This window comes from Paenibacillus mobilis (assembly GCF_058267595.1).
Genome location: NZ_JBZCMS010000003.1, coordinates 230687 through 346029, shown reverse-complemented (window position 1 = coordinate 346029; position 115343 = coordinate 230687). Strand labels below are relative to the sequence as shown.

General features: G+C 54.3%; 90 protein-coding genes (2 of these 90 running past the window's edge). 31 read left to right on the top strand and 59 right to left on the bottom strand.

What is annotated here, in order from left to right; all coding sequences use genetic code 11:
• The 4 genes in view from AC3ZPD_RS07830 to AC3ZPD_RS07815 are tightly spaced (each overlapping or abutting the next) and all read right to left on the bottom strand, a layout consistent with a single transcriptional unit that may run on beyond the window.
• Positions 1-212 carry the 5' end (the start) of an ABC transporter substrate-binding protein gene (locus tag AC3ZPD_RS07830; RefSeq protein WP_490983720.1) on the bottom strand. The gene continues 862 nt to the left of window position 1, outside the view, so the window shows 212 of its 1074 coding nt (coding positions 1-212); the start codon lies at positions 210-212; its stop codon lies off the left edge, out of view.
• Positions 209-1030: an ABC transporter permease gene (locus tag AC3ZPD_RS07825; RefSeq protein ID WP_490983719.1), complete on the bottom strand. Its 822-nt coding sequence runs from the start codon at positions 1028-1030 to the stop codon at positions 209-211. Before AC3ZPD_RS07825 ends, AC3ZPD_RS07830 begins: the two co-directional genes overlap by 4 nt.
• A complete protein-coding gene (locus AC3ZPD_RS07820) occupies positions 1027-1830 on the bottom strand; it encodes an ABC transporter permease (protein WP_490983718.1) in 804 nt (267 codons plus the stop codon). The genes AC3ZPD_RS07825 and AC3ZPD_RS07820 overlap by 4 nt, the downstream gene beginning before the upstream one ends.
• Positions 1820-2926: an ABC transporter ATP-binding protein gene (locus AC3ZPD_RS07815; protein WP_490983717.1), complete on the bottom strand. Its 1107-nt coding sequence runs from the start codon at positions 2924-2926 to the stop codon at positions 1820-1822. Before AC3ZPD_RS07815 ends, AC3ZPD_RS07820 begins: the two co-directional genes overlap by 11 nt.
• 213 nt (positions 2927-3139) lie before the next feature.
• Between AC3ZPD_RS07815 and pepT the strand changes: the two genes are divergently transcribed.
• Together pepT and AC3ZPD_RS07805 are read left to right on the top strand one after the other, a co-directional pair.
• On the top strand, positions 3140-4378 hold the full coding sequence (gene pepT / locus AC3ZPD_RS07810; RefSeq protein ID WP_490983716.1) for a peptidase T: 1239 nt from the start codon (positions 3140-3142) through the stop codon (positions 4376-4378).
• Between the two features lie 78 nt (positions 4379-4456).
• On the top strand, positions 4457-5122 hold the full coding sequence (locus AC3ZPD_RS07805) for an LbetaH domain-containing protein (protein ID WP_490983715.1): 666 nt from the start codon (positions 4457-4459) through the stop codon (positions 5120-5122).
• Between the two features lie 127 nt (positions 5123-5249).
• Here AC3ZPD_RS07805 and AC3ZPD_RS07800 read toward each other — a convergent pair whose 3' ends face one another.
• On the bottom strand, positions 5250-9239 hold the full coding sequence (locus AC3ZPD_RS07800; RefSeq protein WP_490983714.1) for a carbohydrate-binding protein: 3990 nt from the start codon (positions 9237-9239) through the stop codon (positions 5250-5252).
• 322 nt (positions 9240-9561) lie between these two features.
• On the opposite strand from AC3ZPD_RS07800, the gene AC3ZPD_RS07795 reads away from it, so the two are divergent.
• The 6 genes from AC3ZPD_RS07795 (at position 9562) to AC3ZPD_RS07770 (ending at position 16929) form a co-directional block, all read left to right on the top strand.
• Positions 9562-11244 carry a helix-turn-helix domain-containing protein gene (locus AC3ZPD_RS07795; protein WP_490983713.1) on the top strand — a complete coding sequence of 561 codons (1683 nt, stop codon included), beginning with the start codon at positions 9562-9564 and terminating at the stop codon, positions 11242-11244.
• A gap of 166 nt (positions 11245-11410) precedes the next feature.
• Positions 11411-12430 (top strand): FecCD family ABC transporter permease, encoded by a 1020-nt coding sequence (locus tag AC3ZPD_RS07790; protein WP_490983712.1) that lies wholly within the window; start codon positions 11411-11413, stop codon positions 12428-12430.
• 2 nt (positions 12431-12432) lie between these two features.
• On the top strand, positions 12433-13452 hold the full coding sequence (locus AC3ZPD_RS07785) for a FecCD family ABC transporter permease (protein WP_490983711.1): 1020 nt from the start codon (positions 12433-12435) through the stop codon (positions 13450-13452).
• Positions 13453-13506: 54 nt separating this feature from the next.
• Entirely contained in the window at positions 13507-14544 is a 1038-nt protein-coding gene (locus tag AC3ZPD_RS07780; protein WP_490983710.1) for an ABC transporter substrate-binding protein, read from the top strand.
• A gap of 412 nt (positions 14545-14956) precedes the next feature.
• Positions 14957-16312 (top strand): MATE family efflux transporter, encoded by a 1356-nt coding sequence (locus AC3ZPD_RS07775; protein WP_490983885.1) that lies wholly within the window; start codon positions 14957-14959, stop codon positions 16310-16312.
• 164 nt (positions 16313-16476) lie between these two features.
• The gene (locus AC3ZPD_RS07770) at positions 16477-16929 is read left to right on the top strand and encodes a CBO0543 family protein (RefSeq protein ID WP_490983709.1); all 453 of its coding nucleotides are present in this window, start codon (positions 16477-16479) and stop codon (positions 16927-16929) included.
• 161 nt (positions 16930-17090) lie between these two features.
• Here AC3ZPD_RS07770 and AC3ZPD_RS07765 read toward each other — a convergent pair whose 3' ends face one another.
• The gene (locus AC3ZPD_RS07765) at positions 17091-18281 is read right to left on the bottom strand and encodes a GGDEF domain-containing protein (protein ID WP_490983708.1); all 1191 of its coding nucleotides are present in this window, start codon (positions 18279-18281) and stop codon (positions 17091-17093) included.
• 292 nt (positions 18282-18573) lie between these two features.
• Between AC3ZPD_RS07765 and AC3ZPD_RS07760 the strand changes: the two genes are divergently transcribed.
• Positions 18574-20358, top strand: coding sequence for an ABC transporter ATP-binding protein (locus AC3ZPD_RS07760; RefSeq protein WP_490983707.1), 1785 nt, complete (start codon positions 18574-18576; stop codon positions 20356-20358).
• Positions 20355-22373 carry an ABC transporter transmembrane domain-containing protein gene (locus AC3ZPD_RS07755; RefSeq protein WP_490983706.1) on the top strand — a complete coding sequence of 673 codons (2019 nt, stop codon included), beginning with the start codon at positions 20355-20357 and terminating at the stop codon, positions 22371-22373. The genes AC3ZPD_RS07760 and AC3ZPD_RS07755 overlap by 4 nt, the downstream gene beginning before the upstream one ends.
• A 127-nt stretch (positions 22374-22500) precedes the next feature.
• Here AC3ZPD_RS07755 and AC3ZPD_RS07750 read toward each other — a convergent pair whose 3' ends face one another.
• Positions 22501-22905, bottom strand: coding sequence for a winged helix-turn-helix transcriptional regulator (locus AC3ZPD_RS07750; protein ID WP_490983705.1), 405 nt, complete (start codon positions 22903-22905; stop codon positions 22501-22503).
• Positions 22906-23198: 293 nt separating this feature from the next.
• On the opposite strand from AC3ZPD_RS07750, the gene hxlA reads away from it, so the two are divergent.
• The 3 genes from hxlA (at position 23199) to AC3ZPD_RS07735 (ending at position 25348) form a co-directional block, all read left to right on the top strand.
• A complete protein-coding gene (hxlA, locus tag AC3ZPD_RS07745) occupies positions 23199-23831 on the top strand; it encodes a 3-hexulose-6-phosphate synthase (RefSeq protein ID WP_490983704.1) in 633 nt (210 codons plus the stop codon).
• Between the two features lie 3 nt (positions 23832-23834).
• A complete protein-coding gene (hxlB, locus tag AC3ZPD_RS07740; protein WP_490983703.1) occupies positions 23835-24419 on the top strand; it encodes a 6-phospho-3-hexuloisomerase in 585 nt (194 codons plus the stop codon).
• Between the two features lie 293 nt (positions 24420-24712).
• Positions 24713-25348 carry a LuxR C-terminal-related transcriptional regulator gene (locus tag AC3ZPD_RS07735; RefSeq protein WP_490983702.1) on the top strand — a complete coding sequence of 212 codons (636 nt, stop codon included), beginning with the start codon at positions 24713-24715 and terminating at the stop codon, positions 25346-25348.
• 99 nt (positions 25349-25447) lie between these two features.
• On the opposite strand, the gene lepB is transcribed toward AC3ZPD_RS07735, so the two are convergent.
• The 10 genes from lepB to AC3ZPD_RS07685 all read right to left on the bottom strand — a co-directional run bounded on the left by lepB (position 25448) and on the right by AC3ZPD_RS07685 (position 37464).
• On the bottom strand, positions 25448-26023 hold the full coding sequence (gene lepB / locus AC3ZPD_RS07730) for a signal peptidase I (RefSeq protein WP_490983701.1): 576 nt from the start codon (positions 26021-26023) through the stop codon (positions 25448-25450).
• A 5-nt stretch (positions 26024-26028) separates the two neighbouring features.
• On the bottom strand, positions 26029-26970 hold the full coding sequence (locus AC3ZPD_RS07725; RefSeq protein ID WP_490983700.1) for a hypothetical protein: 942 nt from the start codon (positions 26968-26970) through the stop codon (positions 26029-26031).
• Positions 26971-27075: 105 nt separating this feature from the next.
• On the bottom strand, positions 27076-27843 hold the full coding sequence (locus tag AC3ZPD_RS07720) for a hypothetical protein (protein ID WP_490983699.1): 768 nt from the start codon (positions 27841-27843) through the stop codon (positions 27076-27078).
• A 36-nt stretch (positions 27844-27879) separates the two neighbouring features.
• Positions 27880-28368, bottom strand: coding sequence for a hypothetical protein (locus AC3ZPD_RS07715; RefSeq protein WP_490983698.1), 489 nt, complete (start codon positions 28366-28368; stop codon positions 27880-27882).
• A gap of 395 nt (positions 28369-28763) precedes the next feature.
• On the bottom strand, positions 28764-29621 hold the full coding sequence (locus AC3ZPD_RS07710) for a diguanylate cyclase domain-containing protein (RefSeq protein WP_490983697.1): 858 nt from the start codon (positions 29619-29621) through the stop codon (positions 28764-28766).
• Positions 29621-31744 carry a cellulose biosynthesis cyclic di-GMP-binding regulatory protein BcsB gene (locus AC3ZPD_RS07705; protein ID WP_490983696.1) on the bottom strand — a complete coding sequence of 708 codons (2124 nt, stop codon included), beginning with the start codon at positions 31742-31744 and terminating at the stop codon, positions 29621-29623. The genes AC3ZPD_RS07710 and AC3ZPD_RS07705 overlap by 1 nt, the downstream gene beginning before the upstream one ends.
• Before the next feature lie 65 nt (positions 31745-31809).
• Positions 31810-33060, bottom strand: a complete 1251-nt coding sequence (locus tag AC3ZPD_RS07700; protein WP_490983695.1) for a glycosyltransferase family 2 protein — start codon at positions 33058-33060, stop codon at positions 31810-31812.
• Positions 33061-33091: 31 nt separating this feature from the next.
• Entirely contained in the window at positions 33092-34747 is a 1656-nt protein-coding gene (locus tag AC3ZPD_RS07695) for a hypothetical protein (RefSeq protein WP_490983694.1), read from the bottom strand.
• Positions 34744-36291: a glycan biosynthesis hexose transferase WsfD gene (wsfD, locus tag AC3ZPD_RS07690; RefSeq protein ID WP_490983693.1), complete on the bottom strand. Its 1548-nt coding sequence runs from the start codon at positions 36289-36291 to the stop codon at positions 34744-34746. The genes AC3ZPD_RS07695 and wsfD overlap by 4 nt, the downstream gene beginning before the upstream one ends.
• Before the next feature lie 33 nt (positions 36292-36324).
• Entirely contained in the window at positions 36325-37464 is a 1140-nt protein-coding gene (locus AC3ZPD_RS07685; protein ID WP_490983692.1) for a hypothetical protein, read from the bottom strand.
• Between the two features lie 258 nt (positions 37465-37722).
• Between AC3ZPD_RS07685 and AC3ZPD_RS07680 the strand changes: the two genes are divergently transcribed.
• The 3 genes from AC3ZPD_RS07680 to AC3ZPD_RS07670 all read left to right on the top strand — a co-directional run bounded on the left by AC3ZPD_RS07680 (position 37723) and on the right by AC3ZPD_RS07670 (position 42068).
• A complete protein-coding gene (locus AC3ZPD_RS07680) occupies positions 37723-39438 on the top strand; it encodes a glycosyltransferase 87 family protein (protein WP_490983691.1) in 1716 nt (571 codons plus the stop codon).
• Between the two features lie 243 nt (positions 39439-39681).
• Positions 39682-40911, top strand: coding sequence for a hypothetical protein (locus AC3ZPD_RS07675; RefSeq protein ID WP_490983690.1), 1230 nt, complete (start codon positions 39682-39684; stop codon positions 40909-40911).
• A 146-nt stretch (positions 40912-41057) separates the two neighbouring features.
• On the top strand, positions 41058-42068 hold the full coding sequence (locus tag AC3ZPD_RS07670) for an asparaginase (protein ID WP_490983689.1): 1011 nt from the start codon (positions 41058-41060) through the stop codon (positions 42066-42068).
• An 86-nt stretch (positions 42069-42154) separates the two neighbouring features.
• Here AC3ZPD_RS07670 and AC3ZPD_RS07665 read toward each other — a convergent pair whose 3' ends face one another.
• Both AC3ZPD_RS07665 and greA read right to left on the bottom strand, forming a co-directional pair.
• Positions 42155-42313 carry a hypothetical protein gene (locus AC3ZPD_RS07665; protein WP_490983688.1) on the bottom strand — a complete coding sequence of 53 codons (159 nt, stop codon included), beginning with the start codon at positions 42311-42313 and terminating at the stop codon, positions 42155-42157.
• Positions 42314-42455: 142 nt separating this feature from the next.
• Positions 42456-42935, bottom strand: coding sequence for a transcription elongation factor GreA (greA, locus tag AC3ZPD_RS07660; RefSeq protein ID WP_490983687.1), 480 nt, complete (start codon positions 42933-42935; stop codon positions 42456-42458).
• 205 nt (positions 42936-43140) lie between these two features.
• On the opposite strand from greA, the gene AC3ZPD_RS07655 reads away from it, so the two are divergent.
• On the top strand, positions 43141-43509 hold the full coding sequence (locus AC3ZPD_RS07655; RefSeq protein WP_490983686.1) for a DUF423 domain-containing protein: 369 nt from the start codon (positions 43141-43143) through the stop codon (positions 43507-43509).
• Between the two features lie 56 nt (positions 43510-43565).
• Here the strand turns inward: AC3ZPD_RS07655 and AC3ZPD_RS07650 are convergent, their stop codons facing one another.
• Positions 43566-43871, bottom strand: coding sequence for a DUF6509 family protein (locus AC3ZPD_RS07650; RefSeq protein ID WP_490983685.1), 306 nt, complete (start codon positions 43869-43871; stop codon positions 43566-43568).
• Positions 43872-44016: 145 nt separating this feature from the next.
• On the opposite strand from AC3ZPD_RS07650, the gene AC3ZPD_RS07645 reads away from it, so the two are divergent.
• The 4 genes from AC3ZPD_RS07645 to AC3ZPD_RS07630 all read left to right on the top strand — a co-directional run bounded on the left by AC3ZPD_RS07645 (position 44017) and on the right by AC3ZPD_RS07630 (position 48605).
• A complete protein-coding gene (locus tag AC3ZPD_RS07645; RefSeq protein WP_490983684.1) occupies positions 44017-44529 on the top strand; it encodes a hypothetical protein in 513 nt (170 codons plus the stop codon).
• A 447-nt stretch (positions 44530-44976) separates the two neighbouring features.
• Positions 44977-45900 (top strand): ABC transporter permease, encoded by a 924-nt coding sequence (locus AC3ZPD_RS07640; RefSeq protein ID WP_490983683.1) that lies wholly within the window; start codon positions 44977-44979, stop codon positions 45898-45900.
• Between the two features lie 24 nt (positions 45901-45924).
• Positions 45925-46824 (top strand): carbohydrate ABC transporter permease, encoded by a 900-nt coding sequence (locus tag AC3ZPD_RS07635; RefSeq protein ID WP_490983682.1) that lies wholly within the window; start codon positions 45925-45927, stop codon positions 46822-46824.
• A gap of 56 nt (positions 46825-46880) precedes the next feature.
• A complete protein-coding gene (locus AC3ZPD_RS07630) occupies positions 46881-48605 on the top strand; it encodes an extracellular solute-binding protein (protein ID WP_490983681.1) in 1725 nt (574 codons plus the stop codon).
• Positions 48606-48772: 167 nt separating this feature from the next.
• On the opposite strand, the gene AC3ZPD_RS07625 is transcribed toward AC3ZPD_RS07630, so the two are convergent.
• Positions 48773-49885: a GntR family transcriptional regulator gene (locus tag AC3ZPD_RS07625; protein ID WP_490983680.1), complete on the bottom strand. Its 1113-nt coding sequence runs from the start codon at positions 49883-49885 to the stop codon at positions 48773-48775.
• Between the two features lie 278 nt (positions 49886-50163).
• On the opposite strand from AC3ZPD_RS07625, the gene AC3ZPD_RS07620 reads away from it, so the two are divergent.
• Complete coding sequence (locus tag AC3ZPD_RS07620) at positions 50164-53274, top strand: alpha-mannosidase (protein WP_490983679.1); 3111 nt, start codon at positions 50164-50166, stop codon at positions 53272-53274.
• A gap of 113 nt (positions 53275-53387) precedes the next feature.
• Positions 53388-56042: a glycoside hydrolase family 3 C-terminal domain-containing protein gene (locus AC3ZPD_RS07615; protein ID WP_490983678.1), complete on the top strand. Its 2655-nt coding sequence runs from the start codon at positions 53388-53390 to the stop codon at positions 56040-56042.
• A 221-nt stretch (positions 56043-56263) separates the two neighbouring features.
• Here the strand turns inward: AC3ZPD_RS07615 and rlmN are convergent, their stop codons facing one another.
• Positions 56264-57322, bottom strand: a complete 1059-nt coding sequence (gene rlmN / locus AC3ZPD_RS07610) for a dual-specificity RNA methyltransferase RlmN (protein ID WP_490983677.1) — start codon at positions 57320-57322, stop codon at positions 56264-56266.
• Between the two features lie 330 nt (positions 57323-57652).
• Here rlmN and AC3ZPD_RS07605 point away from each other — a divergent pair, with 330 nt between their 5' ends.
• From AC3ZPD_RS07605 to AC3ZPD_RS07595, 3 genes are all read left to right on the top strand, one after another.
• Positions 57653-58798: an extracellular solute-binding protein gene (locus AC3ZPD_RS07605; protein ID WP_490983676.1), complete on the top strand. Its 1146-nt coding sequence runs from the start codon at positions 57653-57655 to the stop codon at positions 58796-58798.
• 147 nt (positions 58799-58945) lie between these two features.
• On the top strand, positions 58946-59962 hold the full coding sequence (locus AC3ZPD_RS07600; protein ID WP_490983675.1) for an ABC transporter ATP-binding protein: 1017 nt from the start codon (positions 58946-58948) through the stop codon (positions 59960-59962).
• 54 nt (positions 59963-60016) lie between these two features.
• Positions 60017-61684: an ABC transporter permease gene (locus tag AC3ZPD_RS07595; protein WP_490983884.1), complete on the top strand. Its 1668-nt coding sequence runs from the start codon at positions 60017-60019 to the stop codon at positions 61682-61684.
• 124 nt (positions 61685-61808) lie between these two features.
• On the opposite strand, the gene AC3ZPD_RS07590 is transcribed toward AC3ZPD_RS07595, so the two are convergent.
• Positions 61809-62669 carry a glycerophosphodiester phosphodiesterase family protein gene (locus tag AC3ZPD_RS07590; protein WP_490983674.1) on the bottom strand — a complete coding sequence of 287 codons (861 nt, stop codon included), beginning with the start codon at positions 62667-62669 and terminating at the stop codon, positions 61809-61811.
• A gap of 217 nt (positions 62670-62886) precedes the next feature.
• Here AC3ZPD_RS07590 and AC3ZPD_RS07585 point away from each other — a divergent pair, with 217 nt between their 5' ends.
• Positions 62887-65112 (top strand): extracellular solute-binding protein, encoded by a 2226-nt coding sequence (locus AC3ZPD_RS07585; protein WP_490983673.1) that lies wholly within the window; start codon positions 62887-62889, stop codon positions 65110-65112.
• 94 nt (positions 65113-65206) lie between these two features.
• Positions 65207-65935: a hypothetical protein gene (locus AC3ZPD_RS07580; RefSeq protein ID WP_490983672.1), complete on the top strand. Its 729-nt coding sequence runs from the start codon at positions 65207-65209 to the stop codon at positions 65933-65935.
• 176 nt (positions 65936-66111) lie between these two features.
• Here AC3ZPD_RS07580 and AC3ZPD_RS07575 read toward each other — a convergent pair whose 3' ends face one another.
• The 18 genes from AC3ZPD_RS07575 to AC3ZPD_RS07490 all read right to left on the bottom strand — a co-directional run bounded on the left by AC3ZPD_RS07575 (position 66112) and on the right by AC3ZPD_RS07490 (position 88511).
• Complete coding sequence (locus AC3ZPD_RS07575) at positions 66112-66609, bottom strand: glutathione peroxidase (RefSeq protein WP_490983671.1); 498 nt, start codon at positions 66607-66609, stop codon at positions 66112-66114.
• A gap of 304 nt (positions 66610-66913) precedes the next feature.
• The gene (locus AC3ZPD_RS07570; RefSeq protein ID WP_490983670.1) at positions 66914-68329 is read right to left on the bottom strand and encodes a hypothetical protein; all 1416 of its coding nucleotides are present in this window, start codon (positions 68327-68329) and stop codon (positions 66914-66916) included.
• 272 nt (positions 68330-68601) lie between these two features.
• Positions 68602-69543 carry an NAD-dependent epimerase/dehydratase family protein gene (locus AC3ZPD_RS07565; RefSeq protein ID WP_490983669.1) on the bottom strand — a complete coding sequence of 314 codons (942 nt, stop codon included), beginning with the start codon at positions 69541-69543 and terminating at the stop codon, positions 68602-68604.
• 70 nt (positions 69544-69613) lie between these two features.
• Positions 69614-70846 (bottom strand): LCP family protein, encoded by a 1233-nt coding sequence (locus tag AC3ZPD_RS07560; RefSeq protein ID WP_490983668.1) that lies wholly within the window; start codon positions 70844-70846, stop codon positions 69614-69616.
• Between the two features lie 42 nt (positions 70847-70888).
• On the bottom strand, positions 70889-72370 hold the full coding sequence (locus AC3ZPD_RS07555) for a sugar transferase (protein WP_490983667.1): 1482 nt from the start codon (positions 72368-72370) through the stop codon (positions 70889-70891).
• On the bottom strand, positions 72367-73776 hold the full coding sequence (locus AC3ZPD_RS07550; protein ID WP_490983666.1) for a glycosyltransferase family 4 protein: 1410 nt from the start codon (positions 73774-73776) through the stop codon (positions 72367-72369). Before AC3ZPD_RS07550 ends, AC3ZPD_RS07555 begins: the two co-directional genes overlap by 4 nt.
• On the bottom strand, positions 73679-74863 hold the full coding sequence (locus AC3ZPD_RS07545; RefSeq protein ID WP_490983665.1) for a glycosyltransferase: 1185 nt from the start codon (positions 74861-74863) through the stop codon (positions 73679-73681). The genes AC3ZPD_RS07550 and AC3ZPD_RS07545 overlap by 98 nt, the downstream gene beginning before the upstream one ends.
• Positions 74829-76112: an O-antigen ligase family protein gene (locus tag AC3ZPD_RS07540; RefSeq protein WP_490983664.1), complete on the bottom strand. Its 1284-nt coding sequence runs from the start codon at positions 76110-76112 to the stop codon at positions 74829-74831. Before AC3ZPD_RS07540 ends, AC3ZPD_RS07545 begins: the two co-directional genes overlap by 35 nt.
• On the bottom strand, positions 76109-77533 hold the full coding sequence (locus tag AC3ZPD_RS07535; RefSeq protein WP_490983663.1) for a glycosyltransferase family protein: 1425 nt from the start codon (positions 77531-77533) through the stop codon (positions 76109-76111). Before AC3ZPD_RS07535 ends, AC3ZPD_RS07540 begins: the two co-directional genes overlap by 4 nt.
• A 5-nt stretch (positions 77534-77538) precedes the next feature.
• Entirely contained in the window at positions 77539-79371 is a 1833-nt protein-coding gene (locus AC3ZPD_RS07530; protein ID WP_490983662.1) for a polysaccharide deacetylase family protein, read from the bottom strand.
• Between the two features lie 92 nt (positions 79372-79463).
• Complete coding sequence (locus AC3ZPD_RS07525) at positions 79464-80933, bottom strand: lipopolysaccharide biosynthesis protein (protein ID WP_490983661.1); 1470 nt, start codon at positions 80931-80933, stop codon at positions 79464-79466.
• Between the two features lie 8 nt (positions 80934-80941).
• Positions 80942-82072 carry a DegT/DnrJ/EryC1/StrS family aminotransferase gene (locus tag AC3ZPD_RS07520; protein ID WP_490983660.1) on the bottom strand — a complete coding sequence of 377 codons (1131 nt, stop codon included), beginning with the start codon at positions 82070-82072 and terminating at the stop codon, positions 80942-80944.
• A gap of 2 nt (positions 82073-82074) precedes the next feature.
• Positions 82075-82656, bottom strand: a complete 582-nt coding sequence (locus AC3ZPD_RS07515; protein WP_490983659.1) for an acyltransferase — start codon at positions 82654-82656, stop codon at positions 82075-82077.
• Positions 82657-82682: 26 nt separating this feature from the next.
• Positions 82683-84026 (bottom strand): nucleotide sugar dehydrogenase, encoded by a 1344-nt coding sequence (locus tag AC3ZPD_RS07510; RefSeq protein ID WP_490983658.1) that lies wholly within the window; start codon positions 84024-84026, stop codon positions 82683-82685.
• Positions 84027-84075: 49 nt separating this feature from the next.
• On the bottom strand, positions 84076-85104 hold the full coding sequence (locus AC3ZPD_RS07505) for a Gfo/Idh/MocA family protein (RefSeq protein ID WP_490983657.1): 1029 nt from the start codon (positions 85102-85104) through the stop codon (positions 84076-84078).
• Between the two features lie 57 nt (positions 85105-85161).
• Positions 85162-85803 (bottom strand): YveK family protein, encoded by a 642-nt coding sequence (locus AC3ZPD_RS07500; protein WP_490983656.1) that lies wholly within the window; start codon positions 85801-85803, stop codon positions 85162-85164.
• On the bottom strand, positions 85800-86849 hold the full coding sequence (locus AC3ZPD_RS07495) for a polysaccharide deacetylase family protein (RefSeq protein ID WP_490983655.1): 1050 nt from the start codon (positions 86847-86849) through the stop codon (positions 85800-85802). Before AC3ZPD_RS07495 ends, AC3ZPD_RS07500 begins: the two co-directional genes overlap by 4 nt.
• Positions 86850-87116: 267 nt before the next feature.
• Complete coding sequence (locus tag AC3ZPD_RS07490) at positions 87117-88511, bottom strand: glycosyl hydrolase family 28-related protein (protein ID WP_490983654.1); 1395 nt, start codon at positions 88509-88511, stop codon at positions 87117-87119.
• A gap of 341 nt (positions 88512-88852) precedes the next feature.
• On the opposite strand from AC3ZPD_RS07490, the gene AC3ZPD_RS07485 reads away from it, so the two are divergent.
• Positions 88853-89869 (top strand): GNAT family N-acetyltransferase, encoded by a 1017-nt coding sequence (locus tag AC3ZPD_RS07485; RefSeq protein ID WP_490983653.1) that lies wholly within the window; start codon positions 88853-88855, stop codon positions 89867-89869.
• Positions 89870-90156: 287 nt separating this feature from the next.
• On the opposite strand, the gene AC3ZPD_RS07480 is transcribed toward AC3ZPD_RS07485, so the two are convergent.
• From AC3ZPD_RS07480 to AC3ZPD_RS07440, 9 genes are all read right to left on the bottom strand, one after another.
• Positions 90157-92088 (bottom strand): fructose-1,6-bisphosphatase, encoded by a 1932-nt coding sequence (locus AC3ZPD_RS07480; protein WP_490983652.1) that lies wholly within the window; start codon positions 92086-92088, stop codon positions 90157-90159.
• Between the two features lie 410 nt (positions 92089-92498).
• Positions 92499-94073, bottom strand: coding sequence for an MFS transporter (locus AC3ZPD_RS07475; protein ID WP_490983651.1), 1575 nt, complete (start codon positions 94071-94073; stop codon positions 92499-92501).
• Positions 94037-94669, bottom strand: coding sequence for a cysteine hydrolase family protein (locus AC3ZPD_RS07470; protein ID WP_490983650.1), 633 nt, complete (start codon positions 94667-94669; stop codon positions 94037-94039). Before AC3ZPD_RS07470 ends, AC3ZPD_RS07475 begins: the two co-directional genes overlap by 37 nt.
• Positions 94670-94767: 98 nt before the next feature.
• On the bottom strand, positions 94768-95808 hold the full coding sequence (locus AC3ZPD_RS07465) for an ABC transporter substrate-binding protein (protein WP_490983649.1): 1041 nt from the start codon (positions 95806-95808) through the stop codon (positions 94768-94770).
• A 71-nt stretch (positions 95809-95879) separates the two neighbouring features.
• A complete protein-coding gene (locus tag AC3ZPD_RS07460) occupies positions 95880-96764 on the bottom strand; it encodes an ABC transporter permease (RefSeq protein ID WP_490983648.1) in 885 nt (294 codons plus the stop codon).
• A gap of 57 nt (positions 96765-96821) precedes the next feature.
• A complete protein-coding gene (locus tag AC3ZPD_RS07455; RefSeq protein ID WP_490983647.1) occupies positions 96822-97604 on the bottom strand; it encodes an ABC transporter ATP-binding protein in 783 nt (260 codons plus the stop codon).
• Positions 97605-97787: 183 nt separating this feature from the next.
• Entirely contained in the window at positions 97788-98165 is a 378-nt protein-coding gene (locus AC3ZPD_RS07450) for a Na-translocating system protein MpsC family protein (RefSeq protein WP_490983646.1), read from the bottom strand.
• A gap of 402 nt (positions 98166-98567) precedes the next feature.
• Positions 98568-100217 (bottom strand): thiamine pyrophosphate-binding protein, encoded by a 1650-nt coding sequence (locus tag AC3ZPD_RS07445; RefSeq protein WP_490983645.1) that lies wholly within the window; start codon positions 100215-100217, stop codon positions 98568-98570.
• Positions 100218-100250: 33 nt separating this feature from the next.
• The gene (locus AC3ZPD_RS07440) at positions 100251-103055 is read right to left on the bottom strand and encodes a bifunctional diguanylate cyclase/phosphodiesterase (RefSeq protein WP_490983883.1); all 2805 of its coding nucleotides are present in this window, start codon (positions 103053-103055) and stop codon (positions 100251-100253) included.
• A gap of 263 nt (positions 103056-103318) precedes the next feature.
• Between AC3ZPD_RS07440 and AC3ZPD_RS07435 the strand changes: the two genes are divergently transcribed.
• Positions 103319-103585, top strand: a complete 267-nt coding sequence (locus AC3ZPD_RS07435; protein WP_490983644.1) for a hypothetical protein — start codon at positions 103319-103321, stop codon at positions 103583-103585.
• 113 nt (positions 103586-103698) lie between these two features.
• On the opposite strand, the gene AC3ZPD_RS07430 is transcribed toward AC3ZPD_RS07435, so the two are convergent.
• Entirely contained in the window at positions 103699-105057 is a 1359-nt protein-coding gene (locus AC3ZPD_RS07430) for a PFL family protein (RefSeq protein ID WP_490983643.1), read from the bottom strand.
• A gap of 63 nt (positions 105058-105120) precedes the next feature.
• The gene (locus AC3ZPD_RS07425) at positions 105121-105390 is read right to left on the bottom strand and encodes an ACT domain-containing protein (RefSeq protein WP_490983642.1); all 270 of its coding nucleotides are present in this window, start codon (positions 105388-105390) and stop codon (positions 105121-105123) included.
• Between the two features lie 196 nt (positions 105391-105586).
• Between AC3ZPD_RS07425 and AC3ZPD_RS07420 the strand changes: the two genes are divergently transcribed.
• Positions 105587-105877 (top strand): small, acid-soluble spore protein, alpha/beta type, encoded by a 291-nt coding sequence (locus AC3ZPD_RS07420; protein WP_490983641.1) that lies wholly within the window; start codon positions 105587-105589, stop codon positions 105875-105877.
• A gap of 90 nt (positions 105878-105967) precedes the next feature.
• Here AC3ZPD_RS07420 and AC3ZPD_RS07415 read toward each other — a convergent pair whose 3' ends face one another.
• The 7 genes from AC3ZPD_RS07415 to AC3ZPD_RS07385 all read right to left on the bottom strand — a co-directional run.
• A complete protein-coding gene (locus tag AC3ZPD_RS07415) occupies positions 105968-106855 on the bottom strand; it encodes a carbohydrate ABC transporter permease (protein ID WP_490983640.1) in 888 nt (295 codons plus the stop codon).
• Positions 106852-107727 carry a carbohydrate ABC transporter permease gene (locus tag AC3ZPD_RS07410; RefSeq protein WP_490983639.1) on the bottom strand — a complete coding sequence of 292 codons (876 nt, stop codon included), beginning with the start codon at positions 107725-107727 and terminating at the stop codon, positions 106852-106854. Before AC3ZPD_RS07410 ends, AC3ZPD_RS07415 begins: the two co-directional genes overlap by 4 nt.
• 103 nt (positions 107728-107830) lie before the next feature.
• Positions 107831-109177: an extracellular solute-binding protein gene (locus AC3ZPD_RS07405; protein ID WP_490983638.1), complete on the bottom strand. Its 1347-nt coding sequence runs from the start codon at positions 109175-109177 to the stop codon at positions 107831-107833.
• A gap of 258 nt (positions 109178-109435) precedes the next feature.
• Positions 109436-111022, bottom strand: coding sequence for a response regulator (locus AC3ZPD_RS07400; protein ID WP_490983637.1), 1587 nt, complete (start codon positions 111020-111022; stop codon positions 109436-109438).
• The gene (locus AC3ZPD_RS07395) at positions 111019-112821 is read right to left on the bottom strand and encodes a cache domain-containing sensor histidine kinase (protein ID WP_490983636.1); all 1803 of its coding nucleotides are present in this window, start codon (positions 112819-112821) and stop codon (positions 111019-111021) included. The genes AC3ZPD_RS07400 and AC3ZPD_RS07395 overlap by 4 nt, the downstream gene beginning before the upstream one ends.
• 310 nt (positions 112822-113131) lie before the next feature.
• A complete protein-coding gene (locus AC3ZPD_RS07390) occupies positions 113132-115090 on the bottom strand; it encodes a beta-N-acetylhexosaminidase (protein WP_490983635.1) in 1959 nt (652 codons plus the stop codon).
• A 209-nt stretch (positions 115091-115299) separates the two neighbouring features.
• Positions 115300-115343: the 3' end of a winged helix-turn-helix transcriptional regulator gene (locus tag AC3ZPD_RS07385; protein ID WP_490983634.1), read on the bottom strand. Its footprint extends 340 nt past the window's final position; only the last 44 of its 384 coding nucleotides appear in the window; its start codon lies off the right edge, out of view; the stop codon is at positions 115300-115302.

Sequence of the window (115343 nt, the reverse complement as noted above, 5' to 3'; positions counted from 1 at the left end):
TCGTTGGAGTCGAACGTTTGATAGATAACGGTGATTCCGGTTTCTTGTTCAAACCTCGTAATCAGGTCAGGGTCGATGTAATCGCCCCAGTTATAGATCGTAAGCGTGTTGGAGCCGGAATAACCCTGGCTGGAATTTAGCTTGGCCGCAAGCGCCATCAGTCCGAAAGCCACGATTAACACGACTGCAAAAATACGGGTCAGCTGTTTCATTCAGGCACCCCCAATTCCGCCGCAGGTTCTTTGCTGCGTTTGCGCGTGCTGCTCCGGGACACCAAATAGTAGCCGACTACAAGGACTACGGTCAGCAGGAAAATCAGCGTGGAGAGCGCGTTGATCGACAAGGACACGCCCGCCCGGGCCCGCGAATAAATTTCGACGGATAACGTCGAGTACCCGCTGCCGGTCACGAAGAAAGTCACCGCAAAATCGTCCAGGGAATACGTAAGCGCCATAAAAAATCCGGACAAAATCGCCGGGCTGATAAACGGCAAAATGACCTTCATCAGCACGTCCCGGCTGCTTGCGCCTAGGTCGCGCGCAGCATCCACCAGCGTCGGGCTCATCTCCTGCAGACGCGGCAGAATCATCAGCACGGCAATCGGCACGCTGAACGCGATATGCGACAGCAGCACCGAGGTAAAGCCCAGCTTGATCCCGGCAATCGTAAACAGAATGAGGAACGAGGCGCCGATGATGACGTCAGGACTGACGATCAGCACGTTGTTGAGCGACAGGATCGTATTTTTCACCCGTTTCCGGCGAATCCGGTCAATAGCCAAAGCGCCCACAATCCCGATGATCGTAGCGATCGCAGAGGACAGCAGCGCAATGACCAGCGTATTGATCACGATGATGATCAGGCGGGTGTCATGAAAGACCTCGCTGTACCATTCGAGCGTAAACCCTTCAAAGCCGTGCATATTGCCGCCGCTGTTGAAGGAGTAATACATCAGATAGAAGATCGGCGCATACAGCACCACAAACACGATAAACAGATAAACCTTGCCGAGCTTGTTTTTCTCAGTCATTTCCGCACCTCTCTTCCGCCGCCGAGCACCGGCATCAGCACCGCCATGATCAGAATCAGGAAGACGGCTACCGTCGAGCCCATGCCCCAATCCTGCGTGACCAGAAAGTGCTGCTCAATCGCCGTGCCCAGCGTGATCACCTTGTTGCCTGCAATAAGCCGGGTCAGCATAAAGAGGGACAAAGCCGGAATAAAGACGGCCATACAGCCGGAACGGACGCCGGACAACGTCAGCGGAAAAATCACCCGCCGCAGCGTGACAAAACTCGACGCTCCCAGGTCGCGGGAAGCCGCAATCAGCGTTGGATTAATGTCCTCCAGGGCGTTAAAGATCGGCATGATCATAAACGGGATAAAAATATAAACGGACACAAACACAAAACTAAAATCATTAAACAAAATCTGATGTTCGCCAAGACCGATCGCTTTAAAAAGCGAATTGACCGGCCCGTAAGTGCCAAAGATGCCAATAAATGCATAAGCCTTCAGCAGCAGGTTGATCCAGGTCGGCAAAATGATCAGCAGCAGCCACAGCTGCTTATGTTTGGTCCGCGTCAGCGCATAAGCCGCCGGGTAAGCGACCAGCAGCGAGAATAACGTAATGAGCAGCGCATACCAGAACGAGCTCAGCGTCATCCGCAAATAAACGGGCGTAAAAAAATTCGCGTAATTGGAGAAGGTGAAATGCCCTTCAATATCAAACAACGAATAATACGCGACCAGAACCACGGGCAGGGCGACAAACAGCACCATCCACAAATAATAAGGGATGAGGTACAATCCGCGGGAATTACGTGACATGGCCGGATACCTCATAGGATTCCAGGCGTTTATCAAACTCTTCTTCGGTTTCTCCGAATCTCATGACATGGATCGCTTCCGGTTCGAACTGGAGGCCGATCATGCTGCCCGGCTCCGCCCGTTTGGTGGAATGCACCAGCCATTCCTGGCCGGACTCGTCATAACAGCTGATCTCATAGTGCACGCCGCGGAACAGCTGGGTGTCCACCTTGACGCGCAGCTTGCCCTGTTCCAGCGACGTAATTTCAAGGTCCTCCGGACGGATCACGATCTCTACGTTTTCGTTCGGACGGAGACCCTGGTCCACGCATTCGAAACGGCGTCCGTTGAATTCCACCAGGTTATCTTCGATCATCACCGCAGGCACGATATTGGACTCGCCCACGAAATCCGCCACAAACCGGTTGATCGGCTCATCGTAAATGTCGTTTGGCGTCCCGCTCTGCTGGATCACACCCTGGTTCATGACAAAAATTTCGTCCGACATCGCCAGTGCTTCCTCCTGGTCGTGCGTAACGAAAATAAACGTAATGCCCAGCCGCTGCTGCAGCTCGCGCAGCACGTACTGCATCTCGGTTCTGAGCTTCAAATCCAGCGCGGACAACGGCTCGTCCAGCAGAAGAACCTCAGGTTCGTTTACGATGGCCCGGGCAATGGCGACGCGCTGCCGCTGGCCGCCTGACATTTCCGTGATCTGGCGTTTCTCGTAGCCCTCCAGGTTCACCAGGCGCAGCGCTTCGCTGACCTTCTCTGAAATGACGTCGTTTTTCATCTTTTTGATGCGCAGCCCGAAAGCCACGTTCTCATATACATTCAAATGGGGAAACAAAGCATAGTCCTGAAAAACCGTGTTGACCTGCCGCTCGTTCGGCGGGACTTGGTTGATAACGGCTCCGTTCAAATAAATCGAGCCTTGCGAAGGTTCAATGAATCCGGCGATCAGACGCAGAATCGTTGTTTTTCCGCAGCCTGACGGACCGAGCAGCGTATAAAATTTGCCGCGTTCTATTTCAAAGCTGACTTCCTTCAGCACGGGCTCGTCCTGATCGTACTGCTTGGTCACCTGATCGAAGCGGATGATGGCGTTCTCTCCCATAACAGCCTCCCTTGTCTCTTTAATCATTTCTATATTTTACCCAACATTCGTCAGGAATGATACTGGATTATACATAATTCGACGCGTGGTTTCCGCACGGTCCGGCTCTTGTTCACCGCTCTTTCGTTCAGCTTCACCGGTTTGCTTTTGCCAATTGTTTCAATAAGCGCAATAATAAGAGATATTCGAAGTTTCGAAGGGAGCTGTCTGATTTTGAGAGAAGAAATGGTGAAACGTTTTATATCCTACGTTAAAGTGGATACGCAATCCAACGATGAAAGCGAAACCTGCCCCTCCACGCCCGGGCAGCTGACGCTGGCCCGCCAGCTGGCGGACGAGCTGAAAGCGATCGGCATGGCCGAAGTGACGATGGACGACAACGGCTACGTCATGGCCACCCTGCCGGCCAACACGGACAAGGAAGTCCCGGTCATCGGTTTCCTCGCGCATGTGGATACGGCAACTGATTTTACGGGAGCAGGCGTTAATCCGCAAATGATTGAAAACTTCGACGGCAGCGACATTGTCCTGAACCAGGAGCTGAACGTTGTTTTGTCCGCCAAGGATTTTCCGGAGCTGCCAAGCTATAAAGGCCACACGCTGATTACCACGGACGGCACTACGCTGCTCGGCGCGGACAATAAAGCCGGCGTAGCCGAAATCATGACGGCGATGGATTACCTGATTCAGCATCCGGAGATCAAACACGGAAAAATCCGCGTAGCCTTTACGCCGGACGAGGAAATCGGCCGAGGGCCGCACAAATTCGACGTAGCCGCTTTTGGCGCGAAATACGCCTATACGATGGATGGCGGGCCGCTCGGCGAGCTGGAATATGAAAGCTTTAATGCGGCCGGCGCCAAAATTACGATTAAAGGCACCAATGTGCACCCGGGTACGGCAAAAAATAAAATGGTCAACTCCATCAAAATCGCCATGGAGCTCCAGCAGAAGCTTCCGGCCGAGCAGACTCCTGAATTGACCGAAGGCTACGAGGGATTCTATCACCTGCTGGGCATCACGGGCGATACGGAGCAGACGAAGGTCCAATACATCATCCGCGATTTTGACCGCCAGGAATTCGAGAACAAAAAAGCTTATTTGACCAAGGTCGTGGACGAGCTTAAAGCCAAATACGGCTCCGAGCGCATCATGCTTGACCTGCATGACCAGTATTACAACATGAAAGATAAAATCGAGCCTGTAAAAGGCATCGTCGACATCGCTTACCAGGCGATGGAGTCGCTCGGCATCAAGCCGATCGTTAAACCGATCCGCGGCGGCACGGACGGTTCCCAGCTGTCCTATATGGGACTGCCTACCCCAAATGTGTTCACCGGCGGCGAAAACTATCACGGCAAATTCGAATACATCTCGGTAGACAATATGGAAAAAGCCGTTCAGGTCATGCTGGAAATCATTCGGCGTTTTGAACAAAATCCGGGGGTATAGGCTATAGGCAGTCGCCTTCCTTTTGCCAATTACATACATTGAATTAAATGTAAAGTTGCATAAGGAGGAGTAAATCGTTTGCCTACTTACCCGGAAGGGCCCTTTAACCACTGGGTCATGTTTATCAGTCCGAATCCGGCCACGAGCTTCAACCCGAAAATATCGGAGCCGCAGATCGAAGAGGGGGTATTTGTGGGCCCCTTCTCAAGCGTCATCGGGGATGTAACCGTCAAAACCGATACGTTTATCGCACCCAATGTCAGCATACGCGCCGACGAGGGCACACCCTTTTATATCGGGGAAGGCAGCAACCTGCAGGACGGCGTCATTCTTCATGGCTTGAAAGAAGGGCGAGTACAGGTTAACGGGCAGCCTTATTCGATCTATATGGATCGTTCCGTCACTGTTGCGCACGGGGCAATCATCCATGGGCCTGCCTTCCTAGGGGAAGGGGCGTTTGTTGGCTTTCATTCGCTTGTGTTTCAGGCCATCGTCGGAAAAGGCACCTATATCTCCAATAACGCAATCGTTTCGAGTAAGGTAGTTATCGGAGACAACCGGTTTGTTCCGCCTGGCGCGGTGATCGACAAGCAGCAAAAGGCGGATGAGTTGTGTCTCATCCCCTCGGATGCGGAAGAGTTCGCCAAGGAAGTTCAACGGGTCAACCGTGAATTTGCGGCAAGCTATCCGCTCCTGTTCGGCAAGCATCGCTGCACGTGCGGGCTGGCCTGCGGCGCCCTTTAACCGGCCCTTTTGAAGCTTCATAAGAACGACAAAGGACACCCTCGCGGGTGTCCTTTGTTTCGCTTCGAGCAGTTTTTCCCACACCTTCAGTAAACGGAGGCTGAACTCCGCCAAGCAGATGATTAAATCACCAGTTATTACCCGATACCCGGTTGACGGTGAAGTTCGGGGATTTGTTTTCGCCGTAAATAGCCGCAATGCCAGGATTATTCACTTTGACATTGGTGAAGCTGGCTCCGCCGATCACAGGTCCCTGCCCGTCTTCGGCTTTGGCAACCAGCTTGATGCCGTAGCGGGCCGGGTTGTTGATCATAATGTTCTCCAGGCGGATATTCTGCATCGGCAGATTCTCCGGCGATTTGGATTGGAACATCAGACCGAAATAAACCGGGTTGTTGATGTCGACGTTTTTCACGAGGATGTTCTTCAAATCCCTGTCGCCGCCGAAGAACCAGATGGCTCCGAAGTTCTGATAATCGTTGATCTTGTCGTCGGCTCCGACACTGGTCCAGAAGTCCCCGCCGGTGCGGTCCAGCGTAACCCCGTCGATGACGGTGTCAATGGCGCCGAATCCCAAGGTGTTGTATCCGAAGCTGAGGCTGCTGACGGTGAGCCCCGGATAAGTGAGCGTATCCGCGCCGTACAGGTTCTGGAACAGGTTATCCTGACCGCCGTAAACCGCAAAAGCTGCGGCACGTCTCACGTTGGTGGCGGTCAGGTTGGTGTACTTGTTGCCTACGTTGTAAGAACCGCCGGCATCGATGGCGCTGAACAGGGCAAAGGAATCGTCCCCGGTGGCGCGGGCATAGTTGTTGTCGATGATGTTGTAGGACGATCCGTTGGTCATGTTGATGCCGTCTGCAAACATGTTTTTGATCCGGTTGTTCTTGAACGTATTGTGGGAAGAGTTCACGCCCCAATACAGGCAGACAAAATGTTCGGCCCAGATGTTTTCGATCGTCACGTTCTGCATGCCGTTGCCGTCAATGAACTTGCCAGGTCCGTCCTGCCGGTAAACATAGTTGCCCCAGGCGGACAGATCCCTGATCGTAGAGCCGTTTGCGGCGGAACTGATATTAAATCCGACGTCCGTATTCGTCTGATCCTGCGGTGCCGTCAGTTTGGTGTACCATGGGCCTGCGCCGATAATTTCGGTTGCCCGGCCGTACAGGAAGATTTTATTCGAAATCGTCCATTCGCCGGCAGGAATGAAGATCCCTTTTTTAGTCGGATCTTGGCGGAATTCGGTCAGCGCCTGCTCAATGGATTTGGAAGCCGAAACCTGAACATATTTGCTCGGATCCGGGTTGGCGGCAGGCGGAGCGACGTTTTCCGTCTCGATCATGTCCACATAAATCCATGGAACGTCCCCGGCGTCCTTTTGAATTTTGATTTTCGTTCCGGCCGGATACACCTGATCCAGCATCAGCTGCGAATCCTCGTACAGCCAGTAAGCCTTGGAGCCGGAATTGTCGTAGCCAAGACGTCCAAGCGTTGAAGGCGTTGCATACAGGTAAGAGAACTTGGAGGTCACCTTAAAGCTGCCTTTATCAACGCCGTTGGCGTACACGCTTACCGTACCGGTGGTATTTTCGGCGACGGCATTGCGCAGCACAAACGCATTAGCCGGCGAAGTCAGCGTAAATTCCACGTATTCACCGGTAGCATCGAGATAAACGGCCGAACGGCCGGAAGCTTCACCGGCAAAGTCGCCCGGCGTAAAGTTCGGAGCCAGCTTCGTCCCGTTAGTGTTGTTCGCGGAAGACTCCGCTTCCAGAATGGTGAACGGCATATTTGCGCCCCGGCCTGAATACAGGCTGGAGGTGCTGGTGTTATTCGCCTGTTTGACCGCGGCTTCGTTGGCATCCGGAGCGATCGTTGTCGTGACAGTGTAGCTGCCGTTAACCGCCGTCCAGGTTCCTGCCGTTACGTTCGCGGACGCTCCTGCAGCCAGGCTTCCGTTATAAGTGCCGTTAAAGGTTTGCAGGGTGGCTCCTGCGGCGTTCTTCAGCACTACCGTGATAGCGTGGGCGCCGCTTGCGGAGGCGATATTCCCTTGGTTTTTGAGGTTCACGGTGAAGGTAACGGTATTGCCCGCGCTTGGATTGCCGGGCGTCCATGATGTCGTCCCGATCAGGTCGGCGCTTTGCACCTGGCCTATGACAAGCTGCGAAGGATTCGTAAAGCTGTTGTTCGAATCATTCGTTTCAATCACGGTATTGCTTTCGTCGACCTTGGCGGTCACCGCATAAGTTCCGGCATCTTTTGGCCCGATGTTTGCGGAGACATTCGCTGTAGCGCCTGGGGCAAGCGCACCGACGGAGGCCGTTCCGGCCATAGTGGTGCCGAGATAGAAGTTTACGCTGGTAGCCGCGGAGGCAACCGTGCCGATGTTCTGAACGGTAGCGTTAAGCGTGAGGGCACTGGTCTCAATCGGTGAGGCCGGAGACCAGGAAGCGCCGGTTACCGTCAAGTCCGGGTTAGGGGCCGGCGTGCCGATAATCTGGAATTCGGCAACTTGCCCGCCCGGCGCTCCCGAGTTGGCCGTAAACCGGAGCTGCAGGCTGCTCGCAGTCGCATTTACGGGAATCGTTACCGTATTTTGCGAAGCGGGGTTAAACGTATAGGAGGCGGCGGAGACCAAATTGGTGAAAGCCGCCGAGTTTTGATCATGCCCAAGCACCTGAATCGTTTGCGTGCGTGTAGCCCAGGCGCTGGCCGGATTCAGCTTGAGCACAATCGATGTGACACTGGCGTTGGCGCCAAGGTCCACGGTGAGCGTGCTTGGATGTCCGCTGCCTTCCCAATAGGTGTTCACATCGTTATCGTTGGCATTGACCGCAACAAAAGTAAACGTGGAAGAAGAGGCCGTAATGGTTTTACCGATCGCAAGGTTCGATCCGTTGCCGCCGCCCGAGCCGTTCCGGGTCACGGAATTGCTTGGAGCGGATGTATTGCCTGCAGCGTCCTTGGCGATCACGTAATAGGTAACCGTCAAGCTGGCCGGCTGCGTATCGGAAAAAGTGACCGTCGATCCGTTTACGCTGCCGCGAAGCTGGTTGTTCGCGTAGATATCGTATCCGGTGACGCCGACATTATCGGTGGACGCATTCCAGGTAAGGCTGATCGTCACTGGCGCAGGCTGCGTGAAAGCCAGGTTGGCCGGAGCCGATGGAGCCTGGTTATCCGAGATGCTGCCCGTCGTAAAATTGATCCAATTGATATTAAAATCGAATCCGCTGGCATAAACGCGAAGCGTTTGCGATCCCGCGTTAAGCGTCACGTTTGCGGTTACGGTCTGCCAGTTCTGCCAGCCGCCGGTGTTTGGCACCGCGGTGGTAGCCAGCGTCGTCCCGCCGGACTGGAGCTGAATTTCGCCGCTGCCCGAATTGCTGGCTACCCGATACTCTACAGTATAAGCGCCCGCGCTCTGCACGTTCACGCTGTAGTCCAACCAGTCGCCGGCATTGATCCAGCCCACATCGAGGCCGCCGCCGTTATCGGACGTCGGTTCGGTCTGGATGCCGTTCATCGCGGTGTAATTTTCCGCTTCGATCTTGCCCGGAATGGCCGAAGGCTCCAACGGGGAAGAAGTGCCGTACACTTCCAGCTCGGCGATCTGTCCGGCCGGCCAGCCTGTGTTGGCGGTCACGAGAATCCGCACGTAACGGACGCTGGCTGCAGGGAAATCGATGGTTACGGTATTGCCGGTATTCGGATCAAACGTATAACCCGCCGATGCCTTAAGATTCGAGAAGCTGGTTCCATTTGCGCTTCCTTGCACGGACAAGGTTTGCGTGCGGCTTTCCCATCCGGATGGCAGCTTCAGCACAACCTGGTCGACTGCGGCTTCGCTTCCGAGATCCACCTGGGCCCATTGCGGGAAGGCATTGTTGGAGCTTTCCCAATAAGTCCCCGCGTTCCCGTCCGTGATGTTGGACGCCGCATAAACATCGGCGTGCCCGGATTCCGAGACGGGTTTGCCCGCCGCTAAATTTGGTCCGCCCGCCGCATGCACGGATTCGAACCCTCCAAAAGAGGTAAAAAATGTGCCTGCCATCATCGTTAAGATACAGGCCCAGGCGATGAAACGTCTTTGAATTTTCACGAATTGCATGCTCCCTTCATTAGGAAAGATTCGTTCGAATACTGGACATCCCATAGTGCTTTTACCATCGTTATCTATTCGCTTGATTAAATTTCAACCCTGATGTAAGCGGTATCACAAAAACGCGTATCCCTCCCATCTTCATTCTGGATTCCATAAGGGTTGCATGGTGATCATAATTCGGTAACGCTTCCAAAAAAAGGGGCGTTTCTATGCATAGTGTGTGTGATTATCCACTTTTTGGGATAAAAGCCCGGGGGGGCTTAATTCCCTTAAGTATTCTTCTGTTGTAAGATAGGGTTGATCTTCAGGAATTAAAGGAGCGATAGACATGAACACTTCCAAACCTGAACAGGCCTTCCTGCAGCAAACCTTGATTGAGATCGTGGAAGTCCGCTCCAGCACCGCTGTCCCGCCCTGGGCAGCTTCGGTTAGGCCGCAGCCGCTTGCGCATCACATGCTCCTTTACGTCTCCGCTCCGGGGCAAGGGCACGGCCATTCCCATTCCCAGCTTTCCACAGACGATGCACCGCCGGCGCCGGCCCTGCGCGATGAGACTTTATATTTGTTTGTTCCGGGGAGCGAGGTCACGCTGACGTTTCCTCCTAAACCGGGTAAAGATACGGAGTTTTACTGGATCTCCTTTGATTTGTACCGGCTGTCCGAAGGGACGCTGTCCTACCGTTCTTATGAACGGGTACTGGATTTCCCCGGCGTACGTGAGCACACCCTAAGCAAAAAAAGGTTCAAACGCCTGTTTAACGCCATGAAACCCGGCAGAGGAACGGCCGATGCCTGCGCCGGGGGCCGCAGCCGCCTGCTCGCCCAGCAGCAGCTATACAGCCTGCTGGATTTTCTGCTTTCCGTAGAGAACGAAACGGAGACGGGATTCGAGGATACGTTGTCCAAACTCAAGTCTTCCATTCTTTTCATGCAGCAGCATTACCAGCAGGATATCCGGGTGGACAAGCTGGCCGAGCTGGTGCAGCTTCATCCGACTTATTACGCCCAGCTGTTCAAGCAGACGATGGAGCTTACGCCGGTTGAATACCTGACGCGCCTGCGCATGAATAAGGCGAAGGAACTGCTGCTGCAGACGGGCAAATCGGTCCGCGAAGTTGCTTACGAGATCGGCTACGAGGATGAGTTCTATTTCAGCCGCAGGTTTAAAAAAACGGCGGGCCTCGCCCCGACCGTATACGTCAAGAAGAAGGATTTCCGGATCATTTCCCTCTCCGCTCCCTACACCGATCATTTGTACACCCTGGGGCTGAGCCCGATTGCGGCCCAGACCTACCCCGGCCTGCCGCTGGATACGATGGAACTGGATTTGCCCGAGCATGCCTCGGACCCCTGGGAGGTACGCCGGAAAATATTTGCCGAATTGAAGCCGGATTTAATTCTGTGCAAGGACAACGTGAGGGCCAAAGCAATGGAGCACGTCAATGACCTCGCCCCGGTTATCTCCATCCCTTGGGCCACCCAGGATCTTTATACCCACTTATCCGTGATTGCCGGACTCACCGGCCGGGAAACGGAAGCCAGGCTGTGGCGCGAGCGTCACGAGCGGAGAGCCGAAGAGCTTCGCGGCGAATTAAAGCGCCGTATCGGACCGGTCTCTATAGCGATTTGTGTTGTCCGGGCAACCGGTCTGCGGATGTACGGCATGCGCAACATCGGTCATGTCTTCTACCGCTCGCTGCAGCTTGCGCCGCCGGAGCGGATCGTCAGGCAGACCGAGCCTTACCCGGCGGGCACCCACTTCAACTGGACCGCCCTGCCCGAGAAGGAAATTGGTGCCTACGAAGCCGATTATCTGCTTATCGCCGTCTCAAGTGCCGATGAGCAATCCCGCATGGAGCGGCTGTGCCGGGAAAACGAGGCCTGGGCGGCCCACCCCGCCGTACGCGCGGGCAAGGTCCGTTTTATTTCCTGGCCGAAATGGAAACCCTATGCTCCATATGCCGTTGATTGGCAGCTGGAGCAGGCCTTCCAACTGCTCACGCAGCCTTGAAGCCACCCGATTTCCAGCGTTATCGCCCAACAAATTGAAACGGCCCTCTCCTCCCATCTTGGATTTGTCCATGTTTTCGACCTTGGATAATGTCATGTACGGGAGTTGAGGGGCCGTTATAATTATTCATTGATAATGATTATCAATATTAATTGGAGAACCCGATATGTTCCGTCAACCTAATCGTCCCGGCAAAACCTTCCGGCGGGCTTTATGGCTGCCGGCGGCAGCGGCCGGGCTGCTGCTTGCCGTTTTGCTCGCCGTCTCTTACGGAGCCAAAAGTATCCCGCCCGCAGATGTCCTGGCCTCCATCTTCCGCTTTGATCCCAATGATGAGGCCCATCAGATTATCCGGAATCTCCGCCTGCCGAGAGCCCTTGGCGCGGCCATTACCGGCATGGCCTTCGGCGCTGCGGGAGCGCTGATGCAGGGAGTCACCCGGAATCCGCTTGCCGATACCGGCGTTCTTGGCGTTAATGCGGGAGCCGCATTTGTGGTGGCGCTGGCGTTTGCCTTTTTGCCGGGTTTGTCGTACTTCAACCTGATCCTGCTTTCCTTTGCCGGAGCGGCGTTGGCCACGCTGTTTATCGTGCTGCTGGGCTCCGCAACGCCGGGAGGTTTATCTTCGCTGAAGCTGACGGTCGCCGGGGCCGTTGCCGCCGCGCTGCTTCATTCGTTCAGCACCGGGATAGCCGTCTATTACGGCTTGAGCCAGGACCTGGCTTTCTGGTATGCCGGCGGCGTCGCCGGGGTAAGATGGTCGCATCTGAAGCTGCTGGCGCCTATCGTGTTTGCGACGCTGATCTGGTCCGTCTCCATGGGACGGTCGATCACCTTCCTGTCGCTAGGCGACGAGTCGGCGGTAAACCTCGGCGTCCGCGCCGGACGGATCCGCGTGCTGGCCATGACGGCCGCCGTAATGCTTGCGGGCACCTCGGTTTCCGTAGCCGGGGCCGTCGGCTTTGTAGGTCTCGTGGTGCCCCACGTGGCTCGAAGGCTGGTTGGCGTCGACTACCGGCTGGTCATTCCGATGTCGGCCCTGCTTGGCGGCATTCTGCTTGAGCTGGCGGACATCGCCTCCCGGATGGTCAATCCGCCCCGTGAATTTGCCATAGGAGCGATGGTTGCGCTGGTGGGCGTACCGTTCTTCTTATATTTAGCCCGAAAAGAAGGGAGGTCGCTCTAACGATGCTTCCTTCAACCCTGAACCGGGGAGCCCGGGCCTGGCTGTTCGGCCTGCTTCTGCTGCTGGCCGTGATTGTCGTATTTGTCATCAGCATCAATACGGGGACGATTCGCCTCTCGCCCCGCGAGCTTGTCATGACCCTGCTCGGCTACGGCTCTCCGCAGGATCAGCTTGTATTGTTTACATACCGTCTTCCACGGATCGTCGTCACTTTGCTGGCCGGGGCCGGACTAGGGGCAGCCGGGGCCGTCCTACAGGGGGTATCCCGCAACGCCTTGGCCGATCCGGGCATTCTGGGCCTTCATTCCGGCGCCGCCTTCGGGCTGATGATTTTTGTCTCCTTCTTCCGGACGCTGGAAGGGCCTTCGGCTTTGATCATTCCGATCTTCACTTTTTGCGGAGGACTGGTCATCGCCGCGCTGATTTTTGCGCTGGCTTATGACCGGCACAAAGGTCTTGTCCCGATCCGCCTGATCCTGGTGGGCATCGCCATCGAGGCCGGCTTCAGCGCCGTCACCCTGTTTCTGGCGCTCCGGCTCGACCCGGACACCTACGCTTTTGCGGCCAACTGGCTGGCCGGGAGCGTATGGGGGCGGGATTGGACCAGCGTGCTGGCGCTCCTGCCCTGGATCGTGCTGCTGCTTCCCTTCGTGTTCGCGAAGTCGAAAATGCTGGACGCCTTCGCCTTGGGCGATGAAACGGCCGTCAGCATCGGCAACAAGGTGACGCAGAACCGGCTGATTCTGCTCAGCGTGGCCGTGGCCCTGTCCTGCTCCAGCGTTTCGATGGCGGGCGGCATCGGATTCATCGGCCTGCTCGCCCCGCATATCGCCCGGAGGCTGGCCGGACCGATGCACCGCCATTCGCTGCCCCTGTCGGCGCTGACGGGCATGCTGATCCTTACGGCGGCGGATACGATCGGGCGGTCGATTTTTGCGCCCAATTCCATCCCTGCGGGCGTAGTGGTCGCCGCCGTTGGAGCACCGCTGTTTTTTACGCTGCTAATGAGAAGCAAAAACTGAGTAATTTTTCTATAGAAATAAAAAATACCGAACAAATAGCTGGAGGGAAACTTTGTGCTTAAATTCAAATGGCTTACCCCGTTGTTGATTCTTACTCTCGTTTTTATATTGTCCGCCTGCGGAAATTCCGCTACAAACGGCCAAAATGCTTCCAATAATGCCGGCAGCTCCGCCGCTTCGGCGGCCCCGGCTTCCTCAAACGGCGCCGGAGATACCGCTTCTGCCGATCCTGCAGCCTCCGGTACTTCGGACCTTTCGTCCACCTCTGCCAAGGCCGATGAAATTCTGAAAAGCCAGCCGGATGCAAGAATCGCTTCGATTTCCATCCATATTACGAACGATCTGCTGGCGATCGGCTTGACGCCCGTCGGTTCCGTGATCGGCGGCGATGTGAAGGATTTTCTCCCGCACGTGAAGGATTTGCTGCAGGGAGCCGCCAAATACGGCACGGTCAACGATCCGGATATGGAAGCGATCCTGGCCTCCAAGCCGGACGTGATTTTCCTGGATGAGACCTATTCCGGCCAAGATATCTCGAAATTTGAAAAGATTGCGCCGACGATCACCGTCAATACAGCCGAAGGCACCTGGCAGGACCAGTTGAACGAAATCGCCAAACACGCCGGACGTGAGCAGCAGGCAGCCGACTTCATTCAGAAATATACGGATAAAGCTGAAAAAGTAAGCGCGCTGATCCATGCCAAGCTTGGCGAAGACGCCAAGGTGATGGCGATCCGCTCTACGGCGAAGGAGCTGCGGGTCATGGGAGCCGGCCATCCGATGGGCCCGATCATGTTCGAGGAATTAAAGCTGAAGCCGGCGGACGGCGTAGAGAAAATCAACAAAGCGTACGAGACCATCTCGCAAGAAGTGCTTCCGGACTTTGACGCCGACGCCATCTTTGTCATTATCAGCACGGGCAGCACGGCCAAAGCGAATTTCGACGCGCTGGAGTCCAACCCGCTCTGGAAAAACCTCAAAGCGGTCAAAAACAACCATGTCTATATGCTGGACGGACAAAAATGGCTGGACTACTCCGCTCTGGGCCAAGATATGGCGCTCGACGATGCCGAAAAGCTGTTCGGCAAGTAAGAGCCGGAAAGCAAGAAAGTAAAGACGGAAGTATGACGTAGACGACCTGCAGACTTTGGATGAGGCCCTTTTTTTCAGGACAGGTAAAGGGGGCCCCTGATCTTGGCTGCAGGTTTTTTTTATTTGCCAAAACGGGCTTGGAACTCCCATGTAAAACGATCCAAAAAGAATAATCCCTCAATAATCCCCTTGGACAACTCTCTGAAAATTTTAGGGGATTTCATTAATTTACATTTTAATTGCTGTAATTACAAAAAAACTGTGCTAATATACGTTTGTTTATACGAAGATCGTTGTTAAGTCGTCCGTTTTGAATACAGGAAAGATCCTCATTTCTGAAAGTCTGGAAGGTGACAACTTGGAAAGCAAGACCCTCGATAACCCGTCTGCTGCCGTTAAAAGTCAATTTAGTATGTTCCGTTTAACCTGGCCTATCTTTCTCGAGCTGTTTCTCTTCATGCTGATGGGCAGCGTGGACACGTTTATGATCAGCTCGGTGTCCGATGATGCGGTCGCGGGCGTCGGCGCCGCCAACCAGATCATCTCGATCGCTATCCTGGTGCTGGAAGTGATCGGCAACGGAGCAGCCATCGTCGTGGCCCAGTACCTGGGTTCAAAAAAGCTCATCGAAGCCGCCCGGGTCACAGGCAACGCCATTACGATCAACCTCGCCGTCGGCATCCTGCTCAGCGCCGTATTTCTGCTGTCCGGCAAAGCGATGCTGCAGCTTTTGAATGTGAACGGCGCTATTCTGGATTATGCCGTTTCTTATATTCAAATCGTCGGGGGAGGCATCTTCCTGCAGGCGCTGATTAATGCGCTGGCGGCGACCATCCGGACGCATGGCTTTACGAAGCAGACCATGATTGTGTCGCTGCTGATGAACGTTTTTCACGTCGCCGGCAACTATGTGCTGATTTACGGGCATTTCGGATTTTCTCCCCTGGGCGTCCAGGGTGCCGCCATCTCTACCGTATTCAGCCGCCTGATCTGCCTGATGATTTTCTTCTGGCTGATGTACCGGGTCATGGAAGTCCGGGTCCGGGTCAAGTATTACCTGCAGCTGTCTAAGCAATATATTTTCAAAATTCTGAAGATTGGCATCCCTTCCGCTTTTGAAAGCATCGTTTATCAGATCTGCCAGCTTATTTTTACCTTATACGTCACTTATCTCGGTGCGGAAGCGATGGCTACCCGCCAGTATGCGGTTAATATTTCGTCCTATATCTATCTGTTCAGCATGGCAATCGGCATGGGGACCGCTATCGTTGTCGGCCATTATGTGGGCTCCCGACGCCAGCAGGACGCTTATACCCGCGTTCTGCAAAGCGCAAAGTGGGCGCTCGCGGCTACCGTGGTCGTCGATTTGATCATTATCGCTTTCCGGGTTCCTCTGTTCCACCTGTTTACGGACGATCTGACGATCATCAGGCTGGGCTCTCAAGTCATGCTGCTCAGCATCGTCCTGGAGACCGGACGTACGGTCAACATCGTCATCATCAACTCCCTGCGGGCTGCCGGAGACGCTAAATTCCCCGTTTATATGGGGCTGCTCTCCATGGTTTGCATGTCGCTGCCGCTCGGCTATCTTCTGGTCTTCCAGCTTCATCTCGGTCTGGCCGGCATCTGGCTGGCGATTGCGGCGGACGAGTGGACGCGGGCCGTCATCATGTTTTTCCGCTGGCGCAGCCGGGCTTGGGAACACTACTCCCTGGTTGACCATGACGCGCCGGCAGAACCTGTTCAGCAAACGGCTCCGGCCATTTGAACCGTCTCCTTGGGCTTAGCCTTGGCCGCTGATCACAGGCGAACTCCAGCCGCTCCTACGTGGGCGGCTTTTTTTTTGCAAATTGGAAAGGAGGCCTCCGATTAGACCCTTATGGAATGGGAATAATGACTACATCATTATTTATTCTATCGGGATGTGGGAATATGCTGACCCTGGCGATCACAGTGGTCTTGCTTTTAATGGTTATAATCTTTATGCCCAAAAGGCTGTCGATTTCCGAATACTACTTTACAACCCTTTTTGCTTTAATCTTAAATATCTCTTGCGATCTTGTTGTTGATCTGCATCTGAATCTTTACACCTACTTTCACCCTGGAGTCAGCCTGGGCGGATACGTCGTCGTCTATGTGATCGGCCCTTGCATCAACCTGATTTTTTTGAATTTCGTTCCTGCGAACTGGAAGCGGCTGCCCGGGTATATCCTGGGGTGGTCCTTATTTTCAATAGCTTATGAAGTTTTTGTCGCTTTGCCTTCCGGGATGATCCATTACTATCGTTGGGAGTGGTGGTATTCCGCCTGTGCCTATCCGGTCATATTTTTTATTCTTTATGGACAATGGCGGTTGGCCAAACGGTTAATAAAGAGACCCGCTTAAGCGCTGCGGCAAACTCCCGAATAGCAAATAGAGCTAGAACGAAAATTTTGGCACAAAAAAGCCCGTCTCTTCCGCTTTGGGTAGAAACAGGCTTTTTTTCGCAAAAATTCGCCGTGGTTCAATTGAAGCCCCCTAACATCTAACATCCGTTCGCCGCAGATCTAATAGAGCGCTGCCCCGGCGCCGGCCGGGTTCCTGTTCCGCTCCACGCGGTTACGCCCCAGCCTTTTGGCCGCATACAGCGCCTGATCGGCTAAATGATAAAGCTCCGAAACGGTCAGCTCCTTGCGGGCCGAAAGCGTAACAATCCCCATGCTGAGGGTATAGAAAACCCGATTCCCGCAGGTGCCATGCTGCTCGGCTTCAGAGCGAAGCTGCTCCGCCAAGGCATCCGATTCCCGGACGTCCAGATCCGGCAGAATCACGGCAAATTCATCGCCGCCGTACCTGCCCAGTATTCCTTTGCCCTCAATGAACAGGCGAATCGTTTCGGCCATTTCCTGCAGCACCCGGTCCCCTGTCTCATGCCCGTGAGAATCGTTGATTTTCTTGTAATAATCAATATCAAACAGGATAAAAGAAACCGGCCTCCGGCTTTTGGCAAGCTCATCAATACACCGCTGGGTCCGTTCGACAAAGGTCCTCCGGTTGAATACGCCGGTCAAATCGTCATAACTGGCAAACTGCAGCAGCTTCCGGTCCGCCTGCTCTTTGGAGAGCAGCACAAACCCGATATTTCCGACCAGCATCATAAAGAAAATGGAAAAATAGGAAACCAGCTGATAGGAGTTGGGGCTCGAAAACAAACTCATTTCATCCGCCATACCGATGGAGAGAACGGACCGGATGAGCAGGAGGCCGAATACCAAACCATACATGAGGCTCAGGGTCTTTTTCAAAGGCGATGCCTGTTTGTCCCTCACCAGCCTGTAAGCCGGATAGGCAATAAACAAAGCGGCCATCAGCGACGAAAAACAAATCCTCAGCCATTCGGCATTGTAGCTTACAAAAATAAGCAGGTAACCGGCTATACTAATCCCTGTAAGCAAAACCAGATACCTTTTAACGGTACAGTTCATGCCTCCTATGACCATCAGCAGCGCGCCCGTCTCCAGAAAGGCGGCCACAAACAAAACCAGATTGGGTAAAGCAACGCCGAAAAACGAAGGCAGGACAAACCGGAATACGGACAATCCCCAGACGGCACCCTGGAGCCATCTCGAAATGCCAAACCAGTGGATGGCCGTATCTTGGGCAAATTGGCTGCGGTAAGCCGAAATAAGAATCAGGGTACATAAATGGCCCAGAGCGACAAGGATAAAGACGGTTTTCATATCCAATGTTAAATTCATGGCATCCAGCTTCCTTACCTCGTGTAGAATGGAATTTAATCTCTTTTTTACCATGATAATAAAAACAAATGGCAAGCAAACTCACATCTTATTTTACCCCATCAAGCCCTAACTGTCCGTAAGAAGGATAAAATAAGCAAACCATCGCTCTTGCAGGAACATATGTTTCCATATAAGATAGAATAAGGCTTTTACCGGAGAGAATGATCCCTAGGGTTTTATAACCAAACTCGGCATTGACTCTCCGACGGGAACAGGATACATTTACCGAAGTGAAAGGAGTGTTCTGATTATGTCGGGGGAAATCACGGCAGGAGAAAACGCACGAAGGGCCCAGCCACTGGGGAAATACCGCACGATCATGGGCAGATACGTTCTGCCTCAGCGCAAATTGATGATCACACTAACGATTTTATTGTTTGCCTCCATCGGCCTGCAGCTGGTGAATCCGCAAATTATCCGCTATTTTATTGATAACGCGCAAGGCACAGGCAGCTTGAGGCCGCTGTATGTGGCCGCTTTTTTGTTTATCGGCTTCTCGCTGGTTCAGCAGATCGTGTCGGTCTGCGCCGCTTATTTTAGTGAAAATTTAGGCTGGAAAACGACCAACAAGCTGCGCGCCGATCTGGCCGGGCACTGCCTGTCCCTGGATATGTCTTTCCATAAAACGCAAACCTCGGGTTCCCTGATCGAAAGGGTGGACGGCGACGTCAACTCGCTCGCCAACTTTTTCTCCAGCTTCATCATACATATGGCAGGCAACGCGATGCTGATGCTGGGCATTCTGATCTTATTGTTCCGGGAAAATCTCTGGGTCGGCATCGTTATGACCGCCTTTGTGGTCGGTGCGGTTTTCCTGATCCAGTGGATACGGAAATTCGCCGTGCCGGTATGGACCAAATGGCGGGCGCTCAGCGCCGAATTCTACGGTTTTATCGGCGAACATCTGGAAGGCACGGAAGACACGCGCGCTAACGGTGCTGCCGGTTATGTCATGGGCCGGTATTACGGTTTAGCCCGCCGGATGCTGCCCGTCCGGGTTCGGGCTTTCTTCGGGTTTTTCCTGATGTGGGGGACGACCATTTTTGTGTTTGCCGTCGGCAACGCCGCGGCATTTCTTGTCTGCGCGGTGCTTTGGAGGCGGGGAGAGCTTTCGATCGGCGGCATCTATCTGGTCTTCTATTATACGGAGCTGCTCGCCAAACCGATCGAACAAATCCGGACCCAGCTGGAGGATCTGCAGAAGGCTGACGCCAGCCTCGTCCGGGTGCAGAGCCTGCTGGCTACGGAATCGGCGATCAAAGACGGCCCGGGGGCTCCCCTGCCAAAGGGTCCCCTCTCCGTTAATATCAGAGATCTCAGCTTTGCTTACGAGCCTGAGGAGGCTCCGACTCTGGAGCAGCTGAATGTCCGTCTGGAGCCCGGCCAAACGCTTGGCCTGCTCGGCCGCACGGGCAGCGGAAAAACAACGCTCGCCCGGCTGCTGCTGCGTTTCTATGATCCGCAGCAGGGGGCCATTGAGCTTGGCGGCCGCGATATCCGTGAATGCAAGCTGCATGAGCTGCGCGGTTCGGTAGCGATGGTGACGCAGAACATCGAAATCATGGAAGGCACGGTCCGGGACAATCTGACGTTGTTCGACGAGAGCATTCCGGACGACCGCATGATCGCGGTGCTTCAAGAAGTCGGACTCGGGGATTGGTATAAAGGAATGGGAGAGGGTCTGGATACGCTGCTGGCCTCCGGCGGCGGCGGCCTGTCGGCAGGGGAAGCGCAGCTCTTGGCCTTCGCCCGCGTGTTTCTGACCGACCCGGGACTTGTGATCCTGGACGAAGCTTCTTCCCGCCTGGATCCGCTGACGGAAAGCCGGATCGAAGCGGCGATTACCCGGCTGCTTGAGGAAAGAACCTGCATCATTATCGCCCACAGATTATCCACCGTGCAGCGGGCCGACCGGATTCTAATCCTGGAGGACGGCCGGATTCTGGAGGAAGGTCCGCGCAAAACACTGGCCGAAGACCCGGATTCCCGCTTCAGCCGCATGCTGTCCGTGGGGCTTGAGGAGGTGCTGGCGTGAAGCCGAGACATTTTTTCATCCGACTGCTCTCTCTGCATCCCGTCTTATATATAGCCAATCTGATTGCTTGGACGCTGGTGCATATGTCCCTGCTGATTCCGGGGCTCATTACGAAAAAATACTTTGACCAGCTCGAAAGCCAGACCCATCTTGGCTACGGCGTCTGGGCGCTTGCCGCCCTGCTGGTCGGCGCGGCCCTTGCCCGGATGGGCGTCATTGCCGTCGGCTTCCTGACCGATGTCCATTTCCGGTTCCGAATGAGCATGCTGGTCCGCCGCAACATGCTGGCGCATGTGCTGAACGAACCCGGCGCCAAAGCGATCCCCGTTTCGCCGGGCGAAGCGATCAGCAATTTCCGCGACGACATCGACCAGACGGAGGAAGCCGTGAGCTGGTCGGTCGATTCTTTTGGCCTCGTCGGCTTTGCCATCGTTGCAGGGTACATCCTCATCTCTATCGATGCGCAGATGACGCTGTTTGTATTCGTGCCGCTGGTGCTTGTCGTGGCGGCCGCCCAGATTGCGACCGCGCGCATTCAGAAATACCGTGCGGCCAGCCGCGAAGCGACGGCCAGGGTGACCAGCTCGATCAGCGAGATGTTCTCGAACGTGCAGGCGATCCAGGTAGCGGGAGCGGAGTCCCGCGTGGTGCGCCGGTTTGTGGAGCTTAGCGACGAGAGACGCCAGACGATGGTAAAGGATAAGCTGATTACCGAAGCGTTGTCTTCCGTGTTCACCAACTCCGTGAACCTAGGGACCGGCGTCATTCTGGTGCTGGCCGGCTACAAGATGCGCAGCGGAACCTTCAGCGTCGGCGATTTGTCTTTATTCGTTTATTATTTGACGTTTGTGACCCAGCTGATTTCCAACCTGGGCAACTTCATGACGTTTTATAAACAGATGTCCGTCAGCTTTGTCCGGCTGAAAAACATGCTGCAGGGAGCGCCCGCTTCCCTGCTCACCGCCGCGGCCTACATCGGCATCGGCAAACCCGGCCGGGACTGGGACAGTTGGAAGAAGGCCCGCCAGGAAGGCCGATTAGAGGGTAATCAGGAGGGCAGCCTGGAACAAAGCCGTCAGGCGGGGTCCGTGAATGCGGACCGTACCGCAAGATCGGATGATGCCGCAGCCGTGTCTGCAGCTCCAGTCGGCGATGCCGCCGCTTCGGGCGGAAATCTGGGCGGAACATTAGCCCAAACTTCCGCCCGTCCCGGAGCCTATATGGACGAAGGCTCTCGGATGCCGGTGCCCCAGGCCGGACCTCTGCATACGCTGGAGGTCCACGGCCTGACGTACCGCTATCCGGAGACCGGACGCGGAATTCAGGGGATTGACCTGATGCTGGAGCGCGGCTCCTTTACGGTCATCACCGGGATGATTGGCTCCGGCAAAACAACGCTGCTTCGGGCCCTGCTTGGCCTGCTGCCGGCCAATGCCGGAGAAATCCGCTGGAACGGCCGGCGGGTGGAGAAGCCGGCAGACTTTTTCGTGCCGCCGCAAAGCGCGTACACGGCACAAATCCCGCGGCTGTACAGCGATAAGCTGCGGGACAACATTTTGCTCGGCCTGCCGCCCGAGCAAAGCAACCTGGACGGCGCGCTGCACACCGCCGTCCTTGATGAAGACGTCGCCCGGCTGGAGCACGGCCTCGACACCGTGGTCGGCCCGCGCGGCGTGAAGCTCTCGGGCGGCCAGGCCCAGCGTACGGCGGCCGCGCGCATGCTCGTCCGCGACGCCGAGCTGTACGTCTTCGACGACCTGTCCAGCGCGCTGGACGTCGAGACGGAACGCAAGCTTTGGGAGCGGCTGTTCCGCGAGCGCAGCGAGGCAACCTGCCTCGTGGTTTCGCACCGCAAAGCCGCGCTGGCGCATGCGGACCGCATTATCGTGCTGAAGAATGGCACGATCGAAGCCGCCGGAACGGCGGACCAGCTGCTGGAGTCCAGCGAAAGCTTCCGGCAGCTGTGGTACGGCGAAGAAGCAGGGGAAGCTTCCGGCGCCCGTTCCAACAGCTAAACGGAGCAACTCGGCGGCGGCGCCCCATTATGGGGTTTCGAAGCCGCCCGCCGCGCAAAAAGCCGCATGCCCTTAGAGCATGCGGCTTTCTTCTATTTTCCTAAAGCCCGCTCTTAAATAGCCGGCCTTATTCGCTAACTGCAGCCGGGAGCACCCCGGTTGTCTCCTTCTCTTCACATCCGTTCCAGACCACGGCTTCGCCGTAATGTTTGCCCCAATCGTACATGGCTTTCAAGACAGGCATCAAGCTGGTGCCGTATTCCGTCATCGAATATTCTACCCGCGGCGGCACCTCCGGATAAACCTTGCGGCTGATCAGCTTGTCTTCCTCCAGCTCTCGTAGCTGGTTGGTCAACATTTTCTGCGTAATGTTCGGAATCAGCTTCTTCAGCTCCCCAAACCGCTTGGTCCCTTCCAGGCCGAGATGCCACAAAATGATCAGCTTCCATTTCCCGCCGATAACGGCAAGAGTCAATTCCTTCTCGCAGTTAATCTCTTTGAGGTTAATCCGTTCTTTCAGTTCATTGGCCATCTCTGACACCTCCTGTCTGGATAGTATATCATTTTCACTTAGTATCCGGCCAGACCCTTATAGTCGAAATGGAAACTATGCAGCAGGACAAGGATTTTCCGGCTCAAAGGCTGTGTTGCCCACTCCGGAATTTACGCCATTAGTCACCTCCAGGTGACTACCTGACGGCAAAGTGCCTACTTTCGCAAAAATAACGGACCTTTATAATAAGTCCTAGGCCGGCCGCAGGCGATTTAATTTCGGGTTTTGAAATCCGCGGCCTCATTAATTTTAATCAAAGGAGCGTTATATAAATGGAACTTCAATTGGCTTTGGATTTGGTAGATATTGCAGGCGCGAAAGAAATGGTATCCCAGGTAGCGGAGCATATCGATATTGTTGAAATCGGCACACCAGTGGTTATTAACGAAGGCTTGCACGCTGTAAAAGCGGTTAAAGAGGCTTTCCCCAATCTGACGGTGCTAGCCGATCTGAAAGTGATGGACGCTGGAGGTTATGAGGTGATGAAAGCAGCGGAAGCCGGAGCGGGCATCGTAACGGTCCTGGGCGTATCCGATGATTTGACGATCAGCGGCGCAGTAGCCGAAGCGAAAAAACAAGGCGCACGTATTCTGGTCGACATGATCAACGTAAAAAATCTGGCCGAACGCGCGCAGGAAGTGGATGCGCTTGGTGTGGACTACATCTGCGTGCACTCCGGTTATGACCATCAGGCCGCCGGCCTGAATTCATTCGAGGATCTTCGCACGATCAAAAGCGTGGTAAAACAAGCCAAAACGGCGATTGCGGGCGGAATCAAGCTGGATACGATTGCCGAAGTAGTCAGCGCAGGACCTGACCTGGTCATCGTAGGCGGCGGAATTACCGGCGCTGACGACCCGAAAGCGGCGGCAGCCGAAATTCAAAAACTCGTGAAGCAGGCGTAAGCCATGGGCAGCATGAGCGACACTGCGAACTTCGCCGGCCTGATCGCTCGGGAGCTGGATCATGCCGTCCGGCTGATTGACGAAGGCTCCATTCGGGCCCTGGCCGATAAAATCGAGCGATCGGAACGGATATTTCTCGCCGGAGCCGGTCGTTCAGGTTTGATGGGACGCGCTTTTGCCATGCGGCTGATGCATACGGGGATCTCCGCTTACGTCGTAGGCGAAACCGCGACGCCGGGGATTACGAGTCGGGACTTGCTGATCGTAGGCTCCGGATCCGGCGAAACCGCGAGCCTGGTCTCCATGGCTAAAAAGGCTAAATCCATCGGCGCTTCCGTGGCCGCGGTCACGATTCACCCGGACTCCTCCCTTGGCGCGCTAAGCGACCTGATCATCAAGCTCCCCGGGGCGGTCAAAGACCGGAGCGCAAAAACCGGAACAGAGACAGCGGCGGAGACGATCCAGCCCATGGGCTCGCTTTACGAGCAAACGCTGCTGGTGTTTTACGATGCCGTCATCCTCCAGTTAATGAAGCTTAAAGGGCTGGATACGGCTAGGATGTACGGCAACCATGCGAATCTGGAATAGTTCAATACGCCAATTTCGCAAAAAAATCTCCACGGCCCGATGTTTCCCGCATCGGGCCTATTGCGCTCTTCCCCCTCTTTTCCTCTCTCATTCCTCGCTTTTTTACGCTCCGCAGAAGCTTTGAATTCATTTTAACTTAATTTATTACGTATTCTACATAAGACGACAACTTCTATTATTGAAGCAAATTTGTAGGACAGGTATACTTTATATAGTTCTTTTTACATAGGACCAGTGTTCATGCCGGATGATTCCAACAGACTTTGTAAGAGGAAAGGAGTTTCACCCCTATCATGCCCATACAGGTTATTGTCGTCGATCCTTATCAGCTTGTCAGAAGAGGCATCACCTCGATTTTGGGCGGGGAACCCGACATTGAAGTATGCGGGGAAGCCGCTGACCGGAAAGAAGCGCTGGAGCTGATCGTAAAACGGAAACCTCAAGTCTGTATCATGAATAACCGGATTAATCAGCAAAATGGTCTGGATGTCATCGAGAAGCTAAAGCATGAGGGTGCAGGCTGCCGCTTCATCTATTTGACCTCAAGCATGAAACCTTCGGAGCTGCAGCAGGCGATTATGCTTGGAATAGAAGGCATTATTCCCAAGGAGGCTTTGCCCGAAGAGCTGCTGTTTGCCGTCGGCATGGTCGGACGGGGACGCAAATACTATGATTATGATCTGCTGGAGTCCAAGCTGCTGGAAGGCTTTCAGAAAAACGACAGCCACCTGACGCCCAAGGAAACCGAGGTGCTGCAAATGCTCAGCGAAGGGTTATCCAACAAGGAAATCGCCTCGCGTCTTTTTATTACGGATTATACCGTCAAAAAACACGTGAGCCAGATTCTGTCCAAGCTCGATTTGCCCGACCGGACCAAAGCGGCTTTATATTATCACAACAGGGGGATGCGGGAGAACGTTCACGTATAGCGGGAAAAACAGGGATCTGCCAGCCCTCATAAAAATCAAAAAAGGCCAGTCGGCTTGCCGATCTGACCTTTTTTTGTGTTCCTCTACGCAATGGCAGCATTATTTAAGCGGTTTGGCAATGGCCGACCAGGGCAGCAGCTTCATCAGCGCGTAACCCTTGATCTCTTTTTTCTCCACAAGCCCCAGCTCGCTGCTTCTGCTGTCGAGGCTTTCCCCCGGAGTCCGGTTATCCCCCATGACGAACACTTCGTTTTTCCCGACAAGCACTTCGGACATATCATCGGGTACCCCTGCTGTGTACAGCTCCGGAAGGGCTTGGCCGTTTTTGTAAACCACCCCGTCTTTAATAAGGATCCGGTCTCCTTCCACGCCGATCACCCGTTTGATCAGTTCATAGGATAACTTGTGGCTCTTGACGATCACAACATCTCCATAATGAGGGGAGCCTACATAAACGGACAGTTTGTTGATAAGCAAAATGTTATTGCTGTTTAAAGTGGGCTGCATGGAATGGCCGGAAACCCGGCTTAGGCCTACTACATGCGTGATGAGAAAATAAAGGACGGCCAGATAAATCACAAATCTGATCCAGCCCCAAACCTCCGATTTCTTTTTTGTCCGGGCCTGCTCCGGTCCCGTTATGGCTCCGGCAATGCCGGCGGTTGCCTTTTCCATGTAAATCACCCTTCTTGTCGGTTAATAAAAGTTGGCTCCGGACCAGGGGATTGAGGCAGGCTCACCTGATCCGAAGGAGCTGGCGCCGGCTCTGGCGTTGCCTCCGTTGCCGGCGTCGGCGTCGGTTCCGGTTCAGAAGAGGCAGAGGAATCAGCCTGATCAGAGGACTCCGGTGACGGAGCCGCTTCCGGTTCCGTGGATGGGGAAGGTTCGGCTTGGTCCGACGGCACTGGCGTTGGTGCTGGCGTTGGTGCTGGCTCCGCCTCCGGATCCCCGGTTGGGGGTGGAGAAGCCGATGGGCCATCCGGGTCTGATGGGGCGGGAGTTGGCAAGGATCCCGGATCTGGAGAAGCCGAAGGGGCGGGCTGATCGGACGGCGACGGCGCGGCAACTCCTCCTTGAGGATCCTCCGAAGCCTCCGGAGCCTGGGACGGCTGCGGATTTTCCGTAGGCAGCGGTGCGGCCGGCGGGTCATAACTCAGCTGCGGCGGAACATAACTAGCGTCCAGCTGATGGATAGCGTCGATGGCGCTGTCCATGATGGCTTGTAATTTAGCCGCCATTTGCGCTTTATCTTCTTTGCCGGAGTAGTCCCTGCTGTTAATCAGCTGGTCCACATAAGCTCTGATTTGCGCAATACGCTGCTGCTTCTGTTCCTCGGTATAGCTTTTGAGCTCTGCCGCCTGGGCCTCCAGTTTTGCCCGTAATTCTTCCTTCAAACGCTCCTGCTGCTGCTCCGTTTCGGAATGAATAGCTGAATCCAGGTCCGAAATCGCGCTGCCTGCCGTCTGATTCGCCCAAGACTCCATTTTGCCTTTAAGATCGATGTCGGCAAAAGACAAACTCGTGGTTGCGGCGACCAAAGCGCTTAGAGAAACAATTCCGATCAAAACCCGCTGTTTCGTTTTTTGGCGATTGGAAAGGACGGTTTTTCGCGCTTTTCTCATCCCCATGGCCTCCTTTAAATTAAAATAGCCTTATAGTCCATTTTTTTCAGGAAACACCGGGGCCTCCTTCCCTAGGAAGGAAAACCCCGGTTTGTACCCGTCAAATTATTTGATGGAATTTGCGATATCGTCCAGTGCGGACAAAGCTTCCTGCTGTACTTTGTCACCTTCAGCGTCAACAGCCGCCTTGTTTGTGTCTACCAGCTGTTTGGCATAATCGTTAAGCGTAGTTTTCAGAGCGGCGATTTGATCCTCGATATGCTGGCGGATCGCTGCATCGGCCGTTTTGGCCTGCTCGCTGACAAGCTGTTGAATTTCGGCTTTCGTTTCATTGATTTTATTCGTCAATTCTGTAGCTGCAGCCGTTTTGGTTTGGTTCAGCTGGCCGTTGATTTCTTGTACGCTTTTGCTGCCTTGAGCGTCAACTGCGCCTTTTAAATCTCTTTTAGCATAACCTTCGGCTTGGTTTTTAAGATTGTCCACTGTACCGTTCACAGTGTTAGTGAACTTAGTGAAGTCGCCCGCCACGTCGATGCTGTTTTCAGCGTTTGTGATTTGGGAGATATAAGCGTCTTTTTGGCCGTTAATTGCGGCAGTTGCTGTCTGGCTTTTGGAAGTGGCTTCATCTTTAACAGCTTGAGTGGAGCCGCCTTTCAAAGTGTTATATTCCGAAGTATATTGACCGATTTTCTTTGCGTAATCGCTTGTAACTTTGGCTTGAACCTGAGCAGAAGTGCTGGTGAACAAGCTGGAATACCAGTTTTTGAATTGAGCCCCTGCATCGACACCGGCAAATACGGTGCTCATGCCCGCTACCAAACTAACGCCAACTACGCCTGCTGCGATTTTGCTCTTCAAGGATTTCAATACCATTTTGTCATCTTCTCCTCTTCAATGTTTAATAGTTTTTTAGGGCTGCTTAAGGGAGGATCCGGTCGTTTCCGGCTGCTCCAGAAGGCTGTCCAAGACACCGCCGATTTCGAGCTCCAGCTGCTCGTCCATTTGCCCCGTCACCTGATCGGTGTAACCGGCAAATTTCCGGCTGATGGCTCCATCCCCGCCGAGCAGTTCATCCCCGGCGGCATCGACTTGCTCGATGTAAGCCTCCTTGCGCTGATCTAACTTACCGTTAAACCGATCCAGCCACTGACTCTGATATTCACGAAGCTCAGAACGCCCGGCCGATTGCTGTGCCGCGCTGACTTCCCGCGTCGTCTGATCAAGCTTGACTTCGCTCTTCAACAACTTTTGCTCCAGGATCCGAACAGCTTGGGTATAGCTCTTCTCGTACCAGGTTTGCAGCGGATCACCCGCGAGTGGGGCTGCGTAAGCGATTCCGGTTGTCAGTGCAGCCGTCAGCATGAATGCCACGCCTGCAGTCTGCAGCTTAGTCAACATCAGTCCGTCAGTCTCCTCTCTTGTCCGTTTTGTTTGGGACAACCCTTGCTTGTAAACCAAGTATAGCCGGAAGGCTCAGGGAAAGACTTCACCATTCCGGTTACTTTGTATGGGCCGGCCAGGAACCAAATTGGTTTACACCGGGGCGTTAACAGAGGAGCTACTTTGGCGTAGGTTTCTTTTTCCAGGCAGTAGGAGCCCTTCTTTCAACGGACCAGGCCGGCCAATCCCAAAGTACCATCTCCTGATAGGGCCCCCGCCTCTCCCAAAGCACAAAAAAACAAGCGCCGACGGGCCTGTCAGCGCTTGTTTGGAAGTTCTACTCCCTTAAATCCGGGAACGGCATCCAGGGTTGAGTGAACCCTGGCAGGGGCAGATGAAGAGGAAATCTATTATTACACGTCGTATTCCAGCTGTTGCTTGGCTCTTGCGATAAATTCAAGCGGAGAATCGATCGTGCCCGGTGCATATTCCGTCGCCCCGATCTTAAGGCTCAGCTCCACCTTGTATTTGCCGGCGAACTGCCGCTCATTGAATTCGCGCAGCCGCTGCTTGATGCGCTCTACCACGATTTGCGTGCCTTCCAGATTCGTGAACAGCAGCAGCCCCCAGGTCACGTCCTCTTTGTCCAGCAAATACAGGGTATCGTTGGTTCGGATGCTGGACTGGCTGATCTGCGAAACGTCGTAGACCGCTTCCGTAAGCTGCTCTTCAGGAATAAACCGCCGGATTTCGTTCCAGTATTTCACTTTAATGACCAGCAGGGACAGAGGAATCTGATAACGGGTGGACAACCCCGCGAATACGGCCACATCCTTGTTAAAAGAAAGCGAGTTCTTCAAATCGGTGGTCTCATCGACGGTCACCAGCCGTTCCTGCTGCCGTTTCAGCATCTCATTCTCCGTCTGGAGATCCCGCACGGAGGAAGTAAACAGCCACACCACGATCGTCATCAAAGGGGCCATAATGATCCAGAAATACGTACCGAGTCCAATCGTCTGTGAAAGCGTAACGGTCCGGATCGTAATATAGATGCCGTAGGCGAAAATGAAAACCACGTTCAGCACCAGGCCGGCCGTCACGTTCGTGAAGTAGGTTACGAGAGCCAGGAAAAAACATAAGTTCAGCATAATCAAATCATCTAAATATTGACTCGGGTCGCCTGCCGTAAAAATCAGGCAAATGTTGCACAGCACGATGAACGCAAGAAACGCAAGGTCGGATACGAGACTAGGGTTGCGAGTGTTCCGCATTATCTGCCACCTCTTCTCTTCGACCGGGCATGCTGCCGGGTATGATGATCGGCTTTCTTCTGCCGGCGGTTATGCTTGCGGATTAGCAGGATCAGCGACACAACGACCAGGCACGCCACAAGGACAACCGCAGCCATAAAGCCGAGCACATCGCTGCGCTGCAACACATTCCCGACCAGCGACTCGTCCGAGCCGCCCGTATCCTTCTTAAAACGGTAAGCGTGAACATTGCCGTCTTTGTCGGTAATCACGCCGTCGCCAAACAGCTTGTATTTGCTTGCTTCATTCGAAGCCAGCCTGGAAGCCAGCTCGTAGTAACCCGAAGCGGCCCCCGTCACAACCATCATGCCGTTTGCGTCATTCATCGGCGAAGGGACGAGCTGGATCACGCCGATCCGTTTGCCGTAGCTTTCGTCGATGCTGATCTTTTCATTGGACACGATGCCGGTACCGCTGCTGTTATATTGGAAATACAAGTTTTTATTGAAAGCTTGAATGAGTTTATTGTCCTGATAAGTGCCGATGACGATCATATTGCTGTCCTTTAGCTCGTTTTTGCCTGCAGTATCGTTATAGAAAGCGATTTGCCCCGAATTACCTTCGGCATACCGGCCAAGCAGGCTGAACAGATTGCCGATCGTGCCGTAGGTTGCCTCATCCACCTTCTCGGGCAGCACGACTGCCACATGGTTGAAGCTGCCGTCCCGCAAGAACGGATAAGGATAGTTGTTAAACAGCAGCTCCGTCCGGTCCTTGCTGTTTAGCTGCAAAACAGAATCCTTAGAAATCAAAGCCCAAGGCATTTGATTCTGGTCAGCGATGCAGTCGGCGCCCGCTAGCTCCAGGTCAAAAGCGACGGTAACGGAAAAATTGCCCGTGACCTCGATGTTGGATGGAATCGGAAACACGGCTTTATCGCCGCCGGCCAGCTCCTTGGACAGCTTTTTGCTGCCGATGGGCATGCCGTTCACGAGCACCGTCATCAAGGAGCGGCTAAAATCCAGGTTCTCCGCATAACGGTAACTAATGCTGATCTTGCCCGAGCCGGCAATTGCACGGTTGGCAGGCAGCGGAATAAAATAGGTCTGCTCCTGATGGCGCGGCCCGGTAAGCTTATCGCCCGCATCGGTCAGCGTCACGTTCCGGTTGATGTTGACGACAGGGGTGTCTACGTCCGTATGGGCATCCACAGCTTTGGTATCGCTGTCCAGCTGACTCATTAGCGGCAGGTTGGCCACCATGCGGCCTGCTTTCACCAGCAACTCGTCATTGGCGGACGTTACGACCAGCGTAGGCTGATGATCCGGACGAATCAGCTTGATCACCGCAGAATCGGACAAACTACCGCTGCCGATCTCCGCTTTCACATCGGCAGGCAGATGGTCGTAGGAAGAAACCAGCAGCACCAGAAACTTTCCTTGCAGCTTGTCTGCCGCATAGGGAATAAGCGGCAAAGCCTCGTTGTCCAGCGCGCTGGCCCCCGCATACCCGGAAAGCGCATAGGAGGCGGCCTCCAGCTCAGCCGTGCTCGCGCCCTCTGGAACAGCTACGGCACTTCGGCCCCCGCCGGCATTGTCGATGGCGGTAAACCTTTTATTGAACTCCCGGATTTCCGGGGTCATGGCCTTGTTGGTGTGGGAAACGGCAACGCTGGAGGTGCCGTATACATTCAGCCACTGATCGGGCGAAGTATCGGACGTACAGAGGTCATTGAGCGTTTCCTCCCGCAGATATCCCGTTACTTCCAGCAGATTGGAATCTTCCTTCAGCAGGTTGGACGGAACCTGCACGCTGAGCTGCTGCTCGCCTTCTCCAGCCGAAGGACGAAAGGAGTAGAACGACGTGCCGTTCACCGACAACGTGATGCTGGATCTCTGATTTTCGAGAATCTGCGATACCCGGTAGGCCAGCTTTACAGTAGTTTGAGAGACGTTCCAATAATCCGGAATTTGAAAATAAACTTGCTTCGATACCTTCTCCCCCGAAAGCGAAACGTCCGTGCCGAAGCTGGTGACGTAGGTCAGCTCGCCGGCGGAGGAAGCCGCTGAAGCGGCCTGTCCAAGCGGCAGGCCCAAGATCAGGACCAGCAGGCTGAGTAGCAGGGCGGACAGCTTTTTACTCATGAATATTTGCTCCTAATCTCTTGAATTTCTTGAATTTCTTGAATTTTTTGAATTTCTCGACAAGATTAAAACCGCTCCGTTTTATACCATTTCACTTCTCTTTTAAAGATCAGATCCTTGAAATAGTTATACAAGCCATAAGCCGCAACAAGCATCCAAAGCTGGCAGTACGTCACGTACATAAGCACGATGACCCAAACGTTTGAGAAGGACATCTCCCCTTTTTCCGTAGTCAGGGTTACAAAGGTGCCCACCACAAACAAGATGATGGCCAGCAGCCACAGGAAGGTGCTAAGCCCGGCCAGAGTCGTATGCACGTAACCGACCGTATTGAGGATCAGCAGAATGTCCGAGGTCAGCAGCGAAGTGACGAGCAGGAAATAAATCGACAGAAAATATAAAATATCAAACCGGATGATCCGCGCCGAACGCTTGAAGATCAGCGGCAAATTTTTGACGATCACGTAAATGTTGCCTTTCGCCCACCGGGTCCTCTGCTTGAACCAAACCTTCAGCGACTGGGGCTCCTGCTCCCAGGTGACCGCCTTGGGCTGAAACTTGATCCGGTAGCCCATCATGTAAATGCGGAAGCTGATTTCGGTGTCTTCTGCAATCGCTTTAACGTCCCAGCCCCCGATGCTTTCCACGATGTGGCGGCGCATGATAAAATTCGTGCCCGGAATCGTGCACAGCTTGAACAGCTGCCATCTGCCGGCTTGGGCCATCCATTGGAAAGACAACGTTTCGACGTTGATGAAGCGGGTCAGCAGGTTGACGTCGCGATTTCGGGTCCGGAATTTGCCGATGACCGCGCCCAGGGAGCCGTCATTGACAATTTCGGCCACCAAATAACGCAGCGCCGTTTTCTCCGGCGTATTGTCCGCGTCATAAATGGCGATCAATTCTCCTTTACTCCGGGCAAAACCGATATTCAGGGCGTTGGATTTGCCTTTGCCGCCCGTGATCTTGTCGGTATTGATGACGAGCAGATTGCGGCTCGCGTGCTTCTGCTGAATGCCGGCCAGCAGCTCGGCGCTGTTGTCAGACGAGTTGTCGTTGATGACAATGATTTCATAGCGGTCATGGGGATAATCGAGCGCCAGCAGCGACTCTACCGTTTTGCCGATCACCCGTCCTTCATTGTGCGCGGGCACCATGATGGAGACGAAAGGAAACTCGCCTTCCAGGGGCGGAATGTCCTCCCGTTCCGTTTTCATATAATAGAAATAACCCGAAATAATGAGCATGACGTTGACCAGCAGCAAAGACCAGATGCAAATCACGGCTATGAGCATTAAATAATTGGACAATTCCATCGTACAGTCTCCTTTTTCGGCTATAAAAAGCTCATTTCATAAATTTCCGTCTGTACAAGCGGCGTCCGATCAGGAGCAAACCGCCGAAGAAAATCAGGGAGAAAGCGATAATCACCATAAAAAAGGTGTTCTGTACCTGGAACAGCTTCCGGAAACTCGTCTCCGTCTGCTTCACGTATTGATAGTCCTGGCTGACCGTGCTGCCGTTGTAATTCAGGTTCAGCGTTTCTCCGTTCAGGAGGACCGAGCCGTTTCGCGACTGAACCGTGCTGCTCTGCGTCTTCACTTCGTGATCGATTCCTTTATAGTCGGCAAAAGTGATCCAAGAGGCCTTCAGCTCTGCCAGCATAGCTTTCAGGCCGTCCGCATTGTCCGGAAAATCATAGGTCACCGCCGTATTCACCGGCAGCTCCTCCACCGGGCGGTCTCCAAAGCTCTGCTGCATATCCGTCATCGTTACGCTGAACAACGACGAACCGAAAGGCCGGTACGTATTCAGCGGCTCCTTATAGACCGGCTTCACATCAGGAAACAACGCCGACGAATCGAAAAAGATCAACCCTTTGCCGGTGTACTCCGCGTCATGGGTCCAATACTGCTCGGCCCCGACGCCAAGCGGGGCTATACCCGCCTTGACCAGTACATCGATAAACCCTTCCATATCGTTTTTCAGTTCGTCTTGCTGGGCCTGTACGCCGTCCATCACCACGGGCACATTCACGAGAACGCTCCCGCCCCGGGCCTGCATATATTTGATTGTCTCCAGATAACGCTGCATCGCCGGGTATTCCGTGTGGCTGAACACCGGGCGGATACTCACGATATAAGGAAGCCCGGTCTCGTACAGCTGATCGGCCATGTCCTTCAAAAGATTTAAATCCGAGAAGGGAGAAATTTCCTTAATCAGCAGATAAGCGTGCGCCAGCGTCTCCTGCTGGAACCACCGCTTCAGCACGCCGGCCATAACCAGCTCGTTCCCGCTGTCCGCCGTAAAGTAAGGGGCATAGGTGACGCGGCCCGACCGGACGCTGTAAGGAAAAGTCCCCTGCACGCTATCCAGCTCCAGCTTCCCGTAAGGCTCCCCTTTACTTCTTGTTATATAAGTCAGCTCTTGGACGTTGAATAAAGCGTTTAACCCGCCGTCCGCCGTCAGGCGGACCGGTTCTCTCCGGATCACGCCGGTATGAACCTGAAGCCGGTTTTGCAGGAAATCGGGCAGCTGCCCTCCGACCTGCAGATAATCGCCGGCATAGGCGTGCAGATCCTTGATATAATCAGCGTTTGCGAGTGAAGGCGCTATCTCGCCTGCCCCCTGCTCGACGCCCGACTCCAGATTCAGCACCGTAATCACCTTGTCATATCGCTGGAGCATCCCGGCCTCGTAATCGTCCAAGCTGACCGCCTTGATGCCCGCTCCAAAGGCTGCGGCAAGACGCTCCAACGCGGCGATACTGCCCTCCTGCGCCGTTCCGGCTCCGAGGCTGTCGTAGAGAAGCAGGACGGAGACGGACGAGACTGAGTGATCGAAGGCGGAAGACTCTGCGTCTGGAGCTGCGCCGCCGGCTTGTCCTCCGCTCTGGGCGGTCTGCTCCGGCGTCTGTCCTTCCGCCGGAGCAGCTACCGCCTGCGCGTTCCCCGGCGAAACGAGCAGAACCAGCAGAATGAACAGAAACAGCAGCCCCCTCATACCGCCACCTCTCGCCCGGCGTCTGCCGCAGGCAGTTCCACTTTCTCCTCCTTGACCTCAGACTCCCGATGGCTCATCAGGCTTTGGCCGATCAGGTCGGAAACCAGCAGCAGCAGGATCAGATCAAAGGTTAAAGTAAACAGGAATTCGTGTTTCGCCAAATCGGCATCGCCCGCGCCTATAATCGACACGAAGATGCCGGACAACCCGATCAGCAGCATAGCTGCGACGAGGATCAGCTTCTGGAAATGCCGGAAGTTCCGCTCCTTCACCGCCTTGACGAAAGACGATACATACAGTCCGATCACTGCCACGCCCCACAGAAAAATAAAGCCGAATGTCTTCGGCATGCACCGCTCCTTCAGGTAGCTGTACAGCGAGAAGAAATGCGTATGCGTGCCCGCCGCGATTCCCGTCGACTTCTCGAAGTTGCCCATGGCGTCAGGGCGGATCGTAAACGCCCCTTTGGCGGCGACATCCAGGATAGCGCCCAATCGCCCCGGGTGCAGCACATAATATTTCAAAATCGATACAAAACCGTATTTGCTGTAAAAATCCTGCTCCAGCTTCGGCGAGTTCACGTCAATGGTCGAATAAGGATCATAATAAATGCTGTCCTTGAGCAGGGCATACTGCTCATCGATGCCGAAGGACTGCAGTGTCTGCTCGGGATCAACCGACTGCATCAGCACCCCCCGGGTCATCGCATGATAAGCGTTAATATTAACGAACTCCTTCGAAATCAGGGTGTAGGTAAGCACACCCGCCGCCATGAACAGCGCCAGCGAGCAGCCCGTCAGGATGCGAAACACCTTGCTTTTGCGCAGAAATAGCAGCGAAAGGCCCATCACGGCCACCAGGATGCCGACCGGGGCGTTCTGCTGCTTGGAAGTCGTAAGCAGGACGGCGCTGATCACGAAAATGGCGAGCAGCACGTAATCGTTAAATCTTTTCCGGTACATCAGCAGCCACGAAGCAAACAGAAATACCGTCATAATGAGAACAATGGATTCGCTGTAAAAAGAATTAAAATACGCGGTATATCCCGTATCCCCGAAAATAAACAGCGCGATCAGGGCGATGACGTATCCCCGTTTGCGCGGCACCCCCCAGGTCAAAGCCTCGATCAGCAGATAAACCGCCGCGGCGTACAAAGCCGTAAAGATAACAGCCTGAAAACGCAGGTCAAACACCGTGCTGCTGAAGAACAGCTTGTTGAGGGCCAAAGCCAGCTTAATAAACAGCGATTGGGACGAATTGATCGTAGCCCCGTTTTCATTGAAATACTGAAGAATGCCGTACTGCCTCACAAAATAGTGGAAATACTGGCTGTCGTAATCCGGAGCGTTAAAATAAATGCCATTGCTGTAGGCCACCCGGAAAAAGTCCCCGTTATCGGCCATTCCGATATAAGGAGGGACGAACAAGGCCAAGACCGTAATCAACAGGACCCCCGCAGCTCCGAATGCGGCAGGCGATACCAAATGGATCAGCCGCAGACCTCCCCGCCGGATTCCGTTCAGCACGGAACGTCCGCTCATCATAATGCGTTTCCCCTTTACCGGTTAATAAAATAATTAATATTGATAGGCGATCAGCGCCATCAAATTGTCGAAGGAATAAGCCTGACCGGAAGCCGGGTCGGCAAACGCGCCGGAAAGCCCACCCTGTCCATCCGGGATTTGAAAAGCATTCATCCGGCTGATGCTGGCTTCGTACAGCTCTCTGTCTCCGATCGTCGAGCCGATCATGGCCGCAAGCGCATAGATAGCCGTGGATTGAATGTCTGTCGCCTGCTGGCCTTTGAAGGTGTATTTGCCGTAAAGCTGCCCGGCTTTCACCTTCTCTTTAATGAAGCTGATGCTGGCCGGCTTCTCCAGGCCGACTTCGGACAACGACAGGATGGTCAGCAGCGATTCAACCGTATTTACGCTCTCCGTGAGATAGGCCTTTTTTTGGTAATCGTAGCGGGTATGGTAAAATGGAAAATTGTCCGAAATGTACCCTCCGTCCGCCAGACCCGCCATTTGATCCTGCAGCTTTTGTTTATCGGGCACGTCCGGCATCAACGCCAGCGTTTTGAGGTCTATATAACACAGCGTAATAAAGCTGTTCCTTTTCCCGGCCATTTGGTCGTAAAAATCGTACATATAATCGTCCTGGACGTTATATTTCAAAAACCGGCGGCTGTAATCGTCCGCCAGACGGGTATAATCTTCGCGGCCAAAAGACTCGCCGGCTTCATACAGGCTGCGGATCAGGCGCAAATCGTCCACCGCGGCGTTCAGTTCGTAGCGCTTGCCTGTTTTGGGACTGTACCGGTAGCTGAAACCCGTATCCAGGTCGAAGGTTTTCAAAGCCGTCTGCCAGTCTGCGGCATAACGGTCCGGCTGCCCTGACAATACGTCGTATCTCAGCAGCAGGGCTGCCGACTCACTGAGCACCTCGTGCCCCGTGGCCGATTCGGCGTCCTGGTCCGTTTCTATCAAATTCGTATATATTCCATAAGGACCTTCGAGTTTGTTGTAAATGAAGGCAGCGAGCGCCTCCTCCTGCCGTTTCAAGCTGCCGTCTTTCCCATAATGATGGGCTGGCAGCACGGAAAGGCCAGCAGGCTCGATGCTGCTGGGTACTGGAGACTGAAGGGGAGTGGCTGCTGGGCTGGAACGCTGGCAGGACACCAAAGTAAAAACGGAAAGCAGAAGCGTCGCCATCATCGCTAACCTTTTCAGCTGCGTTCACCCTTTCTTCATGTATTAAAAATCGGAGTCCGACAAGGCGTCGAAGACATAAAAATATTGTCGAATAATATTCCCATTATACTTGATGGCGTTTTGGTTTAATAGCCAATTTTCGCAAGTTTTTGAAAGTATTCGAATGTTGTAAAGGGGAACTAAGCGGCTTTCAGGTGCCTTTAAGAAATACCCGTTATAATGCTTTAAATCAATTATTTATATAGAAAGAGGCGTTGCCTTTTGCCTGCTGCATTAAACTCAGCTAAACTCCACAAAACACTAATCCTTATATTTCTTATATCCATGGCGCTCTGCATTGCTTCGCTCTGGCGGTATTCCAGCACTCACGCTCCGGATACGGCAGGAAGCCGTGCCGGCTCGCAGCAAGAGAGCTGGCAGCATGGCGGACCGCGCGATCCGCAAAGCGGAGACGGCTTTGCGGGCATGGCGCCCGGCCTGGGACGTTTCGGCGGCCGCCATAATCCGTCCGGCGGAGACGGCTCCTTCGCCGGAAGAGGCGGCGCTTTGCAGCCGGGCGGCGGCAGCGGCTTCGGCGGCTTCGCGAGCGGATATGGCCGCTCCTCACGTGTAGCGCTGGCCGAGCCGATTTCGCTGGCCGCGTACGCCGCGCTGTTTGCCGCGCTGGTGGTCTGGGGCTGGAAACGGCTCCGCCGCCGCGGCACCTCGTTGCTTCGTCCGGCTGACGAAGCAGAACCCCAAGCCTGCGGCGTTAACCGCCGCCGCAGGCTCGGCATCCTCTGGCTGATGCTCGGCACGGCTCTGCTGCTGCGGATCGCCATCGCCCCATGGACGGCCGGGCATGCCGGGGACATGAATTATTTTCGCAAGTGGGCAGCTTCGGCGGCCCTGGATTTCACCGGTTTTTACGTCAACGGATCCGCGGATTATCCGCCGCTGCTGATTTATTTCCTCTACCTTATCGGAAAAGCAGCCAGTCTGCCGGGAATGGAAATCTTTTTTAATACGATGATCAAGCTGCCGTCCCTGATCGCCGATGTGCTGACCGGGTATCTGCTCTATCGTCTGGCATCCAAATATTTGCCGTTTACGGCCGCTCTTATTCTGGCGGGCCTCTACGTAGGCAACCCGGCCGTGCTGCTGGACTCGGCATTCTGGGGACAGGTGGATTCCTTCTTCACCTTGTTCATCGTGCTCGCCGTGCTGCTCATCATGGAAGGCCGCCTGACCTGGTCGGCATCCGTGTTTGCCGCAGCGGTGATGATGAAGCCGCAGGGGATTATTTTTACCCCGGTGCTGTTCTTTGAATGGGTCCGACTGCGGAGCATCAAAAAGGCTCTTGCCGGCCTACTGGCGGCGATTGCGGCAGCCGTGCTTCTCATTCTGCCCTTCTCATCCGGCCAGGAGCCGCTGTGGATCATCAAGCTGTTCATAGGCACTATTGACGAATATCCGTACGCTTCGCTTAATGCCGACAATTTCTTCAGCTTGATCGGTGCGAACCACAAGGATAGCGCGTCCACCTTCCTCGTGTTCAGCTACCATACCTGGGGTTTTATTTTTATCGTGCTGACGACCGCCTTCTCCTGGCTGATCTATTGGAAAATGCGGACCCGCGAGGCTGCTTTCCTTGCCGCTTTATTCCAGATCGCCGGCGTGTTCACCTTCTCCACCAGCATGCATGAACGTTACCTGTTCCCGGGCATCGCGCTGGCCTGCGCGGCTTATGTTTTCTTTAAAGATAAACGGCTGCTCTGGATCACGGCGGGCTTCAGCTTTACGGTTTTTGCCAATACGTATTCGGTGCTTTACGGAGCCACGGGCCGCTATGGCACTCCAAGCTATACCTATTCGCTGATGTTCGTTTCCCTGGTGAACGTGCTGCTGGTCCTTTGGCTGGCCGTGGTGATGTGGCAGCTGGCTTCGGTGCCGGGCCAGTTTAACAAACCGGATTGGAGTAAAGCCGAACAAACTTAGATTTTTTTAAAACCGCTCGAAAACGTCCGGAGCTCTGCTTCCCGATTTCGGGCGGTTTATGATTTCCAACTACTTTTGCGCGATTCCCTTCTACGATATCCTCCTGGATGAAAGTCCCGAAAACTTTCAGCGTATTTTCAGTTTGATTTAAGCTGAACTTAAGTTTCTTTTCATCTTGGCTGCCGATGAGAAGTTAGGACTTCCGGAAGTCTTATCCTAAGAAATAAAGCGAGGCGATCATCCATGTCAATAAATATCCAGCCGTATGGCTCTTCGGTTTGGAATTACGGTTATTCACAAATGGACGGTAACGGGACTGACAACACCCGCGGCCCATCCAAACATCGTTCTGCCGACACTGTCGACTTTAGCCAGCAGCTGCTGGACATCCTGCGATCCTCCCAAAGTGCAGCCGGCGCGGGCCAGGCATCTTCCGGCGGCAACTCCGGCGCAGGATCAGGCGACCCGAATTTATCATCCGATCAGAAAAAGCAGTTCCTGCTCTATCTCCAAAACCAGGTCAGCGGACAGCATTCCTCAGGTAGCGCGGATGACACAAGCAGCTCTCCGGATAACTTGCTTTCTTCCCTTTCCGGCCTCATGAACGGTTTTGATTCCTCAACTGCAACGGACGACCAAATTGACGAACTGTTTGGAAAGGTCACAGAGACGCTGGATAACTCCGCCCCCTCCAACCCTTACAACCAGAAAAACGTGACTCTCCGGACTCTGCCCGCTCCTTCCAGGCAGAACCAGGATCTTACCGGTCAACTGGATTCGGCTGCAAAAGCTTTAACTTCGGATCAGAAAAAAGAGGTATTGACCGGTATCCAAAGCCTGCTGGCCGGCTTACAAGACTCGTCGGCTTCGAAAGGGAATGATGCACTGGAGAACGTTTCGCATGGTTCCGGATCGGACTCCGCTTCAGACGACGATTCCGCAGATAAGGATCTGGTTTCTGAGCTTACGTCCGACTTAAATGGAATCGATTTGTCCTCTGCAGGAGAAGACGAAATCTCTACGGTGTTCGATCAGGTTGTTCAACAGCTGCAGAACGCTCTTTCTACACCTCCGGCTCCTCCTAAGGGGGATGGATCCGAATCGGATACGGAAGACCCGGAGGATCCGAGCGGGACTGTCATCGATTTGAGCGCTTTGCCGCTCGGGCTGCAGAACATGGGCAGCATAACTCCTCCTTTTTTATGGAATCTGGGCAGCGCCCAAGCTGAAAATGGGGACAGCACTGACAACCCGCCCGGAGAAGGTCATACCGGGACGGCCGACCTTTCTTCGCTCACCGATCATGACAAAAAAGAGCTTTTGACGAGGCTGCAAAACGCCTTTAACTTCTTTGGGAAGCTGTCGGACAGCGCTGAAGATGCTGCCCAGCAGGCTTCGGGTGATCCATTTTCACAGCTGTTTGGCGAAGTGACGTCCATCTTTAGCCCGTATCTCCCCGTTTCCCGGACATAACTGGAAGCTCTTCCGGGAAAAGACGGATCGCGGAGGGTATAAGCCCATTTATTCGCCGCCTGTTTCATAGTAAAATACAAATCAGCGGACGCCCTTTTAGCGTTAAGGGGCGTCTTATTTTGTTCCACATGGGGAGAACGTCTGAAATGAAAACCATTTTATTTATTAATACCGGCGGAACGATCTCTTCGTCCTACCAGGAGAACGGGCTCACGCCGACGCAAAGCGCGGACAATATTCTGGAGCAGATTCCGGAACTCCGCCAAATCTGCCGGATTGACGCCATTGATCTGATGAGCATGGACAGCACCAACACCCAGCCGGAGGATTGGGCCGCCATTGCCCGGCTTGTGCATGAATCGCTGCAAAAATATGACGGCATCGTTATCGCCCACGGCACCGATACGATGGCCTACACCTCTTCCGCTCTGAGCTTTATGCTGGGAAGCGTGGACAAACCCGTCGTCCTGACCGGCTCCCAGGTCTCCATCCTGGCTGAACATACCGATTCGAAGAAAAACGTGATCGATTCCTTCATCACCGCCTGCGGTGAACGTCCCGGCGTATTTGTCGTATTCAACGGCAAAATCATTAACGGCAGCCGGGCGTCGAAGGTCAGAACGCGCAGCTACAATGCTTTTGACAGCATTAATCACCCTTACATCGGCACCGTGGTGAATGGACAGCTGATTTATAATCCCGATTTGCCGCAAAGGGAAAAACAAGACTTTCCGTACAACGACAACTACTGCTCGGAGGTTTTTCTGCTCAGGCTGATTCCGGGCACTAATCCGCATATCTTTGATGCGATCCGTTCCCTCGGGTACAAAGGGATTGTGATTGAAGGTTTCGGGCTGGGCGGCGTACCGTTCAAGGAACGCAGCCTCATCAATAAAATCGAAGAGCTGATGCGGGAGGGCATGACGATTGTCGTGACGACGCAGTGCCCGTACGAGGGCGGAGACTTGACGATTTACGAGGTAGGCCAGCGGGTGCTGGAGAAGGGCGTTATTCCCGGCTACGATATGACGACGGAAGCGCTTGTAACGAAAATGATGTGGGCGCTGGGCCTAACCCATAACCCTTCCGAAGTAGCTAAAATCATGGATACGAATTATGTCGATGAATTCAGTAAACCGGCTGAGCCGCTGGTGTAAGTTATACCTGAATAACCGAATCCAACACTAAAAGACGCCCCGAAAGGGCGCCTTTTTTTACAAGCTGCAACCCGTACCAACCAAACTTAGGTTCTTTTGACCTTGTCCGGTCCTTCTGTTACCTTGTCAGGTTTTGATGTATATTGGGCGGGGGCCGGCAGGATCGGATGCTCATGGATACGGGTATCCTCATATACGGTTTCCGGATTTCCATCCGTTTCAATTGGTTTTCGGTCATTCGGCATGGTTATTCTCCTCCTTTTCCTGCATAGAATGCCCCATTTTTCCTTTGCGAATGCAGACCGGAAAATGCGCCAATAAAACTAAAAAAGACTGCCCGTAATGAATCCGGCAGCCTAAATTTCGTTTTCCGTATAGCGATGTTCTTTAAACTCCCTGCTTGATATCCAAAATTTTGTACTTAATGATACCGATTGGAGCTTCCACTTCCACCATGTCTCCAACCTTGTGTCCGATCAACGTTTTGCCCAGAGGGCTTTCGTAGGAAATTTTGTTGTTAGCTACGTCCGCTTCCGCAGGTCCGACAATCTGATATTCAATCCGCTCATCAAATTCGAGGTCGTTCAGCACCGCAACGGAGCCTATTGCGACCACGTCGGTGCCTTGGCTCTCTACCACTTTTGCCTTTCGCAGAATGTTCGTAATGGTCAAAATTCGAGTCTCCATAAACGCTTGGTCGTCTTTGGCCGAGTGGTATTCACTGTTCTCTTTCAAGTCCCCATAGCTGAGCGCGATTTTGATCCGTTCCGCAAGCTCTCTGCGCCCGGCCGTCTTAAGCTCCTCAAGTTCTTGCTCCAGTTTGGCTACGCCTTCCGGGGTTAAAATGACTTCGTCTTCATTCGGCATGGTTAACGATCTCCTAGCTTATGTTTATTTGGCCATTCCTATGTGTTTCTATGTCTCTAAGTAATGTTATGCATATTATACCATTTTAGGACGGGTTGTACTCGTTAAATTCGTTTTTCCTCCTCCTTTTTAGGTCGAAGGGAGTACGATTTGACGGCTGATGCCTGCCGGTTTTAGTATGACTGATGGGAGGTGTTCCAAAAAAATGAACGGATTATTGGCTTTAGGAGGCATCGCCATGTTTCTGGCAGTTGCCCTTGGCGCGTTCGGCGCTCATGCTTTAAAGGATAGATTATCCGAGGACCAGTCAAAAACTTATCAAACCGGCGTCCAGTATCAAATCGCGCATGGCCTCGGGCTGCTGCTGCTCGGCACGTTTGGCAAACAGCTGGATCATGTTTCGCTGGTTGTTTGGGCAGGCGGCCTTATGACGGCCGGCATCGTTTTATTTTCGGGCAGCCTTTATGCGCTTAGTCTCAGCGGGATTCGCAAGTTAGGCGCGATTACGCCGCTCGGCGGACTGCTGTTCCTCGCATCCTGGGTGCTTGTCGTTCTTGCTGCCGTACAGGGCTAACACAGCAAAAAAGCTCCGCCCGGTCGCCGGTGCGGAGCTTTTCTTCTTTTACAGACTTATTCTTCTACCGGTATATGCGTCTTGCAGTACTCGGCTAGCTCGGCTTCTTCTTCATCCTCAAGATCGAACTCCAGGAGTTTATCCGTCCCCCGCTCGACCAGATCGTAAGTCACCATGCTGATTTCGCCGTTATCGTCTTTCACGATGACACGGGCATAAACGCCGTTTACTGTATATAGATCGTCATCCTCCGGAATATCCAGATTGATTCTGAATTCGTATCTTTTGCCGGACAATATGCCAAAAGGGTCTTTGACAAACTCCGCTGTATAATCCTTAACGGTCAGCATACGATTAGCCATCCTCTTTTCCTCTATAATTTCGTCCTTTATTCTACCACACTCGGTCTGCAGACCGATATGTTTTACACTCCGGGGAATGAAGACAACCCAAAATCCCCATGTTATGCTGAAAACAGCTAAAAACCTCGTTAAGGAGTGAGTCCTTTTGAAAGTTGACCGCAGTGCCTTTTTAGGCCCGATTCTGGTGCTTCTAGGCATCTTCATGCTCATTAAGGGAGAAATCCATTGGACGACCGGCTCAACGTTCGCTTATTTCTGGCCAACTTTGTTTGTTCTTCCCGTTGCTGTATTTTTCCACTGGCTGTACTTCTCTATTCTGCAGCGCCGCGGAGTCGGCGTACTCGTGCCGGGCGGCGTGCTGCTGGTAGTGACCCTCGTCTGCCAGATCGCCATGCTGTTCGACAATTGGGATGTGATGTGGCCGGGTTTCCTGCTGGCTCCTGCCGCCGGATTATTTGAACTGTACTGGTTCGGAAACCGCAATAAATGGCTGCTGATTCCAATCAATATTTTGACCGTGCTGTCCCTGTTGTTCTTTGCCGTTTTCTCCATCGGCTCCCTGATTGGAAGCCTGGCCGGAGGGCAGCCGATCATCGCGGCCGTCCTGGTCATCGCGGGCTGTCTGATGATGTTTTTCCGCAAAGGCAAAGCGATGTAAGATCAGGGGAGGAAATCGTCCCTCTCTGCTTAATGCGAAAAAGGGGTGTCCCAAAAGTAAACTTTGGGACACCCCTTTTTCAGCGCGCCGATATGATATATATAAGCAAAATGAAAACGGGACGGAATACACACGATTATTATATCATAACAATGTAAAACTAGGCGGATAAAATAAAAAAAATGATAAAATATCGTTTATCGATAAAATCGCAGTTCTTCGCTATTGACAAACAACCCAATAAACCTATACTTTAATATAACAAATGAGATTGCAAATTTAATATGGAACATAGTTAGAAAACTAAATTTTTTTCGAAGGAAATGAAAACGCTGTCAGGCCCTTTGCGATAGCAAAGATGTACTTTTTCCAAACAAATATATACCTTTATCTGTCCTGCAGCACACTGTCATTAGGTATTTTGAATAAATAAATGGGGGTATGCAAATGGTTGGTTTTAAAAGGCTGCTGAATCAACAGGGTTTCAGATTGTTTCTTATGTCTTCGCCGCTGCTGATCCTGGTGTTTGTATTTTCCTACATGCCGCTTTATGGATGGATCTACAGTTTTTATGATTACAAAGCGGGCAGGGATTTGTTTTCCACTGATTTTGTCGGGCTTAAAAATTTTAAAATGATGTTTACAGACCATTATGCGGTAACCAATATTTTACGCGTCATGAAAAACACGCTCGGAATGAGCTTTCTGGGCATCGTGACCTCTGTCTTTCCCATGATCTTCGCCATACTCCTTTCAGAGATAAAAAACTTGCGATTCAGAAAAACCATTCAGACTTTGGTAACCATCCCCAATTTCATTAGCTGGGTTCTGGTTTACTCCATTGCTTATGCCATGTTTTCTACCAATGACGGCCTTATAAACCGGATATTGATCAATAACGGAATCCGGGATGAAGGCATTAATTTTCTCGCATCCGGCAATCATGTATGGCTTACCATGCTGGGCTATGGAATATGGAAGGGTCTGGGCTGGGGCGCAATTATATACATTGCCACATTGACCAATATTGACGCCGAACAGTATGAAGCAGCCCGGATTGACGGGGCAGGCCGGATAAAAATGACTTGGCATATCACGATTCCAGGCTTGCTGCCAACCTTTTTTGTTCTTTTGTTGCTGTCGATCGGCAACCTGCTGAATAACGGGATGGAGCAATATTTTGTGTTCCAAAATGCCATGAATAAAGACTCCATCGAGGTTTTGGACCTTTATGTCTACAATCAGGGAATGGTGGGGTACGATTATTCTTTCGCTACCGCAGTTGGCATGCTGAAATCGGTAGTCAGCGTCATGCTGCTGTTCTTTGCAAACTTCCTGTCGAAGATCACAAGAGGAGAATCCGTCATGTAATCCTAATTGAAAGGAATGAATGATTTGAAATACAAATTAACAACGGGTGATTATGTTTTCAATTCTATCAATTATGTAATTTTGACGTTGTTTACTCTAACTTGTGTGATCCCGTTTTATTACCTCTTCATCAATACGATCAGCGATAATACGCTGGTGACAAAAGGTCTTATTGTCTGGCTGCCCAAAGGGATTCATTTTGCAAACTACATTCAAATCCTCAAAATCGACGGGCTGTTCAATTCGGTTTTGGTTTCAGTCGGAAGAACGGTTTTGGGAACGGTGCTGACTTTGGTAGGCACGACGTTTCTGGGCTATGCCTTTAGCAGGCCCGAATTCTGGAAAAGAAAGATATGGTACCGTTTTGTCCTGATTACCATGTATTTTAATGCAGGAATTATACCGTGGTATATCAATATGAAAAACCTGGGGCTTTTGAATAACTTTTTAGCCTACATCATCCCGTCTATCGTAGCTCCGTTTTCCCTGATTTTGTTTAAAACCTATGTGGAGAGCATTCCCTCGTCCTTGGAGGAATCGGCGGATATGGACGGAGCAGGCTATATGACCAAATATGCGCGGCTGATCATACCGTTGTCCAAGCCGATTGTCGCAACCCTGGCTGTGTTTTCCGCAGTAGGCCAGTGGAATTCATTTACCGATACGCTGTTTTTAATGACGGATCCGAAATATTATTCCTTGCAGTATATGCTGTATCAGTATTTGAATGAGTCCAACGCGCTGGCAGACTCGCTGAGACAAGCGGCGGCGGCCGGTTCACAGGTAAACCTGGCCACGGTTTTAACGCCGACGGGCGTAAAAATGACGATATCGATGGTCGTCGTTATCCCTATTTTATGTGTCTATCCATTTTTGCAAAAGTACTTTGTAAACGGTATCATGCTCGGAGCTGTTAAAGGATAACAACATATGTAATTCCCTATTTGGGAAATACAAATAAAATTTCAGGGGGTACTTAGATGATGCGGAGAAAAGTTTTGGCCTTTTTGCTTGCGGGTGTGATGCTGACCACCTTGGCGGCTTGCAGCGGCAATGCACCAAATAATGCCAATAGCTCGGGTTCGCCGGGTGCAAGCACTGCAAGTACAAACAGTTCCAAGGACAATGTTGAACTGACCGTGTTAAGCTTGCCGGGCAATGAATCGGGCGTAGCGACGGGCTGGTGGGCGGAGGAGGTTAAAAAAGCTACAGGCGTAACGCTGAACTTTTTGCCTACCGGTGATCAGGGCGAACAGAAGCTGCAGGCGATGATGGCGAGCGGAAGTCTTCCGGATATCGTTGTATTCAAGGATTATAAGCAGGTGCAAAATGCAGTGGATGCTAATATGCTCGCCGCATACGATGACTATAAGGACCTTGTCCCGAATCTTTATGCAAATGCAGCAACTTCCTTGAAGTATTACGCGGATAACTTGAGCGGAGGAAAGGGCAAATCTTACGGCGTTGGCACAAAGATCAAGACAGATCCTGAAACAAAAGGAGATAGCGGCCCGTTTATCCGGTATGATCTGTATAAAAAAGTCGGCGCTCCGCCAGTCAATACGCTCGATGACCTGCTTGCCGTGTTGAAGAAGATGCAGGATGCGGAACCCACGAATGCCGACGGACAGAAGGTTTACGGCTTGTCCATCTGGAAGGACTGGGACCAGTCTTATATGACCATGGGGATGTTCGCAGCGCCTTATATGGGCAGTAAAATTCCCGATGAAAAATCTCTGGTAGAAATTCATGACGTCAGTGGAGAGTCTAAGGTTGAATCCATCCTGAGTGACGACAGCGCTTATATGAACTTCTTGCATTTCCTCTATCAAGCCAATCAAATGGGGCTGCTGGACCCTGATTCCATTACGCAGCGTTTTGACGATGCCGTTGCAAAAACAACTGCAGGCCGAGTATTGTTTGCTCTTGACGGCTGGGGCACCAGCGATTTCTCTACTGTGGAAAGACAAAATCAAGGCATCGGGTTTATGCCGCTTCCGCTTGGTTACACAAGAACGCGTACGGCCTTGCAGCCGGTAGGTGTTCCGTGGACGATGTCTGTGAGCGCGTCTTCCAAAAATATTGAAAAAGCCATGGAATTTGTCAACTGGAATTATTCATTCGATGCTGCACGCACTACGGAAAATGGTCCAAAGGGCGTTACTTGGGATATCGATGCCAACGGCAAACCTGCTTTGACGCAAAAATATTTTGATATCCAGCAGCATCCTGACGATGTGTTTGCTGACGGCAAAACCTATGCGAAGGGGGCTTCACCGCTGAATGCGCTTGCCTTCTGGGGCTCCAGCATCAACCCGGAAGACGGCGCTGCGGTAGGGAATGTATTTTGGGACAAATCGCCTTTTGCCCCTGCTGATACCAAGCTCAGACTCGAGTGGCAAGCCGACTATGGAGCTTATGATATGAACAGCTATCTTACTAAGAACGCAGATAAAACACAAACGGAGACAGTAGCAACCTATCCTACGCTAAGCGACGATATGGTGGTTCTTTCCTCAAGAGTCGGGGATGTTATCAAGACCAACTCCTGGAAGATGGTGCTTGCCAAAAACGATGCCGAATATAATGAGCTCAAGGATAAAATGATCTCCGATGCGGATAAAATAGGGATCAACGATTTTGTGAAATGGTATACGGATGAGTACAAGAAGGCGGAGGAATTAGCAGCCGAGTATTCAAAATAATCACGTCACTCTTGTAAATGAAAAGGAGAGCCTGGCCGCTAAAGTGATCGCCGAGGGGCATGGATGAATTTCCGCACCTCGGCTTTCAAAAACAGCGGCCAGGCTTTTTCTGTTCGCAACGATTGACAGCACTTCGCTCCTAATTGCACCTCGTTCCTAATCTTTCGCTAGCCGTTCGCCGGCCCGGTGGATGCCCTTGGCACGAGGCGCACGGGCACCGTCTTGGAGACGGGCTTCGGATCGCCACTCAAAATGAGATCGGCGATCTCCTCGCCGATGGCGGCAAAATTTTGGTCGACCGTCGTAATTTGTGCACTGCCGGTTACAGCCCATTCGCTATTGTCAAACCCCGTAATGTTCATTTGCGCGGGAACCTGGATGGACAGACTCCGGCAGCACATGTAGACATTAAAGGCCACCTCGTCGTTTTCGCATTCGATCGCGGTAACCCCCGATTTATAAAGGACGTTGACGACATGCTTGAGCATATGGTAGTCGGAACTCAGGCCGATTTTCAGAAACTCCGGATTGACCTCCATTCCTCGGTCCTTCATGCACTGCGAGAAGCCTCTGAAGCGGTCGGACAAACTGGGCACTTCACTGACCGGTATCCCTGACAGATAAGCGATGTTGTGATGACCGTAGTCGATCAGATGGCTGGTCAACTGATAGCTTCCCTCGAAATTATCGCAGACTACGCTGCTCAAATAGCTGATATCGTGCGGTTTATCAAGAATGATGACGCTTGTTCCGTCATCCGTAAATTTTTTTAAAATATCGAGATACATTTCTTTTCCCTTAGGATACCAAATCAGGGTTTCAACATGCTGCGAATACAAGTGGAGCAGCAAACTTCTCATCTTTCGGTCGTCCGGCTCGCAGATGTGGACGGCAAGATGATAGTCATGGTTCTCGAGCCGTTTGGTCGCCGCTTCGACGATGCGGAAGATGCCTCCCTGGAACATGGCGAATGGAAGAATCAGGGGTACTGTTTTGCCCGCCGTTCGAACTTCTGCGGAATGGATCCCGCTTGGGGAGGGAGATTCTCCAGGCTCCGGACGGCGTACAAAACTGCCTACTCCGCGTTTACGGTAAAGCACACCTTCATTCTCCAAATCGTCAATCGCCCGTTTGGAGGTAATGCGGCTGACACCGTATTGCTCTGACAGACTCTTCTCGGTGCAGATCGGCTCGTCATAGGAAAACTGTTGATTTTCGATCCGGGAGAGAATCTCATCTTTTATGATTTGATATAATAATTTGTTCGTTTGTTTTGGCATGTTTATCTCCGATATTGTATTTTTTATTGTTTTTTTGCTGGTGCAGCTACTCTTTGAAATATCCTAAGTATAACATTTTGTCAAACATGTGCCTACTGTTGATCTTATGCGCATAAGTTTATGCCGGGAAATTGGCGGATAGATAGCGAATATGGCCCCCCGCAAACTTCTTTAATAAAGTGAATTGTATTTTGGCTGGTAAAATGAAATAATATGATATATCAAATAAAAACATTCTAGGCCTTATTACTATTCTTAAGCAGGAGGGTGAAAGGATTATGCTGAATGAAAAGCAGATCGACCGCATGCTGCGCAAATTAACGCGGTTTGAAACGACGCTGGAGCCATTGATCTTTGAAACGATTGACCAGGTGGCCATGCGTAAATTCCACACCGATCGGCAGTGGCACCATATCCCGGACGACAGCAGCTTCGAGGAATGCCTGCCCGGGGACCATTACCAAGGCGAAGGAACCTATTGCTGGTTTAAAGGAACCTACACCGTTCCTTCGCGATATGCAGGGAAGGCGCTCTACATCAAACCGGAAATCGGGGGTTATGAGGCGCTGCTGTGGGTGAACAACAAACCCTTCGGCACCTTTGCCAGCAAAATTGTCGTAACGGGACATGGCAACCACTATTGCGATCTGCTCAAGCAAAATGCGGCTGCGGGCGAGAAGATCGATATCGCTATCGAATATTACGCCGGGCATTATGTTAAGGGCTGTATGCCATTCGAAGAACTCGGAATGCGCAGTTTTGACTATGAATACGGCGGCGTTCAAATCTGCCTGATGAATGAGGAGATCGCCGAGTTTTATTTTGATTTGAAAACGCTTAACCAGCTCGTCGCCGAATTGGACGCAAACAGTTTCCGGCGGGCCGAGGTCGTGAACGCGTTAACGGAAGTACATAAGGTGCTGTACTATTCGTATGAGGCGGTCGAACCGGAGGACTTTTTCGCCGCGCTGCGGGAAGCGAGTCCTTATCTCAAGAAGGCGCTCAAGGCTACGAACTCTGCATCCGCACCCTTCGCCGGCTTGATCGGCCACTCGCATATGGATACGGCTTGGCTGTGGCATCGGGATGAAACGATAAAAAAATGTGCCCGCACTTATTCCAACCAGATCAGCCTCATGCAGCGTTATCCCGAATACAAGTTTATTCAAAGCTCCTCTTACCATACCGAAATGATCCGCAAACATTACCCTGCCCTGTTCGAAGATATTTCCCAAATGGTGAAGGAAGGAAGATATGAGCCAAACGGCGCGGTATGGGTGGAATGCGACTGCAACCTAACCTCGGGGGAATCGATGATCCGTCAGTTTCTGTGGGGACAGCGCTATACCCGGGAGCACTTCAATTACACCTCCAATGCGTTCTGGCTTCCCGATACCTTTGGATACAGTGCGGCTATTCCGCAGATCATGAAGGGCTGCGGCGTCGACTATTTTCTGACGACCAAACTGGGCTGGAACGACACCACGGACTTTCCGTATGAAACTTTCTACTGGAAAGGCATCGACGGAACGAAGGTGCTCACCCATTTCAACAAAACGCATTTATGGCCTGACGCAGCCAGCCTGATCGACTACGTCGTGGACGGCAAACACAGCCGCGACCCGATCCGCGAGAAAACCGTGAACAACATGCGGCTTATTTCATACGGGTTTGGCGACGGCGGCGGCGGTCCGCAGTTTGAAATGATCGAAATGGCCCGCCGGGTTCAGGATTTGGAAGGGGTACCCCGCTCTGCCCACATCACGGCCGGAGAATTCATGAGACAGCTCGAGCAGTCGGTCGTGAATCCATCCACCCATACCGGTGAGCTGTACTTGCAGCTGCATCGCGGAACGCTGACGAACCAGCACAACATCAAACGCAATAACCGCAAGGCCGAGTTCCTGCTGCGCGATCTCGAGTACGTTACGGTCCGCGAAGCGGTTCAGTCCGGCCGTATCGTCTCTGACGAAGGCATTCGCCCGCTGATGGAAACGCTGCTCGTGAACCAGTTTCATGACACACTGCCCGGTACTTCCATTCCGAAGGCGCATGACCAGGCCCTTACGGAAATGACCGAACTGCTGCAAACGGGAAGTAAGCTGCTGTACGAACGAATCACCGTGAGTCCGGAAGCCCAAACGATGTCCATCATCAATACGCTGTCTTTTGACCGCACGGACACGGTCTATCTGCCTGTCGACGGGGATTGGCGGGTCGAAGGCAGCTACGGGCAGCAGATTGTCGAAGACCTCGAGGGCAACCGTATGCTTGCGGTATCCGGCTTGACCGTACCGGCGCTGTCGGCGGTTTCTCTCAAGCTGGTTCCAGGCGAGCCGGCCGGTGTTTCTCCGTTCGCATATGCTGTTGATACGCTGCAAACGCCGTTCGCCCGCGTAACTTTTGATGAAGAGGGTTATATCGCCTCGTTCGTGGATCAAAGAAACGGCCGGGAGCTGCGCGGCGACGGGCAACCGCTCAATACGTTCCTGATGGCTGAAGACGTCCCTCAGGCTTGGGATAACTGGGATATCGACGCCGACATCGAGCTGAAGCTGGCACCTTCTGCCAAGCTGCTGTCCCGCCAGATCGTCGCTAACGGAGCAGCCGAATTCCGGATTCGCAGCCAGTACCGGCTGTCGGCGCGCTCGACTTTGCGGCAGGATATGATTTTCTTTGCGTCGAGCCCGGAAGTACGGTTCGAGACCGTTATGGATTGGCAGGACGAACACCGTTTGCTGAAAACGGCGTTCAGCACGTCCATTCTGACTGATTTTGTCCGCCAGGAGGTGCAGTTCGGATATCTGCGCCGCCCTACAACGCGGAACACAAGTGAAGAGAAAGCCATGTTTGAGGTGGTCAATCACAAATACAGTGATCTGTCGGAGAATCGTTACGGAGTCGCCCTACTCAACGATTGCAAATACGGAATTTCCGTACAGGACGGCGAAATGCGGCTGACCCTGCATAAAGGCGGTATGCGTCCTGATTTCCGCGGAGACAAAGGCGTGCATGCATGCACTTATTCTTTCTATCCGCATGACGAGGGTTTCGGCGCGGCTTCAGTCATCCACCCGGCTTATGAGCTGAACGTCCGGCCGATTGTCGTCAAGGGCAAAGTCGATGGAAACCAATTTGCGAGTGTCGACGCCGACAATGTGCTGATCGAAGCGATAAAACCATGCGAGGACGCTGAGCGTGCGTTCATCCTTCGTTTATACGAAGCGGAAGGAACCTACACGCGTACAAAGCTGACCCTTGGCGGTCAGGCCAAAGCAAAGGAAATAACCAACATGCTGGAAGAAACCGTAGAGCCGTTGAACGGAAAAAGTGAGGCCGAACTGGTCTTCCGGCCGTTCGAAATCAAAACGGTAAAGGTTGTTTACTAAATAAAAAATGCAGCCCCAGCCGTCCGCTTTGTCCGATTCCCGGGCCGCAGGCGGCATGGGGTACTTACTAACTATTACTATTATATTCGATCAAAGAGAGGACGGATCGTACCATGAAATCACAGGAATATGCGTACCGCAACGCGAATTTACCGGTCAAAGAACGCGTGGAGAATCTTTTATCCCTTATGACGCTGGAGGAAAAGGTTGCCCAGATGGATATGATCCGCGGAGTGGAGCTCGCCACCAAGGTACATGAGGCGCATTTTTGCGCCGTGGCGGAGGATTCCGATTTTCACTGGGACCGGGTGGAGGCCGGGATTGGGCAAAACGGAATAGGCTTCGTGCACGACGTTTATTCCTCTCCCCGCGTGCTGAACAAGCTGCAAAAATATTTCGTCGATAAAACACGCCTGGGCATCCCGTGCTTGTTCACCGGAGAGGCGCTGCACGGTATCAACTATCCGGGGGCCACTGTGTTTCCAATGCCGATCAACATGGGAGCGACGTTTCATCCGGAGCTTGTCCGGGAGATCGGCCATGCGATCGCTGCCGAAACCCGCAGCCTCGGCATCGCCGAAATTTTGGCGCCCAACCTGGACTTGGCGCGGGAGCCCCGTTGGGGGCGGGTGGAGGAGACCTTTGGGGAGGATACCTTTTTGTCAGCATCGATGGCTTACGCCATCATAACGGGCGAGCAAGGCGATGATATTTCCGCTCCGGACGCGGTCGTTAGCGAGCCGAAGCATTACTGCGTACACGGCATTCCCGAAGGAGGCACAAACTGTTCATCTGCCCGCGTTGGTGTACGCGAGATTGAGACCAGCCATCTTCCGGTATTCGAGGCAGGCATCAAGAAGGCCGGTGCGTACAACGCCATGGCTTCCTACAACAACATCGACGGGGAGGCGGTAATCTCCTCCGGGCATTATTTGCGTGAGGTATTAAAGGAGCGTTACGGCCTGAAGGGTTATGTGCGCGCCGACTTCGGAGCGATCAACCGGCTCAAGACGCAGCATTTCATGACTGCAGACAGCAAGGACAGCATCGAGATGGCGGTGAATGCCGGACTGGACGTGCAGGGCTTCGATTTTCCGAATTCATATTGGCAGGATACGCTGGTTCAGCTCGTCACTGAAGGCAGGGTTTCGCAAAGCACAATCGACGAAGCCGTAGGACGTATTCTCCGGGTGAAGTTTGAACTAGGCCTGTTTGAACATCCCTTTACGGACGAGAACCGCTACCGGGAGGTCATCCGCTGCGATGAGCATAAAGAGTTGTCTTATCGGGCCGCCCGAGAGTCGATTGTCCTGCTCAAAAATGAAGCAGACATTCTTCCCCTTCCGAGAAATGGCGGCAGCATCGCCTTGATCGGCCCAAGTTCGGGACACCAGCGGATCGGCAGCTATTCCTCGGTTCCTTACGGCTATGAGGTGCATTCCGTTTATCAAGAGATCGTTAAGGCCGTTCCGGGGGTGACGGTCCGGCAGAGCGACGGCTGCGGCATCACCGAATACGACATCGACCTTATTCCCGACTCTTGGTACACGGATGGAGTAACGCTGACTTATTACAACAACGGCCGTTTTGCCGGTGAGCCGGTGGGGCAGAACCGGGCGAATCGAATCAACTTTAACTGGATTTTGGCCAAACCGCATCGCGATCTCGATTTTGTAGGCTACTCGGTGCGCATGACCGCCAAATTGAAGGTGAACACCCGTGATTTCGGGGACGCCGAGCGCTTTACAGGCCGGCTGGTGTTTACCTCGGGCGACAGCGTTCGGGTGAAAATAGATGGTGTGACGGTGATCGAAAGCTTCGGGGCCCATAAAATGAGAATTCCCGAATGCGAGTTTACTTTCGAGAACGGAGCCGAGCATAAGCTGGAAGTTGAATTCGTCTGCGACGTGAACGGCAATCAACTGAGCCTTTGTCTGGACAGCAGAACCGGGCGCATGGAGGAAGCGGTCAGGCTGGCCGAGGAATGCGACACGATCGTGATTGTCTGCGGCGACGACAAGATGACCAGCGGCGAAGGGATGGACCGGACCGACCTGCGTCTCTACGGCAAGCAGCGCGAGCTGATCGAGCGGGTTTGCGCGCTCGGGAAACCGACGATCCTCGTGCTGGAGAACGGCAAGCCGGTGGATCTCAGCTACGAGAACGAGCATTGCGACGCCATCCTCGCGGCCTGGTTCGGCGGGGAGTTCGGAGCCAAAGCGATCGTGGATACGTTATTCGGGTTCGTCAGCCCATCCGGGAAGCTGCCGATTTCCTTCCCCCGCAGCGTGGGGCACATCCCCTGTTACTACACGCTGCTTCCGGGCGGCAGCGGGGAATACCTGGAGGGCACGCGCAGAGCGTTGTTCCCCTTCGGGCATGGGCTCAGCTACGCCTCGTTCGCCTATTCGGAATTAAAGATAGCGGCGCTCGATTCGCCTTACGGCTTCCGCGTATCGTTTAGCGTTACGAATACCGGCGCCGCTTTGGCTGATGAGGTGGCCCAACTGTACATCCGCGACGTAACCAGTTCCATCGTTACGCCGATGAAGCAGCTGCAGGGCTTTCAAAGATTATCCCTCACGGCGGGAGAAACGGCGATGGTAGAAATCGACCTAGGCTTCGACAGCTTCAAATTGCTCAATAAACAATGGGAATGGGTCGTCGAGGAAGGCGAATTCGAAATCATAGTCGGAAGCTCCAGTGAGGATATCCGCTTAAAGCAGAGTCTTGTTATCGATGAAAAGGGAGCCGCACGGCGTAAATAGATCCGGTCAGTTATGATCCATGATATGTGGAATACACAAAAAAACCGTCTTCTTTAGGTATGGCTGCGCCGCGCTGCCATTTTGCCAAAGAACGGTTTCTTTTTTTGGTGAAAGGAAGCCGCCAGTCGGGAAATGCTCCCGGCTCTGGCGGCTTCTTTTTTGCAGGCTGCAAAATGCAAAAGATCATGCACGCCCGGATAAGAGCGGCAGGAGCCTCAGTCTTAAGCCCCTTTGATCTGCTTGCTCCGCAGCTGGCCGCAGGCGGCATCGATGTCGGTGCCGTGCTCCAGGCGGACACTGACGTTTACGCCTTGTTTCTTCAGTTCGTCGTAGAACTCCAAAATGACTTCCCGTTCGCTGCGCTGGTATTGGCTGTGCTCATCGACCGGGTTGTACGGGATCAGGTTGACCGTCACCTGCTGCTTCCGGTCCTGTATCAGCTCGGCCAGCTCGGCCGCATGCTCGCGGCGGTCATTGACGTCCCGCAGCAAAATGTATTCCAGCGTCACCTTCCGGTTGCTCCGCTCGCAGTAATAATCCATCGCTTCCAGCACTTTTTCAATAGGAATCGCTTTGTTGATCTTCATGATCCGCGTCCGCAGCTCGTTATTCGGCGCATGCAGCGAAATCGCCAGGTTGACCTGCAGGTCGGAATCGGCGAATTCCTTGATTTTTCCGGCCAGGCCGCTTGTCGAAACCGTAATGCTTCTCGGGCCGATCGCCAGTCCTTTAGCGTCCTTAATCGTCCGGATAAAGCCGCTCATGTGTTCGAAGTTATCGAACGGCTCGCCGATGCCCATAACGACGACATGGCTGACCCGTTCACGCTTACCGGCACGGTCCAGGTGCAGCTGCACCTTCATGATCTGTTCCGTGATTTCGCCGGAGGTCAGGTCACGGCTTTTAGCCAGCAGGCCGCTAGCGCAGAAGCTGCAGCCGATGTTGCAGCCGACCTGCGTGGTGACGCAGACGGACAGGCCGTATTTTTGCCGCATCAAAACGGTTTCGATCAGGTTGCCGTCCTGCAGCTTAAACAGGAATTTGATCGTGCCGTCCACGGATTCCTGGCGGGTATGCTCCTCCATCGTCTGCAGCACAAAATGTTCCTTCAGCAGGTCGACTACAGCGGCGTTGGCACCGGTCATTTCTTCAAAAGTAGTGACGCGCTCGCGGTACAAAGCTTCCCAGACCGGAATCGCTCTGGACCTCTTGTGACCGTGTTCCTCCAGCCAAACCGACAGCTGCTCTAACGTAAAGCCGTAAAGGGTTGGTTTGTTCATTGTTTGTTTCCTCTTTCCGATCTATAAAAATTTTCGTAATCATCTTTGACATCAACAAAAAAATGCTTGCTTGGCATCTATCCGCTTATGGACGGATAACCCTATCATTGTCCCAAATTTTACGCAATAGCACAAGGGGAATGATTGGCATCGTTTACGCCCTCGCTGCCTGTGTCTATTTTTCGTCCTTTTTCCGCTGAACTGGAGAATTGTTAACTTTATTAAGCCTGCGTTAAATAACGTCAATTCGATTGACGCGGATTTTCGTAGATTGCTATAATGAGCTTGAAAATTGACACGTTCCAAAAATAATCAAAAAGGGAGATTTGCATGAACATCAAACTTAAACGGATTTTTACGCCTCTGCTTGGCATCGTATTGGCCGGATCGTTAGCCGCCTGCGGTAATCAAGCCTCCAGTAACTCCGCCGCCAATTCCGCCGAACCTGCCGGCTCGTCCAACAATACGGCTGCGCAAGCCGAGTCTGCTAATCCTACTGATACTGCCGGTTTGAAAAAACTCGTCGTTTATACCAACTCCGCCTCCGACGGCAGAGGCGACTGGCTGAAGGAAAAAGCCAAGGAACAGGGCTTTGATTTGCAAATCGTTGAAGGCGGCGGCGGGGATATCGCCAACCGGCTGATTGCCGAGAAGAACAAGCCGATCGCCGACGTCGTTTACGGCCTCAGCACTATCGACTATGAAAATTTCAAAACGCAAGACATGCTGGAACAGTACAAGCCGGTCTGGGCCGACGAAGTGGCTGAAGGGCTGAACGACAAGGATGACTATTACCACTCCCTGGTGAAACAGGCGATTCTCATGATCTATAACTCCACGATGTACAACGAAAATACCGCGCCGAAGGATTGGCCGGATCTGTGGAACAACGAGCAGTTCCATGGCAAATATGATGAGCCCGGAACAGCCGCCGACCTGGGAGGAGCGACCAACCGTGCGGTTATCGCCGGCATCCTGGTCCGCTACCAGGATCCGAACGGGGAATACGGCATCTCGCAAGAAGGCTGGGACGCGATTAAAAACTTCCTGAAATACGGCCACATCAAAGCCCAAGGCGAAGATTCCTTTGCCAATCTCGCTAAAGGCAAGACACCTTTCATTCCGATGTTCTCCAGCGGGATTCCTTCCCGGGAGAAGCAATACGGCGTCAAAGCCGGAATCGTGAAGCCCGATATCGGCGTTCCTTATCTCGTCGAACAAGTAGCCATCATCAAAGGCACAAAAAACCTGGACGCGGCCAAAGCCTTCGTTGACTGGTTCGGCAGCGCGGAAGTGCAAACGGAGTGGTCCAATCAGTTCTCCAGCATGCCGGCAAACAGCAAAGCGCTGGCCAACGCATCGCAGGACATTAAAGACCTCGACGCTTCCGTCAAACGTCAGGACATCGATTGGACGTTCGTCAGCCAGCACATCAATGACTGGGTGGAGAAAATCCAGCTTGAGCTTCTGCCTTAACGCCCTTCATTATGTCCTGAATGTCCTGACCTGCTAATCCTTTCCTAATTCATATCCCCGGCAGAAGCGGCTTTCGGCGCGCCACGGCGCAGCCGGGCCTCTTCTGCCGGATGGCTTTATACACCACTAGCGAGGAGCCGGGGAGTCATGATCGAATTTAAAGAGGTTGAAATCAAATATAACGATTTTACCGCAGTAAGCCAATTGAATCTACGGATCGGTGAAGGTGAATTTTTTACGCTGCTTGGCCCTTCCGGCTGCGGCAAAACCACGACCTTGAGAAGCCTGGTCGGATTTGCCACTCCGTCGCGCGGCACTATTTACGTTAACGGCAAGGATATCACGCATCTTCCCGTGGAGAAGCGAAACATCAGCATGGTTTTTCAAAGCTATGCCTTGTTCCCGACCCTGAATGTCTATGAAAATATCGCCTTTGGCCTAAAGGTGAAGAAAATGCCCAAAGAGCAGATCGAAGACGAGGTCGCGGCCATTGCGCAAAAGGTGGACCTGAGCGCCGAGCAGTTGCGCAAGAAAGTGTCCGAGCTGTCGGGCGGACAGCAGCAGCGCGTGGCGATAGCGAGAGCGCTCGTGCTTAAGCCAAGCATCCTCGTGCTGGACGAGCCGCTGTCGAACCTGGATGCAAGCTTGCGCGTCCAACTGCGAAACGAACTGAAAAGCCTGCAGAAAAAGTTCGGCATCACTACGATTTACGTCACTCACGACCAGGAGGAAGCCTTGACCCTGTCGGATCGCATCGCTGTGTTCAACCGCGGGGTTGTCGAGCAGGTGGGCACTCCTTTTGACATCTACAATCATTCCTCCACCGAATTCGTTTGCAATTTTATCGGGGATATCAACAAGCTGGGCCCAGCCCTGCTGCAAAACATTACGGCCAAATCCGGCAAATCATTTGATCTGTCCAAAACCGCCTATCTGCGGACCGAAAGGATCTACACCTCCATCCCTTCCGCAGACGCCGGCGGCCTCGCCCAATTGAAAGCTAAAGTCGTTGAAGCCGAATACTACGGACTCTACACCAAATACACGTTTGAAATAGATGGGGCCTTCCTGAAAAAGGTGGAAATCGAAGACGGACAAAACCGCTACGCCCAAGGGAACGAGATGGATATCTTTATCCGTCCGGACGATATTTTGCAATATTAGGAGGCTGGCTTCATGCTGATGGAACGATTCAGAAACTATTTGACCCCGGGGAAAATGATCGGCCTGATTATAGGCTTGTTTTTAGCCTGGTTTATCGCCGCCTTTTTGGTGTATCCCAATCTTAATCTGCTCAAAGCCGTCTTTTGGGTGAACGGCGCCTTCTCCGTCGAACCCTTCCAAAAGCTGCTGCATTCCAACAGGGCTTTAAAGAGCTTGCTGAACAGCTTTATCCTGGCGGGCTCCATGGTGGTTACCGTTAATATCGTTGGCATTTTCCTGGTGTTTGTTACCGATTATTTCGACATTAAAGGCTCGAAACTGCTGCGGCTGGGCTATTATACTACGCTTGTTTACAGCGGAATCGTGCTGGTCACGGGCTATAAATTTCTGTATGGCGAACAAGGCTTCATCACGAAATTCCTGGTGCTTCTGTTCCCTTCTTTTCCCGCCGGGTGGTTTCACGGCTACTGGGCCGTGCTGTTCGTTATGACGTTTGCCTGCACGACTAACCATGTGCTGTTTCTGTCCAATGCGATCCGTAAAATTGACTTCCAAACCGTTGAAGCAGCCCGGAATATGGGGGCCTCTTCTTTCTATATTTTGCGCAGGGTCGTGCTTCCCGTTCTGCAGCCCACTTTATTCGCCATCACCATTCTGCTGTTTTTGACCGGCCTCGCCTCCACCTCCGCGTCGATGATTGTAGGCGGAACGGAGTTTCAGACGATTACGCCTCTGATTCTTTCCTTTTCCAAAAGCCCCGTCTCGCGGGATGTGGCTGCCGTGCTGGCGATTTTGCTGGGAGCCGCGACGCTGATTTTGCTGGCTTTTCTCAGAAAAGTCGAACAAAAAGGTAATTACATTTCAGTCTCCAAGGTGAAGTCGGAGATCAAAAAGCAGAAAATAGGCAATAAAGGATTAAACGTGCTGGTTCACGTTATCGCCTACTTTTTATTTGTCATTTACGCGCTGCCGGTTCTGCTGACGGTTATTTTCTCCTTTACCGACTCTTACAGCATCTCAAACTCCACCTTGTCCTGGAGCCATTTCACGATCGCCAACTACCGGATGCTGTTCACCGAAGCCGACGCGTACAAGCCTTATATCATCAGTATTTTGTATTCCGCCGTGGCTTCCGTTGCCGTCGTGGCGCTGACGCTGCTCGTTTCGCGTATTCTTCACAAGCATAAAAACATCTTTACGACCGCCCTGGAATACGCGATGCTGATCCCTTGGCTGCTGCCCTCCACGCTGATTGCTCTGGGTCTGATCCTTACCTATGATTCGCCAAAATGGATTTTGGCCGGCCATGTGCTCACCGGCACGATGTGGATTCTGATGATCGCTTATATCATCGTCCTGATTCCGTTCACGCTGCGGATGCTGAGAGCCGCTTTCTTTACGATAGACGATTCCCTCGAGGACGCCTCCAAAAGCCTGGGCGCCGGGACCTTCTATACGTTCCGGAGGGTTTTGCTCCCGATAATTCTGCCTTCGACACTGGCTGTGCTGGCGCTGAATTTCAACAGCCATTTGGCGGACTACGACCTGACCGTGTTTCTGTATCATCCGCTCTACGAACCGCTGGGCATTGCCATTCAGAACGTAACCTCCGGACAGACAAACTCCGACACCCAAGCGCTCGGACTCGTCTATTCCGTTGTGCTGATGGTGATTTCCACCGTGATGCTTTATCTGGTTTATGGAAGGAACTCGAAGTCGTAACTCTGAATTTATTTTATTCTCCCAAAAAAAATTGCCCGTCCGGATGAATTCCGGACGGGCAATTTTTATGAGTTCTCTTACGGTACAAATAACGATACACGAATTCCGAGCGCGAACCCTTTTCTTACGACTCCTGCAAACGCCGACCCCTGTAGGCGGACAACAAAGCGGGCCAATCGGTCTGAATGACATCGATCTGCTTGTCGAACATTTTGCCCCAGCCCTGCTCCGGTCCTTCGATGATCGAAACGTCATCGTCCAGGCTGCCGTACAAAGATGTCTTGTCGTCCAGCTTGATCGCGTTCGCCCATACAAACAAATTCAGGCCGTGAAGGCGCCGGATGACTTCATTTTGCAGCAGAGGATCCTCGTCCGAGCTTGCGATCAGCTCCATGCCTACCAGGTTGATATGCCGGTAAGCCAGAACCTTATCGATCTCTTCCACCGATTTAATGATCGGCATAAACATATATTTCTGCTCGCAGTGCTCAAAAAAATCAAGCGTCCCTTCTTCCGCCGGCCCCTTCAAGATGAGCTGCTCCATCATGTCATGCCGGTTCAGCTCCGCGATCAGCTCCGGCCAAAACCACCAGGAACGGTCAATGTTGAACAGCGCATTCCCTTTGAACCGCGGCAGAACGTCCCGGAGCCTTTCCGGATTCAGATGCTTAATATGGGAAATAGAGTTGATGAAGTTCATGCTGTCAATCGTGGAGGAATGCATCGTTCCGATATTTTCGTCTACCCGAAAAAGTCTCGGCTCTGCGCCGTCATGAAACAGATAAAGCTCCCCGTCCGTCGATTTGGAGATATCGATCTCCAGCACATCTCCGCCCTCCATGAGGGCTGCTTTTAAGGCAGGCGTTGTATTTTCAATGATATTGCCGCCCGGCCTGCCCCGGTGCACCGCAATCAGTACTCTCCGATTTGCAAATCTCTCATTCAATAACCTGTTGATATTGGCGTATGCCTCTTGACCGAACATCCCGTGCCTCCTGCTCCTGTAGTCTGCGGTTTTTCGTTTGTCTTTTGTTAGAATAAGTACCTGTATCCAGAGTAACAAAAAAGATTGGAACGTGTCAATTAAAGAGGGTATTTTCTCGTTAAAACTCCTTTTCAGGAACAAAAAACGAATATAGATTGAACGTTAAATTCAAGAGAAGTAAAATGGAGCTACTAGATTGACAGGAGGATACGGAAGTATGGCTACCATCAAAGACATTGCCAAAGCGGCGGGGGTTTCGCACGGGACCGCCTCTAATGTATTAAACGGGCGAGGTAATGTCAGCGCCAAAAAGATCCAGCTCGTCGAGGAAGCCGCCCGGCGGCTCGGCTACAAAATCAATTACAAAGCCCAGTCCCTGAGGTCCGGCGTTACGAAATCCGTCTCCATCCTCATTCCCAGCCTGGATTCGGAGGAGTATGTCCAGCTTTATGAAGGTTTGGACAAAACGCTCTCCCAGGCCGGCTACCGGACCCATTTATACATCACTTACGATCTGCCTTACAACGAACGGGCCGTTCTGCGGGAAATCGCCGAGGAGCGGGTGACCGGCATCGTCGCCATCTCCTGCCTGGAGGATGCCAACATCTATTATGAGGAACTAAGCATTCCGCAGGAGAATGTATTCTTCGTCAACCGAGAGATTCCGAACGGCAAAACGTTTGTTTCGTTTGATTTTGAACAGGCCGGCAAAGAGATCGGCGCTTACCTGACGGAGCATCGTTACCGCAAGGTGGGCATCTTTGCGGGCGAGCAGGACTTTACCAATGAACGCTTGTTTGCCGAAGCGATCCTGCACCATCTGGAGCAAGCGGACGGAACGGAAGTCCAGACCGTTTATGCTCCGCTGAATCAGGCTTACGGCAGGTCTTTTGAATTTTTCAGCGAGGGAGCTCCGGATATTCTGGTCGCTTCCAGCCTGAACCGGGCCAAGCTGCTCATGGAAGCGCAGCATTTCGGCTCCACAGGCAGCCGGCCGCCTATGATTTGTATGGCGCCTACCGAAACCTTTTTGGACAGCCGGTGGATTCGTTACCGGCAAAACTACCGGCTGATGGGCCACGATATCGCCTGCCTGCTCCTCCGCCGCGTCCGGGCTGCGGGCGATAGTGAGCTGCAGGCGGATCCGCAAACGAAGGCTCAAAAGGAAGCCTCCTTGAAGGAGCTGCCGGGCGGGCGGCTGATTCTGGAGAACAGCGGGCTCCAGCTTGGCGTATCGCGCAACAGCGCTCCATTGTCCGACAGGTCGCTTACCATGCTGACCATTACGAGCCCGACAACGGATGCGCTGCTAAAGCTTTTGCCCCATTTCACGAAAGAAACCGGCATCAAGGTCAAGCTTGCGATCCACAGCTACGAAGAGATTTATCAGATCCTGAGCGATTTCACGCATAATACCTTTTATGATCTGATTCGCATGGACATGGCCTGGCTTTCCTGGTTCGGAAACAAGGTGTACCGGCCGCTGGAAGGCCTTGATCCTGAGCTGGACAAGCTGCTGGAGGCGCTGCCTCCACATATGAAAGCCCATTATTCGAGCGTGCAGGGGAAGGCCTACACCTATCCGTTCGACCCTAGCGTACAGATGCTGTTTTACCGGAAAGACCTGTTTGAGGATCAAATGATTAAACGGATGTTTTTTGAAAAATACAAAGAGCAGCTGACCGTACCTACCGACTATCAGTCGTTTAACCGGCTGGTTCATTTCTTCTCCCGCTCCAGGTCCGCCCAATCCCCTACTCTCTATGGGACAAGCGTTACGCTGGGCAAGGCGGAAATCGTCGCACTGGAATTTCTGACCCGCTATTACGCAGAAGGCGGAAAACTCATTACGGAAACCGGCATGCAGCTGGAAACCGGCAAAGCGGAGCGCGCTTTGGAGAACCTGCTGGAAACGGTCCGGGTTGCCCAAAACCTGAACGAAACCTGGTGGGGGGAAGCCGTTAACCGTTTTGCCAAAGGCGAAACCGCCATGGTGATCGGGTTTATGAACCACGTCTCCCGGATCGCCCGCAGCGATGTAGGCGCCTATATCGGTTCGGCCGAGGTTCCCGGCAGCAAGCCGCTTCTCGGCGGCGGAGTAATCGGCGTGTCCCAGAACAGCCCCCGGATTTCGGAAGCCGTTTCGTTCATCCAGTGGGTCAGCCGGACCGAAATCGCCGAACAAATCAGCCTGCTGGGCGGAACTACGGCCAATCCGGCCGTATCCGAGCATTACACCATCCGCAACCTGTACCCGTGGCTGCTTGACGCCGACAAAATGAATGCCCAGGGCATCCGCGAAACCCGCAGGCTCGACGGCGGCGGCATCGACAGCAAAAAAATCGAGCTAATCCTCGGCTTGTCGATCAAGCAAGCTCTCCATGCGATCATGGACGTTAAACAAACGATCGAGCACCTGAACCGGCAGCTGGCGGATCTGTAATTATCCATCCCCGGCGCCGAACCGATTGGAGTACCCCGTTTAGGGACAATCCCGGCATGCCTTGCCATTATTGATTAGGAGGACATAGACATATATGACTATTAGCCAGAATCAGCCTATCTCTCTGCCGGAAATCAAGGAACGAGCGGCCGAAGCGCTGCGCAGAGAGCTGGGGGAGCACGTTTCTGCAGAAGAATTGGACGTAGCGCTGGGCAAACTGAGCAAAGCGGAAGTAATGGATAAAGCGCTGCTCACCCGGGAGAAAAAAATCGGCAGCGCCGAATTGTTTGAAATCGTAGATGCCCTCTTTGGCATTAATCTGCATCAAGTGCCCGTACTTGTCCCTGATGCCGGGCTGGCGGCGTCTCCCGACGCTGCGGCGGCAGCGATGGACAAACGGCTGGATGAGCTGCCCGCCGAAGCGGGGACCAGCGGGGCTGAGCTGCGCAAGGCGATTAATGATACGTTCGGCGTGAACCTGGACGCCATCGCCGGCCTGGAGCAGTGCCGCATTTCGCTGTATTCCAAGGGCCAGTGGATCGTCCGGAACAAACGCGATTTGGTGCTTGTGTGGACCGGCTCCGGAGATGTCGACGTGAGGGTTTCCCCAACCGTTTATTTTACCGGGCATACCGGCTTAACCGCTCTGCCGGCCGAGCTGCGCGCCAAGCTGCTCGGCTTGGGCTATTCTCCGGAAGCGGAAGGCGGAATAGAAAGTCTTTATTACGCCCACCCGGACGGTCTGGCCGTTCCGGACGCTTTTAAAGGCCAAACGATGGGCGCGGTGATCCAGACGCTCGGTGAAGGATACATGGACCTGTAGCAGCGATGGCTGGACACTAGGCGACGGACAATGACAATAGACGCAGTCGAAGGTAAAAGCGGGATCCCTTTGCAACAAAAAACAGCAGTGTCAGGTGGTTAACCCGGCACTGCTGTTTTCTGCTTTTTCTAACCCGCCTATAAAAGGCTGACTTCCAAAAAACTTCCGACTCCTCATCAGGCATGAACACTGCTGCTGTCCAGCACCTTGAGAATTTCGCCTTCTATGCTCTCCGGCGTATCCTTGGGACCAAAACGTTTCAGCACGCGGCCGTCCCGGTCCACCAGAAATTTGGTGAAATTCCATTTGATCGTTCTGGAGCCAAGCACGCCTCTGGCCTCATTCGTCAGCAAACGGAATAAGGGATGAGCGGTTTTCCCGTTGACGTCGATTTTGGCGAACAGCGGAAAATTCACCCCGAAATTGATTTCGCAGGCTTCCGCCACCTCCTCGTTCGATTCCAGCTCCTGGTTCGCGAATTGGCCGCTTGGGAAGCCAAGCACGGTAAAACCGCGGTCTTTATACTGGTCATATAACTTTTGAAGCCCTTTGAATTGAGGAGCAAACCCACATTTGGTCGCCGTATTGACGATCAGCATAACCTGACCCCGATAAGGCGAAAGATTGCTGTGTTTCCCTTGGATCGTCTCGACTTCGATGTCGTAGATGGACATATAAACAACCTCCCCGTGAATTTTTAACCGCATATATAAAACGTCCGCATGACTCTTGGTGTTCGATAAGATCATTATAAATCTTTGGGCGGTCGAAAAAAAGTGCGGCCGGAACGCCGCGGCGACGCCGACTCTCTGGACCGTCTGCTCTTCCTGCTGCAGAATGAACGGTTTAAACTTGATGAACAGAAAGAGCTATGCCGAAAAAAATTAAACCCCCGCCACGGCATGAATGCCCTTGCCTGGCGGGGGGTTTGAAATAGAAATTACGCTTGCGGTCAGCTTAATCCCGAAGACCGTCCTGCTAAATCAGGAACATCGCCACCACTGTCGTGACGGCGAGGCCGATCAGCACCGGCTTCAGATTGCGCCGGGCCAGCTCGAACGGGCTGACGCCGCAGATGGCAGCCGCCGGGATCAGCGCCCACGGGATCAGCGTGCCGCCGCCGACCCAGATGGCGGCGACTTGGCCGAGGGCAGTCAGCGTAGCCGCACCTGAGCCGATCGCGGTAGCGAACAGCTGCGCAATCGAGCCGGCGAGCGAAATGCCCGAGAAGCCGGAGCCGTCGAGGCCGGTGATCGCGCCGGTCACCGTCAGCGTGACCGCGCCGACAGCGCCGTTCAGCGGCACTTCATGGGCGAGGGCGACTCCGAGGTCGTTCACGATGCCCTGCGAGCCTTCCGGCAGCACCTTGCCGAACATTTCGGTGAAAGCCGAGTCCCCAAGATAGAAAAACGCCGCGATCGGAATAACCGGCCCGAATACCTTAAACCCGAACACAAAACCGTCGATCAAATAAGACGTCATTTGCTCCAGACCTTTATTCCGGTGGGCAAACAGCGTCACCGCGAGCAGGATCAGAATGGCCGTACCGCCAACCAATGCCGTGGCGTCTCCTCCCTGCAGATGCAGCACAAACATGGCGGCAACGTCGATCGCGAACAAAACGGGAATCGCGATGGCAAGCGCCTTTTTGGCCGCGGGACGAATAACGGCAGGCGTGTTATCCGGGCTGTCCGCCGAAGCCAGCGCGCTGGTTCCGCTTCTGCCCGAAACCAGACCGTCGCGGAACGTCCCCCGTCTCATATCGCGCCGCATCAGCCAATACGCGGCAACGGTCGTTACAAGTCCCATGACCGCAACCAGCGGGATGCTGGCCTCCATCACGCTCGAAACCGGCAGTCCGGCCGCATCGGCGGTCAGCTTCGGCGCTCCCTGAATAATGTAGTCCCCGGACAAAGCAATGCCGTGGCCGAACAAATTCATCGCCACCGCAGCGCCCAGCGCCGGAAGCCCCACCCGCATGGCAACCGGAAGCAGCACCGCCCCAATCAGCGCTACGGCCGGGGAGGGCCAGAAGAAGAAGGACGTTATCATCATAATGATCCCGATTCCCCAGTAAGCCATAGCCGGCGTTCGCAAAAAACGGGTCAGCGGAGCCACCATCGTTTCATTAATGCCGGTAACGATCAGCACCCGGCTCATCGCGACAATAATGGAAATGATCATAATGGTTCCCATCAATTCCTTGGTCGCGTAAATAAAGGAGTTGAATACGCCTGAAACCGAGCCGCTTAAAGTCTCCGTAGCGATAAGACCCAGCGTAAAAATCCCGGCCACGCAGATCATCGTGGTGTCCCTCCGCCGGATCAGCAGCGCCATGATCAAAACGATAAAGGCCAGATATACCCAGTGCAGGGCCGTCAAATGAATACCCATGTTGTCACATCCCTTCGCTTCCGCCTGAACCTCTAACAACAAGTCCGGTGGTTATATGTATGCAGAGGGATGGGCATGGGTTCGAGCGGAGCCGCGCGAAACGCCAAAAACCGCCCTTATTAACAGGACGGTTATCGGCCTTGTTGCCCGCAGCCACAAGAGGGGAAGGAACAGCGTTGGTACCAAGAGGATGATCTCTATACTCTATGGTCCATTACGGAAAATGTTTCCAATTATTCACATGGAAATCCAATTATTTCATTCTTTTTTACTTATAAACGAAGCTCAATTTCTCCCCGCAGTTCTTTTTCATATTGAAGGGTTTCCTTAAGTCCGTCCAGCATCGAATAGGCCGGTTCCCACCCCAGCACGTCCAGTGCCCGGCGGTTATCCAGCAGGCTGTCCCGGATATCTCCCGGTTTGGCCGGACGGTACTCCGGCTCCAGGTCCCGGTTTCCGCCGACTTCCCGGATCAGTCCGAACAGTTCGTTTACGGAAACCTGCCGGCCGCTGCCGATATTAAGAACAGCCCGGTCGCCCAGGTGCAGCGCCGCCGAATTGGCGGCGGCCACGTCTTTTACATAGATAAAATCCCGCGTTTGCCGCCCGTCCCCGTTCACATACGGCCTGCCGCCCTCCAGCATCTGCTTTACAAAGGAGGCTACGACGCCGCTTTCCCCCTTGGTGCTCTGCCCTGTTCCGTACACATTGGCGTACCGCAGAATCGCGTAATTCAAGCCGTAACGTTCCGAAAACATCTGTATGTACGATTCCGCCATCCTTTTGGACGCTCCGTAAAAAGAAAGCGGCGCGGCCGTCGTATCCTCGGCCACCGGCAGCTGATCCACGTTGCCGTACACGGCCGCCGACGAAGCAAACACAAGCTTGGACACCCCGTAATCCACGCACTGCTTCAGCAGATTTACGGTGCCTACGATATTATGCCGCGCATCCAGGGAGGGCTGCTCCAGGGAACGCTGCACGCTGACCTGCGCGGCCAAATGGATGACCGCATCCGGCTTCTCCAGCGCGAAGACGGCGGCCAAATTGGCGGACCCGATATCCAGCGGGTAGAAGGCCACTCTCGGACCGGAAAACGTGCGTGTTCCCTGCCCCAGGTCATCTACCACCACGACCTCATGCTGCTGGCGCAGCAGCAGCTCTACCGTATGGGAACCTATAAATCCCGCTCCTCCGGTAACGATAATTTTCATAGTACCCGACTCTCCCATTCACAATTAGTGCTTTTGTCCTCCAATATATGAAAGGGATTTCCAAAGTAGACTAGTCTTCCAAAACCTTTTTTGCAAGGTCCGCCCAAGCCTCCTGATCCGGAATCCAATAATACAGCTCCTTCCCGACCAAAGGATCCTTAGCCCTGCCGCTCTGTCCCGGGACCTGCTCGTAGCGGATATCTTCACTTTGCAAATCCTTGGCCAGCAGAGATAAGCTGATCAGATCGCCGTCGCTCAGATTCGTATCCAAAATATCCTGCCTGACCTTGCCCAGCAGCCCAGGTATCCGCACCAGATTGTCCGGCTGGAGCAGATTCCGCAGCAAAGCCTTCAGCACCAGCGCCTGATTCTGCTGCCGGTTGAGGTCTCCCGAAGCGAGGGAATGACGCTCCTGGACCAGCTTCAGCGTCAGATCGCCGTTCAAATGCTGGCTGCCCGCCGGGAGAGTAATCTTGGCATAAGTCAATTTCACCGGGTTCTCCAGCGTAATATCCAGCCCGCCGATCGCATCTATAAAATGAACAAAACCTTCGAAATTGGTTTTCATGTAGTAGTTAATCGCACAGCCGCACAAATTGCTGACCGCCTGAAGGGAAGCCAGCGTGCCCGCATGCTCCCCTCCCTTCAGCTCGCCGAGCAGATGGGCGTGGTTGATTTTGGTATAACCAACGCCTTTCAGATTCACGCGCGTGTCCCGGGGAATGGATACCAGATTCACCAGATGCCGGTCTAGGTTGACATGGGCCAGCATCATAACGTCCGTTCGCGAATCCTCCGACGAGCGGGCGTCAATGCCGAGCAGCAGCAAATTAAACCGGGTTTCCGACTGGCCTGACGAGGACTTGGTGCCGGAAGGAGAATTCGATGCTGCCGCATCGGACGCTCCGTTGGCGGCTCCGATTGAGTCTTCGGCCGAAAGACCTGTGCCAAGCGGGCCTTGGCCGGCTTGACCCGCATCGTTCAGGCCGCCTGCGCTGTCCGCAGCAGCACCGGCCCTGCCGTCCTGTGCGCCCTCTTCCGCAGGCTCAGCCTTTTCCCCTGAGCCGGTCCCGCCGGCGTCATTCGATTCCGGCACCGCCACCACCGGAATATCGGCCTCCCGAAAATGCTGGCCCGGCAGCAGACGGACGTAGGCGACCGCAGACACTCCTGCAAGCAGCAGCATAACGGCGCCGGCAATCAGCACGAAACGTTTGAAGCGCGGCTTCCACGGAAGAACGGACTCCGTCTTCGGTATAGGAGGGCGTTTGGAATCGCTCCTCCTGCTTCTCTTGCTTCTCATCGGTCAGCCTCCTCTCCTTCCTTCTCTTGCTTAGGCGTTGCCTTACGCAGACGGCTGTTCGGGCGTCTGCATAGGCGGCTGGCCGGACGCAGGCACGATAGGCACTACAGGTACGACAGGTGTTCCGGCCGGCCGGCCGTCGTCCGCCTCTTTCACCCCCCGCGCCTGCTCCCGGCTGAGCACAACAAGAAAGGTCTGAAACAAGATCTTCAGATCGAGCAGCAGAGAATAATTTCTCATGTACATCAGGTCGTATCTCAGTTTATCCGCGGGCGAAGTCGTATAACCCGCCATCACCTGGGCGAGGCCGGTCAACCCCGGCTTGACCATCAAACGATAGCTGTAATAAGGCAGCTCCTCCTTGAACTGCTCGATGAAAAAAGCCCGCTCCGGCCGTGGTCCGACCAGACTCATTTGGCCGGCCAGCACGTTAAACAGCTGCGGCAGCTCGTCGATGCGGGTCGCGCGCAGGAAACGCCCCAGCGCCGTAATCCGGCTGTCGCCGTCCCCCGCCAGCACGGGACCGGTGGCCTGCTCCGCATTCTCGACCATGCTGCGGAACTTGAGCAGCCTAAACGGCCTGCCGAGAAGGCCGATCCTTTCCTGCACGTACAGCGCCCCGCCTTTTGATGTCGCTGGGACCGACACCAGAGCAGCCAGCAGCAGCGGGGAGGTCAGGATCAGCAGCAGGGACGAGCAGGCGATGTCGAGCAGCCTTTTTACGAGACGTTCCGGCAGCGTCGGCTGCGGAGGCATAATCGAATAGACCAGCAGATCGTCGATTTGCTGGGCTTCCGCCTTAACCAGATACAGCTCGTAAAAATCCGGGATCAGCAGCACCTCCATCTGCCGTTCGCCCGCCTCCCGGATACACTTGCTGCGCACGGCCTCCGGCACGCCCTGCCCGATCATCAAAACCTCGGCTTCGCCCCAATCGATGTCGGTCTCTCCCGGCAGAGAGAGCGCCGGGAAGCCGGAGCCGGAGGGCCCCCCGTCTGAAGCCTTGAATGCAACGACCTGCGTGATGTCCAGCCATGGCGCTCCATTTTTCCGCAGCTTCTCAAGCATTAACAGGTCGGAGGGCCGGCCGCTGACGATGACCACGGTTTTTTTCCGGCCGCTTCCTTTCGCCTGAAGGTAAAAGAGAAGAAGACGCAGGCCAAACGTAAACAGCACCTGGACCACAAAAGCTCCAGCCACTACCGAACGTGGCAGGCTGAATGTCTCCAGCCAGTAGCTCACGACGATCAGGGCCGCCACAAACACCAAATGCGCCACCACCAGGTTATACAGCAGCAAAACGGGTTTTCGTCTTCCGGCAAAATCATAGAGGTTGAAGAAATAATAGGTTACCGCCGTCAGCAGGCCCAGCCATGGCGCATAATTCAGAAAAGAAGCCCACTCTTCCGCCGGAATCCGGACGGAGAACCTCAACTGATAGGCCAGCAGATAACTGACGTAAACCCCGCCCGCATCGAGCAGCAGCACCGCCAGCTTCAGCCAGCCCAGCCGAAACAGCTTCATATTTGCTCCCCCTTTTTGCCCGTTTGTTCGCTAATCGCGATCAGCCCGTCCCCACCTGATCCACCTGCTCCAACCCCCCCGGCTCCCCGGTCCCGGTAGAGCTCCTTCACCCGTTCACGCACCCGATCCAGCCGGTAGGCCTCAAAGCGGCTTCGGCTGTCTGCGCCCATCCGCTTCCTCAGCTCCGGGTTGCGGTACAGCAGGCTTAGCGACCTGGCCGTTCCTGCCGCATCGCCGACGCCGACCCGAAAGCCGTTGCTGCCCTGAGCGACCAGATCGCGGCAGCCCCGGATGTCGGTGACTACGGCCGGTTTGCCGGCGCTGAGCGCCTCCAGCAGCACCTTCGGCAGCCCCTCGCGCCTGGATAGCAGCACGACCACGTCCGAAGCCGCCATCAGCCGGGAACCGTCCCTCCGGAACCCCAAAAACCGGACAGCCTCCCGAATGCCCAATGTCTCCGCAAGCCGCTTATACCGTTCCTCATGTCCGCCTTCGCCTGCAAACAGGCAGCAGACGGGAACGCCGCTCCGCAACAGCCGTTGGACCGCATACAGCAGCTGGGCCTGGTTTTTATTGCCGTTCAGCTCGGCCATGCAGAGCAGGAGAAACGTGTCTCGCGGGATAGCCAGCTCGCGGTAAAGCTCGCTCCGTTCCTCAGGGCCAAGCGCCTGACCAGCCTGTTCCTCCACGCCTACGCCCGGCAGTTGTACGGCCCGGCCCCTGACCTTAAAAGTGCTTGCGCGTCCGAAATCCTCGCCGTTGATCGTGACCAGCGTATCCGTCCACCGGGCAGCCAATCGTTCAAGAGGGTAATAAACCAGCCAGTTGAGGAGGGGAGCGCCTTTGAAAAAATGGAACCCGTGCGCCGTATAAAAAACGTTCCGGGTCCGGGCCGACGCCGCGGCCAGACGGGTCAGAAATCCCGCGTTGGGCGTATGGACATGCACAAGCTCGTAGCCCTCCCGTTTGAAGAAGCGGTACATCCATAACAGCGCTTTCACATTGCTTAAAGCGGCAGGATTCCGGCTGAACGGAACGTCCCGGCATTTGATTCCCGCTTCCTCGACCTTGTCCCTCCGGCTGTCCGGAGCCGCATAGGCATGCACCTCGTAGCCCTCATTCAGCAGATCCTCCATAAAGGGAAGATGAAAGGCGGCCAGATGCGAATATACGGTGGCCACGTAGGCGGCCTTGGGGCGGGTAGAGGTTGCGTCTCCCCTCTTGGATTCGCTAGAAGCGCACCCTCCGGCCGGACCGGTGCCTGCCAGGCCGGCGCCCCCTTCCGTTCTTGCCGTTTCTTCCTCCCAGTCATGGCAGCTGCCGTCCGAATCGGCGCCCGCTGCGTTCGCCTTTGGTTCCGCCTCCCGGTTTCTTCCCGGGACTTCTTTTGCGTCCGGCTTGTTCATACAGCACCTCCCATCCGCGGGCGACCGCCCGGATCTCGTACTGCCGCCTGATCTTCTCCCGGCATAAACGGCCCATCTCCGCCCGCTGCGGAGCGGTCAATTCCAACAGCCGGAGCATTTCTGCGGCCAGCCGATCAGGCTCTGAAGCGGGAGCCAGATACCCGCTCACGCCATGCTCCACCACCTCCCGGTTGCCGCCCACATCGGTGGTTACGATCGGAAGCCCGCTGGCACCGGCCTCCAGCAGCACCATCGGCAGCCCCTCCCATTTGGAGGACATCAGATACGCATCCGCGCCGTTCATCAGCTCCGGAATATCGCTGCGCAGCCCAAGGAAGCGGACGTGCTCCCCGACCCCAGCCTCCCGGCAGCACTGCTCCAGCCGCGCTGCCTCCGGGCCGATTCCGGCGATCAGCAGCACCGTATCGGAGTAGATGTTCCGGACAGCGGCAAACGCTTCGAGCATGGTCGGATAATCTTTTTCGGGAGCCAGCCTCCCCACTGCCAGCCAGACAAAACGCCCTTCCACCCCAAGCTCCCGCCGCAGCCGCTCCCGGTCGGCAGCGGGCCGGACAAACCGCTCCATATCGATGCCGTTTGGCATCAGCCGGATTTTGTCCGGCGGGGAAGCCTTGATGGCGATGTAGCGGTTCACGGCTTCCTGACTGACATTCGTCATGACGTCGCAGAGGCGGTCCGTCAACCGGTACAGCCAGGTCCGCAGCCGGCCGCCCTCATGCATGCTGTGCGCCGTGCAGGCCAGCACCGGCATCCGCACGAACAACCGTGTGATCCGCGCCAGCAGGTTGGCATGCACCATGTGGCTGTGCACTACATCCGGCCGGAAGGAGCGGACCAGCCGGCGGAGCCGGAAAATTGCCCGCGGATCGGGAACGCCCTTGCGCATGCCCAGCGTCAGTACCACTACGCCCATTGCGGACAGCTCCTCCAGATAAGCGGCGGGTTCGATCATGCTGATCAGCTGGACCATAAAACCCGCTCCCCGGAAAATCCGGCTGAGCTGCACGACCTGCGCTTCGGCCCCGGCATAATCAAGCCCTGTAATAAGAAAGAGAACTTTCTTCATATTTGGCAGCTCCTTCATATTCCCGCTTTGGCTTGAAAGCCAAAGCGACCATCGCGATAAACACGTATTCAAAGTTATAGCCGAAGTCGCCGCTCACGAGCGCGCAGCCCAGCGACTGAAGGAGCAGCACAAGCAAAACGTACTGCTGCCTCGCCGCATAAAGCGTATAAAGAAATGCGGCAAGCCAGAGGGCAAGTCCGACAATCCCAAGCTCGCTGGCCATCTCCAGCAGCACGTTATGCGGAAATTCATCGGTTACCGGCGGCGTGTGCCCGCCGAGCCCGACCCCGAAAAACGGATGCTCCTCAAAGGTCCGAAGTGCCTCGAGCTGCAGGCCGACCCGGCCGAGGTAGTTGTCGTCACCCAGAAGCTGATTTTTGTCAATCAGCACGCTGAATCGGCTGCCTTCAATCGCCTCCACCAGTTCCCCCCTGAGCGCAAAGGCCAGCGCCCCTACGACGACCAGAATGGCCGACAACCCTTTCAGCCATCTGGTCAGATAACGGGCTTTGCTTCCTTTGGTCCGAATTTGGCGAAAAACCGTCCAGCCGAGAATCAGCAGGTTGGCGAGGACAAAAAAAGCAAGGGGACCACGCGATTGCGTTTGAATGGCCGAGACAAGTGCGGTGCCGCCCGCTGCAAGCCTGAGCCACAGCGGAATGCCCCGGCCCCACAGGCAGATTGTGACGGTCAGCAGCGATATGCGGGCGTTAAAGATCGGGTTGTCCCCCGGCAGCGTGAGCCGTCCGGGATATTCGGCCGAATACACGCCAAACGTCAAATGGACAACGGCATAAGCGAACCCGAACAGGGCGGCGGAGGACCAGGAGAAGACGTTGTATTTTTTGTAGAAAACGTAGGTGTAGAGTCCCGGAATGACGCCGTGTGCAAACAGCAGCAGCAGCTTGGACAGTCCGCCCGACTGCTGCGGCGACCAGGCAAAGGACAAGATGCAGTAGCCGAAAAAGACCGCCCACAGCCATAAACCTTCATTGTTCAGCATGCCGAGCGGCCTGAGCGGCCTTTGTAGGACGATGATCAGTACGAGGAGGAGAGGAAATCCGACGAGGATGAGGAGGGCGTTGCCGGGCATGATTTTTTTATAGAAAAATCCGATCATATCGAAATACAGGCACAAGCCGAACAGCAGGGCCGGATTCAGAACCAGCCCCAAATGCAGCACGCTTTGCGCGAGAAAAACGAGCATACTGGCCAGCAGCAAAGCAATCAGTACGGTTTCCGCCGTCATGGCCGGTTCCCTGGCCCCGGCGTCCGGCGGGCCGCGATTTCTTCCATAAAGCGGAGGCGGGCCGCCTCCTTGATACGGGTGTCCAAATGCGCCACCTGATCCCGGGCAATCCGGCGGCCCCGCCAAGCCTGCGCGAACCGCTCAATTTGGCCGATATGGCTTCGGATATTGTCCGGCTCGGCAGGCAGCCGCAGCAGGAACGGCACTTCTTCGGGAAAATCGGTATCTTCATAGCCGATAATCACCGGCAGCCCGTTCGCCAAATACTCCCTGACCTTCAGCGGCGACGCTTCCTTCATGTCTTTACGGTATAAAGCCAGCGTACCGATGGCGATATCGGCCTGATCCAGCAGGGGCTGATAGGCGCTGCGGGTCATTTTGCCGTGGAAAAAGAGGTTCGCCGGAGCCGGACATCCTGCCCCTCCTCCGGGCGGCGGGCCGGGCTTCTCCGCCATCAGCACGGCGGCAGCACGGACGCGGGCGGGACCTCCAGGTCCTGCGCTGTCTAAGGCGTAAGCACCGCCCGGTTTTGCCGGATCGGCATGACCCGCCTTATGCTTGGCTCCGCCCTGACCGGCGGCATTGGCGGCGGTATCGGCAACGGCACTGGCATTGACGGCGGGGCCGTCCCATTCTTCGGATCCGACCCCGATCAGGTCGAAACGCCACTCCGGCTTCAGCCTGGCCAGCTCGGCGATGTGATCCAGACCATGCCAGGACTGGCCGGCCGTGCCGATAAAGACCATACGCAGAGGACGGATTTCGGCATCTGCGAGGTCCGCTTCGTCCGGCGCCTCCGGGTGGGCTGGTTCTTCATTGGACGGCCCTGCCGGAGCCCCCGCCTTATTCGCAGGGAGCCGGGCGGACATTTCCCCGGCATGCGGTTCAAAATCCGCAAGCCGGATGCCGTTGCCGATTACGGCGGAGGCGGCTGCGTAAGGGCGGTAATGCTCGCATTGCGACAGCTCTCGGCTTACATAGACATGGCCGTCGGCGGCCGAAAGCACTTTGCTTCTGGTGAAGGAGTGATAATAATAACGGAACCCCTGCTCCAGCCGCAGCTCGGCCATGTCGTTGGTGTTGATCTCAAGCACCGAGGGAAACGCCCGAAGCAGGCCCGGAAGAGAAAGGTAATAAAGATCAAAACGATGGTAAAGCACATCCGGCCCCCACTTTCGGATCTGTTTGGCAAGCAGGCCGAAGTCGGTCATCCGGCCGCCGGAGCCCTTATAGGTTTGGGTCGTAATCGTTACGCCCGCATCCTTGCACAATCGGCCCCAATCCCCGTTTGGCCGGCAGGTAAACAGAAACAAAGCCGGTTCATGCCCCTGCCGCCGCCATTCGGCAAGCTGGTGTACAACCTTTTTCAGCACCCCGCTTTCCTCTCCTTCATTCCAATGAACCAAATAAGCGATTTTCATGCTTTTCACCTCCTCGATCTTCTGCCGGCAAGCCCGATGGGAACGGCCCGGCTGTCTGGTGATTCGTCCTGCAAGTTTTGTCCGTTTTGACTGTTTTCGCTGTTTTGGCCGTTATGTAGGTTGGCTCTCGCTCTGTCTTTAAACTCTTTAAAAATAACGCTTTTTCCGCTTCGTCCGGCGTTTTGCTCGGTAATTTGTTCATAAATCCGTTCGGTAATTCGTTCTGTATTCTGCCGGTCTTCCCGCCCGAACCTTTCCAGGCTGTCCCGGTACAGCCGGCGGTCTGAACGCCGCACCAGCTGGCTGTTGTGCCAGAGCAGTGTAAAGTCCCCTTCGTATAAGGCGCACTGGTCGTAGTAACGCCGGATCGCTTGCAGGGCCCCCTCTCCCTGCAGCCCCATATAAGCGGGATGCAGGATGGATTGATCCATGACGATCAACGGTCGTTCGCGGAGGTGAAGCTGCCGCCGGGTATGCAGGTTAAAAGCCGGATACTCGTAGCAGGTCCCGCAGCGGAATCCTGCATGGTCGGCATAGCTGAGGGTGCTGTCATAATCCAGCCCCGCGTCCTCCCAGTGCTGCCACGTATCGGGTGCCCGCCAGCGCAGGTAATGCTGGCGCCCGCCCCATGCCTCCTGCCGGATGCCCACAGCCTCCGCCGCTTCGCGGAGCATCCGGAACTGCCGGGCGATCCGGTCCGGATGCAAATAGGTGTGATAACCGGGATGCAGTCCGATATTATGACCGCGTAAATGGATTTCCCGCAGCAGAGCGCGGATTTCTGGATCATCCATCCGGTAAGTGCCGTCCAAACCGGGGGCCGTATCCTCCGTAATAAAGTAAAAGCTGCTCTGCACTCCCGCCGCTTCGCTCAGCTTCATCAGCCAGTCAAAACGGTTAAAAGGATCGGCCGCATACCGGCCTTCGCGCTTCCATACCATCCGCGCCTTCCGCCAGGCCCCTTCCAAACTCCGGCGGCGGAGCAGCTCGGCCAGACTTTCCTTCAGCAGACTGTGCTTGCTCCGCCTTTGGGACAAATAAGGAACATCGACATCGTGGCTGACCCGCAGCCGAAACCCGCGCGGCCGGCGCCGCAGACCCGGCCATAGATGGCGAAGCAGCGCCCACAGCAGCTCCGCGTATTCGTTGACGACGGGGCGGTTCAGAAACCCGGCCCGCGCAGCGATCGAACCTGCGGCGGAGGCCCGGTCATGCCGGTCCCGGTTCGCAGGGTCGGCCACGGCCTCTTCGTAACGCGTCAGCATAAAAAAGCTGCCGCCGAACAAATCGATCCCGCACCAGAATCCGTGCGGCATCCGCTCCAGATAAGGGCGGTCCGGGCAAAGGCCAGACTCGCTTCCTAAACGTCCGCTTCGTACGCTGCCTAGGCTCCCTCCGCTTCTTGAGCGGAGTCCGTACAAAACCGGAATCGTCCCTGCCTTCAGCAGTCCGGCAGGGAGTTCAACCCCTAGTCCGGCTGCAGGCGCGGCCTGCCACTGGTCCAACGGCAGCTTCGGCAGCGACAGGGGCTTCAGCCAGTCGCTTTCCGGGACCTGCAGCAGCACGTCCGCAAGCTCTAAAACGGCTCCTTCCATGCCGCCGCCAACGCCGGCAAGTTCGCCTTGCCCAAGCCCGAACATGTCGGCCTCCCTGCCAGAGCGAATAACCCGCTCGAAGCTCCCTTGATCCTCCCCGTTGACCTCCTGCACCGAAATTTCAATGCTGACGCGCTCTTCGTACACCACCCGGTAAGGCAGGCCAAGGAACTCGCCCAGCAGCACTTCATAGATATAAGCCCTTTCCGGCAACCGCTGCCGGGGCGAACGAACAATCAGCATAGACGAGTTCTCCTCCTTCTGATCCGCTTACCGGTCCGGATGCCGCTTCGCTGCCGGTTGACTAGCGGGTATAACGGCTAAACGTTTACCGCTTAAGCATTTACGGCTTTGGCTTTTTCCTCGTTTGCCACTTCAACAGCCTGGTCAACGGCTTGGTCCTCCGGTGCCACAACGGTATTTCTTTCCGCTTCCGGCGGAGCGGATCCATACTTCCGGATGGAGATCCAGGACAAAGCCAAATGCAGCATATAACCCGCGGTTGAAGCGGCGCTGAACAGCAGCACCGCCGTCCCGGCATGCTGCCCGCTGGCTTTGGCGCCCAGGATGGCCCCCAAAACCAGCGCGGTCCGGATCACCTCCCGCAGCAGATGCAGATCCTGGCGTTCCATGACGTCAATCGTGGTTCCGACCGCATTGGCTGCGAACTGGCCTAAATACATGACCGCCATCAGCCGGATATAACCGGCCGAACCGTTCCACTCCTCTCCAAACAAGGAGCCGAACGCCAGCGGGGCGGCGACCACAAACAAAACGATGATTCCCGTTCCGGCGATCAGCACCTGCAGCACCGTCCGTTTAAACAGCGGCACCAGCTTGGCCGGATTTTTGAGCATATATTCCGAAGATTCAGCCAGATAAACGCTGCGGACGGCGCTGACCAGCAGCGTCATCGGAGCCCCGAGGATCCGCTGGCCTAGAGCAAAAAGTCCGGCGGCTTCGGCCCCATAGAAGGAGGCCAGCAGCACCGTCGGCAAATAAATGCCGACGCTGTTCAGCACATTTGAAGCCAGGGACAACTGCGGAAAACGGCGGTACCGCCAGGCCACCTCTTTAAGGCTGCCCCAGCTGATAAAACGGCCCAGTTTATCAGCCGCAGCCCTCATTAAGGATGCCGATGCCGCTTTATGGACAGCCGTCGTTCCGGTTTCGGAACCCTTTCCGGCAGCGTCCGCCCGATCCCGGAGCCACTGCCGCCACAGGGGGACAAGCCCGCCTGATCGCCCCAAAAGGTCCCCCGCAATCAGTCCCGCCGGCCCCGGATGGGCCAGGCTGAACGCAAGCTGAACGCCGATCTGACCGATGCTCTGAGTGTATTTGGTGCGGGAGAGCTTGCGGAAATGCTGTTTGCGTACCGCCCAGGTGCTTAGAATCTGGTAGAAACCCGCACCGAGCAAGCCGGCGGCAAACAGAACGAAGTAACGGGGCAGATCCGGCTCGTTCAGCCAGCGGCCCAAAGGCTGGCGCAGCAGCGCCATCAGGATGAACACCAGCAGGCTCATGCAGGTGCAAATCAGCAGGCACAAGCGGACAAGCTCCGCTGCGGTTTTGTCGTCTTCCGGCAGTGTTATCGCATATTCGTAAGCACAGGATACAAGCATGAGCAGCATGCCGATGATGGATACATACATGGAGTAAGCGCCGTATTCCCCGGGCGTATACAGCCGGGTCAAAAGCGGCAGCGCCGCCAGGATCAGAAGCTGGCTGATCAGCGTGCCGCCCGCCAGCACGGCGACGTTGCGGATAAAGCGGTCAAGCAGGAGCTTTTTCAGGTAAGCTGTCATAGGGGTGGTTAACGGAGATGCTCGGATATATTTCCGGCGATGAACAGCTGCGTTTCCGCGTCCAGATAAGGGCCGATCGGCAGCGACAGCACTTCCTCCGCCAGCCGTTCGGCGACGGGCAGAGACACCTGCACCTGCACCCCGGCATAAACCGGCAGCCGGTGTACGGGAACCGGATAATAAACGGCCGTGTTGATGCCGGCTTCTTCCAAAGCCGCCTGCAGGCTGTCTCTCCGGCCGTTTTTTACCCGGAGCGTATATTGATGGTATACATGTTTCAGGCCGGGGACCTCTGCAGGGCAATGCAGACCGGGAAGAGATCCGAGCAGCTCCCCGTACAAGGAAGCCGCCCGGCGGCGGTTCCCGTTCCATTCCGCCACATAAGGCAGCTTGACGCGGAGAATGGCCGCTTGTATCTCGTCCAGCCGGGAATTCAGGCCGATTAGTTCGTTGTAATATTTGATCTTCGAGCCGTGCGTCCGCAGCATTCGGGCTTTCGCCGCCAGCTCTTCGTCATTGGTGACCAGCATGCCCCCGTCGCCGTAGGCGCCGAGATTTTTGGAGGGAAAGAAGGAGAAGCACCCCATATGACCGATCGTCCCGGCCTTCCGCCCCAGATGCTCGGCGCCAAACGCCTGCGCGGCATCTTCGATAACCATCAGCCCATGGGCCTCCGCAATCGCCATTAATCCTTTCATATCGGCCGTTTGCCCGAACAGATGTACGGGAATAACCGCTTTTGTCCGCTCCGTTACGGCCTGCTCCAGCTTCGTCACGTCCAGATTAAACGTGCCTTCATCCACGTCCACGAACACCGGCTCGGCGCCAACCCGGCTGATGGCTTCAGCCGTGGCAAAAAACGTAAACGGGGTCGTAATCACCTCGTCCCCCGGCCCGACTCCGGCAGCCAGAAGCGCAATGATCAGCGCATCCGTACCCGAGTTCAGCGCAACCGCAAAGGCAGCGTCGAGTTCGGCCGCGCATTCCCGCTCCAGCCGTTTCACCTGCTCGCCCATAATAAAAACGCCTTTGTCCAATACCTCCTCGACCGCCTGCAAAATCCGGGGTTTCAGCTCCCGGACCTCCCGGTTCAAATCGAGGACGGGAATTTGCTCCCGGCTCAACCTCCGAGTTCCCATCGCTACTCCTCCTTTATTTTGACGACGCGGCCGTCTTCCATCCGGTAGGACCGGCCGCAATCCCGGCAAAACGCTTCCTCCAGCTTGAATTCAAGCCGGCTCCCACATTCGCAGGCCCATCCGGTCTGCCTGGCCGGCACGCCCGCAAAGCAGGCGTAAGCCGGAACATCCCGCGTCACGACGGCGCCGGCGGCGATAAACGCCCATTCGCCGATTGTTACGCCGCAGACCACGGTGGCATTGGCCCCGATGGAGGCCCCCTTTTTTACCAACGTCCGGTAGTAGTCGCTGCTCGTATTCCGGGGAAAAGCCGCCCGCGGCGTCCGCACGTTTGTGAACACCATGCTGGGACCGCAAAACACGTAATCTTCCAGCTCTACGCCCTCATAAACGGAAACGTTATTCTGGATTTTGACCCCGCTGCCGATTTTGACCCGGTCGGCTACGTAGACGTTTTGCCCCAGACTGCAGGCCTGTCCGATCACCGACCGGGCGGAAATATGGCTGAAGTGCCAGACCTTGGTGCAGTTCCCGATTACTGCACCGGCGTCAACCACCGCCGTCGGATGCACAAAATACCCCATCGTTTTTCTTCTCCTTTTCCCATTGGCTACAGCAAATAGTAGTGCTCCGGCTTTCGTTTATCCTGAAAAGCATTCCGGGTATCAAAAATCGGAGTCCCGCTGTCCGCGAGCAGCCCGTAATCAAAGCCGGTATGGTCGGTCGTGATCACGGCGATGTCGGCCTCCTCCAGCAGCTCCTCGGATACCCTTACGCATTCGTAAATCTTCCCGCCCCTTTTGAAGCTTGAAATATGCGTATCGCTTACCCGCACCCGGGCGTCTCTTTCCTCAAGCAGGCCGATAATGTGCAGCGCCGGGGATTCCCGGCAGTCGTCGATGTCTTTTTTGTACGCCACGCCCAGCACATGAACGATTGAGCCGTTCAGCGGTTTCCTCCGTTCGTTCAAAATTTCAGCGGTCCGCTGGACCACAAACTCCGGCATCGCCTGGTTGATTTCGCCCGCCAGCTCGATCAGCCGGGTATGGTAGTTGTATTTGCGGGCTTTCCAGGTCAGGTAAAACGGATCGATCGGGATGCAGTGTCCTCCAAGGCCCGGGCCGGGGTAAAAAGCCATAAACCCATAAGGCTTCGTCTTCGCCGCCTCGACCACTTCCCACACGTTGATGCCCATGCGGCTGCACAAGACCGCCATTTCGTTGGCCAACGCGATGTTGATATGGCGGAAGGTATTTTCATAGATTTTCTCCATCTCGGCGACCGAAGGGCTGGAGACGACATGCACGCTGCCCTCCAGAACGGCCCGGTACAGCGCCGCGGCGACCTCCGAGCAGGCCGGGGTAACGCCGCCGACCACTTTAGGCGTATTTTTCGTCCGGAAGGTCCGGTTGCCGGGGTCTACCCGCTCGGGCGAATATGCGAGGAAAAAATCTTCGCCGCATCTCAGCCCCGACTGCTCCAGCGCCGGTTTGACCAGCTCCTCGGTCGTCCCGGGATACGTGGTGCTTTCCAGCACGACCAGCATGCCGGGGTGCAAGTAACGCGCCGCTTCGGCAGCCGAATTCTCCACGTAGCTCGTATCCGGCTGCTGGTAAGTATCCAGCGGCGTGGGCACGCAGATCGCCACCGCGTCCACCTCGGCGAGAAAGGCGTAATCCGCCGTTGCCCGAAGCTGGCCGGAAGCCACCATTTCCTTTAAATCATCGTCCACGATGTCCCCGATATAATTGGTGCCTTGGTTAACCATGTCGATTTTGGCGGCCTGGACGTCAAAGCCGATGACGCGGTAACCCGCCTTCGCTTTCTCCACCGCCAGCGGCAGCCCGACGTAACCAAGCCCGATGACGCCGATGACCGCCGACTTGTTTTTTAATTTGGCAAGCAGCTCTTCCTTGTTCCGCTCCCGTTTGACCGATACCGATTCCCGCAGCATTCGCTTTCCCCCATTTTGAACAGCTGAATAGTTCTATCCTCTATCCGTCTTAACTAAGCCGGCCCGTCAACGAGCCCGCCAGCTTTTCCGATGCTTCCAGCAGACCGGCGATCAGACGGACGGGGCGCAGCCCGTCCTCTACCGTTACCGCCGGCTCGCGGTCCTCCGCGATCGCCGCCGTCATATCCCGGATGATCTGTTCGTGTCCGGGGATCCCGTAAGGATCGGCTTCCACCAGCCGCATCAATGCCGCCGACTCCTCCCGGCTCATGGCGCCGCATTGCCAGTGGCGGATCCAGCTCGCGGTCGGGCCGCCGATAACCGCATATCCGTCTTCGCCGAATACGCTGACCGACTCCTCCAGATTGCCGGCATAGACGGTCGTCGAAGCTTCGACCGTGCCCAATACGCCGCTCTCGAACCGGAGCAGCGCCACCGCCGTATCCTCCGCTTCCATGCGGCGGAGGCGGGTTTCCGCCATCGCGCTGACCTGCCGCACGTCTCCGAACAGCCAAAGCAGCAGGTCCAGGCTGTGAATCGCCTGGTTCATCAGGACGCCGCCGTCCAGCGCTTTCGTGCCGCGCCAGGCCGCCTGATCATAATAAGCCTGCTCCCGGTTCCACCGGACCACGGCGCTGACATGGCCCAGACGGCCGAACAACCCGCGATCCAGCGCCGCTTTAAGCTCCCGTACCGCAGGGCGGTAGCGGTTCGGGTGCACGACGGCCGCTTTCACCCCGCTTTGGCGGACCGCCTCCGCGATCCATTCGCCGTCCTGCACGGTCAGCGCCAGCGGCTTCTCGATGACCACATGTTTGCCCATCCGGGCAGCCATGACGGCCATCTCGGCATGATGCCCGCTCGGCGTGCAGATGCAGACGGCATCCAGCCTGGGCTCCGATTCCAGCATCTCCGCCAGCGAAAGATATCCCGGCGCGCCCGTTCGCCCGGCCGCCTCCTTCAAACGATCGGCGTCCGTGTCGCAGACCGCGGCCAGCACCGCCCCGTCCGTCCGCCGGATCGCTTCGATATGTTTGTTTGCAATATGGCCGCAGCCGGCAATTCCGAAATGAATCATAGGCGGTACCTTCCTTTCTGTTCGTCATCCTGGTTACAGCTTTGTCGGGGTCTCCATTCAAGCCGACAGCTCCGGCATCTCTACCCCGATCCGGCGCAGCCTGGCTTTCTTGCGGGAAAGCTGGCGTTTCTCCAGTCCCACCGCGACGCTTAAGCCGGCAAAAATACCGATCAGCACGGACAAAGCGAGGTTAAACGTTTTTTTGGGGCTGACCGGGATGGAGGCCTGCTGCGGATCGGCCTTGTCCAGCAGCGTTACGTTGGCGTTCTGGACGATGTTTTTCGAGTCGGTAATGAAAGAATCCGCAAAAGCGTTCGCCACCTCGACGGCCCGTTTGGGATCATCGGCTTTGGCATACAGCATAATCACCAGGGTGCCGGGATCCGTGCGGACGTTGATCGTTTTGAGCAGCTCATAGGCGGACTGCTTCAGGCCCAGCTTGCTTACGACCTCATCCGCGATATAGCGGCTTTGGATCGCTTTCTCGTACGTTTTCGTCAGCATCTGGCTGGCCAAAAATTCATTGTAAGTCCCGGAATTGTCCGTGGAGCCGATGTTGGCCACCAGACTGGCCTCCGCCTGGTAGCTCGGTTTGACCAGCAGATTGACCAGCCAGGCGGAACCGATGCAGACCAGAAGCGTGATAATAAAAGCTATATAATGCCTGCCCAAGGCTTTTCCCAAAAAAACTCCGTTCATGGGGTCTCATCCTCCCTTCCCGTAATCCGATTGCCCAGTTCTTCCATCCCCGCGCTCTTCATCCCGTAGGCCTGCTCGAGTTGTTTATAGTGGGCCACGATATGCTCCAGCAGCTTGAAATTCCGGCCGTCCCGGTCGGCCAGGTTATAAGGATGCCACCAAAGGTGATAGATCCTGCGATTTTGGGCCGCATAAGTCATGGCCTTTTGGATCCTTCGCAGCCTGAGCGGCTCCAGCAGACGCAACCCCCGCGCATAAGATCTGAAAAAGTGGCTGGCCGGCAGGTTCAGCGGCTCCGTCTGCGGGGGGTCTTCCTCAGGCGGTCTCCCTCCCGTGAAACTTCCCCGGACTTCCGGGACGTAAGTGTGGCAGCCTGATAGATTCAGATACGCATCCAGCAGGCGCAGCAGCCGTTTCATCGGCGGATCGCGGCGGCTGTATCCGTCCCGGTATAAGGGATGGTCGGGATTGCCCCGGTAAAAACGGATGCCGGACTTGGCCAGCTCCCGCAAATAATCCGCCCTGAACTGGTTTCTCGGAAAAACGATGCTCTCCAGCGAGATCCCTTCCCGCCCGGCGACCCGAACGGCCGCCTCCAGGTCGGCTGCAAAATCTTCCGCCACTTGCCCCGGCTCTTTGCAGTAATAGTGGGAAAAGGTGTGGGTGCCGATGCGCTGGTAAGGCGTTTCCGCAATCAGCCGGATAAGGGAAGCCCCATAATGCAGGGAGTCTGCGGTTTCATCCTCACCGACCTCCCCGCCGTGCAAAGCCGGATAAGGGGATAAACGGGGATCTTTGTAGGCGGGGATTCTGGATGGCAGATAATAGCCTAATTCTTGTTGATGACGGAGAAACAGCAGCCCTACCGTGGCCCAGGTGGCATGTATGCCCTGCTCCCGGAACAGCTTCAGCACCTGCGGAATAAGCTCCCGTTCGCGGAGCAGCTCCTGCTCGTATCTGTCCGGCGGCATGACGTCCCGCAGCCCCCAATACAGTTCAAAGTCAATCGATATGACGAAAAAACCCTGATTCAGCATGTCATCCATCCATTCATTTCCTCAATCGGTTCATGGCCTCTGTCCAATCCCGGCCTGTCCGGTCCCTGCCTTTCATAACCTCGGCCCTATACCCGGTTCCCCGGCTGGTCCGCCGAGTCTTCCAAATCTCTTAAACAGGTTGCCATGTCTTCTGCCGGGAGGTTCACCGGACCGCTTCAAAACTTGTATTCCTCAGATTTCTATTAAAAAAAAACGGCACCTATTCTAGGTCTAAAGACCTATATAGTGCCGTTTCTTCTTTATTTTTAAAGAAATCTATCGGATGACTACATTCCGGTTGGCGGATCCTTGGCGGATAGTGAAGGTGCCCGCGGTGATTTGATTGCCCAGCACCTGGATATTCTCCTGCGTATATCCCTGCAGGTAGGTGGACAAATCAATGCCCCCGCCCTGCCTTACGACAATCACATTGCCGCTGATAACCCCGTTCGCTGCGTTCTGCCAGGTCCAGATCCCTTTCTCTCCATTCGTAATCGAATTGCCGCTCACGTTAAAGTCCGACAGGCTCCCCAGCCGGATGGCGGTGGTGCCTTTAATATGGCTTTGCGCCCCCATTGTAATGCTGTTATTGGCGATCGTAATCTGATGGACCGCCGTCCCTGCCGACACCTCGATCGCCGCATAATAGCTGCCTACGCCGTCAATCGCATTGCCTTCGGCCGTGTTGTTGCTGCCGTACAGGCTGATCCCGGCGTACATGTCCGGCGCCGTTTTCCCCTTATCGGCTCCTCCCTGATAGATATTATTGTTCAGATAAGAGTTTGTAATATGGTTGCCCTGAACCCGGATGCCTTGGGCATAGATTTTGATGCCCCGTTTTGCCACATGATCCAGTTGGTTGCCGGCAATAACGCTCGAGGAATCCTCCCCGCGTCCGCTGTCCATGCCGGGATCCTCAAAATAAATGCCGTCCCCGTCATCCGCCGGGCCGATATGGTGGATGTACGAACCCTGGATCGTAACCTCCCGGGCCACCTTTTCCTGCGACCCCCAGGCCGCCGTCACATAGATCCCCCTGGCGATAGGATCGCCGATGCGGGAGTTGATGGCAACGATATTTTTCACCTCTACCCCGCTGACCGTAACCTGCCTTGTATTCCCGTAAATTACGATGCCGCAGACAACTTCGCCGTATCCCTCCGCGTTCGGATCCTTGTTCTGGGAGGCGTTGGCCACCGTCAGGCCGGACAAGCTGACCCTTTCGCTGCTCCCGCCTACCACCAGGATCCGGTTGACCTGGTTGCTGCCGTCTAGGGTCATCCGGCTGACCGAAATATCCGAGCCGGCTGCCCTAAGCAGCTCCCAGCCGAAGGCTCGGGTCCCGGCCTTAAGCACGGAAGCCGCGCCGTCTCCCGTAACCGTAGTCCCCGCCGGGATAATCAAATCTTTGGTGCTGTCCACGATATAGGTGCCCTTGGGAAAATAAACCGTCCTGCCGCCTCCCGCGGCCTGCCGGAACACTTTTTGAATCGCCGCCGTATCGTCGGTTTTCCCGTTGCCTTTAGCACCGTAATCCTTGACATTAAGACGGACATTCGCCGAGCTGACCTTCAACTCAGGCTGCGAATCCTGTTCGGATACAGGCAGCTTCACAATCAGCAATAAAATGAAGAGCACCACGGTGGATGCTTCAAACCAATTTTTGTTCATATCGCCACTCCTCCAACCTTCTATGATGGGCTTGATTCTGGCTGGCTGCGATTGGGCGATTCCTGTTTAGACGGCTCCCTTGTCCGTTAATAAATGGCGGTATGTGCAGTCCCTCCCTGTAAGACTTTGCCTAGTTTGCTGTATGGGAGTCGATTCTATTCTCGTTTCTCCGAATTCTCATTATTGCCGGAACATCCGCCTGTCAACCAACCTAGTAAAACGTTTTCTGCAACATATGAACCGGCATAAAGAAGCGGCACGGCGAATATCCTTTAGGCAGACAAGCAAGGCTTTGGACCGAATAACGCCAATATTTGAGGACAAGGAGCTATTATTTCAAAATGAACAGCCTGTATGGGTACGGAAAAAGACTTGAATCAAACGGTCTCGGCATTCCGCTCAGCGGGAAGGAGGGCTCTACTGAAGCTAATCCCGCTTTTTCCCAAACTACTGCGGGTTTGACCGCCTGGGCGGAATTTAACCGGCTGAAATGGGGCTGCAGGTATGTGATCCGCAGGTTCCAGCAGGGGGAGTCGGATTATTACGGCGAAGCGTTATTTTTTGAGGGGAAAAGAGGAAAATGGTACCTGCCGCCGCTAAATGCCTATCACCCGGTTTATTTTAACCCTGGAGCCGCTTTGAAAAAGCACAAGCTGAGCAGCCGATGGCATGAAACGGCAGCGTTGCTGATCCGGGAGATGAAGACCCGTCAAGGAACGGCCGGAATTGTTTTCCCTCCCGAAATTACGGACATGCGCCCGTTTATCTGGAGCGGCTTTCACGTGTGGATGAAATACACTTATTATTTGAATCTGCCGTTCAAACTGGAGGAAGCCAGCTCGGAAATCCGGGGTAAAATCAGAAAAGCGGCAGCGCTTGGCTACCGCACGGAACGAACCTGCAGAATGGCCGATGTTATGGCTTGTTTGGCTGAAACGGAGAGCCGCAAGGGCTTCAGCCACCAGCTGAGCGCAGAAGATCTGGAGCTTGCCCGGCGGCTGCTTGGCGATGAGGCCTTTCGCTGCTATGTCTGTTATGCGCCTGACGGCGAAGCCGTAAGCGCAAGCGTCGTTTTGGCGCTGGACTCGCGGCTGGCCCAAGGCTGGGTGGCCGGGAGCAAAAGCCGGCATATCGCGAACGGCGTGGTGCAGCTGTCCCAAAGCTGCGCTTTTGAGGACTTGTCAAGGAGCGGCTTTGAGTATTTCGACTTCGCCGGCGCCAATATCCCCTCGGTTTCCAAATCCAAAGCCCCGTGGGGGGCGGAATTGGTCCCCTATTACGTCGTGCAGAAGAGAAGTCTGAAACACCTTCTACGCAGCGGATATGAATGGGGGCTCGCCCGTTTCAGGCTTAGTTGAGACCGTGTTATCTCGCCCGTTTTTTGCAGGGAAAACAAAAATAAAAACCGCCGGCCGACAATGCTAAGGCCGCTTCCCCCGCTACTTCGGTCACCCCGGGCAACTTCTACAGCAAGGTTCGGGAGCCTGCCGGCCTGATGCAATAAAAAGAAAAGCTCCAGGGATCCCCTTCGGATCCTCACCGGTCCGCAGAAAGAAAAAGCGGACACAAAAAAGCAGACGGGCTCGTCTGCTTTTTTTGCTTGATAGCTTTAATAGATCAGGGCAATCCCGGCAATCGGTTTCCTTTACTTCATGTACCGATATTCCAGCAAATTCTTTAAATTTGAAATTCTGCGCTGCAACTTCTCGCCGATATTCGTTTCCCTGACCAGCTTTCGCTTCAGCTCTTTGTCAACCAGTCTTTTGACGGACAATACGTCCGTTCCGTTGCATAACACATCTTCTTTGGATTTAAATTTCTTATGGGCTACCAGCTGCATGCCAAAGGAATTAAACAGCAGGGTATAACCGGCTATCCCCGTTGTCGATTGATAAGCTTTGGAGAAACCGCCGTCAATGACTACCATTTTCCCGTTGGCTTTAATCGGGTTTTCTCCGCGGATTTCCTTAACCGGGGTATGGCCGTTAATGATATGTCCCTGATCCGGATTCAGATCGAACTCCTGCAGGATTTTCCGGCAGATCTCCTCATTTTCACGCAGGTGGTAATAAGGATTTTTTCGTTCCTTGTGGGTTTCCTTATCCGGAATGAAGTATCTCTCAAAGGTGGTCATCTCTCTTTTTCCAAACAAGGAAGAGCATTCCCCCGTCCAGATGTACCAAACCATATCCGTTGCCAGATCGTCGGTTTCTTCGGGATGGGCAAAGGCGTACCGTAAAAAATATTCGAAAACGTCCAGCAATTGACGTCCGGAATAGGTTTTGTCCTCAATGCGCATTTCCTCCATATTCCCTTCCTCATCTAAAGGAATACAGCCGTGGATCAATAAGTTGCCATTGTATTTTAAATAGAGGCTGCCTTTTTTCATAAGGAAATTCATATGTCTGGCCAGCTTTTCGGAATGCTGCACGGAGAACAGCAGCTTGTCCAGCACCTGCTGCTCCTCTTCCAGCAATTGCTCCGGCTGCTGCGGATTTACGGTTGCGAAGCAGGTATTTTCCAAGGAATAGGTTTGTCCGCGTAACGTGATTTCGTTGTTATCGTAATCGATTTTCTCAAGCAGAAGCCTTTCCGACATATGAAAAAACGGGCGTCTCTTGATGATCGGGATTTCCAGCTTAAACTGAATCATGGCAATCGCTTGATGAATCTTGGTGATCTGCAGGATTTCCTGCTCCGACACGTTATGGCCGGCTTGCAGCTTGGGTCTGAAGGACGGGTTGTCATCGTAATATTTCTCCGCCAGATTCAGAAGCGGGCGAAGATTGATGCCGTATACGTCTTCAATAATGTCCAAGTTGTCGTATCTGGCGCAGATCCGGATAATATTCGCCAAGCAAACCAGTGAACCGGCATACGCGCCTATCCACAGCACGTCATGATTCCCCCATTGAATGTCTACGGAATGGTAGTTGATCAGCGTGTCCATAATTTTATCGGGTTCAGGCCCGCGGTCATAGATATCCCCGACCACATGAAGATGGTCAACCACCAGTCGCTGGGTCGTGTAAGCAAGGCCGATAATAAGCTTATCCGCTTGGCCTAGAGTAATAATTTGCCGGTAAATTTCCTCATAATAAGGATCTTTATTGTTCGTTAAATCCGTCTTGTACAGGAGCTCTTCTATAATGTATACAAACTGCTGCGGCAATGCCTTGCGCAGCTTTGAACGCGTATATTTGGAAGAAGCATAAGAAATGAGCTTAAGCAGCCGCTCGATCGTTTGTCTATACCACCGGTTCAGGGCCGGTTTGTTGCAAAGGTCGCTTTTGACCAGCTGTAACTTCTCTTCCGGATAATAAACCAGCGCCGCAAAATCGCTGATTTCCTGATCCGTCCATGACTCCCGGAACAAATCCTTGATTTTCTCCCTTACCGTACCCGATCCGTTTCTCAGCACATGCTGAAAGGCCTGGTACTCCCCGTGCAGGTCGCTGACAAAATGTTCGGTTCCTTTGGGCAGACTCGAAATCGCTTCAAGGTTGATGATTTCGGTAACGACTTTTTCTTCAGAATCGTATTTTTGGGCCAACAAATCCAGAAACTGCGCATCCAAAACAGGAGTCCCCCTTTAAAAGATATAAAAACCTTGCCTATGAAAAGCTGCCCAAGCAGCAATTTTTCACTGGGCTAACAAATAAATAGAGTCTTACATTTTTTCAGTGTGTAATTTATATCATAGCATAATTTTGGGGATTTAGCCTGCCATCCGATTTCAGTTAAAATTTTACATAATAAAATCGTTAAGCTGCTTTGTGAGTAATGTTTAAATTTTAACCTTTTCAGGCCGAAAAAAACGCCTGCCCGGTTAGAAAAAAGGTTTACAGCGTATTCATGACATGATGCCGCCCGAATATTGCTTGGAAAGCCCGTGTCCCGCAGCATTATTCACCCGCACTAAAAAAGGCAGTGCCAGGGAAATCTCCTCGCACTGCCTTCTTGTTCTAATCCTCAGTTCATCCCCCCTCAGCGCCCCGCCGCCTGCGACTCCCCCGCTTGCTCTCGCCTCGTTTGCCGGGAAGCCATCAGCAGCAAGAACAGGAAGGCCACAACGAGCAGCGCACACAAGGTAAAAATCGTATGGTAAGCCGTCAGCCCGGCCTCCCCATTGGTTCCCGCTTCAGCGGCCTGACCAGCCAGCAGGGAACCGGCAGCAGCCGTGCCGAACATCATGCCCAGATTCCGGGACAAGGCCAGCATGCTGCTGACCAGCCCGGCCTGCCGTTTGGGCGCCCGGCTCATCACGAGACTGCTGTTAGGCGAAGAAATCATGCCCATCGCCGCGCCTAGCAGCACAATCAGCACTACGATAACCGCTGGCGGAAAAGATGGCGTCAACACGCCCAGCACCGCCAAAGCGGCGGCCATCACAATCAATCCGCCTGTCATCAGCGGGATCGGCCCCTGCTTGTCCGAACGGTTTCCGCTTAGGGGCGCGGACAAAATGAGCGCCAGCGGATAACCCATCATCATCAGTCCAGTGCCGGCTGCACTGAGTCCAAGCTGCGTCCGCAGAAAGACAGGCAGCAGCAGCTGAACTGCAAAAGCCGACATGTAGGTGACGATGGTAATGAAGATACCCGCGCTGGAGCGGAAATCACGGAACAACGCCAAGTCCAGGAACGGAGCGGGCGAGCCGGACTTTCGGGGATTAGAAGCAGGAAACCCGCCAACAGGGTCGACAGAGTCAACAGGGCTTATAGTCTGGCTCTCGCCGTTCATCCGGCCGTTCCAACGCCGAGGCCTGCACCAGAGGATAAATCCCGAAGCCGCTGCCGCAAACAGCAGCAGGAGCATCAGCGTAGCCGGAGAAGTCCAGCCCCAGCTTCCGCCCAGGCCCGCCGCCGTCACAAGACCGGTCACCGCGGCGGCAAACAAGGCCGCGCCTGTAAAATCCAGCCCCTGATCGGCGGCTCCCCGTTCTTTGGGAATAAACCTGGTGGCGAGCAGCCAAGCCCCCAAGGCTACTACCGCGAGCAGCCAGAAATTCGTGCGCCAGGAAAACCATTCGATCAGAAACCCGCCCAGGCTGGGCCCGGCCATGGAGCCGGCGGCGACAAAGGTGCTGATCAGACCCAGCGCTTTGCCGCGCTGCTGCTCCGGATAGACGGAGACGATCAGCGCCATATTGGTAGCCTGGTACATGGAGGCTCCAAAGCCCTGCAGGATGCGGAAACCGACCAGCAGGCCGAAGGAGGGAGCCACCGCGCAGAGCAGCGCACCCAGCATAAAGAGGAAATAACCCGTATTATGAATCTTCGTTTTACCGAATGTATCTCCCAGCTTGCCCATGATCGGCAAACAAATCGTGATCACCAGCAGGTAAACGGTAACCACCCACTGCGAAGAGGCCAGATTGATCCCGAAGTCGCCCGAAATATCAACCAACCCGATATTGAACATTCCGGCCGAGAGATTGGACAGAAAAGCTCCCAGGCAAATGGTATAAGGCGTTAACCAGCGTGAAATTCGCGGCGCCCCGTCAGCCTGTTCCCGGCCGGGGATTAAAGCAGCGCGGCCGTTTCCCGGCTGTAATCCCATGATTGGATCACCTCATGCGTGTCGGTGACGGTGCCGAAATAACCGCTGATATTTTTCATCGTCATGTCGTGGGCTTCCCGGGAATACGAAGCGCAGGCATCCTTAAGCATTACGATATGGTAGTCCAGCATGTAACCGTCGCGGGCCGTCGACTCTACGCATACGTTGGTGCTAACGCCCGTCATGATCAGCGTTTGGATGCCAAGCGTCCGAAGGATCGTATCCAGCCTTGTATGGATAAATGCACTGTACCGGTGTTTATTAACAACAATTTCTCCCGGTGCCGGCTCCACTTCAAAAAATTCCGCTCCCCAGCTGCCCTTGCGACAGACCTTGGCCGAGTTGCCGGCGGAACGCTCTCTCCAGGCTTCCGAATCCGTTGCATCCTCATGGAAGGTCTGGATAAAAATCAGCGGCACCTCGTGTGCTCTGGCACTATCCAGCAAGCGGTGCAAATTCGGCATCATCTCCGCTACGCCGCTTACGTCCGCTCCCCTTTGCCCAAGCGAACCTTCCGGGTGGCAATAATCGTTTTGCACATCTACAATCACAACCGCGGCTTTCTTTTCTGTTACAAGCTCCTGCAAGGTTTTCATGATCTCACACCTCGTTATTGGATTTTGGGTTAATCTGCCAATCTATTATTAATAATATACTACTAAACACACCAATTTAATATGAATTGTTCTAATTCTTATTTGGCCTGGTTCACAAACTGCATATCAACCAGATCCGCATAGCTGTAGTCCCCGGAATAGATGCCCGTTTTGATCATCACATCCATATCCTGTTTGACGCCCGCTTCGGAAATCTGCCCGTCCACGCTCCACAGGTTATCCGCGTACGCCCGGTCCATCGAGGCTTTGATCGCATCATCTGACAGGGTCGGGAATTCGGCTTTCAAATCCTTGGTAGCCAGCTCTTTGTCCGATTGAACGGTTTTCAGGGCCTCCAAAATCGCGTTCGTGAACTTCTGCACCGTCTCCGGATCTTTCTCGATCGTCGATTTTTTGACGCTGAGCACGGAATAGGAGAAATCGCCAAGATCATGGAACTTGTAAAAAGGTTCATCCCAGACGCCCTTCGCGATCCCGTCGCTGATTTGGGGTTCGGCGCCGTTGGCAATGTCAGCCGCCCCTTGCTGAACCATGGTGACGACAGTGGAGGCGTCAGCCGGCTCCAGCAGCGTTACATCCTTCTCGGGATCCAGCCCCAGGCTGAGCAGATAATAGCGGGTCAGCAAGTTTGGCGTACCGCCGTGTCGGCCTGCCGCGATTTTTTTGCCCTTCAGGAACTCTTTCATTTGTTCCGGAGAGTCGCCTGCCGGAGCAAGCCCCTTTTTGGCGACCAGATAAACGTTGGCCCGGTTTACTGCGTTTACAACCGATACGATCGGATCGGAGCTGTTTTTATTGCCCAGCGCGTTGGATTCCACGCCGCCGATCACGCCCCAGGCATCGCCGCTGACAACCGCGGTGATGTGCGCGCCCCCTGCGGCCTGAATCACCTCCACGTCAAGCCCCTGCTTGGCGAAATAACCTTCCCGCTGCGCCAAATACAGCGGCAGATAACCGGTTGAATGAAGCGGTTCGGCGATGACGATCTTTTTCAGCTTGCCGTTCCCGGGAGCGGCGGCATCAGCCGTCCCGGCCTCTTTATTGCCGCAGGCGGACAGCAGTCCTATACTTATCGCGAGAAGCAGCAGCAGCGGTACAACTCTTTTTTTGCTCTTCATATCCGATTCCCCTATCCCTTTTGATTTTATTTTAATATTTTTGTTTTTGAGCAGGGCCGAGGGCCGTCCGGTTACTTCACGAACCCTTTGGCCAGCCATTTTTCGAGGAGAACCACTCCCCAATACATGACCATGGACAATAACGACAGCACCACGACGCCCACCCAGACCAGATTGATGTCAAGGATCGTGCCCGCATACATGATCATCCGGCCGACGCCTTTGCTGGAGGCGATGAACTCGCCGACGATCGCGCCCGCCAGCGCCAGGGCAATATTGATCCGCAGACTGCTGATCATCCATGGCATCGACCACGGAACAACCACTTTGGCGAATACTTGGCGGCGTTTGGCGCCCAGGGAATACATGAGCTTCTCCATGTCGGGATCCACGCTTTTAACGCCGCTGTAGGCCGACAAGGCCGAAACTACAACCGTCATCGAAAAAGCCAGCGCAGCCTTCGAGAAAAACCCGATCCCCAGCAAAATGACCAGCACGGGAGCCAAAGCCAGCTTCGGCAGCGCGTTGAGAATGATCAGGTAAGGCTCGCTGATGCCCGCATAGGACTTGGACCACCAGAAAGACAAGCCCATCGCGGAGCCGACCAGCGTTCCCGCAATAAAACCGATCACCGTCGAAGCCGAGGTATACCCGATATCTCCCAGCAGCGTCCCTTGTGTAAGGCCCGTCCACATCGTTTTGACGATGGCGCTCGGCGAACTCCAGTAATATTTGTCGATCCAGCCGAAACGGGTGAACAGCTCCCAAACCACAAAAATCAGCACAGCCACCAGCAGGCGGCCAATCACGATCCTGCGCGACCTTTTCCGGGCCAAAGCCTCCTCGTCCAGGATCAGCGGAGCAGCGGCGGTTTCCAGGATTTTCACCGGCTCTGCGGACGGCGGAACGGCTTTAACCGTGTGAATGACAAAAGCATCTTGGCGTGCGGTTTCCATTTCTAATTCCTCCTCTTGTTCGTTATTAAAATCCTGTTAAGATTCCAGGGTCCATCATTACGAAATATGTTCCGCATCTTCGTGGCCGGCCGACAGCAAATCCATCAGATGATGCTTGAGTTCCATAAACGCCGGGGAAGTCATGTCTTCGGTATGGCGCGGACGCGGCATGGTAACCGTTATTTTGGACTTGATCCGTCCGGGCCTTGGGGAGAAGACGTAAATATCGTCCGACAGATAAATCGCCTCATCAATATCATGCGTGACGAACAGCACCGTTTTGCCGAAATCGGCCCAAATCTGCAGCAGCCAGTTCTGCATGGTCAGCCGGGTCTGAGCATCGAGCGCGCCAAACGGCTCATCCAGCAAAATGATGTCCCGGTCGTACAGCAGCGTCCTAAGCAGCGCGGCCCGTTGGCGCATCCCGCCGGAGAGCTCCTTCGGGTAATGCTTGTCGAACCCTTTAAGCCCGTATTTTTCCATCAGCGGCAGCGCTCTTCCCACGGCCTCCTTATAAGGAACGCCCCGGACTTCCATCCCCAAAATGATGTTGTCCAAAATCGTCCGCCACGGCAGGAGCATGTCCTTTTGCAGCATATAGCCGACATGCCCGGCTTTGCCGACGATATTTTCGCCGTCCGCCAGCACTTGCCCCGTGGAAGGAGGCATCAATCCGGCAATGATGTTAAACAAAGTGGACTTGCCGCACCCGCTTGGGCCAATGATGCTGACAAAACGCCCTGATTCAATCTGCAGGTTCGTTTCCTGCATGGCTGCGATATTTTCCCCGTTTCTGCGGAACCATTTGCTGACGCCTTTAATCTCGATTTTGTGGGTCATCCTTTTCTCCTCCTCGTGAAAATGATTTGAATTTCTTTCTGAAAATTTAAAAATGGGTATAAAAAATCGCCAGTCCAGTCCGCTGCACGCAAAATTGCCCAAGGGCACCTGCGCCAGGTTCCAAACTGACGATCAACCAGCTCTCCAGGCATCAGGCTTCAAGTCCGGGCTTGAAGCTGATTTCTAACGGAGTTCCGGGAGTTCATTCAGATAATCCTCCACGTCACGCTCAAGAATGATGATCGTACCGGACAATTCGGTCTCTGTATCATAATCTTTGAGCACGGTGACGATATTCAGTTGAAACTGCTTCCTCAATTCTTCCTTGATTTCCTGTTTGATCAGCTGAAAGAGCAGAAGGTCCAGCTGCCGGGTGGTTTGCGGATGGCTTTCGTCCAGCAGCTTCAAAACCGGCACCCTAGCGTTCTTCGAAAGGATAATGATCTTGTTCCCGGCAAAATCGACTTTCTGCTGCTTCACTCCTGCGTTAAACATTTTTTTGTTTATCGCGTTGTAAATCCTCAGAAGCTCCTGTTTAAAATCACCGGCGGTTACCATCATCCCCGCACCCTCTCATGTAAGGAAATCTACCGCATTTTGAGGTGCGGCTAGGAAGATCGTTTAATATGAAACCTATTATTAGGCAAAAAACCAGCCTAGTCAAGCTTTTTTCGCTAAAAACCTAGATAAATAGATGACCTTTGGTTAAATAACATTACATAATAAGTTATATTCGAGGGAGAGTAGGGCATGGCGGTGTAGGGGGTAACCCCTAAGAAAAACAAAAGAGCGCCAAGAGTTAGATTCTCTTGGCACCTCTCCTTAAGTCCGATAGACTTTGCTCCTCCATAAACTCACTCTTCCATAGACTCGCCCCATCAACGGATTAGTCCGTTAGGCGAACTTATCCCCTTGCTTTATCCCCTATTCGCAGCTTGCAACACTCTTTCCCTACCCAAGCTCTTATTTCCCGAAAGAGGACAAGAACTTTACCCGGTCGCCCATCGGCGGAATGCTGTTGTCCTTCAAGGCGATTTCCAGCACGGCCGGGCCTTTCAGGTCGGCGAAGCCCTTCAGGAAATCATCGTTCAGGTCTTCCAGGCCGCTTACCCGGAAGCTTGGCAGTCCCATGGCTGCTGCCATGGCGGCAATGTTGGTCTCCTGCTGGTCGAAGGAGGCATGCGTGCGTTTGTACTGCAGGTTATGGCCGTGATAGACCATGCCAAGCCGCGCATTGTTCATCACGACAAACAGAATCGGAAGATTGTATTCTTTGGCGGTCAGAATCTCCATGCCGTGCATGAAGAAACAGCCGTCGCCGGTCAGACTGACCACCGGTCGATGAGGGTCGGCCAGCTTCGCGCCGATGGCGGAGCTGATGCCGCTGCCCATCGCGCCGAAATGCACGTTTATATCAAAGCTGTAGCGGTCCACCACATGCATATAGTGAATGACGTAAGACATAAACTCGCCGATGTCCACGGTGTAGCGGGTGTTGGACGGCAGGCTGTTTTGCAGGGCGGCGAAGACGTTTTTCGTATTGTATTCGTCCGTCAGGACATGCGGCTCCGGCTGCTCCACTTTCCGCAGTTCACCCGCTTCCTTCTTCTCCAGGCCCAAAGCGCGAAGCTCTTCGATCAGGAACAGCAGGCCGAGGTTGATATCGCCAAGCACCGGAATGTCCACTTTATATTTGCGGTTAAACACCGTCTGGTCAAAGTCCATCTGCACGGTGAAACGGTTTTTGTTCAGGTTGGCATTGTAGTTGTTGGTTGCCGTTTCACCTAGGCTGGAGCCGATGACGAGCAGCGCCTGATCCGGTACTTCCGTATTGATCAGGCTGGAAGCCGACTCATGACCGGCAAACCCGAATACGCCGGCATTCAGCGGATGGTCCTCCGTGAGATATCCTTTGGCGACCGGCGTCGTTACGATCGGCCAGTTCAGCAGCTCCGCCAGTTCTACCAGCTGATCTACCGAACCCCGGATGCCCTGGCCGGCCAAAATAATCCCGCTTTCGCGTTTCACCAGCTCTTCGGCGGCATGTTTGATCGTGTCGGCATCCGGCACCATCGGCGTTCGCACTGCCGGAGCGGGCAGTTCTTTATGCTCGACCTGCCCCGCTTGAACGTCGATCGGCAGGGCCACATGCACCGGACCCGGAACGCCGGACACGGCGATCTGAACGGCTTTGGCCACTTCGGCCAGCACGTCTTTGGACTCGCTGACGCGGACGCTGTATTTGGTCACCGGCGCGAAGATCGGCGCCGCATCCAGCTCCTGGGATGCGTTCAGACCCACCGTGTTCATCGGCACGGCCCCGGTAATGAATAATACCGGCAGATGCTCGCGCATCGCGTTGGCCGCGCCGGTTACCAGGTTCGTTCCGCCCGGGCCGCTGCAGCCGATGCAGACGCTGAGCTTGTTCGCATATTTGGCATAAGCGGCCGCCATGTAGGATGCGGCTCCCTCATGTTTGGTCACGACCGGCGTAATCTCAGGCATATCGAAAAGCTCGTCAAAAATCACGTTGACCGATCCGGCAGGAATGCCAAAAATATATTCCACTCCGCTGTTCTTCAAATACTCGAGTACGTAACGCGCTGCCTTCATGTTGATTTCATAACCTCCAGAAAATGATTTAGATTAGATTCCCTGCTCCAGCCGGGAAATGGACAAATATTCGCGGGCGATCTCCTCCGCTTTCATCGGACTGCCAAAATAATAGCCCTGCATCAGGAAGCAATCCCGGGCGGACAGGAATTCGGCCTGCTCCAAAGTTTCCACCCCTTCTGCAATCACGTTCAGATTTAAATTTTGAGCCAGCGTAATGATCGTATTGGTAATCGCGGTCACATCGCTTTTTCCCAGCTCCTGAACAAACGATTTATCGATTTTGAGCGTACTGATCGGGAAATTTTTCAGATAGCCGAGCGAAGAATAACCGGTTCCGAAGTCGTCGATGGCGATTTTCACGCCCAGATCCAGGAGCTGCTCCATCGTTTTGAGCGTGATTTCCGTATTTTTGATAATCTGATTTTCCGTCAGCTCCAAATGCAGGTAATGCGGGCATAAATCCAGCTTTTTCAGGATGCTTTTTACCGTTGAGAACAGGTTGTTCTGCTCAAACTGGCGGACGGACAGATTCACCGATACGCTGATCGGCGGTCCCCCGAGGTCATGCCACCGTTTGAGCTGACGGCAGGCATTTTTGAGCACCCATTCCCCGATCGGAATGATCAGGCCCGTCTCCTCGGCAATCGGAATAAAGTCGTCCGGCGAAATCAGTCCTTCCGTAGGATGATTCCAGCGGACCAAAGCTTCCACTCCGATCAGGCTCCGGTCCCTGTAGTCGATCTGCGGCTGGTAATAGATTTCGATTTCGTCGTTGTCCAGCGCCTTGTACAGCGCATTTTCGAATTTGACGATCTCGAATGCCCGCGTTTCCATGCCCGTGCTGAAGAAATGATAGCTGTTGCCCGGGATTTCCTTGGCTTTGTACATAGCGGTATCGGCGTTTTTGATCAGCTCTTCGCTGCTTGTGCCATTCTCCGGAAAAAGGCTGATGCCGATGCTGGCCGTAATGAAAATTTCATTTTCCGCCAGATAAAAAGGCTTCGAAAACGAGCTGATCACCTGATTAACAATACGGAGCACTTCGCGTTTGCCTCCGATATCCGGCAGGAAAACCGTAAACTCGTCGCCGCCCTGGCGGGAGACGGTGGCATTTTTCGGTACGCAGGAGTTGAGCCTCTGGGCCACTTCCCGAAGCAGGCGATCGCCGTAGCTGTGGCCGAGCGAATCGTTGATGAGCTTAAAGCGGTCGAGATCCAGATAAAGCAGCGCCAGCTTGCCGCCGTCGCCCTGGGCATAGGTGATCCCCTGGTTCAGCCGGTCTTTCAGCAGCACGCGGTTCGGCAAATCGGTGACACTGTCGAAGTAAGCGTGATAGCGGATTTCCTCCTCCATCTGCCGTCTCTGCGTAATGTCCTTGAAGGTGACGACATCCCCGACGATCCGGTCTCCTTCATGAATCGAGGAAATGACGTATTCAACCGGAAGTTCGGTTCCATCCTTGCGGCAGAATGCCTCTTCCAGATGGAAATTGTTCCAGCTTCGGTTCGAGGAAGCCGAGAATTTAAGCAGGTCCAGATTTTTTCCGCCAAAAATAACCCCGTAAGACTGCCCGATCAGCTCGCCTTTCTCAAAGCCCAGCATGCTTTCCGCAGCGGGATTGCAGAATGTGATTTTCCCTTCCAGATCCAGGCCGAAAATCCCCTCGCCGGCCGAATTCAAAATGAGCTCGCGCTCGCGGCTGATCTGCTGCAGCTCCGCCACGACGCGCTCCAGCTCCTGGTTTTTGGACCGCACCTCCTGGGTCCGGTCTTCGATGATCATCTCCTGCTTCTCCCGGTAAAGCAGGTTAGAGATAGTGGAGGCCGTTGCATCCACGATCGACTGGGTAAGCTGGATGTCGGCTTCGGAATAAACGGTGTTTTTCTTCTTAAAATCCACGACCGCGATAACGCCGAGCACTTCCCCCATAGAAATTAAAGGGAATAGGTACATCGCCTGGATGCCAAACTTTTTACAAATTTCATGGTTGGGGCGCTCATCCTTCATCACGTCGTATACGAGCACGGCCTTTTTGGTCCGCATGACCTCCTGAAAAAGCGCGTCCTGGCTCATATCAAACTGCACCGCCTGATGGGTGGCCATCCAGTCTTCCTGCGTCCAGTTGCTGTCCTTGCTTAATCTTACCGGTCTTATGGAGCGCTCCGCCAGCGGATCCACCAAATGCACGGCCGGATTGAAGTTTTTAAGCACTCTGCCCACATAGGAAAAACAGTTGTCCAGCACCTCCTGCATATTGGACGACAGGGACAAATCCCGGGTCAGATCCAGCAGCAGCTGCTTCTCGACAATCAGGTTTTCCTTATGCGTCAGGTTCTTCGCGTTCCGGATCGCAACCGCTGCCATATTCACGTAAGCCTCAACGGTCTGAATCTCCGACTCCGTCAAGTTCATAGGGCTGCCGTAATCAAACAGGAAAACAAGCCCGTACAGTTCCTGCTCATAAGAGATAGGCAGCGCCAGCAGCGATTTGATCTGAAAGCCCTGGACCGCCCGCGGGTCGGGCCGGCAATCCTTGGAGGTGTCCGGAATGTAAACGACCTTCTGGGTTTCGATGACCTCCTTGGCGAGCAGATCGTATTCCGTATCAATGACGTGCATATCCAGCGACATGCCGTTGATCAGCTCCGGTTTCCCCACATAGCCCCTGAAGCTCCCGTCTTCCTCCGGCAAATAAATGCCGACGGAATCGCAACGAACGATTTCCTCCGAAATAGCCGTTGTGACGTACTGCAGCATGTCCCGCAGCTCCAGCTTGGTGTTGATCATCTTGGTTATATTCGCAAGTCGAGAATACCTGGTCTGGTCCTTCACGATACACTTCCTCTCCTTGTCCGTTATGCTCTAGCTAAGCTGTCAAAATGATGTAATATAACCCGGTATATACGGATAAATGGTTTATTTATGGATTACTATTCCTTAAACAAAGATTCGACGCAAACCTTGATTTTCCTAGTGTCAAATCGGGTTAAGGCGCATGTTTTTTTAAAAATAAGGCAGTATTTCGTCATTTATGTTTACATTCTCTGTCCGTGGTAAATAGTAATAGGAGTTATTTTGCAGATTGGAGGGTTTTTCCGATGGAGAAGAAATCAATTCAACTTCATAACATGCGTTATGAAATTGCCGACGGCCATTTTGTTACCTACGGTCAAAACGGCAGCGAGCTTCACAGGCACCCGATCAATGAGCTGGGATTTTCGGAAGGCAAAAATGCCATAGACAAATATGAAATGCTTTATGAATTTGCCGTAATCTTTCCCGACGGCAATACGATCAACTTCCGCGACAGACCGGAGCTGAGCGAATTTGCCGAGGCGTTCAAGAAGGAAAAAGGAGTCCTCTAGGAAGCACTCGCAATCCTCATTTGTCATACAAACTGACATACCTTACACAAGAAGGCCGCTTCGCCAACAGAAGCGGCCTTCTTGTCGTTCCTTGATGCCCGTTCTTTAGACGGTCAGTTCTTGAAGCTGTGGATCGGCGCCGGAATCCGGCCGCCTCGTTCGATAAAGCTGGCGCAGCTGAAGGCGTTCACCGGCATGACCGGCGCATAACCCAGCAGTCCGCCGAATTCGGCGATTTCGCCGACGCCTTTGCCGACGACCGGAATGATGCGGACGGCCGTCGTTTTGTTGTTGATCATGCCGATGGCCGCTTCGTCGGCGATGATGCCCGACAAGGTCGCGGCGCTTGTGTCGCCAGGGATCGCGATCATGTCGAGGCCGACCGAGCAGACGCAGGTCATGGCTTCCAACTTTTCAAGCGTCAGCGCGCCTTTCTGTACGGCCTGAATCATGCCGTGGTCTTCGCTGACCGGGATAAAAGCGCCGCTGAGGCCGCCGACGTAGGAAGACGCCATCACGCCGCCTTTTTTCACGTTGTCGTTCAGGATCGCCAAAGCCGCCGTCGTTCCCGGAGCACCGGCTTCCTCCAGGCCCATCACCTGAAAAATCTCCGCGATGGAATCGCCGATTTCCGGCGTCGGAGCCAGCGACAGATCGACGATGCCGAACGGCACGCCGAGGCGTTTCGAGGTTTCCTGGGCGACCAGCTGGCCGACCCGCGTCACTTTAAACGCCGTCCGTTTGATCGTTTCGCAGAGCGTTTCGAAGTCCTTGTCCTTGACTTCTTCGAGAGCCCGCTTCACGACGCCCGGACCGCTGACGCCGACGTTAATGACGCACTCCGGTTCGCCCACGCCGTGGAAAGCCCCCGCCATAAAGGGGTTGTCCTCCACCGCGTTGCAGAAAATGACCAGCTTGGAGCAGCCTGCGGAATCGCGGTCCGCGGTCAGCTCGGCCGTCTTCTTGATGACGCCGCCCATCAGCTTCACCGCATCCATGTTGATGCCGCTTCGGGAGGACCCGATGTTTACCGATGCGCAGATGCGCTCCGTTACGGCCAGCGCCTCCGGAATGCTTTCGATCAGCTTGCGGTCGCCCTCCGTAAATCCTTTGTGTACCAGAGCGGAGAACCCGCCGATAAAATTGACGCCGATTTCTTTGGCCGCTTTCTCAAGCGTTTCGGCGACAGGGACGTAAGAATCGGTTTTGAGTCCGCCGGCCGCAATGGAAATCGGCGTAATCGAAACCCGTTTGTTGATGATCGGAATGCCGAACTCGCGCTCCAGGTCTTCGCCCGTTTTGACCAGCTTTTCGGCCAGACGGGTAATTTTGTCATAGATATTCCGGTTAAAAACCGCCAAATCCGAATGCGCGCAGTCCATCAGGCTGATACCCATCGTAATGGTACGCACGTCAAGATTCATTTCCCGGATCATTTTATTCGTTTCCTGTACTTCTCCAAGCGTAATCATCGCATTTCCTCCTGAGCTAAAAAAATCGCAGCAGTTTGCGGGCCCGCCCGCCCGAACCTGCGGTTAGATCCGGTGCATCGTGTTGAAAATATCCTCATGCTGGAGTTTGATCTCCACGCCAAGCTCCGCCCCAAGCTTCTGCAGGTCCTCGACCAGCGCCTCAAAACTTTTCGCCGGAGCCGTAATATCGACGATCATCATCATATTGAAATAGCCTTGGATAATCGTTTGGGAAATATCCAGAATGTTGACGTTTTGTCCGGCGAGGTAAGTGCAGACCTTGGCGATAATGCCCACCTTATCCTTGCCGAGCACGGTAATGATTCCTTTCATGAAACAAAAGCCTCCTCTTTATTCATCCAACGTTTTACAGGACAACCTGGTTTGATTGTCATTATTATGGCAGATGTCAGAGACGGCTTCAATGTAAAAACAGGCAATCGCCTTTAGGAGCCGCACGCGGTCATAAATCCGCTGGAATCAGGGCATCCTAACTCAGGATTCCGCAGGCTAAAGGAGGCTGATTGACGTGGCAAGAAGAAGATCAGGCAGAGGACCGGCTGCAGACCGGGCGCTCCAGCATTTTAAGGCGGAGGCCATGCGCCAGGAAGGCTACCGGGTAAATCCCGAACATCCCGACGATGTTAAATACGAAGTGGCCGAGTCGCTGGGCGTTCCGCTGAAACATGGCGACAACGGCGATCTTACGGCCGAGCAGGCCGGGAAAATCGGCGGCGCCATCGGCGGTTCGATGGTCCGCGAAATGATCCGCCAAGCTCAGGAGAAACTCAGCGGCGGGCATCCGGGCGGGAAACAATAAGCCCGCAAGAACTTTAACGAAAACAAATAAACCGGAAGCAGGGCGTCTCAGGACGCGCCTTTTCCGGTTTCATTTTTACATAAACGCTCCTTAACCTTTAACCGCTCCGGCCACCATGCCTTTCATGATCTGCTCCTGGAAAATCAGGTATACGATCACCGTCGGAATCACCGCAATCGACATCGCGGCCATCGTCAGGCTGTAGTCCGTGCCGTAGCCGTCGGAGAAGATGGACAAGCTGAGCGGCAGCGTTTTTAAGGACTGGTCATTGATAAACACGAGCGCAAAAGCGAAATCGTTCCAGAAGCGCAGAAAACCCAAAATCGAGATCGTTGCCATGGCCGGAACCGCCAGCGGCATAATGATCCGGCAGAAAATCCCCCAATATCCGTTGCCGTCGATCATCGCCGCTTCTTCCAGCTCTTTGGGCACGGAGGTTAAATAGGCCGCCACGATAAAGATCGCCACAGGCAGCTCGAACGCCGCATAGGGCAGAATCAGCGAAGCATAGGTGTCCAGAATATGCAGGTTCTTCATCATGATAAACAGCGGTACCAGCGTGCTGTGGATCGGAATCAGCATGCCCAGTACAAACAAACCCATAATTACGCCCTTAAACCGGAAGTTCAGCCGTGACAAAATGTAGCCGGTAAGCGTCCCGAGAATCAGCGTCAGCGCAAGCGAACCGAGCGTGACGATAACTGAGTTGGCAAATGCCCTTCCGATACCGGCAATCTCCCAGGCCCGCGTATAATTTTCAAACTGCCAGACCGAAGGCAGGGCAAACGGATTGGCCGAGAAGTCGCGCACAGACTTGAAGGAGCTGATAAACAGCCACAGCAGAGGATAAATCGTCGCCAGGGCATAAACCAGCAGCGCCGTGTCGAGTCCCCACAGCCAGCCGGATTTCCGGCGCCGCGGCAAAGGTCTGCGGACTGTTTTTCCCGTCAGGGTTTCAGGTGAAATCAGATTCATCATACCCCTCTCTTTCTCATCAGCAGCTGGCTGCCGAGCACGAGAATGAGGCTGATGACGATGATCAGCGAGGAAACGGCGGAGCCGTAGCCGTAGCGGAAAACTTCAAACGTATTATTGTACATATAAGTGGCGAGCAGCTCGGTCGATTGGGCCGGACCGCCGCCCGTCATGATATAAATCAGATCAAAGGCTTTCAAACTGCCCGAGATACAGAGAACGATGGCAACCTTGATCGTATCCCAGATCATCGGAATAACGATGAGATACAGCCATTTGGCCCGGACGGCGCCGTCGATTTTGGCGGCATCCTCCATTTCGGACGGGATGTTTTGGATGGCCGAAATAAAGATGATCAGATAAGGGCCAATATTGGCCCAAATGACCGGCACGCTGACCGAATACATGTTGATGCGGGCGTCCCCAAGCCAGTCTCGGATCCAGGAGCCTAGGCCGATATTTTCCAAAATAACGTTCAATATGCCGATTTGGGGGTGATAAATGTATCCCCAGATCATGCCGATGACGACGGTGGAGACAACCATGGGCATAAAAACGGCCGACCGGACGAACCGGTGGAACAGGGTGGTTTTTCTGAGAATCAGGGACAAAATGAGCGCGATCGGCAGCTGCCCCAGAATCGATGCGGCCACGATGATCAGGTTGTTCTTCAACGCCCGCCAGAAAATCGGGTCGCGTAGGGCTTCCGCATAGTTGTCAAAACCGATGAAGCTGGCCGCGCCGATGCCTTTCCAGTTAAAAAATCCGTAATAAACCGACCAGACGATCGGCACAAGCACAAAAACCAGGTACAAAACGAGCGCGGGCAGAAGCCCGATCACCACAAACCCTTTAAGACGGTTTACGAACGCCATAACCGGCCTCCTTTCAAAGATGCAGGGATGGACGATACCCGCCCCTTGAAAGGCGGGAACGGATATCGTCCGGAATTTGTTTTATGAGTGAAGGAGCGCCCGGTTATTTGCCAAGATCCCTCGCCTGGGCGTCCTGGATCTTCTGGGCGATCGCTTTCGGATCGCCGCCCAGGGACACCTCCTGCAGGCCGTTATTTACCGCGTCGGTTGCAGAAGAAGTTAAATAGGCGTCATATACCGGAGTAAGATTCAGGGATTTGTAGAGCGTAAACGCTTTGTAGAACAGCGGCATCACTTTCTCTTTATCCGGCTCTACCTTGTAGGTGACAATCGAGTTGCTGTCCGCGATGGCCTGCATCGCTTCCGGACCGCTGACCGTATAGATCAGGTCCAAAGCGGCCTTCAGCTTGTCGCCCGTGACGGTTTTGCTGAGTGCCAAACCGCCTCCGGAGCCGCCGGACATCGAGTTCGGGGCCCCTTTGCCGCCCGGAATGGATGGAAGCACGGTAATATCAATCTGATTCAGCTGCTCTTCCGTCGCTGCCGCAGCCATATTGGTCAGCGCCCACGATCCGTCGATCATCATTGCGGCTTTGCCTTCGGCGAAATACTGCTCCATCTGGGTGTTATCCAGACTATTAAAGCCGGACTGGAACGCATTGGCTTCGGCCAGGTCCTTGAAATACTGCAGAGCCTGCACGAACTCGGAATCGGTAAACTTCGCCCCATCCTGATTTACGGCTTTCATGAACCAGTCCGTGCCGGTCACCCGGTCCGCAAGCGAGGAAAGAATGCTGGACTGCGCCAGCCAGGAGGCTTTATTCCCCAGCGAAATCGGCGTGATTTTGTTGTCGTTGAACGTTTTGACCGCCGTCATTAATTCCTCCCACGTGGTTGGAACCTTGACGTTATATTTTTCAAACAGGGACTTGTTGTAAAAAAAGAAGGAAGTAGCCGAACCGCTCAGCGGCGTCGCGTACACCTGGCCGTCGAAGGAAAGCGTGTCGAGCGAGCCTGAAATGAAGTTGTTTTTCCAATCCGGATGCTCATCGAGCAGGGAGGTGATCGGCTGGATCAAACCGCCGTCGTAAAACTCTTTGATCGATGTACCCGATTGAACGAAAAAGACGTCCGGCATTTCATTGGCGGCAGCCACCGTCTTCAGACGCTGGCGGTATCCGTCCGGCGGGATCGCCTGCTCATCGAGCTCGACCTCAGGGTGTTCGTTTTTAAACTTTTCGATCTGTGCCCGTACGACCTTGGCTCTTAAATCATCCCCGGAGAAGTTATGCCAGATGGACAGCTTGATTTTCTCCCCCGAGGATTTGGAGCCGTCCGTCTCCGCCGCACCGGTGGTTGACGCGTTCTTCCCCCCTTGGCCGCATGCCGCGAGCAGCAGGGTAAACGATAGTAACAGAGCGAGAATTGCGATTGGTTTTTTCTTTGCCAATTAAGACCCCTCCTTTAGTTCCATTTATGTTTAAAAGTATAAAATTGCCGGGTTAGGACCGTAAGGAGGTGATCTCCAGCCGGAGGGTAGATAAAATTCGGCTCCTCGGACCCATATCAGCTAATCGTTCGGATTTTCGACTTCAAGCGGAGATAAAAGCCGAAAAAGGGTCCATTAGATGTGACATGCGTGTTAGATTTATCGGAATGTGGCGTTCCGAAGTTCGGGTTCCTTCCACATCCAGAATCAAGTGCCGCCTTAAAGCTGACGGTATTCCGTCGGGGTACAGCCCATCCATTTCTTGAATTGCTGACTGAAATATTTGATGTCCTCGTAGCCTACTTCCCCGGCTACTTCGCCTATCTTTTTCTGCGTGGTCAGCAGGATGTTTGCCGCACGCTGCATCCGCTCGCGGATTACAAACTCGCTGAATCCCTGCCCGGTTTCCCGTTTAAAAACCTCGCTGAAATGGTTGGAGTTGAGGTGCACGAAACCCGCCACCTGCTGCAAGGTCAAGTGCTCGCCAAGATGGTTGCGAATATAAGCAATGGCCCGGTGTATGTAAGAATACCTGCCGTCTCCGACGAGCTGGTGGAACTCATTCATCACCGATAGCAGCAGCTTGAACAGCTCATCTTCAAGGACAACCCCCGGCTCAAAGGAAATGGCCGGTGTCGCTGCGGCGCCCGCCTGTCCCGTTGACGGCTGCGTAGCCGAAGCCGTCTCCTTCGCCCTGTCCAGCCAGCGGTGAGCCCCGATCACAATGGATTGAAGGAACGCCTGCAGGGCAGCCGGGGTCGTTTCGGGATCCTCCAGCCGTTCCCTCACGATTGCGGCGGTCCAATCATGGAGCTGGCTGCCGTTGTTGTTCATCAGCAGGGAAGAGAGCTCGCTTTCCTCCTTCTCCGAGCAGACCGTCCTTCCGCCCTGGCGGTCTTCCACGGCCTTCGGCTCGAACAGCCCTTTATCGCCAAAGACGATCCGGTATTCGTAGACCTTGAGCGCCTCCTCGTAGGAACGGGGCAGCTCGCCAGCCGAATAAACCTCATTTCCTGCTGCGGCAAAAATATCGCATCTCAGCGTATCCCGAACCCGGCCGACCATTTTCTCCAGCTGCCGAATTCCGGACCAGCCCGGATTCACGCCGGCCACGGCCAGGATCCTGTTGTTTCTGAGCAGCGTTATACCGGGAAGCAGCTCGGACAGCATGTTCTCTGCCGCTCCGAGCATTAAGCCGGAGAAACGGTCATGGCCCCATCCCGAAGCGCCGATCAAAAGAACGCGCATAGCCCGGGGCTGGCCGTCCGGCGTTTCCAAGGTTAAGCCGGCATCCTCCAGCCATTCGCTTACCGACTTAAAAGCCGTCCCGTTCGGATCCCCGCTTCCGCTTCCGTTTCCCGTGAGCCAGGACTCGAAATGCTGCTTGCGGAGAGCGGCAGCCTGAACATCCCCCTGCTTCCGCAGCTCCCATCTGGTTTGAAGATTCTTTTTGGCTTTCATCACGGATTTGATAATTTCCTCGGGATCGCTTGTCTTCAGCAAATAGTCGGTTACGCCCTGGCGCAGCGCCCGCTGGGCGAACCCGAAATCGTCATAGCCGGTCAAAATGATAATTTCGGCGTCCGGCAGCTTCTCCCTGATTTCCTTGGCCAGCTGAATGCCGTCCATGCCGGACATCCGGATATCGGTAAGGACGATGTCCGGACGCTCCGGGAGGAGGCGCTCCAGCGCCTCCTCCGCGGATTCCGCGGGCGGAAGCAGATTCATGCCCAGCTCCGCCCAGTCGATCACCGTGCACAGTCCCGTCCGGATAATCACCTCGTCATCTATGATTAAAACGTTCATGCGGATCCCTCCAGTAAAGGTATGGTGAAAGAGATTCTCGTACCGGCGCCAGGCTCGCTTTCGATATGAAGTCCCGTTTCGCTTCCGTAATGCAAAATCAGCCTGCGGTGCACGCTGCCAAGGCCATATCCGGACGTTTCCGCTCCGAACGCACGGTTGGGCGCGTCCTCCTCCGTCTCAGCCTGGCTTTCCAGGCTTTCTTTTTCCATTTGAAGCTCGTGCCGAATCTCCCTCAGCTTCGCTTCCTCCATACCGATGCCGGTATCCTCAACGATAAAAACCATCCCTGCCCCGCGCAGTTCCCCCTGCACCAGAATGCTGCCTTTCTCCTTTCGCTTCTGAATGCCGTGCATGATGCTGTTTTCAATCAGAGGCTGCAGGAGAAGCTTCAGCATGGTCTGATCCTGCATGGCCGGATCGATGAGGAAGGTCGCTTCGAATTTATCCTGAAAACGTTTGGACATAATACGCACGTAATTCTGTGCATGGGCAACCTCCTGCCCGACCGTGCAAAACTCTTTTCCGTCATTCAGGCTGAAGCGGAGGAAATCGGTGAGCGCCCCGACCATCTCGGCAATGGGCTTCTGTTTGTTCATTAAGGCGATCCAATGGATGGAGGACAAAGTGTTATATAGAAAATGGGGGTTGATCTGGGCCTGAAGCGCCTGGATGTCCGCCTCCTTTTTCTTGGCGGCATTTAGCTGCAGCTGGCTTTTGAGCCGCTGGATGCGTTCGTTAAGCAGGTTGTAGCTGCGCAGCAGCATGCCGATTTCATCCGTGGTTTTGACTTCGATCGGCCTGACCGGCTCATCCGGATCAATCCGGTTCAGCTTTCGGGCTACCTTGATGAGCGGCCGGGTCACCCAGGTGACGAAATAAAGGACAAGCAGGCCGGCAAACAGACCGGAGATTCCGATGGCCCAAGCGGTCAAAGTCAACACGTATTGGTTTTGCGCCGTATAAATATGGGTGGGAATGACGCCGACCAGCTTCCAGCCCAAGCTCGGGACCGTGTAGTACAGCAGCGTGCTGCTTTCCTCGCCCAGCTTGACGTTTTCAACCCCATCAGCGCCATGAAGCAGCCCCAGCTTCGAAATCTTATCCTTCAAAGGCTGGTTTAATCCTTCGCCTTTCTCCGAAACCATCACCCGGTTCTCCTCATTGATCAGCCACAAATGCCCGCTTTCGTTCCAGGCGGCGTTCTCCAACATGCGCTGTACTTCACGCGCGTCGATGCTGATGGACAGCTCTCCGTAATTTTGGAACTTGTCGGTGCTCCGGATCGGGCGGACCAGCGTAAACACCTGTTTGAGCCCGTTGTCCGTCGTCTGATTCTCATACAGCGGGGTCCACCATTTTACAGCCGGGTTATATTTCCCTTCGTTGGCCCGCATAACCTCAGGCAGGCCGGAGCGGATAATCGTCGTATTGGACAAGGCCGGAAACCCCCGGTTCGAGGTAATCGTAATGTTTGAAATATAGGTTTTGGAGGAAGCGAGATTCATAAGGAAAGCAACGTTTTGCGAATATAACGAAATGTCCGACCGGTCGCTGCCGAGGTAGGATTGAATGTTTTTCTGGCCGATGATAAAGACCGACATGTTCTCCGCGTCGCCAATAATAAAATCCAGCTTGTCCGAGATCTGCTGCAGCGTGTTCATGCCGGACTGCTTCTCGATTTTTTCCGTCAGATTCGAAGCGATGCGGTAAGAAACAATACCTGTGGCAAGCAGCGGAAAAACGATGGCCGCAATCAGCAGCACCGTCAGCTTGCTTTTTAAAGAATTCTTGAACCACATCGGACCACCCCTTTTTTTGTTTTTCACATTTTACAACACAGGCGGCGCACCCGTCTTAACACCCGATGTCAGACCGGCAAGGAAAATGAAGGTTTTTGTCGTTTCCCGCGCGGCAGGACTGCCGGGCAAGGCTTTACGGACAAGGGGAATTCCCGTTGGAAGCGCTTACCTTTATCCCTAAAAGAAATCCCTTACATATAAAAAAGCGGTCTTAAAATAAGGCCGCGCCGACAAGCCAATTCCAGCCGGTCGGAGCGTCCTCACTGCCTCATAAGGTTCAAAGCCCGAATTTTATTTCGGGACAGGACAGTTATAGCGGGTTTAAGACGTGGAAAAAGACGTTCGGCGACGCCATCCGGTAATAGTAGCTGCACCAACCGATCCCTTTATGGTTAAAACGATTGTTGGAGCTGTACAGCAGCCGTTCCTGCTCCAGCTCTTCAATGCGGGATATGCGGCCCTCCGTATAGTCCAGCAGCCTTTGCGCCGCGGAATCCAGACGGTTCACCACGCCCCCGTAGCGGATATCGAGCACTTCCCAGCCGAACGGCTTAAACATGCTGAACCACTGAATGCGGTGAGCATCGCGAAGTTCGCGGACCGCGGCGGCTATGAGCGGCAGCTCTTCTTTGGCTGCCCGGTTTAAGGCGGCGCGATCCTGAACGTCATAGGCCTGTTTGAGCCGGATGCCGATTTCGCTTTTGAGCTTCAGCACGGCGCACAGCTTCTCCGGCATCCGCAGGAGTTCGGCTGTGCCGCTGCCTCCGCTCTTTCGTGCCGATTGGATCCGCTGCTCCAAATCGGCATAATGGGCGGAGAGCTCCAGCCCTTCGATCTGCTTGTCGAATAACCCGAGAAGCACGTCCTGGTAGAGAAGAAACTTCGAAGGATTGCTTTGCGCCCGGTTATTCGGCTCGGAGCCCGGCGTTTCATCAAGGTCCTTCAGCAGCAAATAGCTGTCCGCCTTGATGCCCGTGCAGAAGGCCGCCCGTTCCGCCACACGCTCCCATTCGGGTTTCGCCGCCGAGTAGGCATGTTCGGCATACAGCTGCAAGCCCAAGAGCGCCGCAAAGGGGCTGCCTTCGTTCCCGTCATCGCCCCACATCGTCGCATAAACCTCGCGGATGCCCTCCTGCTTGCACACCTGCAGCGCGTTGTCCGAAGCGTTCAGGGACAGCCCGTAATTCACGCCGAAGGTGTTGAAGATCCATACCGCGCCGGCGAAAGCCAGATTCGCGCCCAACGGGCGGTGTTTGGCGACCTGCTGGCCGTATTCCTCCATTTCCTTCAGTCCGTAATCCCAATAAACCATCGAGACGTCTTTCGGGATGCGGCTGGCCATCTCTTCGGGAATGGTCGTATCGGAATTGTAATAATCGGCGCCGCTGGCCGAAGCGAGCTTCAGGAACATGTCGCTCCACATCATCGGCTCGAGGCCGCGTTCGCGGACGATCTCCAGCACCTTTTCCAGGTGACCCGTCATGATGTCGAAACGGCCGACGTATCCGTTTTTATCCAAAAACTTGCCCCGTCCCAGTTCCTCGGCCTCATCCATGCCAATATGGATTTTGCGGCTGCGGAAAGGCGCCGTCGCCGATTCGATCATGCGCCGGATAAAATCCAGCGTGGCTTCCTCCCCGACCAGAAGCGCCCCTTTGGTGTCCCGATACCGCGATGCCGCCTCCCATTTCAGGAACTCCTCCAGATGGGCAAGCGTCTGAATGCTTGGAAACGCCTCAATGCCGAATTGGTCGGCATAGTCGTCGATTTCCTTGAGCTCCGCCTGCGAATAGCGGCCCCTCATGTAGCCAAAATAGGGCTCGCCTTCTATTTCATATGTATCTTCCATGTACAGCATGACCGTATTCAGGCCCATCAGGGCCAGCTTGTTCAGCATCCGTTTAAAGCTTTCGACCGTGAGGACCCCGTTGCGCGAAAGATCAAACATCGGTCCTGTCAGGTCAAACTGCTGCTCCTCCTTGATCTCGAAAGGCTTTCCTTTGCGCATATGCTGGACCAATAAACCCAGCCCGCGAAAAAATTGATGTTTGAGCTCATGCCGGATATAGGCTTTGTTCCCGTCCCAGCCGACCTCCAGACCGCCGCTAACGAATACGGACACCTCTACATCTACAGGAATCCCGACAGCCCCTTCAGCCCCGGCATTCGCCTCATTCCCCTCATTTCCGGCCTCAATGCCGAGTTCTCCGGCCAGCAGCCGGATTCCCGGCAGCAGCCCGTTTGTTTCCCCTTCAAAACGCAGCTTCATCTCTTTACCGCCTCCTTATTTAAGTTTGTATTTGAATCAAAGAATCAAACATTATGACGTTATGTTGTTTTTCTTATGGTATCTTAATGAGCTTATCTGGGCAATAAAAAGATGAACCTGAAAAAAGAAAAAAAGCCGGCCGAAGAATGCATCCATTCTTGGGCTGGCTTTCAGATTTTTTTAATCTTTAAGCTTGCAAGTCCTGTACATCAGTGATTCAAAATATTATCCTCAAGCACCGCAAATTTGTCGC

Excerpts from the sequence above, each read along its gene's own strand:
- AC3ZPD_RS07580 (WP_490983672.1), top strand. The coding sequence starts at position 65,207 with ATGACTATTAGCCAGAATCAGCCTATCTCTCTGCCGGAAATCAAGGAA.
- AC3ZPD_RS07785 (WP_490983711.1), top strand. The coding sequence starts at position 12,433 with ATGCTTCCTTCAACCCTGAACCGGGGAGCCCGGGCCTGGCTGTTCGGC.
- AC3ZPD_RS07515 (WP_490983659.1), bottom strand. The coding sequence starts at position 82,656 with ATGGGGTATTTTGTGCATCCGACGGCGGTGGTTGACGCCGGTGCAGTA.
- AC3ZPD_RS07540 (WP_490983664.1), bottom strand. The coding sequence starts at position 76,112 with ATGACGGCGGAAACCGTACTGATTGCTTTGCTGCTGGCCAGTATGCTC.
- AC3ZPD_RS07395 (WP_490983636.1), bottom strand. The coding sequence starts at position 112,821 with ATGTGGTTCAAGAATTCTTTAAAAAGCAAGCTGACGGTGCTGCTGATT.
- AC3ZPD_RS07650 (WP_490983685.1), bottom strand. The coding sequence starts at position 43,871 with ATGGCTAATCGTATGCTGACCGTTAAGGATTATACAGCGGAGTTTGTC.
- AC3ZPD_RS07485 (WP_490983653.1), top strand. The coding sequence starts at position 88,853 with ATGAACAGCCTGTATGGGTACGGAAAAAGACTTGAATCAAACGGTCTC.
- AC3ZPD_RS07685 (WP_490983692.1), bottom strand. The coding sequence starts at position 37,464 with ATGATGGCGACGCTTCTGCTTTCCGTTTTTACTTTGGTGTCCTGCCAG.
- hxlA (WP_490983704.1), top strand. The coding sequence starts at position 23,199 with ATGGAACTTCAATTGGCTTTGGATTTGGTAGATATTGCAGGCGCGAAA.
- greA (WP_490983687.1), bottom strand. The coding sequence starts at position 42,935 with ATGCCGAATGAAGACGAAGTCATTTTAACCCCGGAAGGCGTAGCCAAA.
- AC3ZPD_RS07825 (WP_490983719.1), bottom strand. The coding sequence starts at position 1,030 with ATGACTGAGAAAAACAAGCTCGGCAAGGTTTATCTGTTTATCGTGTTT.
- AC3ZPD_RS07675 (WP_490983690.1), top strand. The coding sequence starts at position 39,682 with ATGTCAATAAATATCCAGCCGTATGGCTCTTCGGTTTGGAATTACGGT.
- AC3ZPD_RS07425 (WP_490983642.1), bottom strand. The coding sequence starts at position 105,390 with ATGAAAGGAATCATTACCGTGCTCGGCAAGGATAAGGTGGGCATTATC.
- AC3ZPD_RS07595 (WP_490983884.1), top strand. The coding sequence starts at position 60,017 with ATGATCGGCCTGATTATAGGCTTGTTTTTAGCCTGGTTTATCGCCGCC.
- AC3ZPD_RS07775 (WP_490983885.1), top strand. The coding sequence starts at position 14,957 with ATGTTCCGTTTAACCTGGCCTATCTTTCTCGAGCTGTTTCTCTTCATG.
- AC3ZPD_RS07400 (WP_490983637.1), bottom strand. The coding sequence starts at position 111,022 with ATGAACGTTTTAATCATAGATGACGAGGTGATTATCCGGACGGGACTG.
- lepB (WP_490983701.1), bottom strand. The coding sequence starts at position 26,023 with ATGGAAAAGGCAACCGCCGGCATTGCCGGAGCCATAACGGGACCGGAG.
- AC3ZPD_RS07560 (WP_490983668.1), bottom strand. The coding sequence starts at position 70,846 with ATGAGAAGCAAGAGAAGCAGGAGGAGCGATTCCAAACGCCCTCCTATA.
- AC3ZPD_RS07815 (WP_490983717.1), bottom strand. The coding sequence starts at position 2,926 with ATGGGAGAGAACGCCATCATCCGCTTCGATCAGGTGACCAAGCAGTAC.
- AC3ZPD_RS07615 (WP_490983678.1), top strand. The coding sequence starts at position 53,388 with ATGAAATCACAGGAATATGCGTACCGCAACGCGAATTTACCGGTCAAA.
- AC3ZPD_RS07495 (WP_490983655.1), bottom strand. The coding sequence starts at position 86,849 with ATGGATGACATGCTGAATCAGGGTTTTTTCGTCATATCGATTGACTTT.
- AC3ZPD_RS07550 (WP_490983666.1), bottom strand. The coding sequence starts at position 73,776 with ATGAACAAGCCGGACGCAAAAGAAGTCCCGGGAAGAAACCGGGAGGCG.
- AC3ZPD_RS07490 (WP_490983654.1), bottom strand. The coding sequence starts at position 88,511 with ATGAACAAAAATTGGTTTGAAGCATCCACCGTGGTGCTCTTCATTTTA.
- AC3ZPD_RS07720 (WP_490983699.1), bottom strand. The coding sequence starts at position 27,843 with ATGGTATTGAAATCCTTGAAGAGCAAAATCGCAGCAGGCGTAGTTGGC.
- AC3ZPD_RS07750 (WP_490983705.1), bottom strand. The coding sequence starts at position 22,905 with ATGGCCAATGAACTGAAAGAACGGATTAACCTCAAAGAGATTAACTGC.
- AC3ZPD_RS07415 (WP_490983640.1), bottom strand. The coding sequence starts at position 106,855 with ATGATGAATCTGATTTCACCTGAAACCCTGACGGGAAAAACAGTCCGC.
- AC3ZPD_RS07640 (WP_490983683.1), top strand. The coding sequence starts at position 44,977 with ATGGTTGGTTTTAAAAGGCTGCTGAATCAACAGGGTTTCAGATTGTTT.
- AC3ZPD_RS07475 (WP_490983651.1), bottom strand. The coding sequence starts at position 94,073 with ATGGGATTACAGCCGGGAAACGGCCGCGCTGCTTTAATCCCCGGCCGG.
- AC3ZPD_RS07535 (WP_490983663.1), bottom strand. The coding sequence starts at position 77,533 with ATGAAAATCGCTTATTTGGTTCATTGGAATGAAGGAGAGGAAAGCGGG.
- AC3ZPD_RS07725 (WP_490983700.1), bottom strand. The coding sequence starts at position 26,970 with ATGAGAAAAGCGCGAAAAACCGTCCTTTCCAATCGCCAAAAAACGAAA.
- AC3ZPD_RS07530 (WP_490983662.1), bottom strand. The coding sequence starts at position 79,371 with ATGCTGATTGTTCGTTCGCCCCGGCAGCGGTTGCCGGAAAGGGCTTAT.
- AC3ZPD_RS07445 (WP_490983645.1), bottom strand. The coding sequence starts at position 100,217 with ATGAAGGCAGCGCGTTACGTACTCGAGTATTTGAAGAACAGCGGAGTG.
- AC3ZPD_RS07520 (WP_490983660.1), bottom strand. The coding sequence starts at position 82,072 with ATGGGAACTCGGAGGTTGAGCCGGGAGCAAATTCCCGTCCTCGATTTG.
- AC3ZPD_RS07465 (WP_490983649.1), bottom strand. The coding sequence starts at position 95,808 with ATGAAGAGCAAAAAAAGAGTTGTACCGCTGCTGCTGCTTCTCGCGATA.
- AC3ZPD_RS07715 (WP_490983698.1), bottom strand. The coding sequence starts at position 28,368 with ATGTTGACTAAGCTGCAGACTGCAGGCGTGGCATTCATGCTGACGGCT.
- hxlB (WP_490983703.1), top strand. The coding sequence starts at position 23,835 with ATGGGCAGCATGAGCGACACTGCGAACTTCGCCGGCCTGATCGCTCGG.
- AC3ZPD_RS07455 (WP_490983647.1), bottom strand. The coding sequence starts at position 97,604 with ATGACCCACAAAATCGAGATTAAAGGCGTCAGCAAATGGTTCCGCAGA.
- AC3ZPD_RS07450 (WP_490983646.1), bottom strand. The coding sequence starts at position 98,165 with ATGATGGTAACCGCCGGTGATTTTAAACAGGAGCTTCTGAGGATTTAC.
- AC3ZPD_RS07655 (WP_490983686.1), top strand. The coding sequence starts at position 43,141 with ATGAACGGATTATTGGCTTTAGGAGGCATCGCCATGTTTCTGGCAGTT.
- AC3ZPD_RS07800 (WP_490983714.1), bottom strand. The coding sequence starts at position 9,239 with ATGCAATTCGTGAAAATTCAAAGACGTTTCATCGCCTGGGCCTGTATC.
- AC3ZPD_RS07790 (WP_490983712.1), top strand. The coding sequence starts at position 11,411 with ATGTTCCGTCAACCTAATCGTCCCGGCAAAACCTTCCGGCGGGCTTTA.
- AC3ZPD_RS07430 (WP_490983643.1), bottom strand. The coding sequence starts at position 105,057 with ATGATTACGCTTGGAGAAGTACAGGAAACGAATAAAATGATCCGGGAA.
- AC3ZPD_RS07390 (WP_490983635.1), bottom strand. The coding sequence starts at position 115,090 with ATGAAGCTGCGTTTTGAAGGGGAAACAAACGGGCTGCTGCCGGGAATC.
- AC3ZPD_RS07630 (WP_490983681.1), top strand. The coding sequence starts at position 46,881 with ATGATGCGGAGAAAAGTTTTGGCCTTTTTGCTTGCGGGTGTGATGCTG.
- AC3ZPD_RS07525 (WP_490983661.1), bottom strand. The coding sequence starts at position 80,933 with ATGACAGCTTACCTGAAAAAGCTCCTGCTTGACCGCTTTATCCGCAAC.
- AC3ZPD_RS07665 (WP_490983688.1), bottom strand. The coding sequence starts at position 42,313 with ATGCCGAATGACCGAAAACCAATTGAAACGGATGGAAATCCGGAAACC.
- AC3ZPD_RS07590 (WP_490983674.1), bottom strand. The coding sequence starts at position 62,669 with ATGTTCGGTCAAGAGGCATACGCCAATATCAACAGGTTATTGAATGAG.
- AC3ZPD_RS07700 (WP_490983695.1), bottom strand. The coding sequence starts at position 33,060 with ATGGAATTGTCCAATTATTTAATGCTCATAGCCGTGATTTGCATCTGG.
- AC3ZPD_RS07670 (WP_490983689.1), top strand. The coding sequence starts at position 41,058 with ATGAAAACCATTTTATTTATTAATACCGGCGGAACGATCTCTTCGTCC.
- AC3ZPD_RS07575 (WP_490983671.1), bottom strand. The coding sequence starts at position 66,609 with ATGTCCATCTACGACATCGAAGTCGAGACGATCCAAGGGAAACACAGC.
- AC3ZPD_RS07410 (WP_490983639.1), bottom strand. The coding sequence starts at position 107,727 with ATGGCGTTCGTAAACCGTCTTAAAGGGTTTGTGGTGATCGGGCTTCTG.
- AC3ZPD_RS07820 (WP_490983718.1), bottom strand. The coding sequence starts at position 1,830 with ATGTCACGTAATTCCCGCGGATTGTACCTCATCCCTTATTATTTGTGG.
- AC3ZPD_RS07625 (WP_490983680.1), bottom strand. The coding sequence starts at position 49,885 with ATGCCAAAACAAACGAACAAATTATTATATCAAATCATAAAAGATGAG.
- AC3ZPD_RS07710 (WP_490983697.1), bottom strand. The coding sequence starts at position 29,621 with ATGCGGAACACTCGCAACCCTAGTCTCGTATCCGACCTTGCGTTTCTT.
- AC3ZPD_RS07505 (WP_490983657.1), bottom strand. The coding sequence starts at position 85,104 with ATGATTCATTTCGGAATTGCCGGCTGCGGCCATATTGCAAACAAACAT.
- AC3ZPD_RS07435 (WP_490983644.1), top strand. The coding sequence starts at position 103,319 with ATGGAGAAGAAATCAATTCAACTTCATAACATGCGTTATGAAATTGCC.
- AC3ZPD_RS07585 (WP_490983673.1), top strand. The coding sequence starts at position 62,887 with ATGGCTACCATCAAAGACATTGCCAAAGCGGCGGGGGTTTCGCACGGG.
- AC3ZPD_RS07605 (WP_490983676.1), top strand. The coding sequence starts at position 57,653 with ATGAACATCAAACTTAAACGGATTTTTACGCCTCTGCTTGGCATCGTA.
- AC3ZPD_RS07620 (WP_490983679.1), top strand. The coding sequence starts at position 50,164 with ATGCTGAATGAAAAGCAGATCGACCGCATGCTGCGCAAATTAACGCGG.
- AC3ZPD_RS07545 (WP_490983665.1), bottom strand. The coding sequence starts at position 74,863 with ATGAAGAAAGTTCTCTTTCTTATTACAGGGCTTGATTATGCCGGGGCC.
- AC3ZPD_RS07765 (WP_490983708.1), bottom strand. The coding sequence starts at position 18,281 with ATGAATTTAACATTGGATATGAAAACCGTCTTTATCCTTGTCGCTCTG.
- AC3ZPD_RS07460 (WP_490983648.1), bottom strand. The coding sequence starts at position 96,764 with ATGGAAACCGCACGCCAAGATGCTTTTGTCATTCACACGGTTAAAGCC.
- AC3ZPD_RS07500 (WP_490983656.1), bottom strand. The coding sequence starts at position 85,803 with ATGAACGGAGTTTTTTTGGGAAAAGCCTTGGGCAGGCATTATATAGCT.
- AC3ZPD_RS07510 (WP_490983658.1), bottom strand. The coding sequence starts at position 84,026 with ATGCTGCGGGAATCGGTATCGGTCAAACGGGAGCGGAACAAGGAAGAG.
- AC3ZPD_RS07705 (WP_490983696.1), bottom strand. The coding sequence starts at position 31,744 with ATGAGTAAAAAGCTGTCCGCCCTGCTACTCAGCCTGCTGGTCCTGATC.
- AC3ZPD_RS07600 (WP_490983675.1), top strand. The coding sequence starts at position 58,946 with ATGATCGAATTTAAAGAGGTTGAAATCAAATATAACGATTTTACCGCA.
- AC3ZPD_RS07795 (WP_490983713.1), top strand. The coding sequence starts at position 9,562 with ATGAACACTTCCAAACCTGAACAGGCCTTCCTGCAGCAAACCTTGATT.
- wsfD (WP_490983693.1), bottom strand. The coding sequence starts at position 36,291 with ATGATGAGCGGACGTTCCGTGCTGAACGGAATCCGGCGGGGAGGTCTG.
- AC3ZPD_RS07695 (WP_490983694.1), bottom strand. The coding sequence starts at position 34,747 with ATGAGGGGGCTGCTGTTTCTGTTCATTCTGCTGGTTCTGCTCGTTTCG.
- AC3ZPD_RS07565 (WP_490983669.1), bottom strand. The coding sequence starts at position 69,543 with ATGAAAATTATCGTTACCGGAGGAGCGGGATTTATAGGTTCCCATACG.
- AC3ZPD_RS07770 (WP_490983709.1), top strand. The coding sequence starts at position 16,477 with ATGCTGACCCTGGCGATCACAGTGGTCTTGCTTTTAATGGTTATAATC.
- AC3ZPD_RS07470 (WP_490983650.1), bottom strand. The coding sequence starts at position 94,669 with ATGAAAACCTTGCAGGAGCTTGTAACAGAAAAGAAAGCCGCGGTTGTG.
- rlmN (WP_490983677.1), bottom strand. The coding sequence starts at position 57,322 with ATGAACAAACCAACCCTTTACGGCTTTACGTTAGAGCAGCTGTCGGTT.
- AC3ZPD_RS07555 (WP_490983667.1), bottom strand. The coding sequence starts at position 72,370 with ATGAAGCTGTTTCGGCTGGGCTGGCTGAAGCTGGCGGTGCTGCTGCTC.
- AC3ZPD_RS07570 (WP_490983670.1), bottom strand. The coding sequence starts at position 68,329 with ATGGGTATTCATTTGACGGCCCTGCACTGGGTATATCTGGCCTTTATC.
- AC3ZPD_RS07760 (WP_490983707.1), top strand. The coding sequence starts at position 18,574 with ATGTCGGGGGAAATCACGGCAGGAGAAAACGCACGAAGGGCCCAGCCA.
- AC3ZPD_RS07735 (WP_490983702.1), top strand. The coding sequence starts at position 24,713 with ATGCCCATACAGGTTATTGTCGTCGATCCTTATCAGCTTGTCAGAAGA.